Annotated in this window: 85 protein-coding genes, 13 pseudogenes and 4 riboswitches (1 of these 102 only partly in view); of the genes and pseudogenes, 32 read left to right on the forward strand and 66 right to left on the reverse strand. The window is 63.1% G+C overall.

Annotated features, from left to right (window positions below):
- The 7 genes from HYN69_RS19765 to HYN69_RS19795 form a co-directional block, all read right to left on the reverse strand.
- Positions 1–5, reverse strand: the beginning of a protein-coding gene (locus HYN69_RS19765) for a DUF6878 family protein (protein ID WP_108437619.1). 487 nt of this gene lie to the left of the window's left edge; only the first 5 of its 492 coding nucleotides appear in the window; its start codon is at positions 3–5; the stop codon falls past the left edge of the window.
- 100 nt (positions 6–105) lie between these two features.
- Positions 106–624 (reverse strand): DNA repair protein RadC, encoded by a 519-nt coding sequence (locus HYN69_RS19770; protein WP_108437620.1) that lies wholly within the window; start codon positions 622–624, stop codon positions 106–108.
- A 113-nt stretch (positions 625–737) separates the two neighbouring features.
- Entirely contained in the window at positions 738–1178 is a 441-nt protein-coding gene (locus HYN69_RS19775) for a JAB domain-containing protein (RefSeq protein ID WP_108437621.1), read from the reverse strand.
- Positions 1179–1300: 122 nt separating this feature from the next.
- Positions 1301–2500: a DUF932 domain-containing protein gene (locus HYN69_RS19780; RefSeq protein WP_108437622.1), complete on the reverse strand. Its 1200-nt coding sequence runs from the start codon at positions 2498–2500 to the stop codon at positions 1301–1303.
- 291 nt (positions 2501–2791) lie between these two features.
- Positions 2792–3313 carry a TetR/AcrR family transcriptional regulator gene (locus tag HYN69_RS19785; RefSeq protein ID WP_108437623.1) on the reverse strand — a complete coding sequence of 174 codons (522 nt, stop codon included), beginning with the start codon at positions 3311–3313 and terminating at the stop codon, positions 2792–2794.
- A 10-nt stretch (positions 3314–3323) separates the two neighbouring features.
- Positions 3324–4829, reverse strand: a complete 1506-nt coding sequence (locus HYN69_RS19790; RefSeq protein ID WP_108437624.1) for an MFS transporter — start codon at positions 4827–4829, stop codon at positions 3324–3326.
- 275 nt (positions 4830–5104) lie between these two features.
- Entirely contained in the window at positions 5105–5509 is a 405-nt protein-coding gene (locus HYN69_RS19795; protein ID WP_108437625.1) for a single-stranded DNA-binding protein, read from the reverse strand.
- A gap of 440 nt (positions 5510–5949) precedes the next feature.
- Here HYN69_RS19795 and HYN69_RS19800 point away from each other — a divergent pair, with 440 nt between their 5' ends.
- Together HYN69_RS19800 and HYN69_RS19805 are read left to right on the forward strand one after the other, a co-directional pair.
- Positions 5950–6270, forward strand: coding sequence for an H-NS histone family protein (locus tag HYN69_RS19800; RefSeq protein WP_108437626.1), 321 nt, complete (start codon positions 5950–5952; stop codon positions 6268–6270).
- Positions 6271–6495: 225 nt separating this feature from the next.
- Positions 6496–7851: an IS1380-like element IS1247 family transposase gene (locus HYN69_RS19805; RefSeq protein WP_078527637.1), complete on the forward strand. Its 1356-nt coding sequence runs from the start codon at positions 6496–6498 to the stop codon at positions 7849–7851.
- A 720-nt stretch (positions 7852–8571) separates the two neighbouring features.
- Here HYN69_RS19805 and HYN69_RS21610 read toward each other — a convergent pair.
- The 3 genes and pseudogenes from HYN69_RS21610 to tet(G) form a co-directional block, all read right to left on the reverse strand.
- Positions 8572–8757 (reverse strand): annotated as a pseudogene (locus HYN69_RS21610) (DUF3363 domain-containing protein); the annotation flags it as partial.
- Positions 8694–9617, reverse strand: coding sequence for a LysR family transcriptional regulator (locus HYN69_RS21615; RefSeq protein ID WP_028657710.1), 924 nt, complete (start codon positions 9615–9617; stop codon positions 8694–8696). The pseudogene HYN69_RS21610 and the gene HYN69_RS21615, both read right to left, overlap by 64 nt.
- 89 nt (positions 9618–9706) lie before the next feature.
- Complete coding sequence (gene tet(G) / locus HYN69_RS19820) at positions 9707–10882, reverse strand: tetracycline efflux MFS transporter Tet(G) (RefSeq protein ID WP_001257840.1); 1176 nt, start codon at positions 10880–10882, stop codon at positions 9707–9709.
- 103 nt (positions 10883–10985) lie between these two features.
- On the opposite strand from tet(G), the gene tetR(G) reads away from it, so the two are divergent.
- Positions 10986–11612: a tetracycline resistance transcriptional repressor TetR(G) gene (gene tetR(G), locus HYN69_RS19825; protein WP_000163574.1), complete on the forward strand. Its 627-nt coding sequence runs from the start codon at positions 10986–10988 to the stop codon at positions 11610–11612.
- On the opposite strand, the pseudogene HYN69_RS21055 reads toward tetR(G), so the two are convergent.
- The 8 genes and pseudogenes from HYN69_RS21055 to HYN69_RS19855 form a co-directional block, all read right to left on the reverse strand.
- Positions 11609–11725, reverse strand: a pseudogene (locus HYN69_RS21055) (DUF3363 domain-containing protein); the annotation flags it as partial. The gene tetR(G) and the pseudogene HYN69_RS21055 overlap by 4 nt on opposite strands.
- A gap of 93 nt (positions 11726–11818) precedes the next feature.
- Positions 11819–13033, reverse strand: a complete 1215-nt coding sequence (gene floR / locus HYN69_RS19835) for a chloramphenicol/florfenicol efflux MFS transporter FloR (RefSeq protein WP_093994463.1) — start codon at positions 13031–13033, stop codon at positions 11819–11821.
- Between the two features lie 216 nt (positions 13034–13249).
- A complete protein-coding gene (locus tag HYN69_RS21855; RefSeq protein WP_407925268.1) occupies positions 13250–14647 on the reverse strand; it encodes a DUF3363 domain-containing protein in 1398 nt (465 codons plus the stop codon).
- 9 nt (positions 14648–14656) lie between these two features.
- A pseudogene (locus tag HYN69_RS22010) lies at positions 14657–15157 on the reverse strand (relaxase/mobilization nuclease domain-containing protein); the annotation flags it as partial.
- 143 nt (positions 15158–15300) lie between these two features.
- Positions 15301–15621: a hypothetical protein gene (locus HYN69_RS20765; RefSeq protein ID WP_092842504.1), complete on the reverse strand. Its 321-nt coding sequence runs from the start codon at positions 15619–15621 to the stop codon at positions 15301–15303.
- Positions 15618–16505, reverse strand: a complete 888-nt coding sequence (locus HYN69_RS19845) for a lytic transglycosylase domain-containing protein (protein WP_102906886.1) — start codon at positions 16503–16505, stop codon at positions 15618–15620. The genes HYN69_RS20765 and HYN69_RS19845 overlap by 4 nt, the downstream gene beginning before the upstream one ends.
- Positions 16502–16837, reverse strand: coding sequence for a DUF736 domain-containing protein (locus HYN69_RS19850; protein WP_102906887.1), 336 nt, complete (start codon positions 16835–16837; stop codon positions 16502–16504). The genes HYN69_RS19845 and HYN69_RS19850 overlap by 4 nt, the downstream gene beginning before the upstream one ends.
- A gap of 33 nt (positions 16838–16870) precedes the next feature.
- On the reverse strand, positions 16871–17416 hold the full coding sequence (locus tag HYN69_RS19855) for a S26 family signal peptidase (RefSeq protein ID WP_108437627.1): 546 nt from the start codon (positions 17414–17416) through the stop codon (positions 16871–16873).
- Between the two features lie 217 nt (positions 17417–17633).
- Here HYN69_RS19855 and HYN69_RS19860 point away from each other — a divergent pair, with 217 nt between their 5' ends.
- The 3 genes and pseudogenes from HYN69_RS19860 to glmM all read left to right on the forward strand — a co-directional run.
- The gene (locus HYN69_RS19860) at positions 17634–18989 is read left to right on the forward strand and encodes an IS1380-like element IS1247 family transposase (protein WP_078527637.1); all 1356 of its coding nucleotides are present in this window, start codon (positions 17634–17636) and stop codon (positions 18987–18989) included.
- Between the two features lie 232 nt (positions 18990–19221).
- Positions 19222–20037, forward strand: a complete 816-nt coding sequence (sul2, locus tag HYN69_RS19865; RefSeq protein WP_001043260.1) for a sulfonamide-resistant dihydropteroate synthase Sul2 — start codon at positions 19222–19224, stop codon at positions 20035–20037.
- An 86-nt stretch (positions 20038–20123) separates the two neighbouring features.
- Positions 20124–20366 (forward strand): annotated as a pseudogene (glmM, locus tag HYN69_RS19870) (phosphoglucosamine mutase); the annotation flags it as partial.
- Between the two features lie 329 nt (positions 20367–20695).
- On the opposite strand, the gene HYN69_RS21060 reads toward glmM, so the two are convergent.
- The 9 genes from HYN69_RS21060 to HYN69_RS19915 all read right to left on the reverse strand — a co-directional run bounded on the left by HYN69_RS21060 (position 20696) and on the right by HYN69_RS19915 (position 29812).
- Complete coding sequence (locus HYN69_RS21060) at positions 20696–20860, reverse strand: hypothetical protein (RefSeq protein ID WP_174213678.1); 165 nt, start codon at positions 20858–20860, stop codon at positions 20696–20698.
- A gap of 450 nt (positions 20861–21310) precedes the next feature.
- Entirely contained in the window at positions 21311–21634 is a 324-nt protein-coding gene (locus HYN69_RS19880) for a type II toxin-antitoxin system RelE/ParE family toxin (protein WP_230426607.1), read from the reverse strand.
- 14 nt (positions 21635–21648) lie between these two features.
- Entirely contained in the window at positions 21649–21909 is a 261-nt protein-coding gene (locus HYN69_RS19885) for a type II toxin-antitoxin system ParD family antitoxin (RefSeq protein ID WP_108437630.1), read from the reverse strand.
- A 106-nt stretch (positions 21910–22015) separates the two neighbouring features.
- Positions 22016–22486, reverse strand: coding sequence for a hypothetical protein (locus HYN69_RS19890; RefSeq protein ID WP_108437631.1), 471 nt, complete (start codon positions 22484–22486; stop codon positions 22016–22018).
- Positions 22487–22585: 99 nt separating this feature from the next.
- Positions 22586–24778 carry a ParB/RepB/Spo0J family partition protein gene (locus tag HYN69_RS19895; RefSeq protein WP_108437632.1) on the reverse strand — a complete coding sequence of 731 codons (2193 nt, stop codon included), beginning with the start codon at positions 24776–24778 and terminating at the stop codon, positions 22586–22588.
- 142 nt (positions 24779–24920) lie between these two features.
- Positions 24921–26099: a helix-turn-helix domain-containing protein gene (locus tag HYN69_RS19900; protein WP_230426608.1), complete on the reverse strand. Its 1179-nt coding sequence runs from the start codon at positions 26097–26099 to the stop codon at positions 24921–24923.
- A 230-nt stretch (positions 26100–26329) separates the two neighbouring features.
- Positions 26330–27286, reverse strand: coding sequence for a plasmid partitioning protein RepB (gene repB / locus HYN69_RS19905; protein ID WP_108437633.1), 957 nt, complete (start codon positions 27284–27286; stop codon positions 26330–26332).
- On the reverse strand, positions 27276–28484 hold the full coding sequence (repA, locus tag HYN69_RS19910; protein ID WP_008030564.1) for a plasmid partitioning protein RepA: 1209 nt from the start codon (positions 28482–28484) through the stop codon (positions 27276–27278). Before repA ends, repB begins: the two co-directional genes overlap by 11 nt.
- A 440-nt stretch (positions 28485–28924) precedes the next feature.
- Positions 28925–29812, reverse strand: coding sequence for a recombinase family protein (locus HYN69_RS19915; protein WP_174213682.1), 888 nt, complete (start codon positions 29810–29812; stop codon positions 28925–28927).
- A gap of 230 nt (positions 29813–30042) precedes the next feature.
- Between HYN69_RS19915 and HYN69_RS19920 the strand changes: the two genes are divergently transcribed.
- On the forward strand, positions 30043–31110 hold the full coding sequence (locus HYN69_RS19920) for a hypothetical protein (RefSeq protein ID WP_108437635.1): 1068 nt from the start codon (positions 30043–30045) through the stop codon (positions 31108–31110).
- An 86-nt stretch (positions 31111–31196) separates the two neighbouring features.
- Here HYN69_RS19920 and HYN69_RS19925 read toward each other — a convergent pair whose 3' ends face one another.
- The 6 genes from HYN69_RS19925 to HYN69_RS19950 all read right to left on the reverse strand — a co-directional run bounded on the left by HYN69_RS19925 (position 31197) and on the right by HYN69_RS19950 (position 36618).
- Entirely contained in the window at positions 31197–31961 is a 765-nt protein-coding gene (locus tag HYN69_RS19925; protein ID WP_108437636.1) for a 3-oxoacyl-ACP reductase, read from the reverse strand.
- On the reverse strand, positions 31958–32764 hold the full coding sequence (gene thiD / locus HYN69_RS19930; protein WP_108437637.1) for a bifunctional hydroxymethylpyrimidine kinase/phosphomethylpyrimidine kinase: 807 nt from the start codon (positions 32762–32764) through the stop codon (positions 31958–31960). The genes HYN69_RS19925 and thiD overlap by 4 nt, the downstream gene beginning before the upstream one ends.
- Positions 32761–33369, reverse strand: coding sequence for a thiamine phosphate synthase (thiE, locus tag HYN69_RS19935; RefSeq protein ID WP_108437674.1), 609 nt, complete (start codon positions 33367–33369; stop codon positions 32761–32763). Before thiE ends, thiD begins: the two co-directional genes overlap by 4 nt.
- Positions 33369–34154 (reverse strand): hydroxyethylthiazole kinase, encoded by a 786-nt coding sequence (gene thiM / locus HYN69_RS19940; protein WP_108437638.1) that lies wholly within the window; start codon positions 34152–34154, stop codon positions 33369–33371. Before thiM ends, thiE begins: the two co-directional genes overlap by 1 nt.
- 67 nt (positions 34155–34221) lie before the next feature.
- A riboswitch (TPP riboswitch) is annotated at positions 34222–34316 on the reverse strand.
- Positions 34317–34342: 26 nt separating this feature from the next.
- Positions 34343–35248, reverse strand: a complete 906-nt coding sequence (locus tag HYN69_RS19945) for a DMT family transporter (RefSeq protein WP_108437675.1) — start codon at positions 35246–35248, stop codon at positions 34343–34345.
- Positions 35249–35496: 248 nt separating this feature from the next.
- Complete coding sequence (locus tag HYN69_RS19950; RefSeq protein WP_108437639.1) at positions 35497–36618, reverse strand: CobW family GTP-binding protein; 1122 nt, start codon at positions 36616–36618, stop codon at positions 35497–35499.
- A gap of 65 nt (positions 36619–36683) precedes the next feature.
- On the opposite strand from HYN69_RS19950, the gene hisI reads away from it, so the two are divergent.
- The 9 genes and pseudogenes from hisI (at position 36684) to HYN69_RS19995 (ending at position 42861) form a co-directional block, all read left to right on the forward strand.
- Positions 36684–37154 carry a phosphoribosyl-AMP cyclohydrolase gene (hisI, locus tag HYN69_RS19955; RefSeq protein ID WP_108437640.1) on the forward strand — a complete coding sequence of 157 codons (471 nt, stop codon included), beginning with the start codon at positions 36684–36686 and terminating at the stop codon, positions 37152–37154.
- A gap of 7 nt (positions 37155–37161) precedes the next feature.
- Positions 37162–37548: a Fur family transcriptional regulator gene (locus HYN69_RS19960; RefSeq protein WP_159082592.1), complete on the forward strand. Its 387-nt coding sequence runs from the start codon at positions 37162–37164 to the stop codon at positions 37546–37548.
- A gap of 96 nt (positions 37549–37644) precedes the next feature.
- Positions 37645–38386, forward strand: a pseudogene (aztA, locus tag HYN69_RS19965) (zinc ABC transporter ATP-binding protein AztA).
- Positions 38383–39246 carry a metal ABC transporter permease gene (locus HYN69_RS19970; RefSeq protein ID WP_108437642.1) on the forward strand — a complete coding sequence of 288 codons (864 nt, stop codon included), beginning with the start codon at positions 38383–38385 and terminating at the stop codon, positions 39244–39246. Before aztA ends, HYN69_RS19970 begins: the two are co-directional and overlap by 4 nt.
- A 12-nt stretch (positions 39247–39258) precedes the next feature.
- Positions 39259–40263 (forward strand): metal ABC transporter substrate-binding protein, encoded by a 1005-nt coding sequence (locus HYN69_RS19975; RefSeq protein ID WP_108437643.1) that lies wholly within the window; start codon positions 39259–39261, stop codon positions 40261–40263.
- 9 nt (positions 40264–40272) lie between these two features.
- The gene (locus HYN69_RS19980; RefSeq protein WP_108437644.1) at positions 40273–41235 is read left to right on the forward strand and encodes a CobW family GTP-binding protein; all 963 of its coding nucleotides are present in this window, start codon (positions 40273–40275) and stop codon (positions 41233–41235) included.
- Positions 41235–42263 (forward strand): WD40 repeat domain-containing protein, encoded by a 1029-nt coding sequence (locus HYN69_RS19985; RefSeq protein ID WP_108437645.1) that lies wholly within the window; start codon positions 41235–41237, stop codon positions 42261–42263. Before HYN69_RS19980 ends, HYN69_RS19985 begins: the two co-directional genes overlap by 1 nt.
- Positions 42263–42535 (forward strand): hypothetical protein, encoded by a 273-nt coding sequence (locus HYN69_RS19990; RefSeq protein WP_108437646.1) that lies wholly within the window; start codon positions 42263–42265, stop codon positions 42533–42535. The genes HYN69_RS19985 and HYN69_RS19990 overlap by 1 nt, the downstream gene beginning before the upstream one ends.
- Positions 42532–42861, forward strand: a complete 330-nt coding sequence (locus HYN69_RS19995) for a hypothetical protein (RefSeq protein ID WP_108437647.1) — start codon at positions 42532–42534, stop codon at positions 42859–42861. Before HYN69_RS19990 ends, HYN69_RS19995 begins: the two co-directional genes overlap by 4 nt.
- Here the strand turns inward: HYN69_RS19995 and HYN69_RS20000 are convergent, their stop codons facing one another.
- Both HYN69_RS20000 and HYN69_RS20005 read right to left on the reverse strand, forming a co-directional pair.
- Positions 42862–43518 carry a DUF1826 domain-containing protein gene (locus HYN69_RS20000; RefSeq protein WP_159082593.1) on the reverse strand — a complete coding sequence of 219 codons (657 nt, stop codon included), beginning with the start codon at positions 43516–43518 and terminating at the stop codon, positions 42862–42864. It abuts the gene before it with no gap.
- Positions 43515–44729, reverse strand: a complete 1215-nt coding sequence (locus tag HYN69_RS20005) for a GTP-binding protein (RefSeq protein ID WP_108437649.1) — start codon at positions 44727–44729, stop codon at positions 43515–43517. Before HYN69_RS20005 ends, HYN69_RS20000 begins: the two co-directional genes overlap by 4 nt.
- 118 nt (positions 44730–44847) lie before the next feature.
- Positions 44848–45061, forward strand: a riboswitch (cobalamin riboswitch).
- Between the two features lie 30 nt (positions 45062–45091).
- Here HYN69_RS20005 and HYN69_RS20010 point away from each other — a divergent pair.
- The 4 genes from HYN69_RS20010 to HYN69_RS20025 are packed head-to-tail and all read left to right on the forward strand — an operon-like array spanning position 45092 to position 48327.
- Positions 45092–45544 (forward strand): DUF1636 family protein, encoded by a 453-nt coding sequence (locus HYN69_RS20010; RefSeq protein ID WP_108437650.1) that lies wholly within the window; start codon positions 45092–45094, stop codon positions 45542–45544.
- Positions 45541–46326, forward strand: a complete 786-nt coding sequence (locus HYN69_RS20015; RefSeq protein ID WP_108437651.1) for an ABC transporter ATP-binding protein — start codon at positions 45541–45543, stop codon at positions 46324–46326. Before HYN69_RS20010 ends, HYN69_RS20015 begins: the two co-directional genes overlap by 4 nt.
- Before the next feature lie 15 nt (positions 46327–46341).
- Positions 46342–47265 carry an ABC transporter substrate-binding protein gene (locus HYN69_RS20020; RefSeq protein ID WP_108437652.1) on the forward strand — a complete coding sequence of 308 codons (924 nt, stop codon included), beginning with the start codon at positions 46342–46344 and terminating at the stop codon, positions 47263–47265.
- A 12-nt stretch (positions 47266–47277) separates the two neighbouring features.
- A complete protein-coding gene (locus HYN69_RS20025) occupies positions 47278–48327 on the forward strand; it encodes a FecCD family ABC transporter permease (protein ID WP_108437653.1) in 1050 nt (349 codons plus the stop codon).
- On the opposite strand, the gene cobF is transcribed toward HYN69_RS20025, so the two are convergent.
- From cobF to cbiE, 6 genes are read right to left on the reverse strand one after another with little or no spacing between them, the layout of a single operon-like run.
- Positions 48324–49082 (reverse strand): precorrin-6A synthase (deacetylating), encoded by a 759-nt coding sequence (gene cobF, locus HYN69_RS20030; protein ID WP_108437654.1) that lies wholly within the window; start codon positions 49080–49082, stop codon positions 48324–48326. The genes HYN69_RS20025 and cobF overlap by 4 nt on opposite strands.
- A gap of 24 nt (positions 49083–49106) precedes the next feature.
- Entirely contained in the window at positions 49107–49835 is a 729-nt protein-coding gene (cobA, locus tag HYN69_RS20035; protein WP_108437655.1) for a uroporphyrinogen-III C-methyltransferase, read from the reverse strand.
- Complete coding sequence (locus HYN69_RS20040) at positions 49832–51184, reverse strand: cobyrinate a,c-diamide synthase (protein ID WP_108437656.1); 1353 nt, start codon at positions 51182–51184, stop codon at positions 49832–49834. The genes cobA and HYN69_RS20040 overlap by 4 nt, the downstream gene beginning before the upstream one ends.
- Positions 51181–51954 carry a precorrin-4 C(11)-methyltransferase gene (gene cobM, locus HYN69_RS20045; RefSeq protein WP_108437657.1) on the reverse strand — a complete coding sequence of 258 codons (774 nt, stop codon included), beginning with the start codon at positions 51952–51954 and terminating at the stop codon, positions 51181–51183. Before cobM ends, HYN69_RS20040 begins: the two co-directional genes overlap by 4 nt.
- Positions 51951–52313 (reverse strand): cobalamin biosynthesis protein, encoded by a 363-nt coding sequence (locus HYN69_RS20050; RefSeq protein ID WP_108437658.1) that lies wholly within the window; start codon positions 52311–52313, stop codon positions 51951–51953. Before HYN69_RS20050 ends, cobM begins: the two co-directional genes overlap by 4 nt.
- Positions 52310–53488: a precorrin-6y C5,15-methyltransferase (decarboxylating) subunit CbiE gene (cbiE, locus tag HYN69_RS20055; protein ID WP_108437659.1), complete on the reverse strand. Its 1179-nt coding sequence runs from the start codon at positions 53486–53488 to the stop codon at positions 52310–52312. Before cbiE ends, HYN69_RS20050 begins: the two co-directional genes overlap by 4 nt.
- Between cbiE and HYN69_RS20060 the strand changes: the two genes are divergently transcribed.
- Positions 53487–54239 (forward strand): cobalt-precorrin-6A reductase, encoded by a 753-nt coding sequence (locus HYN69_RS20060; protein ID WP_108437533.1) that lies wholly within the window; start codon positions 53487–53489, stop codon positions 54237–54239. The genes cbiE and HYN69_RS20060 overlap by 2 nt on opposite strands.
- Here the strand turns inward: HYN69_RS20060 and cobJ are convergent.
- Genes cobJ through HYN69_RS20095 form a run of 7 tightly spaced genes read right to left on the reverse strand, consistent with a single transcriptional unit; the run spans position 54212 to position 62099 of the window.
- Positions 54212–54949, reverse strand: coding sequence for a precorrin-3B C(17)-methyltransferase (gene cobJ / locus HYN69_RS20065; RefSeq protein WP_108437662.1), 738 nt, complete (start codon positions 54947–54949; stop codon positions 54212–54214). The genes HYN69_RS20060 and cobJ overlap by 28 nt on opposite strands.
- Complete coding sequence (locus HYN69_RS20070) at positions 54949–55689, reverse strand: precorrin-2 C(20)-methyltransferase (protein ID WP_108437663.1); 741 nt, start codon at positions 55687–55689, stop codon at positions 54949–54951. The genes cobJ and HYN69_RS20070 overlap by 1 nt, the downstream gene beginning before the upstream one ends.
- Before the next feature lie 13 nt (positions 55690–55702).
- The gene (locus HYN69_RS20075; RefSeq protein ID WP_108437534.1) at positions 55703–56332 is read right to left on the reverse strand and encodes a precorrin-8X methylmutase; all 630 of its coding nucleotides are present in this window, start codon (positions 56330–56332) and stop codon (positions 55703–55705) included.
- The gene (cobG, locus tag HYN69_RS20080; RefSeq protein WP_108437535.1) at positions 56332–57462 is read right to left on the reverse strand and encodes a precorrin-3B synthase; all 1131 of its coding nucleotides are present in this window, start codon (positions 57460–57462) and stop codon (positions 56332–56334) included. The genes HYN69_RS20075 and cobG overlap by 1 nt, the downstream gene beginning before the upstream one ends.
- On the reverse strand, positions 57459–60695 hold the full coding sequence (gene cobN / locus HYN69_RS20085) for a cobaltochelatase subunit CobN (protein ID WP_108437536.1): 3237 nt from the start codon (positions 60693–60695) through the stop codon (positions 57459–57461). Before cobN ends, cobG begins: the two co-directional genes overlap by 4 nt.
- A 9-nt stretch (positions 60696–60704) precedes the next feature.
- Positions 60705–61739: a cobalamin biosynthesis protein CobW gene (gene cobW, locus HYN69_RS20090; protein WP_108437537.1), complete on the reverse strand. Its 1035-nt coding sequence runs from the start codon at positions 61737–61739 to the stop codon at positions 60705–60707.
- 3 nt (positions 61740–61742) lie between these two features.
- Positions 61743–62099 carry a DUF1636 family protein gene (locus HYN69_RS20095; protein WP_108437538.1) on the reverse strand — a complete coding sequence of 119 codons (357 nt, stop codon included), beginning with the start codon at positions 62097–62099 and terminating at the stop codon, positions 61743–61745.
- Positions 62100–62188: 89 nt separating this feature from the next.
- Positions 62189–62423, reverse strand: a riboswitch (cobalamin riboswitch).
- Positions 62424–62466: 43 nt separating this feature from the next.
- Between HYN69_RS20095 and cobO the strand changes: the two genes are divergently transcribed.
- The gene (gene cobO / locus HYN69_RS20100) at positions 62467–63120 is read left to right on the forward strand and encodes a cob(I)yrinic acid a,c-diamide adenosyltransferase (protein WP_108437539.1); all 654 of its coding nucleotides are present in this window, start codon (positions 62467–62469) and stop codon (positions 63118–63120) included.
- A 4-nt stretch (positions 63121–63124) separates the two neighbouring features.
- A pseudogene (locus HYN69_RS20105) lies at positions 63125–64581 on the forward strand (cobyric acid synthase).
- Here HYN69_RS20105 and HYN69_RS20110 read toward each other — a convergent pair.
- The 4 genes and pseudogenes from HYN69_RS20110 to HYN69_RS22015 form a co-directional block, all read right to left on the reverse strand.
- Positions 64578–65542 (reverse strand): annotated as a pseudogene (locus tag HYN69_RS20110) (threonine-phosphate decarboxylase). The pseudogenes HYN69_RS20105 and HYN69_RS20110 overlap by 4 nt on opposite strands.
- Positions 65543–65556: 14 nt before the next feature.
- Positions 65557–66363: a propanediol utilization protein gene (locus HYN69_RS20115; RefSeq protein WP_159082584.1), complete on the reverse strand. Its 807-nt coding sequence runs from the start codon at positions 66361–66363 to the stop codon at positions 65557–65559.
- On the reverse strand, positions 66356–67036 hold the full coding sequence (bluB, locus tag HYN69_RS20120) for a 5,6-dimethylbenzimidazole synthase (RefSeq protein WP_108437542.1): 681 nt from the start codon (positions 67034–67036) through the stop codon (positions 66356–66358). Before bluB ends, HYN69_RS20115 begins: the two co-directional genes overlap by 8 nt.
- Positions 67037–67078: 42 nt before the next feature.
- Positions 67079–67264: riboswitch (cobalamin riboswitch) on the reverse strand.
- Positions 67265–67526: 262 nt separating this feature from the next.
- Positions 67527–67721, reverse strand: a pseudogene (locus tag HYN69_RS22015) (hypothetical protein); the annotation flags it as partial.
- A 209-nt stretch (positions 67722–67930) separates the two neighbouring features.
- Here HYN69_RS22015 and HYN69_RS20130 point away from each other — a divergent pair.
- Positions 67931–69289, forward strand: coding sequence for an ISKra4 family transposase (locus HYN69_RS20130; RefSeq protein ID WP_108437546.1), 1359 nt, complete (start codon positions 67931–67933; stop codon positions 69287–69289).
- A 34-nt stretch (positions 69290–69323) separates the two neighbouring features.
- Positions 69324–69881: a hypothetical protein gene (locus HYN69_RS20135; RefSeq protein ID WP_108437547.1), complete on the forward strand. Its 558-nt coding sequence runs from the start codon at positions 69324–69326 to the stop codon at positions 69879–69881.
- A 73-nt stretch (positions 69882–69954) separates the two neighbouring features.
- Here HYN69_RS20135 and HYN69_RS20140 read toward each other — a convergent pair whose 3' ends face one another.
- Positions 69955–70470, reverse strand: coding sequence for a DUF411 domain-containing protein (locus HYN69_RS20140; RefSeq protein ID WP_230426603.1), 516 nt, complete (start codon positions 70468–70470; stop codon positions 69955–69957).
- Between the two features lie 50 nt (positions 70471–70520).
- Positions 70521–71132, reverse strand: a complete 612-nt coding sequence (locus HYN69_RS20145; protein WP_108437665.1) for a hypothetical protein — start codon at positions 71130–71132, stop codon at positions 70521–70523.
- A 151-nt stretch (positions 71133–71283) separates the two neighbouring features.
- Between HYN69_RS20145 and HYN69_RS20150 the strand changes: the two genes are divergently transcribed.
- The 3 genes from HYN69_RS20150 (at position 71284) to HYN69_RS20160 (ending at position 73797) form a co-directional block, all read left to right on the forward strand.
- Entirely contained in the window at positions 71284–71670 is a 387-nt protein-coding gene (locus HYN69_RS20150; protein ID WP_159082585.1) for a hypothetical protein, read from the forward strand.
- A gap of 71 nt (positions 71671–71741) precedes the next feature.
- Positions 71742–73217 carry a multicopper oxidase family protein gene (locus HYN69_RS20155; RefSeq protein ID WP_108437549.1) on the forward strand — a complete coding sequence of 492 codons (1476 nt, stop codon included), beginning with the start codon at positions 71742–71744 and terminating at the stop codon, positions 73215–73217.
- A 58-nt stretch (positions 73218–73275) separates the two neighbouring features.
- On the forward strand, positions 73276–73797 hold the full coding sequence (locus HYN69_RS20160) for a TlpA family protein disulfide reductase (protein ID WP_230426604.1): 522 nt from the start codon (positions 73276–73278) through the stop codon (positions 73795–73797).
- Between the two features lie 66 nt (positions 73798–73863).
- Here HYN69_RS20160 and HYN69_RS20165 read toward each other — a convergent pair.
- The 7 genes and pseudogenes from HYN69_RS20165 to lnt form a co-directional block, all read right to left on the reverse strand.
- Positions 73864–74339 (reverse strand): annotated as a pseudogene (locus HYN69_RS20165) (DUF411 domain-containing protein).
- A complete protein-coding gene (locus HYN69_RS20170; RefSeq protein ID WP_216824709.1) occupies positions 74336–75565 on the reverse strand; it encodes a M23 family metallopeptidase in 1230 nt (409 codons plus the stop codon). The pseudogene HYN69_RS20165 and the gene HYN69_RS20170 overlap by 4 nt, the downstream one beginning before the upstream one ends.
- Positions 75516–76118, reverse strand: a complete 603-nt coding sequence (locus HYN69_RS20175) for an SCO family protein (protein ID WP_108437552.1) — start codon at positions 76116–76118, stop codon at positions 75516–75518. The genes HYN69_RS20170 and HYN69_RS20175 overlap by 50 nt, the downstream gene beginning before the upstream one ends.
- A complete protein-coding gene (locus HYN69_RS20180; protein WP_230426605.1) occupies positions 76097–76519 on the reverse strand; it encodes a copper chaperone PCu(A)C in 423 nt (140 codons plus the stop codon). Before HYN69_RS20180 ends, HYN69_RS20175 begins: the two co-directional genes overlap by 22 nt.
- Before the next feature lie 54 nt (positions 76520–76573).
- Positions 76574–77284 carry an SCO family protein gene (locus HYN69_RS20185; protein ID WP_230426609.1) on the reverse strand — a complete coding sequence of 237 codons (711 nt, stop codon included), beginning with the start codon at positions 77282–77284 and terminating at the stop codon, positions 76574–76576.
- Complete coding sequence (locus HYN69_RS21065) at positions 77271–77444, reverse strand: hypothetical protein (RefSeq protein WP_174213677.1); 174 nt, start codon at positions 77442–77444, stop codon at positions 77271–77273. Before HYN69_RS21065 ends, HYN69_RS20185 begins: the two co-directional genes overlap by 14 nt.
- A complete protein-coding gene (gene lnt, locus HYN69_RS20190) occupies positions 77441–79003 on the reverse strand; it encodes an apolipoprotein N-acyltransferase (protein WP_108437661.1) in 1563 nt (520 codons plus the stop codon). Before lnt ends, HYN69_RS21065 begins: the two co-directional genes overlap by 4 nt.
- Before the next feature lie 266 nt (positions 79004–79269).
- On the opposite strand from lnt, the gene HYN69_RS20195 reads away from it, so the two are divergent.
- The 3 genes and pseudogenes from HYN69_RS20195 (at position 79270) to HYN69_RS21860 (ending at position 82067) form a co-directional block, all read left to right on the forward strand.
- Entirely contained in the window at positions 79270–79863 is a 594-nt protein-coding gene (locus HYN69_RS20195; protein ID WP_108437555.1) for a L,D-transpeptidase, read from the forward strand.
- Between the two features lie 347 nt (positions 79864–80210).
- Positions 80211–80846: pseudogene (locus HYN69_RS20200) on the forward strand (L,D-transpeptidase); the annotation flags it as partial.
- Between the two features lie 768 nt (positions 80847–81614).
- Positions 81615–82067: a cytochrome c biogenesis CcdA family protein gene (locus tag HYN69_RS21860; RefSeq protein WP_329608651.1), complete on the forward strand. Its 453-nt coding sequence runs from the start codon at positions 81615–81617 to the stop codon at positions 82065–82067.
- A 352-nt stretch (positions 82068–82419) separates the two neighbouring features.
- Here HYN69_RS21860 and HYN69_RS21775 read toward each other — a convergent pair.
- A pseudogene (locus HYN69_RS21775) lies at positions 82420–83102 on the reverse strand (divalent metal cation transporter).
- A 37-nt stretch (positions 83103–83139) separates the two neighbouring features.
- Positions 83140–83576, reverse strand: a pseudogene (locus HYN69_RS21780) (divalent metal cation transporter).
- Positions 83577–83822: 246 nt separating this feature from the next.
- On the opposite strand from HYN69_RS21780, the pseudogene mntR reads away from it, so the two are divergent.
- Positions 83823–84216, forward strand: a pseudogene (gene mntR, locus HYN69_RS20220) (manganese-binding transcriptional regulator MntR).
- 6 nt (positions 84217–84222) lie between these two features.
- Here the strand turns inward: mntR and HYN69_RS20225 are convergent.
- The 3 genes from HYN69_RS20225 to lspA all read right to left on the reverse strand — a co-directional run.
- Positions 84223–84882 (reverse strand): DsbA family protein, encoded by a 660-nt coding sequence (locus HYN69_RS20225; protein ID WP_108437560.1) that lies wholly within the window; start codon positions 84880–84882, stop codon positions 84223–84225.
- The gene (locus tag HYN69_RS20230) at positions 84879–85316 is read right to left on the reverse strand and encodes a disulfide bond formation protein B (RefSeq protein ID WP_108437561.1); all 438 of its coding nucleotides are present in this window, start codon (positions 85314–85316) and stop codon (positions 84879–84881) included. Before HYN69_RS20230 ends, HYN69_RS20225 begins: the two co-directional genes overlap by 4 nt.
- The coding region (gene lspA / locus HYN69_RS20235; protein ID WP_329608652.1) for a signal peptidase II at positions 85303–85796 on the reverse strand (494 nt) is incomplete at its 5' end. The genes HYN69_RS20230 and lspA, both read right to left, overlap by 14 nt.

Here is an 85796-nt window from a genome sequence, read left to right on the forward strand (position 1 = left end):
GTCATGGGGGTCTCCGAAGAAGGTGAAAGGGTCGGAGCCCACCGGGTACTCTCTTGCCCCGGCGAAGCTCACAAAAGCCCCCTGCCCTCCTCTGCCTCTCTGGGGTCATGCCGCGATCTGCAGGGCGCGCGTGGCAAAGGCGCGCCAGAGTGGATCCACGAGGCGAGCCTCCAAGAGATCGGCACGCTGCCGCAGGCGGGTTGCGAGATCGCTCTCCAGCCAGTCCGCCGCACGGCTTGCCTGCGCCCGAAGCTGGCTTGCTTCCATAACCACGACCCGGGCCTCAGTCGCGGTCATGACCGGAGCGCACCAAGCGACAGCGCCATTCGCTGCAGCACCGGCAAGGACAAGACGCTCATCGCGGTCAAGGATCGCCAGCATGCGCGGTGCAGCATCAGGCTCCATTTCGTCCGCCATTTTGATCGCGCCCCGCATGGCCTCGGCCAGCGTCGCGAAATGGCCGATGATCAGGGGATGGGCCTCTCCCGACATCGCAGCCGCAGGGTTGCGATCAGGCAGCGTCAGAGAAAAGGGCAGCGCGGGGTCAAAAGTGCTGTGCGCGACGACCGGCATGGCGTCAGCCGGAAACGGGGTCGATAGGGCCGGAAAGGAAAGGTCGAACATGGGAAATATCTCCGACGGTGCGGGAAGCCTCTCTCCCCGCCTCAAGCGTCAAAGACCAAACCGCCGCCCTCTTCCTCGAAGGGGCGACGGAAGGTGTTGATCCGAAGGACGGGTCACATCTTGCCCAAACCCCGAAGAGAGAGTTCCTGGCCCCCACCCACGATGATGTGGTCATGCAAAGTCAGGCCGAGATACTTGCAGCCCTTCTGGATTTCTTTCGTCATGGTGATATCCGCCTCGGAAGGCGTCGGATCACCGGAGGGGTGGTTGTGGACCACGATCAGGGCGCTTGCGTTCAACATCAGCGCCCGCTTGATGATCTCGCGGGGATAGACTGGGACATGGTCCACAGTTCCGACCGCAAGCTGCTCGTCCGAGATGACGCGATTGCGTCGGTCGAGGTAGAGTACGTGGAAGCGCTCCACCTCGCCGCGTACCGTCAGCGCACAATAGTCGCGAACAGCCTGCCAGCTGCCAAGGACCGGGTTCTGGTTCAGATAGCGCCCGAGGATTTCGCGGGCCTCGAGGATGACGGTTTCTTCTTGCGGGGTCACGGTGAGTCTCCGAAAAATGAAAACGCCGACGCCACTGCCCTGTCGAAGGGCGAGCCGTCGGCGCAATTATGAAAAGCTGACCGCCCAACGGGCTTGGGCGGTCAAGCGGATGACGCGCGGCCTCAGCCGACCCGGTCGAGAAGCTTCTTGGCGCGGCCCTCCATGTCGAGGCGGGCATCTTGCTGGGTCTTATCGCGCGCAAGCCGCGTGATGCCCTGCACGAAGTCGAAGATGCTTTCGGGCGGACGACCCTCTTCCATCAGCACCTTCTCAATGATCTTGCCAGACTCAGCCTTGGAGAAGCCGCGTTTGCGCAGAAAGTCATCCCGGTCCTCGTCCGTCCGTGCGACGATCTGCTGCCGCGCAGCCTTGATCCCGTTCACGAAGCCCTGCGGCGAGGAATTGGCGAAGCGCGTAAGCGCCGGAGCTGCCTCATGGGCGAAGCGCGAGGCGGCGTATTTCGAGTGGCGGATTGTGATCTCCTGGAAATCCTCGACACCCCAAAGGTTGCGGTTCTGGCACACCGCCCGCAGGTAGAAGCTCGCCATGCCGAGGGTTTTCGCCCCCACCTCGGAGTTCCAGCAATAAAAGCCCCGGAAATAGAGATCAGGGGAGCCGTCCGGCAGGCGGCCCGCCTCGATCGGGTTGTGATCATCCACCAGGAACAGAAAGACATCGCGGTCAGAGGCATAGAGCGTGGTCGTGTCGCGGCTGATCTCGACATCGGGGTTGTAGACCCCGGTCGACCAGTCCAGCACGCCTGGCACCTTCCAGCGCGTGTCGCCCGTGCCATTGCCCGCGATGCGCTGCACCGCCTCGACCAGCTCATGGTCATGGATGCGGCCATAATCCGGACCGGTGACCGCGCGCAGCTCCGTGCGGCCGTCCTCGGTCTCAAAAGTCTTCACCTGCTCGGCGCGGTGGTTGGTCAGACCGTATTGCAGGTTGATCCCCGCCAGCGGCGCGGGCAGCTGGCGCAAGTAAGACGCCGGGGCACCGACGATGCTGGCAAGCTGGCCAAAGGCCCAATGCGTGGGCGCCACCGGTTCATGCGCTTTCGGCAGAACGAGGTGCAGCCGGTCGTCGCTGTCGCGCGCCGCCTCGACGCGAATGTCCGCCGTCTGCACCACGCGGCTGCGGCTGCGCTCGGAGCGACCCTTCACATTGGCCCAAAGATCATCGAGGGAAAGATACCGCTCGTCATCGGGGCGGTTGAACCATTCGGACGACACCCGCCCGTTCCGCTCCCCCCGGCTCACATCCACTTTCCAGCCACCAGACCGTACCGGTGCGACCGGATCCAGAACTTCCACAACGCCCATCGGCTATCTCCTGCGACGGGCGCCAGGAGCCACTCTCCCAGCCCTCAACCCGTCAACGGGAAACCTGCACTCCTCTCACTCTACGAGTCGCGATGGGCGGAGAGCGGACGGTCGCTGCGCAAAGGATGGAGGTCAGCAATGCGGGACGGAGCGGACGGTCGCTCCTGCAGCGCAAGAGCTGCCTTCGGTGCATTGGGGCCGTGGCGCCTAGTGGCGAAGTGACTGTTGGTGGCGGAGCTTTCGCGGTTTCGACAAAACCGCGAAAGCGAGTGCTCGTGTTGGCGTCGACTACTATTCCATCATTTTCAGCAGCGAGCCGGTCACCATCGCCTTGACCTCTGGCGGCAGCGGTCGTCCGGCCATGGCCCGGTGCGCCCAAAGCCCGTCAGCCGCAATCCGCGCCAGGAAATGGGCGAGGCCGACGGGATCATCGGCTTGCGGGACCGGTGGTGCCCAATGGTCGATCACCTCGGACCAGACCTGAACCAACCGTTTGTCCCCCGCGCTTTCCAGCATCATCAGCAGTTCTGCCCGGGTGGCATCCCGACTGCAACTTTGGACATAGGCTGCATAACGGTCAGTCGGCAGGTCCGGGTCCGGGGCAAGGCTACGCAGTTGTTCCTCCCAGTGCCGGGCCAGATGCTGGTGGGTTGCCAGAAGCAGTTCATCGCGCGATGCGAAGTGATAGATGATGCCGCCCCGCGTGATGCCGGTTTCCGCCGCGACCGCGTCGAAGGTGACGGCGGTGACGCCGTCCCGCTCGATCAGCCGCACCACCCCATCAAGGATCTTGTCACGGTTGCTCTCTCTCATCGTGATAACCTCAATGCGGATAGTGCGAGGATTGCGAACCCGGCCCATAGGACCGCAGCAGCACCCCGGTGAACAGCGCGCCCAGTGCGATGACGCCCGCGAGGACATACATCACCATCAGGAACGCGCGGTCAAACGCAGTCGAAGCGGCACCGATCAGCGACGTTCCATCGGCGCCCATCTCCGCGGCAATTGAGAGGGCCTCGGGCAGGCTGTCGCGCGCCGCGCCGGGGACGCCCTCAGGCAAGATGACGCCAAGAGAATAAACCGCCGCCATCAGGCTGCCTAGAAGGGCAACGGCGATCAGGCTGCCGAACTCGAACGACACTTCCTCGACCGAGGCGGCCATCCCGGCATTCTGCACCGGCGCATTGCCGACGATGGCGGTAGAGGCCACCGACATGGCCGCACCGACCCCGGCACCGGCCAGCACCGATCCGGCAATCAGCCAACCGATGCCGTGGCTGATCCCCAGGGTTGCGATCAGGACACCGACCGTCGCTACCGCCAGCCCGCCCGCGATCAGGATGCGCAGCCCAATCCGGTGCAGGAAGGCACCACCAAGCATTGCGGTCGGCAGCGACCCGATGGCTGCCAACGACACAAGGATGCCCGCCTGCATGGGCGTGAAGCCCGCGACCAGCTGGAAGCGCTGCGTGGTTGCCAGTTGCAGCCCGGCGAAGGCGAACATGGCAAAGGCCGCAGCCAGGGTGCCCGCAAGGAAGGCGGGATTTCGGAACAGGGCGAAGTTCAAGAGAGGGTCCGCCAGCCGGGATTGCCGACGGGTGAACAGGACGGTTGCGATCAGGCCGATGGTTGCGGTGGCAGCGGGGACTGCCCAGGATTGCCCGGCATGGGCGGTTTCCTTGATGGCGATCACCAGCGCCGCCAGGGCCAACAGCGCCAGCACGGATGAGACGAAATCCCAGTGCCGCGACCTGTCGGGAGCAACCCTCGGAGCAACGATCAGCGTCGAGATGAACGCCAGGACAACTACCGGCACGTTCACCAGGAACACCGATCCCCACCAGAAGTGGGACAGCAGGAAGCCCGAGATGATCGGCCCGAGTGCGACGCCGATCACCGAGATCGAGCCCCAGATAGCGATGGCGAAATTGCGCTCTTTCTCATCGGTGAAGCTGACCCGCAGCAGGGCAAGTGTGGCGGGCATCATTGCGGCGGCACCGACCGCAAGGAAGGCCCGGGCCGCGATCAGGACATTGGCCGTTGGCGCGAAGGCCGCGACCAGCGAGGCGATGCCGAACAGGACCAGCCCGATCAGAAACATCAGCCGATGCCCGAGGCGATCACCGAGCGTGCCGGCCCCCAGCAGCAACCCCGCCATGACCAGCGGATAGGCGTTGATGATCCACAACCCTTGGGTCTGTGTCGCGCCCAGCTCACGTGTCAGAGTCGGCAGGGCGGTATAGAGGATGGAGTTGTCCAGCGTGATCAACAGCAGACCAGCCGCCACGGTCACCAGAACCGCCCAACGGTTGCGGGGGGATACAGTCATTTTCAATGCACCTTGCTTAGTATCGAACTATACTATCATGTTTGTATATTTTCGCAAGGGTGATATGGTTTCTGTCCACCAGCGGACTGCTGTGCAGCATGACAACGGTCAAGGCGTCTGCTTTCGGCTCCAAGTGGACCTTCGTTGCAATGAAGTCGAACGGCAGCTCTGGGCCGAAACTGTCGATCTTGTCCTTTGCCCCGGCAACCCGCGTACTAACGGGGCCTGAAACCCGGCGGGTTGCCCCGCCGGGCCTTAGGGAGACCCCGTTCTTTTCAGAACGGGATCTCGTCGTCGCGGTCGACCAGCTCGGGGTTTTCATTCTCGGTCGCTTTCGGGCGGCTGAGGAAGTCGACCTTCTCCGCGATGATCTCGCAGCCGTAGCGGTCAACGCCGGTTGCGTCGGTCCACTTTGTGTAGTGGATGCGGCCGTGGACCATGACCTTCATGCCCTTTTCGCAGTGCTCTGCGACAGTCTTGCCGAGACCGTTGAAGCAGGTGATGCGGTGCCATTCGGTGTCCATGACCCGGTAGCCGTTTTCGTCGCGGATCGCGCGACCTTCCGAAAGGCGGGGGCGCGAGGTGGCGAGGGTGAAGTTGGTGATCTTGGTGCCGCTCTGGGTGGCGCGGACTTCGGGCTTCTGACCGATGTTGCCGGCGAGGATGACGATGTTCTGCATGTTAAGCTCCTGTGTTTCCTGTCCCCGGGACCGTCCCTTCGACAAGACCCGAAAGAAGCCTGTCGGGTGAGGCGTGCACGGCTGGGCCAGCAGACCAGACGGAAACCCCCAAAGGTCCGGGGTGGAGCGGGCAGGTGCCGCGTTTCCAAAGAAACGCTAGCCAACACGGCCCAGACTGACGCGGGGTTGCGCGCATGAGGCCGAACAGGCTTAGGGGATTGTCAGTCGAAGGGATGGCACCGGGGACAGGAGTGATCGGAGGCACTTGCAGAACATGTCTTTCCTCGCCCTGATAAGACGGTAAGCCCGAAGTCCTTATCCCCATAGCGGCGGATCACCTCAGAGCCCCTTTCTTGCCATTCGCGCCTAAGCCCGATCGGAGTTGCGAGCCCGCGCCGTGACGGCTATCCCAAGGGCATCATTTTGGACACGAGGCACCCATGGCTGAATTCGACGTTGAGACACTGTCGCTCAAAGAGCTCAAGAGCCTGCAGAAGGATCTGGCCAAGGCCATTTCCACATTTGAGGACAGGCAGAAAAGCGATGCCCGCAGCAAGCTCGAGATCATTGCCAAAGAGATGGGCTATTCCCTGGCCGACCTGATTGGCACCGAGGTGAAACCCACCCGTGCGCCCGCCGCCGCGAAATACCGCCATCCAGAAAACGCGGCCCTCACCTGGTCAGGCCGGGGGCGCAAGCCGCTGTGGTTTGTCGCGGCCCTAGAAGCAGGCAAATCGCCCGAGGACATGGCAGTCAACTGACCGCCTATGCGTGACCCAGCAGTGGGGCGTTCGTGTTATAGAAATCCACATTTGTGAACATGTCGCCTCGGTCATGTTTACAGAGCGCAGTTCTCCCAACATGAGAAAGTCCCCTGCCCTATCTGCTTCAGCCCACATTTCCCAAGTAAGGCGCTGATTTCGCTGTCCTGACCATTATATTTCCTATATAAAACATGGTGTTGAAGGCTGCGAGGGGCGCGTTTCATGGATCACCCAGAGGGTGCGGGCTTGCAACGGGCAGATCGGGTGGATTTCGACCCTCGCGTGCGGCTGGAATTTCGCGGCACGCAGCTCAGTTCCGACGGCGGCCTTCTGGTGATGCGCGAGCTTGATGACGCGCTCGGGTTGTCCGATTTGGCGTCAGCGGCGCTGCGCGATACTCGCTCTGGCAAGAACACGGTCCATCGGCTCGACGGCCTGTTCCGGCAATCAGTCTTTGGGCGGCTGGCCGGATACGAGGATGTCAACGACGCCAACCGTCTCGCCTGCGATCCGGTCATGCGCCAAGTTGTCGGCGGCAGAGCGGTCGATGCACAAGCGGCCTCGGCATCGCAGATGGGACGGTTCGAGACCGAGACGCTGGCTCTGGCCGGGAACCGTGCCGCGCTGGCCGACCTGAACGGGCAATGGATCGACCGGTTCCATGACCGTAACGGGCTGAAGTACATCGTTCTGGACATGGACAGCTCGGTCAGCCCGACCCATGGCGACCAGGAAGGGTCCGCCTGGAATGGCCATTTCGACTGTAGCTGCTATCACCCCAACTTTCTGTTCAACCAGTTCGGGATGCTGGAACGCTGCGCCCTGCGCCATGGCAACGTCCACAGCGCCGATGGCTGGCGTGATGTTCTCGACCCCGTCATTGCGCGCTACGCGGAGCGCGACCTTGGTGGCAGGTTCTTCCGGGCCGATGCTGCCTACGCGATCCCGGCGATCTATGAGCGATTGGAAGAAGCGCGGTTCTTCTACGCCATCCGGCTGCCCGCAAACGCGGTCCTCAAGGACAAGATCGCGCATCGGCTAACGCGCCCTGTCGGGCGGCCGTCACTGACCAAGGTCAAGCGGTTCTTCGAGGAATTCGAGTATCAGGCGGCGTCCTGGGACAAGGAACGCCGGGTGATCGCCAAGATCGAATGGCATCCGGGCGAACTGTTCCCGCGTGTCGGCTTCATCGTCACCAACCTGCCGATGGAGCCGGACTGGGTGGTGCGGTTCTACAACCAGCGCGGCACCGCCGAGCAGCACATCAAAGAGGGCAAATACGCCTTTCGCTGGACGCGGCTGTCGTGCCGGAAGTTCCGCGACAATGAGGTGCGGCTGCAACTGCACGCCCTGGCGTACAACCTGGCCACCTTCTTGCACTGCATCGAGCTGCCCGAGGCCATGGCCGACTGGTCGTTGACCAGCCTGCAACTGAAGCTGATCAAGATCGGGGCACGTGTGGTCCGTCACGCCCGCACCATCACCTTCCAGCTGGCCGAGGTCGCTGTCACCGGCACGATGGTACGCGCCATCCTCGCCGCTATCCGCCGATTGCGAGCGCCACCGCTATGCGCATGATCGCGATCCACGCTCAAACTGAACGAAAGCGGCTGGACAGATCTGTCCGCTGCGCTGAAAAACGCCGCCCCTGGGCAAGGAAACAGCGGCTTCGCGGTCTGATCCGTCCAGATCCAGCAGTCTGCGCGACCGCAGGTGCCGCTTGCGGCAGAAAATCCTTGTCTAGCGCTCGGATACAGGCGATCTTCACCTCAAACGACACGCCACTTGGGGAATGCAGGAGTAATGTGGGTGTCGTGTTGTAGCTCGTCAAGAGGTAGATGTGAAATAAATATGGCACTGTGTCTATTTTGTAGGATACGTTCTATTTAAGCCCTCAGAGGCTAGGCGGTTTACGGGCATGTAAGTGTGACACCTTAGACTCGGAGTCGGGACTGTGAGGGGCCTTAGAGAGCTTCTAGATGCCATTTCAGGGGTCTCCTAGATCGACAACATGCTCTCCTCTCACTTTGTAGCTTCATAACTGTGGGTGTCAGTTAGCAACAGTGCTCGAGTCCAGGATTTGCGTTCATTCTGTGAAGGCCGGTTGATAGGCGTTCCAACGGATTCGGCTTTGGCGGTGTTAATGCAAGTGTCGCTTTCCGGCGATGGCAGTAACAGTCCCGGACTGTGCTTCCGCAAACACTTCGGTTCGCTACGCAACGATGGTCAGATAACGCTTTTGAGAGGAAGGTCGAATAGAGCATTGATCCTATAGCGCCGGTCCTATCTGCCCGCGCAGACCTCGCTGCTGAGCTGGCGGTTGATGACCGGCCGCCACGGGACAAGGGTGCATTTATGGCTCTTTTCAACCACAGCGAACTGGCTGCTGGATAATTGTACGGTGCCGGTGGACTTGTCGCTCACGCCTTCGCTATCCGTGGTAGTATCGAACGGTAGTCCGTGCAGACCTTCCGGCCCATGTCGTTGGCGAGGCTGAGCAGGTTGCGAAGCGCCGCGCTGCGATTGGACGGCGACCAGACAGCCGAGAAGGCGACCGGCTCCGGCTCGTCGGTGAAGGGCAAAAAGACAATGCCGTTTGTCGGCAACAGCGCCGTGGCCGCGCCGACGATGGTGATGCCAAAGCCCTGTCCGACCAAAGACAAAAGGGTGCCACGCCCCACGTCGAAGCGCAGGATCGACGGCGCAGGCCAGCGCTCGGCATGGCGTAGCACGATATGGCTATGAACCTGCGGTCCAGTGCCGCCATGCCGGACAAGGAACGTCTCGCCTGCCAAATCGGGCCATGTGACGGCTGACCGCTTGGCGAGCGGATGCCGTTCCGGTAGCACCGCCAAGAGCGGTTCGGTCCATGTGCGACGGGAATGGCAGTCGGGTGGTTGGGGCGTGCCCGCGACGAACGCCACGTCCAACCTACCGGCGCGAAGCTGCACCACCGCTTCACGGGCCGGGCCTTCGGCGATCTCGACTTCAACATCGGGGTAATCCTTGCGGTATTGGCCGATCAGCTTTGCGAGGAAGCTATGCGGAATCAGGGCATGGATACCGATACGAAGCCGGCCGCTTTCTCCGGCTGCCGCCATGCCGGCGGTTTTCACCGCATGGTCGAGTTGGTCAATACCTACGGCTATCCGCTCGACGAAATGGCGTCCGGCCTCGGTCAGCCGAACGCCGCGCGCATGACGCTCGAACAAGAGGATGCCGAGGTCTTCTTCCAGTGCCTTCACGCGGGCGCTGACGCTGGACTGTGCAACGCCGAGCGCGTTGGCGGCGTGACGGAAGTTGAGATATTCGGCGACAGCGAGAGTGTGAACTAAGGTCATCATTGGCACTCGCCCCGAAAGGAGATGATTGCTCAACAGATTTAATCCGTCATTTCTCCTAAGTCTACGCATGCCAAATCGCCATGACTAAATCACAATGAAGTTGCGAATGGTCTGCGTAGTATTGGCAGACATATTAAATAGAGGATCGCGCCGACAATCCAAACCCAACCGTTCCATGCCCCGGCGGTGGCAGAATAGAGTGCTGTGAAGCCAAGCGGTCCTGCGATAGAGCTTAGATTGGTGAGGCTCGTTAGCGTTCCTTGCAAAGCCCCTTGCTTGTTACTGCTGACATTGTTTGAGAGCATTGCCTGCAAGGCCGGCATGCCAACACCCCCGGCGGCAAGCAGCAACAGAATCGGGAACACCATCCATCCCTGCGTGGCAAAAGCCAGAAGAACGAAGCCAGTCGCATCCGCAGCCATGCCAAACAGCAGCGTGCGCCGCTCTCCAAGCCGGCTTGAAAGCGGGCCGGTAACAAACGCTTGGAAGATCGCATGTGTTGCCCCAAACGCCGCGAGCGACAAACCAACGGTCGCGGTGTTCCACTGAAAACGGTCCTCGCCATATATGACCCATAGGGCTGCAGGCACTTGGCCGATCAGTTGAATAATGAAGAAAACTGCGAAAAGCGCACCTAGCCCGCGCAATGCATCATCCAGCCGTAACAGAACGAATGGTTTGATGCGAACCGGCTTTCCGGTCCCGCCATGGCTGTGATGAGTCTCCTTGAGGAAAATGCAGGCAAGCAGGAACGCGAACCCGTTGAGAAGGGCGGCGGCGATAAACGGGGCATGAGCAGAGATACCACCGAGCATGCCACCAAGTGCTGGCCCGGCAATCATGCCCGCCCCATAACAGGCCCCCATGTAGCCGAACCAGCGTGCGCGAGAACCTTCCCCCGTCGAATCGGCAATGGTTGAGGCTGCTACAGCTCCGGTTGCGCCCGTGACGCCGGACACGAGTCGGCCGATATAGAGCACCCATAAGACCGGCGCTGATGCCATAATCGTGTAATCGACTGCGGCTCCTGCAAGAGAAGCCAGAAGTACCGGACGCCGACCGTAAGAATCCGAAAGCTGTCCAAGCATGGGCGCGAAGACGACCTGCATCAATGCATAGAGCGACAGCAAGGCACCATAGTGTCCAGCGACCTGCTCTGCTGGCACAAGCTCACGCAGAAGCGTCGGAAGGACGGGCATGATGAGGCCGAGACCCATGGCGTCAAGACCCACGATCAGCAGGGCAATGATGGCAGAGCTGCGCACCTGAAACTCCAGCGCCGCTCAATGGAGCGACTTTATCAACGATAAGGAGATGGACATAGAACTTATCGGTGATAAATTGTCAAGCACTGGCGAAGGAACGTGAATGACCAAACTGGACAAGGGCACCGTGATCGCGGCGGCGCTAGAGCTGTTGAACGAGGTTGGCATGGACAGCCTGACGACGCGGAAGCTCGCTGAACGCCTCAAGGTTCAGCAGCCTGCGCTTTACTGGCATTTCCAGAACAAGCGAGCGCTGCTTGATGCGCTCGCCGAGGCGATGCTGGCGGAACGCCATACCCGCTCGCTACCCGAAGAGAATGAGGACTGGCGGGTGTTCCTGAAAGAGAATGCCCTGAGCTTCAGAACGGCGTTGCTCTCTTATCGCGACGGCGCGCGTATCCATGCCGGCACTCGACCGACAGAACCGAATTTTGGCACCGCCGAGACGCAAATACGCTTTCTCTGCGCGGAGGGCTTTTGTCCGAAGCGCGCCGTTTGGGCGCTCCGGGCGGTCAGTCACTATGTGGTCGGTTCCGTTCTCGAGCAGCAGGCATCTGATGCCGATGAGAGAGTTCCGGACAGGCCAGATGTGTCCGAGCAAGCACCGTCGTCCTTCCTGCACGATCTGTTTCACGAGTTGGAAACAGACGGCATGGATGCTGCGTTCAACTTCGGACTCGACAGCCTCATCGCTGGTTTCGAGCGGCTGCGTTCATCTACAACAGATTAGAGGCTTATGCCCCTTTGCCGCCCCAACTGCCACGACACCGATCCGCTTTGCACGATGCCCATGACCTCACGGCCGAGCTGGCGGTCGATGACCGGCCGCCACGGGACAAGGGAAATGAGCGGTATCTTGCCAGACAGGATACCGCCATTCACGAGGTTTCGAAGATTATTGCGCCGCATCGGAGCGGGCTTGCTTCCAGTCGTCGGCTAGACGACTGGCGACTTCTCGGTGGCAGCATCACGGGATCGAAGGAGCGCCAGCCCCAACGACACCAGCACTGCCATTGCCGTGGCGTAACAAATCACGGGCCACGCTGTATCGCCGTTTACCAGCGTCACCGCCAATGTCCCGACGATACTGACTATCAGGCTTTGGATGCAGAAGTAGAACGCAACCGCTGATCCAGCGATGTCGTCGAACTGCGCAAGTGCGCCGTTGGCGGTAACGGACACCGTGAAGACAATGCCGACCGCGACAACCCACATCGGCAGGATGAAGCTGAAAAATGACGGCGATCCGAAAAGTTGGCCGATCCCCAACAGGATCGCGCCGGAAACGAGCAACGCCATCCCGCGCGCTACGCATCCCGCGATACCCCATTTGGCAACGAAGGACTTTGCGAAGCGGGTTGTCGTGACCATGACCAGCGCGACAGTCGCGAAGGCCAAGCTAAATCCGATCTCGGAATAGCCGGCTTGGCCTATGAGAACACGGGGGGCTGTCGAGAAGAAAACGAAGAATGTGCCCATGCCGGCACTAAATCCGACCGTGTAAACCCAAAAGGCCGGACTCGCGAAGATCGGCAAAACAGATCGTTGCGTTCTGGCCTGATCCAACGGTCGGGTTTCATGCCACCTGAAACTGGCGTTTAAGAGTGCGAGCGAAGCCAGTGCAGCCAGTGTGATGAAGATCGCCTGCCATCCCCAAAACTCGCCGATCAGCGCACCGGCTATAGGGCCGAGCGCAGGCACGAACGCCAGCATCGAACTGAAAAGGCCGTAGATGACGGCACCTTCGGGACGATTGGCATATACGTCGCGCACGGTCGCGAAGGTGGCCACCAGCATGGCCGATGCTCCAACAGCCTGAACCAGACGAAACGCAACAAAGGCTAATGCAGTTGAAGAACAAGCCGCTCCCAGAGACGCAGCAACGAAAGCCGTTGCGCCTACAAGCAGGATCGGCCGTCGCCCGACGCGATCGGAGAGTGGCCCAAAGATCACTTGGCCCACACCGAGCATCACCATGTAGAGGCTCAACGTGAGTTGGATTATGGATGGAGTCGTGTTCAGGACGCCCGGCATCGCCGGAACGACTGGAAGATAAATATCCATCGCCAGCGAGGCGAGGATGTCGAAGGGAGCCATAAGCAGCAAGGCTGCCGGCAGCGTATAGGCCCACGCGGGGCGTGTGGTGGTCATGACGAATCAACCGCTCGATTAAGGATACCGGGCAGCGTCTGCTCGTCAGCAATCAGATGGGATTGGTCTTACAGAGCGCCGCAACAACAATTCTGATGTTGCGGCTTACTTGTCTGCTGACTTGGAATTTCCCATGCTGATGGCTCCACGATTACGAAATTGAATAGCAGCTCTTATCGAATTAGTTGTTGCGTTGCAATGCGGTATCGTTGGCTCCTATAGCCCCAACCCCCGCTGCCGCCCTAACTGCCACGACACCGAACCGCCCTGCATGATACCCGCGACCTCGCGGCCGAGCTGGCGGTCGATGATCGGCCGCCACGGGACAAGGGTGAACTCGTGGCTCTTTTCCACGATGGCGAACTTGCCGCTCGTTAGCTGGACAGTCCCGGTGAACTTGCCGCTGACACTCTCACCATCCTTGGCGGCGCGGAACGGCAGCGCCTTGCCCTCGGCCATCTCCGCACCGGCGCGCGCAACTTCCCGCTCGCGCAGGGTGGCGAGAAGATTGCGCCGGTAGAAGATTCGGCCGTCCCGGCTGCGCGTGGCGTCACGCTGCTCGATATGATGCTCGCGGCGCTGGTCCATAGCCTCGCGCACCTGCTGGCCGAAGCCGGTCGGGGCAAGGTCGGCCGTCTCGCCATGGATCAGCCTCCGGTCCAGCCAGGTCGCGCCGTCCGATCCGATCTGCCTGTCCAGATTGACGGGAGAAAGGACGCGAACACTGGCCTGCCGGTCGCGGCCGGCGTCATGGGCAGCGGCACGGCTAGCCAGATCGTCAGGGATACGCCATTGATCCGCATCGATCCGCTCGACGATCCCGGCGCGACGCAATGCCTCCAGCCGGCGCACATGGGCATCGACATAGCCCTCGTAGTCACCGCCGGGAACGCGGCCCTCGAACTTCGCCTGCTCCAGATGGCGGCTCGGCCGATAGATGCCGTCCTCGGCGATGGCGGTGATGGTGCGGTCGGACGGCCGGGCCGTCACCTCGGCCGGGCCGATCTGGACGACGCTGCCGATGCGGGCGTCCTCCAGCCGCTCGGGCGCGAGGCCGGCGATGTGGTGCGTCCTGCCGTCGATCCCGTCCACCATGACTGTTAGGTTCTCCCCCAACTCGTCGGACAGGTGCTTGTCAACGACGCGACCGACGATGGGCGTCTCGGGCGCTCCGTCATGGATTTGAAAACTCATGGGATCGCGCTCGCCACCTTCCGCACCGAGCGCCTTCTGCATGGTGCGGATAATGTCGCCACGCTCGCCTAGCTCGCGCAGGGCTGGCTCCATGTTCTTGCTCAATTCCCAAACGGCGGGCGCGTGCTCGGTCGCCAGCCCCATCTTCTCCAGCTTGGCGAGCCTGCGCAGGCGTAACGTCCGCTCGAACTGGCGGCGTGGTGCAGCCGGCTCATGGCGCAGGTCGAGGAAGCGGGCATCGGCTTCTTCGGCCATGGCGCGGTCGATCCGGGTCAAGCGGTCTTGGTCGATTTCGGCGGACCGCTTGCGGGTCTGCTCGATCTCGGTAACGGGGCCGAGTTCAAGACTGGCAAGCTCGCTGGCCCGTTCGCGCAGGCCGGCGGAAAGATAGTCGCCGTTGATGACTAGATCCCCGCCCATATCGTCGCGCCCATTGACGATGATATGCACATGGGGATGGCCGGTGTTGTAGTGATTGACGGCGACCCAATCGAGTTTCGTGCCGAGGTCGGCTTCCACCTGCTTCATGAAATCGCGGGTGTAAGCCGTGAGGTCCGACAGCTCTGCGCTGTCCTCGGGCGAGACGATGAATCTGAACTGGTGGCGGTCGTCCTTGCCGCGATCAAGGAAGGCGTCGCCATCGGCGCGGTGCTCGGTCGCCGAATAGAGCCGGCCCCGCTCGCCGTCGCGTGAGGTTCCGTCACGCTGGACATAGCGCAGATGTGCACGGGCACGGCCGCCCTTCAATGCGGCCCTGACGCTGCGCTGCTTGACGATGACGCGGCGGCTGCCCGGCTGGCGATGATGCCAGTTGCCCGAGATATTGCGGGCACGCACGAAGCTCGCGCCCCGGCCGCGCTTCACGCCCTTGCCGCTGGCGACCACGGCACGGGACCGGCCCGACGATGACGGGCGGGCGGATGACGGCATGGAAGGGTCGCGGGAGGCTGCCGCCTGATGCTGCCGGGTGATCTTCTTGACCTGCGTGAAAAAGCTCTTGGTCTTGCCGGCCTTCGGCGTGTCGGATCGGATGCGGCCGGGCTTCGGTCGGAAGCGGTTTTCGTCGTCGGCGCTCAAGGGCGCGACTCCAGCCCAAACCGCCGGAAAACCGCCGATCTGCGCCTATGGTGCCGCTTGAAACCCTGCAAAGCCAAGGCTTTGCGCAAAATCGCGGCACGCGGCCCCTCAAAACCATGGTGCCGGAACCGGCCACCTAACCAGTGTGCAGACAACAACAATTTCCAGAAGCGGCCCGACATGGTGCCGTCTTCTTTAATCTTGCCCTCCGCCCTTTCTTCCTTCTCTGCCTTTCCTGCCGGGAATCCAGTCGGGCGCAAACCCGCCTGACTGGACACCGGAATGAGCACCGCCGAGCGCGGAAACACCGCCCTCATGGCGTTCCTCCGTCGCTTGCGCGGACCACGAAAATGCTGCCGTCCTGCTGCTCTGCATCGACAGAATCGCGCATCGAAACGGTCGTGCGGGCGTCGCCGGAGCGCATGACGAACAACGCTGCCTCGCGCCAATCGGGCGGTGGTGGCGGTGCCGATGACGGCGGTTGGGTCGCAGCTGCGCCGCCGAGAACGGGCACCAGCGCGGCGACATAGGCCCGCGTCTCGGCCGGCAGAGTGCGGCCGGTCGCAAGGTAGTGGTCATAGCGGCCGGGACCGGCATTGTAGGCCGCCAGCATCGCCGCGACATTGCCGTAGCGGTCGAACATTTCGCGCAGGTAGGCCGTGCCTGCGAGGATGTTGTCGCGCGGGTCATAGGGATCACGGCCGAGGCCATGGCGGACGCGCAGGCCCGCCCATGTGTCGGGCATCACCTGCATCAATCCCATCGCCCCGGCCGACGAAATCGCGCGCACATCGCCCGCGCTCTCGGCGTGCAGCACGGCGCGAATCCAGTGCTCTGGGATGCCGAAACGCTGCGACGCCTCGGCGATGTGCGCCGCATAGGGCTGGGCGGCAGCCGGGCGCTCAACCGACGCGGATTGCGCGACAGCGACGCCCGATCCCGCGCAGGCGAAAAGCGCGCCGGCCAGTATCAGGACGGCATAATGCCATGCAGTCCTGTCTCCGCTTCGACACCAGCCTGCCAGCGTGCTCGCTGCGGTCAAGGGCAAGGCGCAAGCGCCGGCCGATGGCCGCCCCTGACCTTCGCTGTGCGCGCCGGCCGTCCGGTGGCCGAGCGGAACGAAGGGATGAGACGGCTTTTCCGCGAACAAAGGGATGACGATCTTGGACCGGATGGCGGGCCGGACGCGCGCGGCCGTCATTCGTCATCCTCGATCTTCCGGGCGTGCTTCCAACGCAGGGTCCAGACCGAAGGATCGTCGTTGGACTGGAACAGTTTGGCGCGGATCGGGAACGGGAAGATTGGTCCCTCCAATCGCATCGAAACGAACTCGCCAGCGTTCTCGCTGGAGTCTTTCCATGCGGGTCCGGCGTCCGGGCCGTCCCCGCTATCGAGGCGCACGCGATAGTCGGGGGCGTTTTTCACGTCGCTCGGTTTGGCCGGGACGATGAACAGCTTTTCGTGGAGGCCGAACGAATGAAGCACTCCCGCATAGCCGGTTTCGGTGCGGGTGAAGGTGCCTATTTCTGCCATGGAAATCTCCTGCGGTTGGTTCTCGGGGGAATTTCAGTGCGTCGGCGCGCGCCACTCGTAGCGGCCGACGCCTTCCTCATCGGTCCAGAGCGGGACCGCTCGGCCGATGACGGAAACTGCGGGGATGGGTCCGAAATACCGGCCGTCGAGGCTGTCGCGGACTTCCCAATTCATGAGGAAAAGCTGGTCGTCGCCGATGACGCGGCAGCCCTGCCAGACGGGCAGATCGCGGCCGAGGCTGTCACGCTCCAGCGCCTCGCCCATGTCGATCCCGTTCACCGTGATCGTGCGGCCGGTGCGGCAAACCCGCTGTCCAGGCAGGCCCAAGACGCGCTTCAACAGCGGGACGCCGCGCGCGATATAGCCGCGCTCGACCATGAAGGCGGCCAGCGGTTCGGGCGGCATGATGGCGACCAGCTCGGGCACGTCGAGCGCGTCGGCCGGCTCTACCGTGTAGAAGCCGACCGGCGCGCTTGCCGTGGCGTTCCAGATGAGTTTTGCGGGCCAATGGGAGGCGCTGGTGGCGGCGATGCCGATGACGGCGAGCGCCGTCACCGCGAGGGTGCGGCGGCGCGTCATGGGTCGATCCTTCGGCGATGAAGCCAAGGTCTAGCGCTCGGATACAGGCGATCTTCACCTCAAACGACACGCCACTTGGGGAATGCAGGATGAGACTCATGCTCGATTATTATTATTATAGAACCCACATTTCCCAAGTAAGGCGCTGATTTCGCTGTCCTGACCATTATATTTCCTATATAAAACATGGTGTTGAAGGCTGCGAGGGGCGCGTTTCATGGATCACCCAGAGGGTGCGGGCTTGCAACGGGCAGATCGGGTGGATTTCGACCCTCGCGTGCGGCTGGAATTTCGCGGCACGCAGCTCAGTTCCGACGGCGGCCTTCTGGTGATGCGCGAGCTTGATGACGCGCTCGGGTTGTCCGATTTGGCGTCAGCGGCGCTGCGCGATACTCGCTCTGGCAAGAACACGGTCCATCGGCTCGACGGCCTGTTCCGGCAATCAGTCTTTGGGCGGCTGGCCGGATACGAGGATGTCAACGACGCCAACCGTCTCGCCTGCGATCCGGTCATGCGCCAAGTTGTCGGCGGCAGAGCGGTCGATGCACAAGCGGCCTCGGCATCGCAGATGGGACGGTTCGAGACCGAGACGCTGGCTCTGGCCGGGAACCGTGCCGCGCTGGCCGACCTGAACGGGCAATGGATCGACCGGTTCCATGACCGTAACGGGCTGAAGTACATCGTTCTGGACATGGACAGCTCGGTCAGCCCGACCCATGGCGACCAGGAAGGGTCCGCCTGGAATGGCCATTTCGACTGTAGCTGCTATCACCCCAACTTTCTGTTCAACCAGTTCGGGATGCTGGAACGCTGCGCCCTGCGCCATGGCAACGTCCACAGCGCCGATGGCTGGCGTGATGTTCTCGACCCCGTCATTGCGCGCTACGCGGAGCGCGACCTTGGTGGCAGGTTCTTCCGGGCCGATGCTGCCTACGCGATCCCGGCGATCTATGAGCGATTGGAAGAAGCGCGGTTCTTCTACGCCATCCGGCTGCCCGCAAACGCGGTCCTCAAGGACAAGATCGCGCATCGGCTAACGCGCCCTGTCGGGCGGCCGTCACTGACCAAGGTCAAGCGGTTCTTCGAGGAATTCGAGTATCAGGCGGCGTCCTGGGACAAGGAACGCCGGGTGATCGCCAAGATCGAATGGCATCCGGGCGAACTGTTCCCGCGTGTCGGCTTCATCGTCACCAACCTGCCGATGGAGCCGGACTGGGTGGTGCGGTTCTACAACCAGCGCGGCACCGCCGAGCAGCACATCAAAGAGGGCAAATACGCCTTTCGCTGGACGCGGCTGTCGTGCCGGAAGTTCCGCGACAATGAGGTGCGGCTGCAACTGCACGCCCTGGCGTACAACCTGGCCACCTTCTTGCACTGCATCGAGCTGCCCGAGGCCATGGCCGACTGGTCGTTGACCAGCCTGCAACTGAAGCTGATCAAGATCGGGGCACGTGTGGTCCGTCACGCCCGCACCATCACCTTCCAGCTGGCCGAGGTCGCTGTCACCGGCACGATGGTACGCGCCATCCTCGCCGCTATCCGCCGATTGCGAGCGCCACCGCTATGCGCATGATCGCGATCCACGCTCAAACTGAACGAAAGCGGCTGGACAGATCTGTCCGCTGCGCTGAAAAACGCCGCCCCTGGGCAAGGAAACAGCGGCTTCGCGGTCTGATCCGTCCAGATCCAGCAGTCTGCGCGACCGCAGGTGCCGCTTGCGGCAGAAAATCCTTGTCTAGCGCTCGGATACAGGCGATCTTCACCTCAAACGACACGCCACTTGGGGAATGCAGGTAGAAGCCCCCATGAATAAATCGCTCATCATTTTCGGCATCGTCAACATAACCTCGGACAGTTTCTCCGATGGAGGCCGGTATCTGGCGCCAGACGCAGCCATTGCGCAGGCGCGTAAGCTGATGGCCGAGGGGGCAGATGTGATCGACCTCGGTCCGGCATCCAGCAATCCCGACGCCGCGCCTGTTTCGTCCGACACAGAAATCGCGCGTATCGCGCCGGTGCTGGACGCGCTCAAGGCAGATGGCATTCCCGTCTCGCTCGACAGTTATCAACCCGCGACGCAAGCCTATGCCTTGTCGCGTGGTGTGGCCTATCTCAATGATATTCGCGGTTTTCCAGACGCTGCGTTCTATCCGCAATTGGCGAAATCATCTGCCAAACTCGTCGTTATGCATTCGGTGCAAGACGGGCAGGCAGATCGGCGCGAGGCACCCGCTGGCGACATCATGGATCACATTGCGGCGTTCTTTGACGCGCGCATCGCGGCGCTGACGGGTGCCGGTATCAAACGCAACCGCCTTGTCCTTGATCCCGGCATGGGGTTTTTTCTGGGGGCTGCTCCCGAAACCTCGCTCTCGGTGCTGGCGCGGTTCGATGAATTGCGGCTGCGCTTCGATTTGCCGGTGCTTCTGTCTGTTTCGCGCAAATCCTTTCTGCGCGCGCTCACAGGCCGTGGTCCGGGGGATGTCGGGGCCGCGACACTCGCTGCAGAGCTTGCCGCCGCCGCAGGTGGAGCTGACTTCATCCGCACACACGAGCCGCGCCCCTTGCGCGACGGGCTGGCGGTATTGGCGGCGCTGAAAGAAACCGCAAGAATTCGTTAACTGCACATTCGGGATATTTCTCTATATTCGCGGTTCAGCAGGCATGTCCCCTTTGAGGGCGACCCGACGACAGGATAATCGACCTTATGGTGCGCAAATATTTCGGCACAGACGGTATTCGTGGCAAAGCCAACGAAGGCGCGATGACGGCGGAAACCGCCTTGCGCGTCGGCATGGCGGCTGGCCGTGTCTTTCGTCGCGGTGACCACCGCCATCGTGTCGTGATCGGCAAGGATACGCGCCTGTCGGGCTATATGCTTGAACCCGCGCTCACAGCCGGTTTCACCTCGATGGGCATGGACGTATTCCTTTTTGGCCCGCTGCCGACAACGTATAGGAAGAATAAACGCCCTTTTCACCCAAGTCCAACAGCTTTGGACCGCAGTTGACTCTTTCGACACCCCTGCGATGCAACCCAATCCGGCTGACGGGGAGCCAGCAACGCTGAAAATTTACCCTCCTCTTTCCCACTAGCGGCTCCTTTTCCGACAACCAGCACGGCGGATCCCTGTTCAGTTTCTTGCCACCGCCTTCCTTGGATTTCGGAATGCCGACAAGACGTCGGCGCAGTGGGCCTGTCAGGCTCTTGAGGGCAGACAGGCGAAAGGCCCGGAGGCGCGATAGCGCCGAGCCCGGGCCTTCTTAACGAGCGTGGGCATTACGCCCACGGGTCGATCTCAGCCAGCACCTGAACCTCATCGCCGTCGATTTCATCGGCGGGGACGGCACCAAAGGTTCCATCCCCTGCCTGAAAGACCACGATCGAAACCATGAGCGTGGCGGCGAGAGAGGCGGCGAAGGCGTGTGCATCTTTGCGGGACATCTGTTTTGGCTCCTGCTGGGAGGCGAGGGACCATCCCCCGCGCTGACAGGAACCCGCAGGCCCAAGGACGGTCTGACATCACCGGGTGCGTTCGGGCTTGCCCCGAATCCGGCCGGCGGCACGGGCTCGCCCCGTAGTCCGAGCCCTTGTGGCTTGATCTCGAAGACGGGCTTTGGGCCAAGGAAGGGACTGGCAAGCGGGGGATGGTACTTTGACACAAGGAGCCGAATTGTCCCGCTGATGCTCACCCCGCCAGCCTTGCAGACATGCTCTTAGTTAACCGAGGCCTTACTGGGGATGGAGCCTTTGGTGCCCCGCGCAGATGCACGGGAAAGGTTGGTGCTGGATGAGAGGCCCGCGTGCGGCGGGCCCCCTTGGTCTCTGAGAAGGCTCGGGCGGCGATGTCCGCCTTCTGTGCCCTCTACCGTGCGTTTTGAAATTGAGAGTTGGCTATTCGCCGCTGTCGCCTTCGCCCAGGGCGGCAAGCCGAGCAGGCAGGTCCATCCTGACATGCAGGAAGTCGACAACGATCATCCGGTCTGGCGCTGCGATAAAGACCACATAGTGCTGCCCGGACCGGGCATAGCGCAGGTTTTCGGGCAGCGACGGGTCAACCAGTCGACGGCAGTCTTTGGAAGGTGCGGCACCGTCTGCCAGTGCCTGGCACTTGTCGATGAGGTCTTCAGCATAAGCGTCCGCCTGCCGCTTGCCAAAAGTCTCGACTGTCCAGACCGCAATATCTTTCAGTGCGGCTTCTGCCTGCCGCGTCAACACCCATGGTTTTGGCATCAGGATGCGGACTTTTGCGCCGTTGCAAAGACCCGCCGGATTGCTTCTTCACCGGGTCCGCGCGCGAAAGCGCCTTCTCGGGCCTCTAGCACGCCACGTGTTAGCCGTGAGCGCAGGTCACGGAACTCGGCCTCTTCGCGCTCCAGCAAGCGCAAACCGGCCCGCAACGCCTCGGAGGCGTTCTGGTAGCGGCCCGAGGCAACCAAATCATCGATCAGCTTTGATTGGGGTTCGGTCAGCACAACGTTGCGGGTGGCCATGCAGTGATCTCCGTTTGATTGGCAATATATGCCAATGGCGCCTGTCTGTCGAGAGAGGCTCGGCCAAACCGCAAGACGGCAGTGGCCGAGCCAGAAATTAATCCCCTCAGGCGGCGATACCCGCCTCCCCTGCCCTATCGCGCTCATTGCCGACGATCTGCAGCCTCGCATTGCGATAGCCCTCCCTCGCGATCCAGAGCTCGGCCGCGGTAATGGATTCCGCCAGATGCAGCAGCTCGGTGTTGCCACCAAAGTCCAGAAGAACACGCACTTGTCCAGCTTTGGGTTCCTCAGCCACCTCGAAGACCAGCCGACTGTCAGCCGAATGGCTGCGCATGATGGTGACAAGGATGACCCCCTCTGAGGAGAAGTTGCCCTCATGCAGCGTGAAGGACGCCGGAGCCGTCCAGGTTGGATAAGGCCGCGGCGGTTCTTTCTTCACCAGGCGGCCAACACCGTTGGACCTTTCCCATGCCGCCAGCTTCTTGGTGAAGCGTGCGGGCGGTTTGGGACTGCCGTCGGTGTAACGAATAAGCGCGCCCAAGGGCGCTGTGTCGATTATTGTGGTTGCAGACATGATTCCTCATCCTGAATGCGAGCTTTCGCACTCATCATATTGATATTGTTGTATTTCGTAGTTATTGAGGGCGAGTTTCCCCGCCCTCGGGGGCTCAGATCACTCCGCAGCCATCATCGCGGTGCTTTCCACAGGCAGATCGGCCATCAGGAAGGCGGGCAAGTCGATCTCAGCGTCAATTTCAGCAGCGCCCAAGGGTTCTTCGTTCAAAGCCCCCTGCCCTTCTGCTGCGTCATCCCCGTCCAGAGCGGCAAGATCACTACGCCGCAGAACCTCCGGCAACCAGCCGCTGCCCTTGAGCAAGCGCTCGGCTTCCGTCGCCATCTCGCCCTTCTTCAGATGGTCGAGCAGCTGTGCGGTGCCCTCCCCCTTCGCCTCACGCACAGCTTCAAGGATACGCGCCTTGGGAACACGGTTCAGGTAATTGTCCGGTGTCGGCTCCCAGCCTGCCGCTACCATATCAAGATCGACAGCTTCAGCCACGATCTCAGACTGCGCCATGCGGCGGACCAACCCACTGGCCGAGATGCCCGCCCCATAGGGGTTCACCTTCTCATGCAGAGCATTAATCCCGAAGCTCAGGCAATGCGCCAGCAGAGACAGACGGCTGGCCTGATCGAGGGCCGAGAGATAGTCCCAAAGCACGGCATCGTCGCCAAGCGGCAGATCGGCCTCCCAGGCAGCATGACGATCGTCCACCGCCTTGGCCACCGGACTATCCTTCAGATCGGGGGCCTGTGCTGACATGTAGACGGGGCGCACAGATGCCTCCAAGCAACTGCCCGAAGCCCCGGAACTGCGGAAGGTGTCATTGACCAGCTTCATCAGCAGAAGGGTCAGGGCAACGTCAGGCGAACGCCCAATCGCCTCCCGCAAGGCGAGGGTGCGATGTGCGGTCAGCTCCATCACCAGGCGCTCCGGCAAAGGCTTCAACGCGCCATCGTCCTCATCGTCTGGCAGACCGGCACTGATCGGCTGGCCCCCGGAAGTGATGATGGTGGTCGCAGACGAACCAGAGGGAAGCTGATAAGCCGAGACACCATCATCGGCCCCCTGCCCTTCCGCACCCAGTTCATCGCCAAAGTTGGCCACGGTCTCTTCGCGAGGCTCATCCTCCGGCCGGACATAGCCGCGATGGGCAGCCAGGTTGCCATCCCGATCCAGCGTTACGAATACGCCGGCACGACCAACCTCGGCCGCATCAAAATTCAGCGGGCGCCGCTCGAAGGCTTCCATGGCAGCTTCCAGCTCGCCGAGCCGGGCGTCGATCTCTTCGGGGTATTCGTCCTGACCAGAGTATTCCTCTTCCAGTGCGCGATACTCGGCGAGCAGCTTGGCGTGCTCTGCAGCTTCATCAGCGCTCAGCGGTGAAGGATCGCCAACAAGACGCCGCAGACCGTGACTGTAGCCGTAAGGCAGATCGGTTGACACCTCGATCCACTTCCAACCCTCAGCGGCGATTGCCTGGGCCTCGGCTTGCAGCTTGTCCGCGACCAAACGGTCGAGCAGGGCAGGGTCCTCCAACCAGCCGCCATCATCGCCTTGGAAGAGATCACGCAAGACAACGCCACCCGCAGCATCATAGACATCAACACCGACAAACACTGCGCGCCGATCGGAGGCCCGCACAGAGGTCTCAGTCAACATGCGCCGGATGGAATAGGGCTCCTTGTTCCAGGAGTTCTTCACCGCATCCCAGACCTGCACCTGACGCGCGTGATCGGGGTTCACCGTGAAGGCAATCAGCTGTTCCAGCGTCATGCCATCCTCGGCGTAGACCTCGAGCAGGGCAGGGGCCACGGACGCGAGTTTCAACCGCTGTTTCACGATCTGCGGCGTCACAAAGAAGGCCGCCGCGATCGCCTCCTCACCCTGACCCTTATCGCGCAAAGCAACAAAGGCGCGGAACTGATCGAGCGGGTGCAACGCAACGCGCTGCATGTTTTCAGCCAGGGAATCGTCCTCGGCCAGAATATCTGATGTCACATCACGCAACACACAAGGCACAGGCGCCGTCTTTGCCAAACGCTTCTGCTTTACCAGCAGCGACAGCGCCTGAAAGCGTCGACCGCCAGCCGGGATCTCGAACTTGCCGGTCTCGACGCCATCGGCATCTAATACAGGCCGCACGCTGAGGCCTTGCAACAACCCACGGCGAGCGATGTCCTCGGCCAACTCTTCTACCGACACACCGGCCTTGATGCGCCGGACGTTGGACTGGCTCAGCACCAGCTTATCAAAGGGGATGTCCCGTGAGGACGACAGGGTGATCTTCTGGGCAGCTTGGGCCATCAGGTTTTCTCCACGACGGGCGCCGGGAGCCACTCTCCCGATCTCACTTCCCGCCACCCTCAAACCAACCATTCTCACACTTTCGTACTGGATATAGGTGCTAACGACAGACCGGCAGGGCGGCGCGTTTCAGTTGGATGATTTATGTACCAACGCAAAGTTGGCCATGGCCAACTCTTGTCTTGGCGCAACCGGCTAGGATTCTCGATAGGTAGTTGTCTGGGCTTTTGACCTGGTCGATCTTGCAGGCCATTTGATCTGCCACCTGAATCGCTTTTTCTATGCCAAGCACAGACACCGCCCTACCCAACAGAGCGCTGTCTATTCTCAGCATCTTACCAAACTCAAATAGCAGCTGTAGGAGGCCGTGTTCTGTGGTGGGGTAGTCTGGATAAAAGGCCGGGATTTCGGTCAAGCAAGCCCATAGCTCTGTCATCGTGCGCGGGAAGGTTTTTTTTGTATATGATTTTTGAGTCTCTTTGTGCCGGACATTTTGCCCGTCTGAGGCGGTCGGTTTGTTCGAGTTAGAAGGCGGGGCTTGTTCTTGGCGTTGTTCGTGTTGCAGATCGTTGGCCGTGGCCAACTCTTCCAAATGCGGTACGCTTGGAGTGACTACCTTACTTTGCAGGATGCATTTGAGTCTGCTGATGACGCTGCTTGCCTGAAGTACAGTGACTCCGGTTCGACGCATAAAGTTGCGGGCGGCTTCGACGAACTCTAGGGTCTCGCCGTGCAGGCATAGGGAGAGGCATTCACCGCGCAGTTTTTGGATGTAGGCTTTCATGCCTCGAAGTTCGTCGGCTTCCTGACGATGTTTCTGAGACAGTGCAAGGATTTCGCCAGACCGTGCGAGCAGGGGCGACAGGTCGATGCCGAACGCGCCGATGACTTTACCGTTGCGCATAATTGGGAATCGTTTGCCGTTGGCGCTGTCTCGCCGTTGGATTAGGTTCGCAGCTTCAAGTTTCTCAAGGTGTCGCCGAAGTTGCCTGTCCGTTATGCCTTTCGCGCGGAAACATAAAGTGTCGTTGCAAGCGAACACGGTCAGCAGGGTGAGTGGCGTGATTGGGCTGTCATTCCCTGTTTTCGGATCGTTGCAGGGAAGGCAGCTCAAGAGTGCGTCAAGCACAACGACTGAAGGCGGCCGCAGGCCCAGTGCGCGACCTGTGGTGTTGACCGCCGCCATAAGCGCGCGCCGCGTTACAGGTACGAAGTGTGGCTGGTGTTCGATCGTGCCAATACCGGCGAAAGAATCGAAGATTGAAGGCGCACAACTCAGGTGTGCCTCGACCTCGATGGTCGTGACTGCTTCTTGTTCCATCTGTTTTCAGACAGCAAAAGGATACCGGTCACCGAAATCGGTGTTGCAGTGATTCGATTTTTTGGGTACCAATAGATTGCGAGTAAATCGGGACCCTCTGGAGTGCTTCACCGCCTTCGGGGGGTTTCTTTTTGCGCTACGTCTGCCTCCTTTTTGATTGTTTCTTGCCTGTTTGACTAGGGTTGACCATGGCCAACCCTATAAAGATCAATCACTTAACCGTTTCGGCGTCATGATTTTTCTTTCCACTCCTTGTAGAGGCGCTCAAGCTGCGTCTCCACGAAGTTGATGAACCCGCGCTCCTTTTTGTCGGAAACCTCGATCAAAAGACGTTGGCCTTTGGACCTGAAAGCCACCGAAGTTGCGTGCATCTTGTTGAGCGGGGCAGGGGAGGGGCCCTTGGCGGCAGACTCCGCTGCGTTCTGCTGTGCATCCGCAACCTTCTGCAGCGCATCGATGACAGCGCTGAGCTTCTCTGCCGCAGTGCCTTCTTCAGGAACAAGCAAGAGGACAGAACTGTCTGAAGGGGCGTTTTCGGTTTTGACCAGACGACGCAGTTCCAGCCATGGGCGACGGCCTGCTTCATGCGCGGCGCCAATTTTGTAGATCACTGCGTCGGGCACGTCTCGGGCAACGCCAATCAGTTTGCTTAGCGTTCCCTTGTCGACAGCTAGCACATCGCCGATCTCGGCCCGGGTGAAGCCCTGGTCCTCTAGCTTGGTGGCGAAAATGGCTTGTTCGATGAAGCTGCGTTCTAGGCGCGCAGAGTTTTCCAGGGCCTGTGAGACAAGCGCCTCACGGTGGTCCATTTCCTTGACATAAGCCTTGACCTTGATCCCAAGCACGCGGCACGCGGCAATTCTGCGGCGTCCGTAAACCACCTCATAGCGAGGGCCAGGGCCACGGCGATAGCGGAGCAGTGCAGGGAGCTGTTGTCCTGATGTCCTGATAGACTCGATCAGATCATCAAGCCCTTCGGATACGTCAAAACGATCCGCGATTTCAGAATCGCCGATCTCATTGACATCTACGTCCTGGGCGGCTTGTGCCGAGACCTGAGAAAGGACGTCTGACATGCTCCTCAGGGAACGAGGCGAGCTTTCGTCCACCTTCGACCCGGCCTCGGCAGCAACCAAAGGCTTTGAGCCCATTTGTGCTAGGCTCTTGGCAAGAAGATCACGCTTCATTTGTGCCCCCTCGACCCCATGCTGACTGGATCATCTTTTCAATGTCATTTGAAAAGCTCATCACCGACTCTAGGGCTCGCTCATAAGTCTTTCGGTTCTTGGTCGTAGCGAGGTCCACTTCGAAGATTGTCTTCTGCGAAAGGCCGGCCTCGCTAACCGCCGAAGACTTCACGAAGGGCGTCTTGATCACACTGTCGCCTAGCAATTGCCTGAGCCATTCAGACAAGTCCTGCTGCGTGCTGATAGCGGTGTCGAAGCGCGTCAGGAGGTAGGCGAAATTGTCATACGCGCCGATGCCACCGTTCGAGTACAGGACTTCCAACACGCCCGACGCCATCGTCAGGAACTGGCTGGCCGAGGCCAGGTCGACACGCTCAGGGATGATGGTCATGAGAAGCGACGTCGATGCACAGACCGCCGCCATCGTCAGATAGCCAAGCTGAGGCGGGCAGTCGATTAAAACGATGTCATAATCGTCTTCAACCTGTCGTAGCGAGTCGCGGATCCGATTGAAGAAGACGGGTTGTTCGCCACGGCTCAGCGCGGTTGGAGTTTCGGTTTCGAATTCCGAGAGCATGATCCCGCCGGGCACTAGATCGAGGTTCGGGAAGTAGGTCTTGCGCAAAACGTCCACGATAGGCACCCGGGACGTTTCGCCATCGTTGTAGCGAATTGCATCATACAGCGTGCCGCCGTGACGGAAGTCGATCTCTGGCTGGTATCCAAAGAAGGTCGTCAGTGAGGCCTGAGGATCTGCATCGACCAAACACACACGGTATCCACGCAGGGCGAGCCTCATCCCGAGAGTCACGGTGGTCGTAGTTTTGCTGGATCCGCCCTTGAAGTTGACGGTTGACCAGATCTGAAGCTTGTCACCTTGTCGCCGACCGGGAAGGAACTGAAACGGATCCTTTGCATTCTGAGCCAGAATGTTGCGGATCTGGAGAATGTTCTCGGCGGAATAAAGGCGCTTGTTACCCGGTCCCTGTTCGACTTCTGGAATTCTGCCGTCGAAATGCGCCTTGCGCAGATAGCCGTCGCTCACCCGCAACAACTCTCCGACCTCTGCGCTTGTGAAGGCGCGGAGTGTCTTTTCTTCCTTTGGTGCCAGAAAAAGCTTCGACATATGTTCAAGGGCTTCAGAAAGCCGCTCTGCGTCTGCCTTGAGCTTGTCATGCAACACTTGGTGCATCATCATTCGCCTGTCTCGAGACATCTCTTAAGCGTTACCCGTGATCTGCAGTCGATCGGTGCCAGCAGGAACGCAGTGGACGTCGTTTTCTTAGTTTTCGCGTTACAGATATGACGCCCGTCGGGAAGAAACTCAAGGCAAATCTTGTGCAGCTATCTTGTGCTTTCTGCGGACCATGGCACCATATGATGCGAAAAGGCTAACGTGACCTGTTAAAGATTGGGTGTAGGACATTGTAAAGATTACAGAAAATGTCGCGAGACTTATCCACAGGACCCGACGCCCTTGAACCTACGCGTGATGCTTGGAAAATCTCTGACCAGGCTCAGTAACGCTGTAGCAGACCTGACCACGGCAATCGTGTTCGCGTGAGCATCGCAAGCGATTCTTCGTCTGAGCCCGTCGGTAGAATGCCTTTTGGCCTATTGGGCACCGAAAAGCGTTACCTAATACAACAGTCTCAACTTCTTCGCCCGCTCCAAGATCATCTTGACCGATGACGGCTCCCACTTGCTGCGGCCCCTAGGTGTCCGTTCGCGCATGGTCTCTAGCCGGTCGCAGATGGCTTGAAGAGTCATCTTGGGATCTGCGCCTTTGATGCCCGCGACGATGGCGGGCAGGCGATCATCCTTGTCGGATGCGGTCGCACGGGAAAGGACAGTGTCTGGCAGCAGGCCTTCGCGGACGAAGGTTTTGGCAGCACGGATCAGGCGGGGCAGGGACCAAGGCTGCGCCTCGCTCGGCAGACCTGAATTGACGATGCGCAGCACGTCTTCCCAAGGCAGGCCCGGTCTCAGACGGCGCACTTCCGGCACCCACTGTTCAGCACTGGCATTCAGTTTCTGGAAATGGCTTTCCACTCGCGCGGCTCTTGCCTTGCGGATTGCCACGGGGTCGCCCGCCTTTAGGCCTGGGTTGCCGCCAACCCGCCCTTCTGCCTTCGCAGATCGCAACCCGGCCTTGGTGCGCTCGCGTATCAAGGTCCGTTCAAACTCGGCGGCCGCACCCAGAACCTGCAAGGTGAACTTGCCCTGAGGCGACGCCGTGTCGATTGGATCCTGCAAGGACCGGAAATGTGCGCCTTTCGCCTCCAACCGCTCAATGATCTCCAAGAGGTGAGAGAGTGAACGGGCCAGGCGGTCGATCCGAACCACGACAAGTGTATCGCCAACGCGCAGTTGATCCAGCACACGCGCCAGAACAGGCCGGGTGCGACTGCCGCCCGAGGCTTGCTCTTCGGCAATTTCCACGCAGCCTGCGGAGCGCAACTCCAGAACTTGGGGCAGGGCGGTTTGATCTTCGGTGGAAATACGCGCGTATCCGATGAGTGGCACGGGGCAGGGGGCCTCTTTTGCAATTGCGGATGTCATGAGTAAACGACCGTTTGAAAACGAATGCAAGGGTGCGTTCTGTGGTGTTGATCGCCAGAAAGCCCTTGGTTTCCATAGACTGACCACGACCAGATATCTCTCCACGGACACCTCGCGCGCGTGCTCCGTGAAGCGTATCTGTAGCCTTACTAAAAACTCTTTGGTAATCTGCAAAATACGACTATTTTGCACATATGAAGTTATATAACCCTGTTAATACTGATAATCCTGAAGAAACCATCGTCGATTCCGAGAGGGTTGGACAGGCGTCCGAAGACGACCTGTGGTTCCTGCCAGGTCCGATGGAAGAGGAACCGGATTATCTGCCTCCAGGCCCAATGACTGAGCCTAGTGAAACCTCAGTACTTGCGGCTTGGGCTCGGGCCGAAGCGGGTTGTGCGGCCCGCCTCGCACAGGTGGCCGGAAGACTGGGCGCGCTTGACGACCGTCTGCGACGCGGCCCATTGGGTTGGCGGCACAGATTGGCTCTGATCGAGGCTGCAGAGCTGAGCTGGTTCGTTGGCGATCGAGTCAGCCCTGAACGCCTTGCACTCTGGATCGCGCTTCGGCTGTCTGGCGCGCAGGAAGACTCAGGGGCGCTGTCTCGTGTTGGATGGGCCGTTCGGCGTCTGACTGGAGGGCCTGGCCCCGAAGCTGGGCTTGCCGATTTTCTCGACCGCCGGGACCCTGAGAATATAGCTGATGACGCCGATCGTTTCGCTGAACGTGCTGATGGCTGGCTCGCCTTGATGGAAGCCAGCCGACATTTTCACCCTATCACTCGGGCTTGTCTGGGCTTCAACCTTTGGAGCCTGGCAGGTCTCGGTCAGAATGGCGACCGGATGGAAGCTGCGGTCACGGCAGGACGTGTTGCTGCAGCCGAAGGGAAGGGTGCAATTTTCGCACCGCTGGCACTGGGTGGGGCAGGGGGGCTTCGTGCCGGCGGACCTCCGGCAGAGCGGTTGACCCGATGGCTGGACGGGATGAACAACGCATGCCTCGCAGCGATGCGGCACCTCGACGAACTCGAATTATGGTCCACCCAAGCGGAAACTGTCATGTCAGTGTTGTCTGGCCGTACTCCTCCGGCTTTGCGCGCTGTATTGACCGAATGGCCCTTGGTCTCTGCACCGATGGTCGAGACTGTGATCGGCGCCAGCCGCGCGGCTGTCCAGCGAAACCTGGCTTGGATGGAGGCGCGTGGGCTAATCTGCGAAATGACCGGGCAGGGGCGTTATCGGATGTGGCGCGCGGCGATCTGAAAGCTTTGGATCACGATTTTCGCCACTTTGCATTTGGAATTGACCCGGCCGACACATCCAAGGCTGCCCGGCGACGGAAGTATGCATCATCCGAACACTAACCCGCCATCGACGATCAGGTTCTGCCCCGTGACTGCGCGCGCCCAGGGCGAGGCGAAGAACAGCACGGCGTCGGCCAGATCCTCGGGCGTCGTCACCCGGCCCAGAGGGGTCTGGGCGGCGATGATGTCGAACACCGCTTCGGGCGTGGCGGCGCTGGCGTCGGTGGTGCGCAACAGGCCTCCCGACACCATGTTCACCGTGATGCCCAGCGGCCCCAGTTCCTTGGCCGCCGTGCGGGTCAGCGCCAGAAGCGCACCCTTGGCGGCGGTGTAGTCGTGATAGGGCACGACCGGGTTCTGCATCAGGTTGGTGCCGATGGTGATGATCCGGCCAAAGCCTTGCGCTGCACAATGCGCCCGCATCGCGGCCAGACAGTTCAGCGCGCCACCCACCGCCGTTTCGGCCTGCCGCGCGATATCGGCCCATTGCAGCCTGTCAAGATGCGCCCGCGCATCGCCGTTGAAGGCGAAATCAGCCAGCGCATTGTGGACCAGCACATCCGGGGCCCCCAGACGCTCAGTGATCTGATCCACCATCGCCGCAACCTGCGCGGGGTCTGTCACATCGGCGCGAAACGCGGCGGCGCGCGGGCCAAGCTCGGCGGCCAAGGTCTCGGCTGCGGTCTGGCTGTTGCGATAGTTGATGGCCACCCTTGCGCCTTCGCGGTGAAAGGCGCGGGCGATGGCGGCACCAAGGCCACGGCCACCGCCGGTGACAAGGACGGTCAGGTCAGACAGGGGACGGGTCATGCGTTGGTTCCTTTGAATTGGGCGAAGAAGTGATGGGTCGGGCCGTGGCCACTGCCCACCGTCAGCGCATTGGCGTTGGCGATGGCGGCGGCGACGTAGGCCTTTGTGCGTACGGCGGCGTCGGGCAGGGGCAGGCCAAGCCCCAGAAACGTAGCCAGCGCAGACGACAGCGTGCAGCCTGTGCCATGGGTCTTGCGCGTGGCGTGGCGGGAACCTGTAAGCCAGGTGAGGACATCGGTACTTACCAGGAGATCGGGGCAATCACCGCCCGGCAGATGCCCACCTTTCAGCAGCACCGCCCGCGCCCCAAGCGCCAGCAGCGCCTGCGCCTGTTCCTGCATCTGGTTGCGGGTTGCGGCCTCGGGCACGCCCAGCAGATCGGCCGCTTCGGGCAGGTTGGGTGTGATGACCGATGCCAGCGGCAGCATCGCGCGCAGGGCGGCAACCGCATCGGCCTGCAACAGCCGGTCGCCGCTTTTGGCCACCATCACCGGATCCAGCACGATTGGCGCCTCTAGGCCCGCCAGCGCATCGGCAACCGCGCCGATGATGGGGGCGGTGCCCAGCATCCCGATCTTGACCGCGTCCACCCGGATATCGGCGCGGATCGCCGCGACCTGAGCCGTCACGAAATCCGGCGCGATCATCTGCACGGCAGTCACGCCTTGGGTGTTCTGCGCGGTCAGCGCGGTGAGGGCGGCCATGGCATAGCCGCCATTGGCCGAGATCGCCTTGATATCGGCCTGAATCCCGGCCCCGCCCGACGGGTCAGAGCCTGCAATCGACAGGATGTTGGGGATCATGCCACGCTCCATTCTGACAACAAGGCACGCGTGGTGGCCTGCGCATCCGGCGCGCGGGTCACAGCCGTGACCACGGCCATGCCGCAGGCACCGGCGGCGCGCACCGCCGCCGCATCGCCCGGCTTCAACCCGCCGATGGCATAGGTCGGCAATCCCGCCTCTGCCACGATCTGCGCCAAGCCGTCAAAGCCGATGGGCGTGGCGTGGTCGTGCTTGGTTTGCGTGGCGCGCACCGGCCCGGCCCCGATGTAATCCACGCCGGGCGGGATCACGCGCGCCTGCGCCACCGTCTCGATGGACAGGCCAAGCATCATCCCCGCAGGCATCCGCTGGCGGATAAGGGCTACATCGCCGTCGCCTTGCCCGATGTGCAAGCCGTGCGCGCCGGTGGCCAGTGCCACCTCGACCCGGTCATTGACGATCAGCCTCGCCCCAAGCGCCGTCAGTTCCGGCATCAGCAGCCGCACCAGCGCCGCCAGATCATCGTCCAGCGCCGTCTTGTCGCGCAATTGCACCCATGCCGCCCCGCCGCGTGCTGCCGCGCGCGCCTGTTCGGCCACGGCCAGGGCGGCACCCGGATCGGTGATCACATAAATCGGGCCCATCATGCGCGGCTGACCTTGGCGCCTGCGGTCACCTCCTGCGGCGTCAGGCTGTAAAGCGCGTCCAGAAACGCCACCTGAAAACTGCCGGGGCCAGCGGCACCTGCCGCCCGTTCCCCGGCCAGCCCGTAATAGGCCAGCGCCGCCACGGTGGCAGGCAGGGCGGGCTGGCCCACAGCAAAAGCCGCGATCGCCCCGTTCAGCGAACATCCCAAAGCAGTCACGCGCGGCATCAGCGCGTCACCATTGGCCACGCGGAACGCCTGCACGCCGTCGGTGACGTAATCGACCGGCCCCGATACAGCGACCACAGCCCCCGTGCGCAAGGCTAGGTCTTGCGCGCTGGCCTCGGCCGCTGTCACCGGATCGGCGCTGTCGGCCCCGCGCCCCGCGCCACCCATCCCGGCCAGCGCCAGAATCTCGGAGGCATTGCCGCGAATGACCGTTGGCCGCAGCGCCATCAGCCGAGCGCAAACATCCCGGCGAAACTGCGTCGCGCCCACGCCCACCGGGTCCAGCACCCAAGGACGGCCCGAAGCGATCATCACCTGTACGGCCATCTCCATCGCCTCGGCCCATGCCGGGTCCAGCGTGCCGATGTTGACGCACAGCGCCTGCGCAAGGCCTGCAAACTCTGCCACCTCCTCGCGCGCATGGACCATCGCGGGCGACGCCCCCACGGCCAGCAGCACATTGGCTGACACGTTCATTGCGACGAAATTGGTGATGCACTGCACCAGCGGCGCGGTGCTGCGCAGGGTGGCAAGGGTGGTGCCGAGGTTGTCCATTCTATTCTCCGGCCGCGCGCAACGGGGCCAGAGGTGGCGTCGGGGATGGCCAAAATACGGCCAAAGGGGACACCCACCGCAGACTCCCTACGCCAGCATTATCTGGTTCAGGTTCAAAGGGTGCTTCTCAGCCCGGTTGCCCGGACGCCCCTGTCGCGCTGCTTAGACACAAATATTTGCAGACAAAGTCAAGTCTGTGGCCTGTCTGGCAGAGCATGCCCTGTGTCTGATTTCGTCGGCCAGACCTCAAGGATGCCACACATGATGACCAATGCACCGCCGGCTATCTCGGTGGGCGACAGAATCTCGCCTGCAAAAACTGCAGCGGTTACTGCACCGAAAACCACTTCGGTCATTAAAAGGATGCCGACGCGTGCGGGGTCAAGTCTCACCGCCGCCCACATCAGCCCTGCAATCGAGATTACCCACCACAGCGCCGCCGTCACCAGAACCGCCCCAGCAACGACCGCCAGATCCGGCGCGGCAATCGCAGGAAACGGCTCCAGCACGGGCGCGGCAACAAGCGAGGTCAGGGCGGCGCCTATGGCGAACAGGAACGCCGACGGCAGCGGCCTGACGTCGGATTTGTTCCGCATCCCCGCCGTGGCAAAGGCCCAGACAAGGCCCCCGACAAAGGCCATCCATTCGCCCAGATCGCCGGGCAGCGGGATATCACCATCGCCTCCCAGCATGATGAACAGGCCTACAAGACCGGTGGCAATGGCAACCAGCCGGAGGCGCGGCACCTGCTGGCGCAGTAGGTACTTCGCGATCAGCACGCTCCAGACCGGGCTGAAGAACCACAGCAGCACAACAAGTGCCACCTTGCCGTACAGAAAGCCGATCGAATACAGTGCAAAGGCCGCCCCGCCCAACATGACCGAAACGATGCCAATGCGGTTTCTACCCCAAAGCGCTCGTTTGTCGGCAAGGACGAAGGGCAGCAGGAACATGGATGCGACCAGCGTGATCGCTCCCGTTCCCCATGCCCCGTCCAGCCCCCGTTCGGCCACGGCCCGGACGGGCACCCAATAAACGCCCCAGATGACGCCCGTTACAAGAACGACGGCCGAGGCCAGAAGGCTTGTGCTCATTTGTTTTCCTGTTCCGGACCGGTCGCAGATTTTCAAGACCATGTGTTTCCCACTACATATCGTTCAAGTGGATCACAGGCCGCCGCGTGCCGACAGTGCTTGACTCACTTGCGACAAGGGTGAGGCCATCAGCATAGACAGACACAAACTGGGTTTGAGCCCGGAAGGACGTGCCGCAGACCGGACACAAGCCTTCTTCTGGTAGGCCCGCAAAAAATTGGCGCTAACGAGAAGGTGCAGTCAGCCTTCTAACGGGCATTCACCATCGGCCGTGTCTTCAGCACTTCCAGGCTGTCCAGCAAAGCCTCGCGCGGCAGATCGCGGCCGATGATGACGACGCGGCTCTTACGATCCTCGCCCGACCAGCGGGCAAGGCGGATGGGTGGGTCGATGATGTGCTGGACGCCGTGGATGACAAACGGCGTGTCGAAGCCGTCGGCCCAGATCACCGCCTTCAGGCGCAAGATGTCGGGGCCGCGGGCGGCGATCAAGGTTTCCATCCAGATGTCCAGCATGATCGGATGGATCGGGTCATCAAAGACCATCGACACCGAAGAGATGCGGTCGTCATGGCGGGCCGCCGGGGCAATGGCGGCCAACAGGCTTGACCCCGGGGCCGGGGCCAACCCGAATAGGCCATGGGTTGGGCCGGTTGCAAAGGGGGCCAGCGATTTTGCCAATGGCGGAAGCGGCAAGGATGAAAGCGCATAGGCCGGGGCGTTCACCCAGGCTTCGGCTTCCGGCAACGCACCGTTCATGTCGGGGGCCCCATGGCCGAAAAGCTCGGTCAAAGGAACCGCGCCGCGCGTAGCGGTCACGATGCGCGCCCCGGGGGCAAGGGCCGCAAGCCGGGCGCGGAACCGCTCGGCCTGCGATGGTGTCACGAGGTCGGTCTTGGACAGAACCAGCACATCGGCCATGGCGACCTGCTGAACACTTTCGAACCCGGCATCCAGCGTGGCAGGGCCATGCGCGGCATCGCAGACTGTGACCACCCCATCCATCCGCAGCGTCGCCCCCAGACCGGGCGTCACGATCAGCGTGTGCAGGATCGGCGCGGGATCGGCGAGGCCAGTGGTCTCGATCACGATCCGGTCGAACGCCAGTTTCCCGGCGCTGCGCTTTTCGAACAGGCTTTCCAGCGCCTGCACCAGATCGCCGCGCACCGTGCAGCACATACAGCCGGAGGAGAGAAGCACCGTTTCTTCGGTCGTCTCGACGATCAGGTCATGGTCAAGACCCACATCGCCGAACTCGTTGACGACAACGGCGATGCGGCCTGCCGAGGCATCGCGCAGGAGCGCATTGAGAAGCGTGGTCTTTCCGGCGCCAAGATAGCCGGTGATCAGGGTCAGGGGAATTCGGGACATCTTCGACTTGTGCTATGTTATACTATAACGTATATCTGCCATCGATCCCCTGAAAGCAAGCCAGAATGACCGTTACTTTCGCCCCCCGCCCGTCTGTCCTCGATGTCGAAGAAGGCCTGGCCCTCGCCCCGCGCTTTCCGGCGGATGGCCTCATGCCCTGCGTGACGACCGATGCCGCGGACGGCACCGTGCTGATGCTGGGCTGGATGAACGAACAGGCGTTGCGGCTGACCATCGAGACGTGCGAGGCGCATTACTTCAGCCGCACAAGGCAAGCGGTCTGGCACAAGGGCGCGACCTCGGGCCTGACTCAGACTGTGGTCAGGATGCGGATCGACGACGATCAGGATGCAATGTGGCTGGAGGTTACCGTCGCAGGCTCTGGCGCGTCGTGCCATGTCGGCTATCGGTCCTGCTTCTACCGTGAGGTGCCTATCGGCCCCGCTGCCGGTGGTCCGCTGCGGTTCACCGAGACCGAGCGCCGGTTTGACCCCGTCGCGGTCTATGGCGATGCGCCGAACCCGACGATCCTGTGAGGCCGGCATGGGCGCGGCTTTAACCCCGAATGAGATCGAAGTGCTGGCCCTCTTGCGCGGGGCGAATGGCCCGATGACGGCCTATCAACTTCTTGGCCGGATGCAGCGCAAAGGTGGTGCAGTGGCCCCTCCCACAGTCTATCGCGCCCTGAAAGGGCTGGAAGAGGCCGGTGTCGTGCAACGGATCGAAACGCTGCGCGCTTGGGCCGTGGTCACCTCGCCCGTGCCGGGGGTGGTGGCGATCTGCGACGATTGCGGGTCCGTGCGCAGCGTCGAGGCGCCAAGCCTGTTTGAAAGCCTCCATCAGCGCCTCGCCGCTGAGGGTTTTGCCGAGGCGCGCCAGACCATCGAGGTGCATGGCCGTTGCGGCGATTGCACCGGGGGCCAGGCATGAAGGACCTCCTCCTCTCCGGCGTGGTCCTGCGGCTGACGCTGGCCCTTGGTCTATCCGCCACCCTGTGGGTCGGGCTCTGGCTGGTGGTGGGCTGACATGGCATTGCGCATCCGTGATCTGACACTGGGCTATGACCGGCATCCTGCGGTGCATCACCTTGACCTTGACCTGGCCCCGGGCAGCCTGACTGCCGTGGTTGGACCGAATGGCGCGGGGAAATCCACGCTGCTGAAGGGCCTAACCGGCGAGCTTGTTCCCCTGGAAGGCCGGATCGACCGGGGGGTGGCGCGGCTGGCCTACCCTGCCGCAACTCTCCGAGGTGGACCGCAGCTTTCCCATCGCGGTCGGGGCCTTTGTTGCCATGGGGCTGTGGCATCGGGTCGGGGCCTTTGGTCGGGTCGGGGCCAAGGACGCCGCGCGGGTGGCCGAGGCGCTGGCGGCCGTGGGCCTGACTGGCTTTGACCAACGCCCGATCTCGGCCTTGTCGGGCGGTCAGGTGCAGCGGGTGATGTTCGCGCGGCTGCTGTTACAGGATGCCGACCTGATCCTTCTCGACGAACCCTTCACCGCGCTCGACACCAAGACCGCCGCTGACCTTCTGGCAGTCGTGCAGCGCTGGCATGGCGAAGGGCGCACCGTGCTTGCCGTTCTGCATGACATCGAAGCGGTGCGCAGGCATTTCCCCGAAACCCTGCTGCTGGCGCGCGAAAAGGTCGCGCATGGGGCGACGGATAAGGTCCTGACTGCCGAGAACCTGTTCCGCGCTCGCCAGATGTCTGAGGCTTTCGACGACAGTGCCAATGTCTGCGTCCGCCCTGCCACACGGGGTGCCGCATGAGCTGGCTGGTCGATCCCTTCGCCGACTTCGCTTTCATGCAGAGGGCGCTCTTGGGCTGCCTTGCGATCTCGCTGGGGGCTACGCCGGTCGGCGTGTTCCTGCTTTTGCGCCGGATGAGCCTGACGGGCGATGCCATGGCCCATGCGATCCTGCCCGGGGCGGCGGTGGGCTATCTGGTGGCCGGGCTGAACCTGGGCGCGATGACCATCGGCGGGGTGGCGGCGGGGCTGATTGTGGCCGTCCTGACCGGGGCCGTCGCCCGCTTTACCGCCCTGCGCGAGGATGCCTCGCTTGCCGCCTTTTACTTGATCTCGCTGGCCTTGGGCGTGCTTCTCGTCTCGCTGAAGGGGTCGAACGTCGACCTGATGCATGTGCTGTTCGGTACGGTCCTGGCGCTGGACGACGCGGCGCTGATGCTGCTGTGTGCGATCACCACCTTCACACTGGTCGCGCTGGCGCTGGTCTTTCGCCCTCTGGTGCTGGAATGCGCCGATCCGCGGTTCCTCGCCTCGGTCAGCCGGTGGAGCGGGCCGGTGCATTTCCTGTTCCTTGGCCTTGTCGTCCTGAACCTTGTTGCCGGGTTTCAGGCGCTTGGCACGCTGATGGCCGTGGGGATCATGATCCTGCCCGCCGCTGCCGCCCGGTTCTGGGCCAGTTCCATCGGCGGGATGCTGGCGGTCGCCGCCACGGTCGCGGCCGTCTCCTCCGTCGCCGGACTGTTGGCCTCTTACCACGCAGGGCTCCCGTCCGGCCCTGCGATCATCCTCGCCGCCGGAACCCTTTACCTCCTGTCGCTCGCGTTCGGTCCCTCGGGCAGCCTTGCCGCCCGCTATTGGCCACGCGCCCATCTTGAAGCCTGAAAGGATACTCCCATGATTACTCGCCGTCTCCTGCTCGCCTCCGCCGCCGCATTGGCCTTTGCCGCACCGGCATGGGCCGAAGACAAGCTGCGCGTCATCGCTACCTTTTCGATCCTCGGCGACATCGTTGCGAATGTCGGCGGTGACCGGGTCGAGGTGACCACGCTGGTCGGCCCGGACGGGGACGCGCATGTGTTCCAACCTGCGCCCGCCGATGCGCAGGCGGTGGCAGGCGCGCAGGTGATCGTCGCCAACGGGCTTGGGTTTGAAGGTTGGATGGACCGGCTGATCGAAGCCTCGGGCACAACGGCCGTCCTGATCAATGTGTCCGAAGGGGTAAGCCCGATCGCCTTTGGCGAAGAAGAGCACGCGGAAGAAGGTGGGCATGAAGGCCATGATCACGGTGACCACGCGGAAGGGGCTGGCCACGATGGGCACGATCACGCTGACCATGGCGATGAGGCCGGTCATGAGGGGCATGACCATGGTGCCTTTGACCCCCACGCCTGGCAAAGCCCGGTCAATGTGGCGCTGTATGTCGGCAACATTGCCCAAGGCCTTACATCGGTCGACCCGGAGGGTGCAGCCGTCTATCAGGCCAACGCCGCCTCCTACATCGCGGAGCTTGATGCGCTTGATGCCGAAATCCGCACGGCCGTTGCGGCCCTGCCCGAGGATCGCCGCACGGTGGTCACGTCACACGACGCGTTCGGCTATCTTGCCGCCGGCTACGGCCTGACCTTCGTCGCGCCACAGGGGGTTTCCACAGAAGCGGAAGCATCCGCGCAAGATGTGGCGGCCCTGATTACCCAAATCCGTGAGCAGAGCATCGCTGCCGTCTTTGTCGAGAACATCGCCGACCGCCGCCTGCTCGAGCAGATCGCCACCGAGACCGGCGCGGCCATCGGCGGCACGCTCTATTCCGACGCGCTGTCCGGTCCTGAAGGCCCCGCCGCCACCTACCTTGCCATGATGCGCCACAACCTGTCGCAGCTGACCGCTGCGCTGACCAACTGAGGTAACCCCATGAACGCCCAAACCCCCGTGACCGTGCTGACCGGCTTTCTTGGCGCCGGGAAGACCACGCTTCTGAACCGCATCCTGACCGAGCCGCATGGCAAGAAATACGCCGTCATCATCAACGAATTCGGCGAAACCGGGATCGACAACGAACTGGTGATCGACGCCGACGAAGAGATCTTCGAGATGAACAACGGCTGCATCTGCTGCACCGTCAGGGGCGATCTGATCCGCATTCTGGCCGGGCTGATGAAGCGCAAGGATTTCGATGGCATCCTGATCGAGACGACCGGCATGGCCGACCCCGCCCCGGTGGCGCAGACCTTCTATGTCGATCAGGACGTGGCTGAGAAGACGCGGCTGGATGCCATCGTCACGGTGGTCGATGCGGTGAACCTGTCCACCCATCTGGACGAGGCACATGAAGCCGCTGAGCAGATCGCCTTTGCCGATATCATCCTCCTGAACAAGGTCGATTTGGTGGACGCTGCAGCGCTGGCCACCGCCGAGGCGCGGATCAAGGCGATCAATCCCTACGCCAAGATCGTGAAGACCGAGAAATGTGGCGTCGCGCTGGATCAGGTGCTGGGGCTTGATGCCTTCAGCCTGGAACGCGTGCTGGAGATTGAGCCGGATTTCCTCGACGAAGACCACACGCATGAGCATGAGGAGGATATCACCTCGGTCTCCCTCTCCTCCGACACGCCGCTGGACGAGAAGAAGTTTCAGTCTTGGTTCGGCAAGCTTCTGCGCGAACGCGGGCAGGATATCCTGCGGTCGAAGGGCATTCTCGACTTTGCAGGGCAGGAGGAGCGGTTCGTCGTCCACGCCGTCCATATGCTGACCGATGGCTCACCGCTCGGGCCCTGGCCCGCGGGCAAGGCCCGATCCTCGAAACTGGTCTTCATCGGCCGCGATCTGGACAAGATGGGGCTGGCCGAGGGCTTTGCCGCCTGCAAGGCCGCCTGATGCCGGTCTTGGAGCGGCACGATCCCCTGGCGCCCACCCGCATCGAAATGGGGGGGCGCAAGTATGATTTCGACGCGGTGCCCGTGGCCGTGGCGACGGTAGGTGATACCGCCTTCACCGCTTGGGGCGACGGGCATGTGCGCGTCTTCCGCCCCGGCGCGGAGCACGAGGCCTTGCCGGTCCACAAGGGCGCGATCCTGTCGATGGTGGCGGAATCGTCGGGGACGTTCCTGACCGGCGGCGACGATGGCCGCTTCTGCCGCGTCGGTCCTGAGGGCGTGACCGAGATTGCCAGCCACCCCCGCAAATGGGTGGACCATGTCGCGGCGGGCGCGGGCGGGGTCTTTGCCTGCTCGGTCGGGCGCGAGGTGTTTCTCTGGGACGGTTCCCGGCAGGAACGGCTTGCAGCTCCCTCAACCGTCGGCGGCCTCGCGTTTGACCGCAAAAGCGGGCGGTTGGCGGTCGCGCATTATGGTGGGGTCACAATCTGGGCGCGCGACAAACGTGGCTGGAAGCCCACCGCCCTGAAATGGGCGGGCAGCCACACCGCTGTCAGCTTCAGCCCCGATGACCGCTTCGTCATGACCCGAATGCAGGAAAACGCCCTGCACGGCTGGCGCTTGCGCGACAAGTCCGACCTGCGGATGTCGGGCTATCCGCAGAAGGTGAAGGGCTGGGCCTGGGCTGGTAAACTACCCTGGCTTGCGACCACCGGCGCGGATGAGGCGATCCTGTGGCCCTTTGACGGGGCGCAAGGCCCGATGGGTCGCGGCCCGATGCAACTGGCCTGGGGCGGGCGCGGCTATGTGACCGCGATCTGTGCCTTGCCGGGGCATGAGGCGGTGCTGGCGGGCTATTCCTCGGGCGCGGTGATCTTTTCCGAAATCGACCAGATCGCCGAGCCTCGCGCGGTCAAACGCCCGACCGGCGCGCCGGTAACCCTGCTGGCCGTTACGCCGCTGACGGGCTGGCTGCTGGCGGCAGATGAACAGGGCGGCGTCCTCTGGGCACCTTTGGGGGCGGGCTGATGCTGGGTCTCTTCAACCGTCGCCCCCGCCCGAACGCCGAAGCCGTTGCCCGACTGAAGGAGTGGATCGCAAGCCTCATGTCTCTGGGCGACAAGGATCACATTGCCATTGCCGAGCTTGCCTGCCATGAACCCGGCTGTCCTGATCTGGAAACTGTGGTGACCGTCACCCTTGCCGACCGCCGCCGGTTTGTGCTGCGCTTTCCGTCTTCGGTCGCCGAAGTCACTGAAGCGCAAGTGCAATCGCTGAAATCGAGTGTCCCGGCCCCTTGACCAGCTTTGTCCACCTGATCGAGGGCGACAGCGCCGAGGCCCGTCGAGCGCGCATTGCGGACCTTGCCCGCTCTTCGCGCAATCCTCCCCTCATCCTGACTGAAACGGGCGATGTCCCCTGCACCCCGCTTGACTGGCTGATGGGCCCCGGCTGCACCTGCTGCTTGCCTGATAGCCATCCGCGCCAGCGCCTGTTGCGTGCGGCCTCGCAACCGCTGGCAATGCGCATCCTCATAGACGCAGGCCCGCCCGCCGTGGCCGACCGGATCATCGCCATCCTGCGGGCGATGCCGGTGCGGTTGCACATCAGCATTCTGGGTACGTAGTCAGGAAAGCAGATGCGGCAAACCACAGTCGCAATCTTCTTCGTCTTCGGGCAGATCAACCACCAGCAACAGCCGCGTCTCGCCCGTGCCTGCGATGGGGGGTGAGCGGTGGAGGAGCCCGCAATCCTCGCCCGGCCAAAGGGTGCCGCGAAAGATGGCTGCGTCAAAGGGGGCAAGGGCGTTGTGTCTTGGGACAATTCCGTCAGCTGCGGCGGGCCCGTATTCGGTGCCGTGTCCGCGATAGGCGCACAAGAGGCGCGCCGTGATCCGGTCACAGTGGAACTTGTGGCAGGCGTTGGTCTGGATGACATCAAGACGAACCTGCACCCGCGTCGTCGCCATGACCGCGCCGAAAACCCTGGCCAGCGCGGCAGCATCTGACGCGAGCGTCTGCCGCTCTTGCGACAGAACCAGACCGGTGACGTCGCAGGCGGCATGGACTGCCGCCTCAACCTCGGTCACAGCCATTTGCGCTCGAAGACGCGGCAGCTTGTCGGGGGACACCCCCTCGATCCAGGCGGCAAAGCCCGGATCGCGCTGCCTGCGCCATAGCGCTGCGGCGACACCCGGTTCGTGGATGCGCCCAAGGCCCTCCGAGTGGTCAGAGGCGGCCACCCAGACAGCGCGCGGGCGGGGTTTGCGAAGCGCGCCCGTCATGCCGCCTTCGCATTCCACTGCGGGAAAGGATCGGTAAGCTTGCTCCACGCTTGCGGGGTAAAATCACAGGTGGTGACAAGGGCTGCGTTCAGCGCGGCACAAATCGCCTCTCGGTCAAGGTCCGCGCCGATAAAGACGATCTCTTGCCGCCGGTCGCCCCAGGGTTCGGCCCATTTCGAAGCAATTTCGGCCTGCGCCTCGGGGTGCTTGGGCAGCCGTTCCGCGGGGACGCTTGCCCACCAGCGCCCCAAGGGCGTGACTGATGACATGGCCCCGGCCAGGCTGAACTCGGCCACCCAATCGGGCCGCGTGGCGATCCAGAAATGCCCTTTGGCGCGGATCACGCCCGGCAGGGGACCGTTCAGCACGGCATGGATTTTGGCCGGATCAAAGGGTTCGCGAGCGTGGTAGACGAAAGAGGAGATCCCGTATTCCTCGGTTTCCGGCGTGTGGTTGGCGAAGCCATAAAGCTCCTTGGCCCACATCGGATGTTCGTGCGCGGTGTCGAAATCAAAGAGCCCTGTGTCGAAGATCTGATTCGGGTCCACGCGCGAATGGCTGGTTTCGATCACCTTTGCATCAGGGTTCAGCGCCCGGATGATCTTGCGGGCGGCATCGACCTGGGCGGGCGTGGCGTCGCCCACTTTGTTCAGCACGACGACGTCGGCGAATTCCATTTGCTCGGTCAGCAGGTTCACCAGGCTGCGCGTATCCTGATCACCAAGGCTCTCGCCCCGGTCGGCCAGAAAGTCATGGCTGGAGAAATCGCGGAGCAGGTTCACGGCATCTACGACCGTGACCATGGTATCCAGCCGCGCCACATCTGACAGGCTAATGTCATTCTTATCGCGAAAATCAAAGGTCGCGGCGACGGGAAGCGGCTCGGCAATGCCTGTGCTTTCGATCAGCAGATAGTCGAACCGCCCCTCGGACGCCAGCCGCCGCACCTCAGTCAACAGGTCGTCGCGCAGAGTGCAGCAAATGCAACCATTGGTCATCTCGACCAATTTTTCCTCTGACCGGCTCAATTCTGCCCCTTCGCGGATGAGGTCGGCGTCGATGTTCACCTCGGACATGTCGTTGACGATCACCGCCACGCGGCGGCCGTCGCGGTTGTTCAGGACGTGGTTCAGAAGCGTGGTCTTCCCGGCCCCCAGAAAGCCGGACAGGACGGTGACGGGAAGTCGGGGGTCGGTTTGGCTAAGGTGCATGGCTCACTCTGTTATGTTATACTATAACAAATCTACTTAGAGCGAATCAGAAGGAACTGCAATGTCGTTTGGCGGGTGTGCCCGGTCGGAATGCGGATTGACCACGCCCACAGGAGGCGGCATCTTCGGGCACGATGGTTCCCGGCCAAACCACGCGCGGCCGGGTGAAAAGGGAATACGGTGTGGTGTAGGCATTAGCCGCCAATTCCGTGACTGCCCCCGCAACTGTAAGCGGCGAGCGACCCCCGATGCCACTGGCCTTTTACAGGCTGGGAAGGCGGGGAAAGCCCAGACCCGCGAGTCAGGAGACCTGCCATCGAAGTCAGCAACCACCGGGCGGGGTGCCCCGGAAGGAGTCTTCGATGGACGATAGACCGCGGCGGCCTGCGGGTACGCCTGCCTATTCCGTGGTGCAATCCGCGCCGCATCAGATTTTGGTCTGCAAGGCCTGCAAGCACAGGGGCAGCAGTTGCGCGCCGGGCTTTGCCCTGCTGAAAAGGCTGCGCGCGGCCATTGCGGCGGCAGGTCTTGGCGATGAATTCGAAGTGTCCGGGACCGCCTGCCTTGCAGGCTGCGTGCCGGACCATGGCGGGGCTTGTGTGGTCGGCTGGCGGGCCAATGCCAAGGCGACCTGGCTGTTTGGCGACATTGATCCGGCCCAGCCGATTGATGATCTTGTGGAATTCTCGCGACTCTATGCGGCTGTCGATGACGGCTGGATGAGCGGTCGCGATTGCCCCCCGCGCCTTTGTGACAACACGCTGGCGAGAATACCGGCGGCCCTGATTGTCACCCGCGAAGGGGCGATCCAGTGACGGCCCAAAAGCCCGCCGTGGAATTGACAGGTGTCTCATGGGGGCCCAAGGGGCGGCCTGACATCCTGTCCGACATCAGCTTTGCCGTGCCGCACGGGCAGATCATGGCGATCTGCGGGGCCAATGGTGCGGGCAAGTCTTCGCTGCTCCGCCTCATTTACCGCCATCAGTCCCCGCGGAAAGGCACCGTGCGTTTGATCGGCCGCGATATCTGGGCGATGGGCGCCCCCGAGGCCGCGCGCAACCTTGCCGCCGTGCTGCAGGAACAGCCCACGGATTTCGCCCTGACCGCCCGGCAGATCGTGGCACTGGGTCGTTTGCCGCATCGCAGGGGGTGGGGCGCGGCCCTTTCCACCGCCGGGTTCGAAGATGCCGCGATCATCGAGGGCGCCATTCTGCGGATGGACCTGTACGGTATGGCCGACCGCGCCTTTGGCACCCTGTCGGGGGGCGAGCGTCAGCGGGTGATGGTGGCACGTGCGCTGGCGCAGCAACCGCGCGTGATTGTGCTGGATGAACCGACCAACCATTTGGACATCCGCCATCAGTTGGAACTTCTGGCCCTGCTCAAGGGGCTGGGACTGACCGTTATCGCTACGCTGCATGACCTGACCCTTGCAGCCGAATTCTCTGAACGCGTGCTGATCCTGCGCGATGGCCGCGTCCTCGCCGACGGACCGCCCGATCAAGCGCTGTCGGAAGCCACCCTTGCCGATGCGTTCCACGTCAAGGCGCGCATTGACCGAACCGGGCCAAGCCCGCGTTTCTCGTTCCAACTCTGACCCAAAGGACCCAACATGATTCGTCTCTCGCTTCTTGCACTCCTGCTATCCGCAACGACTGCCTATGCTTATCCCGTCACCGTGAAAAGCTGCGACCGCGAGGTAACGTTCGACGCCGCCCCGACCCGCGCCATCTCGAACGATGTGAACCTGACCGAAATGATGCTGGTACTGGGGCTGCGCGACACGATGATTGGCTATACTGGCATCTCCGGCTGGAAGACGCTGGACGAAGACATGCGCGCAGGGGTTGCCGAACTGCCGGAACTGTCGGCCAAATACCCAACCAAGGAAGTGCTGGCGGGGGCCGAGCCTGACTTCTTCTTCGCGGGTTGGAACTATGGCATGAAGGTCGGCGGCGAGGTCACGCCCGAGACGCTGGAACCCTTGGGCATCCAGACCTACGAGCTGACCGAAAGCTGCATCCATATCGGCCCCAAGGCCAAGTCCAGCATGGATGACATGTATGCCGACATCCTGAACCTTGGCCGCATCTTCGGGGTCGAAGAGCGCGCGCAGGCGCTGGTCGCAGGTTGGCAGGCCCGTCTGGCCAAAGTGACGGCGGGTGTGGAGCGTAGCGCGCCCTTGCGCGTGTTCGTCTATGACAGCGGCGAAGAAGCGCCCTTTACCGCCGGCGCCTATGCCATGCCGACCGCGCTGATCGAGGCCGCGGGTGGCATCAACATCATGAATGATCTGGAAAAAAGCTGGGCCGAGATCGCTTGGGAGCCCGTGGTGGAACGCAACCCCGAGGTGATCGTGATCGTCAACTACGGTGATGTGACGGCCGAACAGAAGATCGCCTTCATGAAGGAGAACCCAGCCTTCGCCAATATCGACGCGGTCAAGAACGACCGTTTCGTCGTGCTGGAATATGTTGAGGCGACCCCCGGCCCCCGCAACATCAAGGCGGTGGAAAAGCTGGTCGCTGGCTTCTGAGGGCAATAGACCATGGCTGACGCCACTGCCCTTCCGTCCCTGGCCCGCAAGATCGGGACCTGCACCGGCATCGCCCTTGCGGCGGCGGCGGTGCTGCTGGTTTCCGTCATGGTGGCGGTGTCGGTGGGGGCGGTGGCAATTCCATTGGCTACGGTCTGGGGCGTTGCGCTTGACCGCATTTTGCCGGGCATCGTGACCCCGGGCTGGAGCGCGGGCCGTGCCAACATCGTCTGGGAAATCCGATTTCCCCGCGTGGTGCTGGCTGGGCTCGTCGGGGCGGGGCTTGGGCTGGTGGGGGCGGCGTTGCAATCGGTCACGCGCAATCCGCTGGCCGACCCGCATCTGCTGGGTATCTCGTCGGGCGGAGCCTTTGGCGCGATTGCGGCGCTGTTGCACACCGGGCTGTTCCTTGGGCTGCTGACCGTGCCGCTGATGGCCTTTGGCGGTGCGCTGGTGGCGACTGTTCTGGTGCTTGGGGTTGCGCAATTGGCCGGGGCCAGCAGTGCCGACCGGCTGGTGCTGGCCGGGGTAGCCGTCAGCTTTGTCATCATGGCGGGGGCCAATATCCTGATCTTTCTGGGCGATCCGCGGGCGACCCATACGGTTGTGTTCTGGATGCTGGGCGGGCTCGGGCTGGCGCAATGGTCCCATCTGATCTGGCCGATGGCCGTGCTGCTGCCCTGTGGCTTTTGGCTTTGGGCACAAGCCGGGCGGCTGAATGCCATGAGCCTTGGCGACGAGACAGCAGCAAGCCTTGGCATCGAGGTTGGCCGCTTTCGCCTTGCCGTCTTTGTCGCCGCCGCCCTGATCACCGGCGTCATGGTGGCGTTTTCCGGGTTGATCGGATTTGTTGGCCTGATGATGCCGCATCTGGTGCGGCTGGTGGTGGGCGGTGACAACGCGCGAGTGCTGCCGGCCTCGGCGCTGGCGGGGGCGGTGTTCCTGATCTGGGCCGACGCGTTGGCCCGGGTGGCTGTCGCCCCCGAAGACATGCCGATCGGCGTGGTCACCGGCCTTGTGGGCGGGGTGTTCTTCATCTGGATGATGGCGCGCAGGCCTTAGGTCTTGCGGATCAGGTAGATGTCCATGATCCAGCCATGCGCGGCGCGGGCTGTCGCGCGGGTGGCCAGAATGTCGTCTTGCACCTGCGCCAGCGGTCCTGCCCGCAGAATCTGCTCGGCCATGCCGACATAGGCCCCCCACCAGATGGTCAGCTCGGCCGGATCCAGCACCCGGAACGCGCCGCCCGCATCCAGCATGACGACGATGGTGGTTGCCCCGTCGGGCCAGCCGTCCATCCGCAGCGCCCGGCCCGTGGTGATGGTGACGGGTGCGGCCAGATCGTTCAGCGGGATGGCATGGGCCGCGCACAACATCTGGATCGCGGTGATGCCGGGGATCACCTCCAGCGTCAGCGGCAGCCGCAGGCCGACCCGCCCGGCGATGCGCAGCGTGCTGTCATACAGCGACGGATCGCCCCAGACCAGCAGTGCCACGCGCGGCCCGCCGCCCAATTCCAGATGCGCGCGGATCGCTGCCTCCCAACGGGCGGCGATGGCATCGTGCCAGTCATTGACGCGTGTGACATAGTCAGGCGTTGCCGGATCACGCACCGGCAGGTCAAAGGTCTCGATCCGGGTGGCGGGGTTGGTCACGCAGGCGCGGCAGATCTGCAGGCGCAGACCAGCCAGATCGGCCTTGTCCTCGCCCTTGAGCGGCACAAGGATCAGGTCGGCGGCATTCATCGCAGCCATCCCTTGCCGGGTGACGTGATCGGGGTTGCCAGTGCCGATCCCGATCAGCGACAGATGGATCATGGCCGAAGCCGGAATGCGCTGCACTCAGCCCTCCGCCGGGTCGGCCAGGGGGCCGTAGAGGATCAGCGCAGGCTTGTCGCTGCGACCGCCCGCCAGGCTGGTGGCAAGGGCGGCAATCGTGCTACGGTGCAGGCTCTGGTCGGGATGACCCACCGCCTCGGCCAGCAAGGCAGGGGTGTCGGGCGGCAGGCCATGGGCAACAAGCGCCTCGGCCAGCCGGGGAAAGGTGCGCTTGCCCATGAAGACGACCGTGGTGGCCAGGGGGTCGGCAAGGGCGGCCCAGTTCAGATCGTCGGGCAGGTTGCCGGTGGTATCGGCCCCGGTGATGAACTGCACCCGCCGCGCAGTCAGGCGCCGCGTCAGGGGGATCCCCGCCGCCGCCGCCGCCGCACAGGCTGTGGTGACGCCGGGGATGATCTCATAGCAGATGCCCGCCTCTTGCAGCGCGAGGATTTCTTCCTCCAGCCGTCCGAAAATGCCGCCATCCCCTGATTTCAGCCGCACCACGCGCGCGCCGGTTTGCGCATGATCGACCAGCAGGCGGCTGACGTGGTCTTGCTTGGGTGATGGCCGGCCCGCCCGCTTGCCCACCGCCACCAGATCGGCCCCCGGCCGGCACAGGGCCAAGATCGGCCCCGACGAAAGATCGTCAAACAGCACCACATCCGCCTCGGCGAGGCAGCGCGCGGCCCGGATCGTCAGCAGATCCGGATCGCCCGGCCCCGAAGATACGAAATACACATGGCCGGTCATGCTGCGGTCTCCGGGCTGGCGGGGGCGATAAGGTGAAAGAAGGTGCCGCTGACAGTGGCGCCCTCGGTGGCCCGAAACGACCCGGTTTCGGCAACCGCTGCCCCCGTTGCATCAACCACATCGGCCAAGGCGGCGTCGGGCTGCGACAGGATCGTGGCATAGTGGAACTCGTGCCCGCGCAGGGCCATACCGACGGCAAAGCCCGGCAAGGCCAGCCTCGGCCTGGCCAGGCGATAGCCCAGATGCATCCGCCGCTTGGCAAAGCTGGTCTCCAGCCCCAATAGGCCCGCCATCTGGTGCCGCGTGCCATCAGCGGCCACCAGCCCTGCCCCCAGCGCCATATAGCCGCCACACTCGCCATGCACCGGGCGGGTGCGGGCAAACTCTGTCAGGCCCGCGCGGAACCCAGCCGCCGCCGCCAGCCGGCCCGCGTGCAATTCCGGATACCCCCCCGGCAGCCAGCAGACCGTTGCGGTCGGGTCGGGGCCTTCGTCTTGCAAAGGCGAAAACGGCAGGATCGTCGCCCCACCCGCCCGCCAATCGGCCAGAAGATGCGGATAGACAAAGGAAAACGCCGCATCCCGCGCAAGGGCGACCCGGTCTCCGGGCGGGGGCACGCAGGGGGCCGACGCCGCGCGCAACTGCCCCCCGGCCTGCGCGCGAATGGCACTTAGGTCGCAATGCGCCGCGACAAAGGCCCCCATCTCGGCCAGGATCCCGGTCAGGCGCGGCAATTCCTCGGCCTGCACCAGACCCAGATGCCGCTCGGGCAGCGCCACACCGGCCTTGCGCGGCAGCGCGCCCAGCACCGGGATACCCGCGCTGGCAAAGCCTGCCCGCACCAGCGCCTCATGCCGGGGCGAGGCGATCCGGTTCAGGATCACCCCCGCAACCGGCACATCAGCGCGATACCGCGCCAGACCCAGCGCCACCGCTGCCGCCGTCTGCGCCTGACCCGAGCAGTCGATCACCGCGATCACCGGCCAGCCCAGCACGGCGGCAATGTCGGCGCTGGCCCCGGTGCCGGTCTCTCCGGGCCGGGCCACGCCGTCAAACAGTCCCATCGCCCCTTCGGCAATCACCAGATCGGCACCCATGGCTACCTGCGCCAGCGCCCCGATCCGGTCGGGCGTCATCGCCCAGCTGTCAAGGTTGACCGACGCCCGCCCCGCCGCCGCGCTGTGAAACGCGGGGTCGATGTAATCCGGCCCGCATTTGAACGGCTGCACCGCCACCCCTTGGGCGCGCAAGGCCGCGATCAGCCCCAGCGTCACGGTTGTCTTGCCGCTGCCCGACGCGGCGGCCGAAATCAGAAGACCCGCCGGGCGCTGAACACGGGGCGGTGTCATTCGGGAAACCTCGGGTCGGTGCCTACGGGGCGATAGCGGCGGTCGTAGTCGCCTGCGTATAGCCGGCTTTCGTCAAACCCCTCCGCCCCAAGGGCGCGCCCGACCACGATCAACGCGGTCCGCTCTCCGACCCCTATCATGGGATCAAGGCTGGCAAGCGTCGCCCGCACCACCTGCTGATCCGGCCAGGACGCACGAAACACCACCGCAACCGGGCAATCCGCGCCATAGAACGGCAGCAGCCGCGCCACGACTTCGGCCAGCATATGCACCGACAGGTGGATGGCCAGCGTCGCCCCGGTGCGGGCGAAATTCTCAAGGCTTTCGGCCTCGGGCATTGCCGAGGCGCGGCCTGCCGTGCGCGTCAGCACCACCGATTGCGCCAATCCGGGCAGGGTCAGCTCGGCCTGCAACACCGCGGCGGCCGCGGCAAAGGACGGCACGCCCGGCGTCACGTCAAACGGGATGCCAAGGGCGCGCAGGCGGCGCAATTGCTCGCCCATCGCCGACCAGATCGACAGATCGCCGGAATGCAGCCGCGCCACATCCAGACCCGCGGCATGGGCTGCGCTTATCTCGGCCATGATGTCGTCCAGCGACAGCGGCGCGGTGTTCACGATCCGCGCACCGGGCGGGCAATGCGACATCAACGCCTCGGGCACCAGCGATCCAGCGTAGAGGCACACTGGGCTGCCAGCGATCAGGTCGCGACCGCGCAGGGTGATCAGGTCAGCCGCACCGGGCCCTGCCCCGATAAAATGGACGGTCATGTGATGTGTCCTCTGGTTTCGGCGATGGCGCAGGTCGCCATGCCGCCGCGCGCCGTGATCCGCGCCACGCTCAGCCGCGCGTTCGGCCCTGCCGCCACAAGGGCGGCGGCTTCGGCCACCGACCCGGTGCCGTGCATCGCAAGGATGCGCGGCGATTGCGTAGGGGTTTGCACGCCTGCCACCGCCACGGCCAGTAGCGGCAGGCCGCGCGCATCGGCCAGGGCCTGCACGCCCGCGACCTTTTCTGCCAGCGTAGCCAGTGCATCGACGCGGCCCCCGGCAGCCTCGGCCAGCGCCAGCACCTCGTGCAGCGCCTCGGGTGGCGCGCCGTCGCGGTATCCGATTCCGGCCACCCTCATCTGATCCCCCGCCATTGCACCACGGGCCGCGCGGCCTGCCAGTCGCGGAACCGGCCAAGCGTGCCCGCCTCGGCCAGATCGATCCGCAACAGGGTGCCGCCATGGCGGGCGTGCAGATCGGCCAGCCGGGCTTCGGCCTCGAGTGTCACGCCATTGGCCACGATCCGGGTGCCCGGCGGCAGCACCGCCCATAGCGCGTCGTATAGCGCCGCATCGCCGCCGCCGCCGACAAAGACCGCATCGGGCGGCGGCAAGCCCCCCAGCATCGGCAGCGCCGCGCCGTGCCGCAAATCCATCCGATGCGCCACGCCAAAGCGGTCGGCGTTGGCGGTGATGGTGGCGGCGCGGTCCGCCCGCGCCTCAAGGCAGACCGCCCGCCCGCCCGCAAGGCACCATTCCACCGACACAGACCCCGACCCGGCCCCGATATCCCACAACAGCTCGGCCGGGCGGGGGCCAAGCGCCGACAGCGTGATTGCCCGCACCGGGGCCTTGGTGATCTGGCCGTCATGCTGGAACAGATCGTCAGGAAGGCCGCTTGCACGCGGCAGGCCCGCGCCGGGCGGCAGATCGGCGCCGTCGATCGCCACCGCCACGGGGGCCGCGATGTCTGGCCAGCCGCAGCCGCTGCGGAGGCGCTCAACCGGCCCACCCAGCGCCTCGGCCACCGTGACCCGCGCCGCGCCAAAGCCATGGGCGGTCAGCCAGCCCGACAGCTCGGCCACCGCCGCCCCGTCGCGCAGGGTGCAGATCACCCGCACGCCCCGGGCCAGCACTGGCCACAAACGGGCATACGGGGCGGCATGCAGACCCAGACAGATCACGTCCTCCAGCCGCCAGCCCAGCCGCGCTGCCAGCAGCGAAAACGTGCCCGCCACCGGATGCGCCACCCATTCGCCGGGCGAAAGATGCGCCACGACCGACCCGCCTGCTCCGAACCAGAACGGATCGCCCGACACCAGCATCGCCACCCTTTGCCCGCGGCGAGCCAAGAGCGGGTCAAGGTCGAACGGCACCGGCCACGCTTGCCCCCGCGCCCCCACACCCGCCAGCGCCAGATGCCTGGGCGCGCCGAACACCACCGCTGCCTGCGCCAGCGCGGCACGGCTTGCCTCGGACAGGCCCGCCGGTCCATCCTCGCCCAGACCGATGATCGCAAGCCAAGGTTCAAACATGACGCGCATCCTGCTGCTGGGCGGCACGACCGAAGCCAGCCTGATGGCGCAGGCGCTGGCGCGGGCCGGGCTGGACGCGGTGTTTTCCTATGCCGGGCGCACGGACAGCCCCGCGCCGCAGCCCTTGGCCACACGCGTCGGCGGGTTTGGCGGGGTGCCGGGGCTGGTGGCCTGGCTGCGCGACCACCGCATCAGCCATGTGATCGACGCCACCCACCCCTTTGCGGCGCAGATGAGCCGGAATGCGATCACGGCCTGCGCACAGACGGGCATCGCCCTTGTGGGGCTGGAGCGTGCCGCCTGGCAGCCCGGGCCGGGCGATGACTGGCGCACCGTGCTTGATGTGGATGCAGCCGTGACCACCCTGCCCGACGCGCCCGCCCGGGTGTTTCTGGCCATCGGCAAGCAGACCCTTGCCCCCTTTGCCGCCAAACCGCAGCACCATTACCTGCTGCGGCTGGTCGATCCGCCGACCGGGCCCCTGCCCTTGCCACGGGCCAGCGTGGTGATCGCGCGCGGCCCGTTCGACATGGCCAGCGATGCCGCCCTGCTGCGCGATCACGCCATCACCCATATCGTGGCAAAGAACGCCGGTGGCACGGGGGCCGAGGCAAAGCTGACGGCCGCGCGGGCGCGTGGCCTGCCGGTCATCCTGATCGACCGGCCCGTCTTGCCGGCGCGCAAGGTGGTGGCCACGGTCAGCGATGTGATGGCCTGGCTGGGTCATGCAGACACCGAGCGGGGTGTATAGACCCAGCGCCCGACGCGACGGGTCGCCTGATTGCCGACGATCACCACCGTGCGCATATCGGCCATCTCGGCCTCGGCTTCGGCGAGCGTGACACAGGTCAGTGTTTCGTCCGGCGTGCTGACCGCACGGGCAAACAGGACGAGCCGACCGGGTTCGCATTCCTCGCGCAGGATGCGCAAGACTTCAACGAACTGGTGCGGGCGCGAGGCGGATCGTGGGTTGTAAAAGGCCATCGCAAAGCCGCCTTGTGCTGCGTGGCGCAGGCGGCGTTCCACCTCGGCAAAGGGTTTGAGATTGTCGCTCAGGTTGATGGCGCAAAAATCATGCCCGAGGGGCGCGCCCGCCCGCGCCGCCGCCGCGAGCATCGCCGTGATGCCGGGCAGGATGCGGATGTCGGTATCCTGCCTGTCGCGACGCACCTCCAGCGCCTCGAACAGGGCCGAGGCCATCGCGAACACCCCCGGATCGCCCGATGACACGATCACCACACGCGCGCCCGCCGCCGCCAGATCCAGCGCGTGCTGGGCGCGGTCAAGCTCTACCCGGTTGTCAGAGGCATGCAGCGTCAGCCCCGCACGCGGCGCGATGCGCGCAACATAAGGAATATAGCCCACCACATCGGTTGCCTGATCCAGCGCCGCTGTCACCTCGGGCGTGACGAGGCCCTCGGCACCCGGGCCAAGGCCGGCAACGGCGACCCAGCCGCCAATCATTCATCACCCCCTGCGACCGGGCGGCGGCCGTGGCCATGCACCAGCACGATCGCGAAATACGGGCAATCGGCGGCATCCACATCGGCCAGCCGTGCCATCCGCTGGCCCGGCATCGTGCCGCGTTCGATCAGCCAGGCGTCCTGCAACCGGCCCGCCGCCTGAAGGGCGCGCCGCACCCGGGGAAGGTTGCGCCCGGTCTTCATAATCGCCAGCGCATCAGACGTCTGCATGTAACGCAGAAGATCTTCTTCGGGCAGCGTGCCCATGAGCACTGTCAGGACATCGTCGCCCCAAGTAATAGGCACGCCCGTCGCGTTCCAACAACCCACCATGCCGGGAATGCCGGGGATCACCTCGACTGGCACAACATCGCGCAGGCGGATATAAAGATGCATGAAGGACCCGTAAAAGAACGGATCGCCTTCGCACAGGACCACCACCTCGTGGCCGGCCATGGCCAAACCGCGGAGCCGGTCGGCCCAATCGTCATAGAAGGCCGACAGCAGGCGGTTGTAGTCGGGGCTGTCAAACGGGATTTCGGTAGTGACCGGGTATTCCATCGGATATTCGCTGGCACCCTGCGCCAGCATGCCGTCCACGATCCGCCGCGCCTGACCCTGTCGCCCGGCCTTGCGGAAATAGGCCACGTGCTGCGCGGACCGGATCACCCGGTCAGAGCGGACCGAGATGAGGTCCGGGTCGCCGGGGCCAAGCCCGGCACAGATGATGCGGCCCATGGTCATTTCCCGGTCATTCCTTGCGACTTGCCAAGGCATTGACAGCGGCAACCGTAATCGCCGATCCGCCCAGTCGCCCATCCACGACCACTGCAGGTACCGGAGCGGCATCCATAAGGGCGGCCTTGGATTCCGCGGCACCAATAAAGCCCACCGGGCACCCGATGATCGCTGTCGGCCTTGGGCAATCGGGGTCTTCCAGCATGTTCAGCAGGTGAAACAACGCGGTCGGCGCGTTGCCGATGGCAACCAAGGCGCCCCCGAGGTGCGGCCGCCACAACTCGACCGCCGCCGCCGAGCGGGTGTTGCCCATGCGGGCGGCAAGCGCGGGCACCGCTGGGTCTTGCAGCGTGCAGATCACCGCATTGCCTGCAGGCAGGCGGGCGCGGGTGATTCCCTCGCTGACCATACGGACATCGCACAGGATCGGTGCGCCCGCTTCAAGTGCGGTGCGGGCAGCGATCGCCATGCCGGGCGAGAATCGCACATGCCGCTCCAGCCCGACCATGCCCGCCGCATGGATCATGCGGACCACGACCACCTCCTCCTCGGGAGTGAAGGCGGCAAGATCGGCCTCGGCCCGGATGGTGGCAAAGGATTGCACATAGATTTTCGCGCCGTCCTTTTCATAGACATGCGGCATCAGAACAGTCCCCCCAGGTCAATGGCATCCGCATCAAGGCCCCGTTTCATGGCGCGGTCGGTCGGGCTGCCGTTCAGGATCAGATCAAACCCCACGGCGGTCGCAACCAGGGTAACATCCGCGCGGCCAGGATGGGCGCACCCTTTGCCACAGCCCGACACATGCAGCAGGCGGCCAGTTGGCACCTGAGGGGCCAGGCGCCGCGCCAGATCACGCACCGCAGCCCGCCCTTGCAGGCAGGCGGGGGCGCCAGAGCAGGCCTCGACCCGCCGGATCGGATCGTCGGGGTCGGTGATCAGACCGGGCAGCGCCGGCATGACAGACACCCCCTCGATCAGCAGCATCCGCCAGGGCGTCATCCGCAGAGGGCCAAGATCGGCCAGTCCCGCAAGGGCTTCGGCCTGCATCTGGCCAAAGGCCACACCCACCAGCGCACCCTGCGCCACCAACCCCGGCTGCGGCAGTACAGCCTTTGGGGCGGGGGCAACCGTGCCGGTCAGCGCGTCCGTGGGCCGCACGCCGCGCCCGATCAGATCCGCCATCCGGCCCCGGCCATCGCTGACCCCGCCTGCCGCCACGAACCATCGCGCCAAATCGACAGCGGCCGCCGCACCGTCGTCCACCGGCGCCCCCAGCGCAGCACCGTCGCAGCGAATAAGCAATCGCCCATCCGCCGCACGTTCCAGCCGGATGTCGCCCGAGATGTCGCCCATCATCGGCACCGGGCCGCTATCGACGACAAAACCGAACTTTCCCGGCAAGGGGGGCATCTGACCCAAAGCTCCGGCCAAGGCGGACGCCAACCGCAGGGTTTCCACATCGGCAAAGGGCGTGACCAGAATGTTGCGCCGCTGTTCGGCCTCGGGCGAGGCGTCGATCAGGTCCATCCCACGCAAGCCGACGATCAATGCGGAATGCGACGCCGCAGTCACGCCGCGCACCTGCACATTGCCGCGCGCCGACAGGTCGATCAGCCCATTGCCATACGCGCGCGCCGCAGCCGCCAGCCCGCGTGCCTGATCCTGGGACAGCCGGCCCAAGGGAGGGCGCACCCGCACCACCAGCCCGTCGCCGGACTCCATGGGGCGCAACGCACCCGGGCACCAGCCCTGGACCTGAAACTCGTTCATGCCTGCACCTGAAGCATGGCCGCGATGGAATTGCGCCGCGTCACCCAGAGCCCGGCTTCGGCCAGGCGGCGAAACAGATCGCGCAGGGCTTCAAGGGCTTGCGGATTGTGCTGCGCCATAAAGGCCACCAGATCGTTGCGGCCCAGCGTCGCCTCGTGATACAGGTCGAACAGATGCGGCGGCACCACGCCCGCCAGATGGGCAAAGGCCGCCAAGTGATCGGCGGTCGCGGCAATCTCGGCGGCACCGCGATAGCCGTGGCGCATCATCCCGTGGGCCCAAGCCGGATCCGCCGCGCGGGCGCGCACCACGCGAGCGATTTCTTCGGACAAGCTGCGGGCACGGGGGCGGTCGGGTTGCGTGGCATCAAGATGATAAAGGGCGGGTTGCGCCGCCCCCAGTCGGGCAAGCGCGGCAGCAAACCCCGCCTCATGCGCCGCGTAATCGGCCGCCAGCAACAGATCGCTTTCGGGCAGATCCTGAGCATGCACAAAGCTGTCTGCGCTGCGCAAGCGGGCCTCCAGCCCGGCACGGTCACTGTGCGATTGCCCGTCCGCGCCGATCGCCCAACTGGAGGCCGCGATCCACGCCTCGCCCGCTGCGGCACGCGCTTCGTCGGTGAATGCGTCCATGGCAGTGCCCATGCCCAGCCCATACATGCCCGGTTTTGGGCCATAGACCCGTGCGGCGGCATCGCGGTAGGGGTTGTCCTCGGGGGCCTCGTCGCGGTCGGCCAGCATTTTGGCCCCGGTTTCAAACAGCGTCGCCAGCCCGGGAAACACATCCCGGAACAGGCCCGACACCCGCAGCGTCACATCTATGCGCGGGCGGCGCAGCAAGGCCAGCGGCACGACCTCGACACCCGACACACGCGCCGACCCTGCGTCCCAGACCGGGGCCAGCCCGGCCAGATGCAGCGCCATGGCGAATTCCTCGCCGGCGGTGCGCATGGTGGCGCTGCCCCACAGATCGACCACCAGCCCGCGCGGCCAGTCGCCGTGATCCTGCAAATGCCGGCGCAACAGTTCCTCGGCCAGCTTGACGCCCTGCGTTTGCGCGGCCCGACTGGGCACGGCGCGCGGATCGACCGCGAACAGGTTGCGCCCGGTTGGCAACACATCAGACCGCCCCCGCGCGGGCGACCCTGATGGGCCCGGCGCGACCCGAAGCCCCGCCAGAGCCCGCATCAGCCCGTCGCGTTCTGCCGCACCGCAAGCGCCGCGCCCCAGCACGTGCAACCCGTCGCCATATTGGCTTTCCTTGATGTCGCAGACAAAGCGGTCGATGCGGGTGATCGCCTCGGCAGGGCTGGCGCCCTCTGGAATGCCCAGATCGGTCTCGACGCCAGATGCCTGCGCTTCGCTGCGGATCTCGGAGATCAGCCGGTTGCGGCGACCAGGGTCCAACCCGTCGGCGGTGGAATATTCGTCCAATAGCCGTTCCAGACGGTGCATCCCTTCGGGCACCACGGCGGCGCGCAAGGGCGGCGGCATGTGGCCAAGGGTCAGCGCGCCGATGCGCCGCTTGGCCTGTGCGGCCTCGCCCGGATCGTTAACGATAAACGGATAGATCACCGGCAGATCGCCCACCAGCGCCTCGGGCCAGCAGGCGGCGGAAAGCGCCACCGATTTGCCCGGCAGCCATTCCAGCGTGCCATGCGCACCCATGTGCAGGATAGCGTGCAACCCCTGCGCGCGCAGCCACAGATAGAACGCCACATAGCCATGCCGGGGCACGCGCGACAGATCATGGTATTCGCCGTCGCGCAGGGCGACCTCGCCGCGTTCGGGTTGCAGCGCCACCAGTACGTCCCCAGCCCTCGTCGCGGCAAAATGGAACGCGCCATCGCGGCAGGCAGGGTCATCCTCGGGCGCGCTCCACGCGCCGTACAGCGCGTCGCGCAAAGGATCAGGCAGACTGGTCAGCGCGGCCAGATAGTCCTTCAGCGGCCATGCCAGCGTGTCGTTTTGCAAGGCTGGGGCCAGCGCGCATGGCCGCGCGCCATAGCCCGCCGCGCCCAGATCGGCCAGCAGGCCTTCGGTCGAGGCCAGCGCATCCAACCCCACCGCATGCGCCATCTGATGCGGGCGACCGGGATAGGTGGACAGGATCACTGCCAGACGGCGCTGGTCAACCGGCGTTTGCGCCAGCCGCAGCCAGCCCATGACCCGCGCCACCACGGCAGCCACCCGGTCCCGGTCCGCCCGATGGGCAAAGCGCGAAAATTGCAGGTCGGGATCGCGTTTGGCCGCAGTCTTGAAGGACACAAGGCCCGCGAACAGCCGCCCGTCCACCTCGGGCAGCACGACATGCATCGCAAGGTCTGCCGGTGACAGGCCACGATCCGACCCGGCCCAGTCGCGGCGGCGCGCGGTGGACAGCGCTACCTGAAACACCGGGCACCCCGCCACGTCAAACGGTGTGGACCCATCATCGCCGCGCGCCGAAAAGGCGGTTGCGTTGATGATCGCAGGCGGACATGCCTGCGCCAGCACGGGGCGCAGCCAATCGGCAAAACCCGGCGCCTTGAGCGACGGCGCAAAGACGCCCACCGCAGACACGCCCTGCGCACGCAGGCCAAGGATCAGCGCGTCGATGGGGCCGGTATCGGCCGCCGTAAGATAACTGCGATAGAAACTCACCAGCACGACCCGCCCCGGCGGCAGGTCCGCGATCACGCCCTGATCGGGGTCATAGATCCCCATGTCGGGCATCCGTTTATCGCCCGGCACCGGCCCGGCATACAGCCCCGCTGCCAGCGCCAGTTGCGCCAGCGCCGCCTGCGCTGCCACCGCGCCGCCCGCGTCACACAAATCCTGCAACCGCCGCAAGGTGGAGACCGGCAGGGTCGAGGCTGTATCCAGCGCCGGGTCCACCCGCCCGTCCGCAGGCAGCACCGCCAGCGCGATCCCCCGCCTGCGTGCCATGTCCTGCACCGACGCAATGCCGTAAGGCCAATAGGCTTCGCCGCCGATCAGGCGGATCAAGATTGCCTTTGCCCTCGACAGCGTCCGCTCGACATAGGTATCGACCGAGACGGGATGTTTCAGCGCAACAATATTTTGAAGCCGCAGGGACGGAAGACCGCCGCCAGCCCGCTGCCAGCCGGCCGCAAACGCGCCAAGGTCGCTGTCGGAAAACGACAGGACCACCAGATCGGCAGGGTCCTGCCCCGGATCAAACGGCGCCTCGGCCGTGTCCAACCCCCGACTGTCGCGAAAGACGACGTGCATCGCGGGTCCTTATGCCTCCAGCGCGGCGCGGATCGCGGCAGGGTCGATGTGGTGATGTTCCGCGATCACCACCAGCCGCGACTGGCGCGGCCCATCACCCCACGGTCGGTCATATTGGTGGCGCACCCGCTCTCCGACCGCCTGGACCAGCAGACGCATCGGCTTGCCCGTCACAGCGACATGGCCCTTGACGCGCAGGATGTGCTGATTGCGCGCCAGACGCTGGATGCGCAGGGCCAAATCGTCGGGGTCGGTGATTTCGGGCAGATCGATCACCACGCTGTCGAAATCCTCGTGCTCGTGGTCATCCTCGCCGTCGTGATGGCTGGGGCGCGCGGCGATGTCATCCTCGGCAGCGGCGTTAAGGCCCAGGATGAGGCGCGGGTCGATCCGGCCATCCGTCACAGGCAGGATCGCCACCTTGCGCGACATCTCGGCCTCGATCACGCCGCGGGCGGCGGTCAGCCCCACCTCGCCTGCCAGATCGGCCTTGGTCAGCAGGATCAAGTCGGCGCACAGGATCTGATCCTCGAACACCTCGGACAGGGGGGTTTCGTGGTCGATGCTGTCATCCGCAGCACGTTGCGCATCCACCGCCGCCACATCGGGGGCGAAGCGCCCGGCTGCCACCGCCTCGGCATCGGCCAGGCCAATCACGCCGTCAACGGTGATCCTTGACCGGATCGCGGGCCAGTCGAACGCCTTGAGAAGCGGTTTCGGCAGTGCAAGGCCCGAGGTTTCGATGAGGATGTGATCAGGGCGCACCGGCATTGCCATCAGCGCCTCGATCGTGGGGATGAAATCATCGGCCACGGTGCAGCAGATACAGCCATTGGCCAGCTCGACGATGTTTTCCACCGGGCAGTTTTCATCGGCGCAGGATTTCAGGATGTCGCCATCCACCCCCACCGTGCCGAACTCGTTGACCAGGATCGCCAGACGCTTGCCTTGCGGGTTTTGCATCAGGTGGCGGATCAGCGTGGTCTTGCCTGCCCCCAGAAAGCCGGTGATGACGGTGACGGGGATTTTGGTCAGGTCGGTCATGGATCAGGTCTCCAGCGGGGGAATGCGGGCAAGCGTTTGCTTGCGAAAGATGGTGGGGCGGTCGCGCCAGGGCACGATACCATCGGCAGAGCCGGCAAACAGCCCGGCCCCGCGCAGGATTTCGGGCACGTCATCGGTGGTCATCCGGCCATAGACATAAGACCAGCCGCCTGCTTTGCTGAGCGCGATCGCACAACCATGATCGCAGGCCGACAGACATTCCACCGCGCGCAGGGTCACGCCGTCGGGCAGGCCCGACTGCGCGACCGTGTCAAACAGGGTTTGACCGGGGGCGGTTTGCCCGTCGGGCAGCGGCTGACCAGCGCGGCAGGTGGTGCAGACATGCAAGACAGTCGTCATGGCCTCTCCCGTAAGTGTCGCACGGGGCAGCCTGCGGCATGGGCGTGATGCGCCCAAACTCCGAAGGTCGCGGAACACCCCGTCCGCGCGTTTCAGTTCTGGAGCTGGCAGGTCTCCCGGCTTGCGGATCTCAAGGCGGGCGCAAGGCCTGCCCCGGCGGGCTGCCCGTCTTCCCGAACCTTGCGGCCAGTGACGTGGGGCAGACCTTTCCGGTCACGGTCGCGGGGGCGGCTGCGCTTGGGGTTGCGGCAAGGCGTGCCGCAAATCCTGTCGCATTCCCTTTTCACCTGTCCTAAGACAGGCACCAACTCCTTCATGCCGTAGTCTGCCACAAGGATTGCGCTGTCAAGAACAAGGAAACGTCTCGATGTCCGCCACAAACGACACCTCCACCGAAGGCCCGGGGCCCGGTCAGGCCGACGATCTGGCCCGCCACGCAAGCAAGATGGCCAAGAAAAAGGCCGCCCGCGACAAGATCATGGCTGGAAAAGCAGGCGAACGCGGGCTTTTGATCGTGCATACCGGGGCGGGCAAGGGCAAATCCTCGTCCGGGTTCGGCATGGTCTTGCGCTGCATCGCACATGGGATGCCCTGCGCCGTGGTGCAGTTCATCAAGGGCGCCTGGGACACCGGCGAGCGGCGCCTGATCGAGGGTCATTTCAGCGCCCTGTGCCAGTTTCACGCGATGGGCGAAGGCTTTACCTGGGAAACCCAGGACAAGGCCCGCGACATCGCCGCCGCCCGCGCCGGTTGGGAAAAGGCCAAGGAGCTGATCCGCAACCCCGATATCCGCTTTGTGCTGCTGGACGAGATCAACATCGCCCTGCGCTATGATTACCTTGATCTTGACGAGGTGCTGGCCTTCTTGCGCGCGGAAAAGCCGCCGCTGACCCATGTCTGCCTGACCGGGCGAAACGCCAAGGACGCATTGATCGAGGCCGCCGATCTGGTAACCGAGATGACGCTGATCAAGCATCCGTTCCGGTCGGGCATAAAAGCCCAGCCGGGGGTGGAGTTCTGACGCGATGCCCGCGCTGATGATCCAGGGCTGCGGGTCGAACGTCGGCAAGTCGATGCTGGTGGCAGGACTGTGTCGCGCGGCGGTGCGGCGCGGGCTGTCGGTCGCGCCGTTCAAGCCGCAGAACATGTCGAACAATGCCGCCGTCACCGCCGATGGCGGCGAGATCGGCCGCGCGCAGGCATTGCAGGCGATAGCCTGCGGGCTGGAGCCGGTGACCGACATGAACCCGGTGCTTCTCAAGCCCGAGTCCGAGGTGGGCGCGCAGGTGATCGTGCAGGGCAAGCGGCTGACGACCGCGCGGGCGCGCGATTATGCGGCGCTGAAACCGCAGTTGATGGGGGCGGTGCTGGACAGCTTCCATCGCTTGCGCGGGGCGCATGATCTGATGATCGTCGAAGGCGCGGGCAGCCCGGCAGAGGTGAACCTGCGCGCGGGCGACATTGCCAACATGGGCTTTGCCCGCGCCGCCGATGTGCCGGTGGTTCTGGTCGGCGACATTGACCGAGGCGGGGTGATCGCGCAGATCGTGGGCACGCAGGCGGTGATCGACGCGGGCGATGCGGGAATGGTTGCGGGGTTTGTCATCAACAAGTTTCGCGGTGATCCGCGATTGTTCGACGACGGCTATGCCTTCATTCAGGCGCGCACCGGCTGGCGCGGCTTTGGCGTGGTGCCGTGGTTTTCCAAGGCCCATCTCCTGCCCGCCGAAGATGCACAGGACATCGGGTCAAGCCCGCGCGGTCTTGGCGGCAATGACGCCGTGACCATCGCCGCGCTCTGCTTTTCCCGTATCGCCAATTTCGACGACCTTGATCCGCTCAAGGCAGAACCGGGGGTCAATCTGGTGATGGTGCAACCCGGGCAGGCCATTCCCGGAGACGCACGGCTCGTGATCCTGCCCGGGTCGAAATCGACGCGCGGTGATCTGGCGTTTCTGCGGGCGCAGGGCTGGGATGTGGATGTGGCCGCCCATATCCGGCGCGGCGGGCATGTGCTGGGCATCTGCGGCGGCTATCAGATGCTTGGCCAGTCAATTGCCGACCCCGACGGCATCGAGGGCCCTGCCGGAGAAACGCCCGGCCTTGGCCTGCTTGACGTGCATACCCTGATGACCCCCGACAAGCGTTTGTCGCGGGTGCGCGGCTGCCATTTGGCCAGCGGCCAGCCCATAGAGGGGTATGAGATCCATATCGGGCGCACCAGCGGCCCTGATCGCGCCCGCCCTTTGCCCGGATCGACGGCCGCCCCGAGGGCGCGATCCATGTCCAAGGGCGCATCAGTGGCACCTATCTGCACGGCATGTTCCAGTCGGATGGCTTTCGCGCGGCGTTTCTTGCGGGTCTGGGGATCGACGCCGCCGGTCGCAGCCACAGCGCCGAGGTCGAGGCGACGCTTGACCTGCTAGCCGACCATCTGGAAACCCATTTGGACGTGCCGGGCCTGCTGGCGTTGGCACGTTAGGGCCGCAGGTCCTGCGAAAGGCGGTCCCACTCCGGCTCAGGTCCCGGCAGGCCCAGCCGAAGCAGGCAGCCCGACCAGGGGAAGATCCGGCTCCAGATCCTGTGGCGCGCCAGCCGGTGCTGCGCGGCTTCTGCGTCGGGCGTCTCATAAAGACGGAACAGCGTTGTGCCCCCGCTATCTTCCAACCCGCCACCCGGGCCAGATCATCGGCGCGGCCAGCGTCTAGTGCCAACTGCGCGCGCATTGCATCCGCCCAGCCCGTATCGGAGATCGCCTGCCGTCCGATCTCGATTGCCGGGCCAGAGACGGCCCAAGGCCCAGCCATCCGCGCCAGCGCCGCAATGTCGCTATCGGCCCCAAAGGCGAAGCCAAGCCGCAAGCCTGCCAGCCCGTAAAACTTACCAAAAGACCTCAGGATTAGCAGGTTATCCTGCCCTGCCCGCGGCAAAAGCGAAAGCCCGGGGGAGATGTCACCAAAGCTTTCGTCCACCACCAGAAACCCAACCTTTCGGGACAGGGTAAGCAAATCGTGCGGGGTATGGCGGCGCCCGTCGGGTTTATTGGGGTTCACCACCACGGCAAGGCTGGCACTGTGCAGGGCTTCTGGCGTGCTGACATTGGCAACATCCCAGCCTGCCTGTGACAGACACGCCGCGTGTTCGTTATAGGTCGGCCCCAGCACTGCCGCACGCCCGGCGGGCCGCAACAAGGGCATTAGTTGAATAGCCGCCTGCGCGCCCGCAAGCGCTATTCCGGCCGCTTGATCTGATGCTCCCCATGCGCGCGCCGCCTGCGCCACCAAACCCGCCTGACTTGCCCGAGTCGGCAGGCTGCGCCAACAGTCCGGGTCAAGCAGGGGCAATGGCCAAGGGCGGCGGTTGATACCCGTGCACAGGTCAATCCAGTCGCCCGTGCCGAAAACGGCCATCGCCTGATCCAGATTTCCGCCGTGATCGCGCATAGATGTGCTCCTTGTCATTCGCCCAAGGTGGCCAGATGATGAACACCTCGCAACCCAGCCTCACGCAATGCCGCCATACCATGGCGCGGCAGAGCGCCCGGGGCAAAGATCAGCGCCCGCGCCGCACCCGAATGCGACATCATCCACCCAAGCGCCCCCAGATCGTGTGCAAGCCGTTCGGTCGGGTCCTCCGACGGGCCGCGAAGGGCAACGCAGCGCGCCGCACTCTCGCTGGCAAGAGCGGCACGGGTGGCCAGCGGGGCCTCGGCCTGCCAACGCTCCAGAAGGTCCGATACGTCGGCATATGCCAGATCGCCCGCTTGCGTCGGCCGTGCTGGACCCCAAAACCCGGCCAGCAGGTGCGCGCGCGGCTGCGGCGACAATCGCGCCAGAACCCGCCCCTGACGCGAGGCCCACAAGAGCCGCGAAGGTTGGGCGAACATCAGCGGATCGCTGGCTCCTTCGGCGGCCACACAAGCCCGCGCCAGAGACAGCGGCGCAAGCGCCCGCCCAGCAAAGGCCGCGACCCCCAGCAGACCAGCGGTGGACATGCCAGTGCCCAGGCCAGGCGGATAAGGCACCCGCAGTAGGGTCCGCCCCGGTGGCAATCCACCAAGCGCCCGCGCAAACCGCGCCAGCAACGCCGGATCCATTGGGCCATGCGTCACCGACTGACACGCCAGCCCGACACCCGCACGCCAGCGCGCAATCACCCGCGGACCGGCAGGCGTCAGCGTGATCAGCGCCACTGGGCCAGCTGGCCCCAGCCGCCCCTGCATCCATTCGCCGAAATGGCAGGGCACCGAAATCGGTCTAGGCACGCCGCCCCCAGCGTTCGGCAAAAACAAGATCGGCCAGTGGAACCCGCTGGGCCCAGCCTTTCGCTTGCAACTCGGGCTCGGAATAAAGCGCATCGACATGGCCAAGGCACAGCCACGCCACCGCGCTGACATGATTGGGCAGATCCAACAGTTGCTGCATGTCGGCGGGGTCAAAGATGCTGACCCAACCGACGCCAATCCCTTCGGCCCTTGCCGCCAGCATCAGGTTCTGCACAGCGCATACAGTGGAATAGACATCCATCTGCGGTTGATGCGTGCGCCCCAACACCACTGGGCCACCCCGGCTGTGATCGCATGTGACACACAGGCTTATGGGTGCGGTCAGTATGCCCTCCAGTTTGAGCGACGAATAAAGCGCACGGCGGTCTTCGGGAAACATCGCCTGTGCCTCGGCATTGGCCTTGGCAAATGCCGTCTGCGCCCGAAGCTTTACTGCCTCTGACCGGATCACGATGAAATTCCAAGGCTGCGACAGCCCGACGGAGGGCGCATGATGCGCTGCTGTCAGCAGGCGCAACAGTGTGGCGTCGTTAATTGGGCGGTCGGTAAACTGACTGCGTACGTCGCGGCGGGTGTGAATCGCGCGATATACGGCAGCGCGCTCGGCCTCGGCAAACGGCCCGGCATCAGTCAAGAACGGTTCGGCGGTCATAGTCTTCCCCTGCACAGAAACGGGACCTGCGCCGGCCATCGCCCGCCCCGGTTTCGTCTGGCCGGTCTTCTGACTTGGCTTCATCCGGAACCACGCCTTCCCGAACCTTTCGGCCAGTGGCATTTGTGGTCCCGTCCACTTTACAGCGTTGGGCACGTCGCGGAGTTGCACCGCGTTCCCGATTATCCCCTCGCCAAGACGAAGGGCACCAGACAACAACTGGCTTAATCCCACTGAAACGCGCGCGCAACTGCACATCGGAGGGACGCCATCTCCAAGAACGCCATAGCTTGTGTGGCGGTAACTGACAAATCGGACTTGGGCGTTTCTCATGATTTTGTTGCGGTCCAAATGCTGCAACTTCGCCTTTTGGGTAGCTTGCCGTTAGCAAACAAGAAAGAACGCGTTTCAGAGGATCGAAATTTGTTTGCTCTGCAAAAACAAAAAGCCGTACTGCGACTTCGGTTCGCGGTTTCAATTGGGAGAGGTATCACCTCCGAATTTCTCCGGCCAAAACAGCACGGCCATGAACTGCAAGCGTCGCCGTGAACCTCGGACAACCCAACTGCCGGATGACGTCTACGATGCGTGCGTCGTAAGCAGCCTGCCCGATGAGGCGACAAAGGTCAGAGGCATGAAATTCCCGGTTGGAACTCGGCGCGGCGCGGATCTGGTCATGAAATTCCTGCATCTTGGGATCTTCTTTGGCCAACGGTTCTGGCTCAGATGAAGCTTTTGGAGCCGTGCTTGACGAACCGGTCCGCCAACGGCGCATGAACCCGAGTGTCGCGTAGCCCTTAAATGCGGTATGCGAAAGTCAACAAAATCAAAGGGGAGTGGGCAAAACTTGGGGGTGTCTGTGTATGTTGGTGGTTCATTGAGAAGGGAACTGCCATGGAAGTGCGGATTATTGTCGAGACGACCTTTGAGAACGGAACCACAAAGAGGCATCGTCTCGGCCGTTTGTCCCGCCCGTTTCGACGCACGCAGCCTGAGGGGTTCGGGTTGTTGCTCGAAGATGCGAAGACGATCCTGGGGCAATTGCAAAGTGCGATCCTGCACGACCAGATCGAGGAAATTTCCGAAGCCAGCCGGATCTGCCCGGACTGCGACGGGGTCCGGGCTATACATGATTATCGGTCGCGGGTGCTCGACACACTCTTCGGCAGGTTCGAGGTCAAAGCGCCGCGCATTCGGCGTTGCGCCTGCAATGCAAAATCCGATGTTGTCTTGGGCGGACCGCTTTCGCCTCTCGCTCACTTTTTCCCGGATCGATCGACCCCGGAACTGCGACGCCTTCAAGCCGAACTTGGAGCGCGTCATTCCTTTCGGGAAGCGGTGCGTATTCTGGAAACCTTTCTGCCTTGCGCGAAGCAGGTGAACACATCGGTGCGCAATCGACTGGGCAAAGTTGCCCGGGAAATCTGCGACAGCGAGCAGAATGAGCCGCTGGTTCCTTCAGCCGCCGAAGAGGCGCCTGCGCTGACGGTTTTCCTGGACGGTGCGCATATCCGATGCAGGCCGGAATATCAGAAGCGACACCTCGATGTTGTGGTCGGTAAAATTGAAGGCCACGATAGGTGCCGTCGCTTCGGCTTGGTGCAACAGGCGGTCCTGTCACCTGCCAGTCAGCTTCGCCAGCACTTGAGGGCTCTCGGTTGGGATCACGAACAAACCGTCACGGTAATTTCGGACGGGGAACCAGCCCTGCCAAACCTCGTCCGCAATGCCGTCGATGGAAAGGTCCGCCACATCCTCGACTGGTGGCATATCTCGATGCGTATTCAGCACGTCGAGAACGCCGTAAAAGGCCTGCTGCAGAGCAGGGGTTTCTCCGGCATTCCAGTGTTGTTCAAACGTCCGGCCGAAACACTGCGATGGTACCTTTGGCATGGGAAAGTTCTAACGGCCACGACCAGTCTGCAATGGTTGATCGTCGATTGCACGCGGCTGAATACAGATGATCGCATGGCGGCTGAAGCAGCCCGACGCGTGCAAGCCCGGTGCCGGGACCTCTATTCCTACCTTGCGAACAACATGGACAGCCTGACCGACTATGGTCGGCGGTACCGCACGGGTTTTCCGATTTCTTCATCCCGGGCAGAGGGCTGCGTGGACGACATCGGGAACACCCGCATGGGCAAGCGCCGCCGCATGAGATGGTCGCCCAATGGAGCCCACCGCGTGGCTGTTGTCCGCGCCGCCGTTCTCGACGGTCGGCTAACCGGAGCCTACCAAAGAGCAGCCGCATGACCCCCAAGTTTTGCCCACTCCCAGTCCCGTCCTGGTGGCCGCACTGTGGATGGGGATGTCAGGGATTGCATCGGCGCATTCGTTCACGGCCGCACTTCTGGTCGTCGGCGAAGACCTTGAAGTAGGCCTCGCCGAAGCCGTCCGCGGTTTCCTGCTGGCGGCGGACGAGCGGGATGGGCACGCGAATGAGACGTCTGACGGGCATTTGGGCGGGGTTGATGTGCATGTTCTGCCGCTTCCGCGCGAAGCAGCAGGGTTGGTCGAGGACCTGTTAGGAACACCTAGCGAGCCCCCCGATGTGGTGGTGGTCCTTGGCCCCGAGCCAGCAGCCAGCGCAACCGCGCGCGCGTATCAATCGGAAGGCATCGTCTTGGTGCAGGATGTCCTTCCAGCGGGATGGGAAGGCGAGAGTCAGATGGACAGTTTCGCGGCGCGTTACCGGCTCGTCCATGGCACGGCGCCCAGTGCAATGGCGGCCACGGCCTATCACGCCGCGCGATGTCTTGATGCCGCGATCAGACCATTGGACGGCGTCAACCTGCAGGCCGCGCTGGAAGAAGTATGGCGGTCAACCGAGTTGGGTTTGCCTTGATACTGCTGTGGCACCTGGAGACAAGCGCTTCGTGCCACTGCTTCTTGTGACGCCCTTTCATCCTGAAGCGAAGTCAGGCGCTCGGATAGCTGGTGAAGACCTGGCTGCTGCCATCGAGTCCGACGAGAAGAACCTCGTATGCCTCGCGCTCCGTCTCCGGTCCCATTCCGGGTGAACCGAACGGCATACCCGGAACGGTAAGTCCGACCACTTCTGGACGTTCGTCCAGAAGGCGGCGGATGTCTGCGGCGGGGACGTGCCCGTCGATGGTATAGTCATCGATCGTCGCCGTGTGGCAGGAGGACAGTTCTTCCGGAATGCCGCGCTCGCGCTTATACGCCGCGAGTTCTTCGATGCTGCGCTCCTCAAAGCTTACATTGAAACCATTCTCGCGAAGGTGTCCGATCCAGGCATTGCAGCATGGACAGCCGGGGTCCTTGACCACATGGATGCGCGCATCCGTTTCCGCCAGCATCGGTGTGGCGGCGATGGCCAGGAAAACTGGACCTGCAGTCAGAATGGTGCGACGCGTCATGTTCATCAAATGTACCTCATGTCGAAAGTTGTCGCCGACGATACCGCCGAACAATTGCTGTGGCGAGTGAAGTCGTGGTTTCTGCCGGAGCAATCACCAAAAAACTACTCCAGCTGCGCATCGCTGGCCTGGACCAGCAGAACCCCATGATTTTGATCGGCATCGTCATCTGTGATTTTTCGGGTCGTCACGCCTGGAAGCTCAGCAAAGCCCTCCATCATCCGTTTCGGGAACCAGGTCATAGGGAGGCTCTCGAAGCCTGGAACGCCTTCCAGCACGCGCGACAAGGCAATGGTGCAGTTGGCCTTTGGTACGGCACCGTAAGCCATGGCCCGCTGCATGATCATCGCGGCTATTTCAGGGGAAACCTCGACTGTCTGTTCCACGACGTCGAAGGTCTCACGGGCGTGGTAGTCGATGTAGAAATCCACCATCTTCGGGGTGATCCCGAAATGGACATCATTGCGTTCGGGAAGTCTGGGATGCCGCCAGGATCCAGCCGGATCGAACAGAACACGCTCTGATCCGTTAATCAGGAGTCCCGCATGCGCACCCGCACCGCTTCGGGTCGAGAGTACCGTGTAGAGAGTAACCGAGGTCGGCCCGGGATGCGCATAGCGCGCGGTCGCGACGACATCATCCGGCGCCCAGATAGGTTCGGCCCCGCAGGCGGCCAGACTAATCAATGCTGTGAGGGCGAGGAGGAGCTTTTTCATCAAATCATTGTCCCGCATTTTCCTGAATGGTCCTGCTCGCCGGACGCGGTTTCCAGTAAACTTTGCGATAGCGTTTCAAGAAATCAGAAAACTCGGCATTGTTACCGCACGCGAGACAGCCCGATGTCGGGCAGGGACACCAAACTGTCAGGTGACGGCAACGGCCCATCCTGATAGTATTCCAACCATGACATTTACGACCTTTGGCATGCGTGTCCTGATCTTTGCCGCCTACCTTTTGGCGGCGATCTTGCCCGTGATGGCTTTGGGCGAAGGGCGCGGGCAATCTCAGGTCGACCATGCACAGATAATGGCGATGGCTGGCCATTTGATGCCCATGCAGACGACTGACGGTCCTGACAGCGACGCGCAACAGGTTCTTTGCCAGCAGCATTGCCTTTTCGCCACTGCGGCCTTGCCCGCACCGAACGGTGGTACCGAAGTGGTGGCGCGTGCCGCCGATGTCGAGCTCCATTTCGGCTTGCTGTTTGCTTCGCTGGCCATTCCGCCTCTGGGGCACCCTCCCAAAATGCAGTGATTTGACCCCGCGGTTCCGGCCTGAGCCGGAAACCGCTCGTCCCAATCATCTAGCGATTCAGGAGAACTCGCATGCTATCTCTTTCTCGTCGCGGCTTTTTGGCCGCTTCTGCGGCCACGGCCGCATCTTTGGTCCTGCCCGCTCGGGTGCGGGCCCAATCCGCCCGGATGTCTTTGACGGCCACAACCCGGACGCTTGACATCAAAGGCCGGGCCGCAACCGTCTGGGGGCTCATGGATGGCAATGGCCGCTCGGGGCTTGTACTCGATCCTGGACAGGCCTTTGCGGTTGACCTCAAGAACTCGCTCGCAGAGCCTACCATCATTCACTGGCACGGACAGATCCCCGACAACGCACAGGACGGTGTCCCCGACCTGCCGATGCCAATGCTGCAGCCCGGTGACATCCGCGCCTACGACTTCGCGGCAAGGCCGGGCACCCACTGGATGCACGCCCACGTCCCGGCGCATGAAATGCTACTTCTAGCAGCGCCACTGATCGTGCGGCGGCCCGAGGATGTTGCGGCAGATCGTCAGGAGGTGACGCTGTTCCTGCACGACTTTGCGTTCAAGTCGCCCGCCGAGGTGCTGACCGAAATCACCGGCGGCGCATCGATGGCCGGCATGGATCATGGCCAGTCGGGGCAAGGTGCCATGGACCATTCCGGGATGGACATGGGCGCCATGGAGCAGGGCGGCATGATGGCGATGCCGGGCATGGACGGCATGGCAATGGACCTCAACGACTACAACTTCGATGCCTATCTCGCCAACGACCGGACGCTTGACGACCCGGAAGTCGTACAGGTGGACAAAGGCGGGCAAGTGCTGGTCCGCGTGATCAATGCCGCCGCTGCGACTGTCTTCTGGATCGATACGGGCGCGCTTCCCGGACGGCTGGTTGCGGTGGACGGCGAGCCGGTGCAACCGCTGCCTGGCAGTCGCTTTGGTGTCGCGATGGGCCAGCGTCTCGACATCGAGCTGGAAGTACCGAGGGAGGGCGGGGCGTATCCGGTTCTCGCCTTGCGCGAGGGCGCCAAGGAAAGGACGGGTGTCATCCTGGCCACGCCGGGGGCCGCTGTGGCGAAGATCGCTGACTTGTCGGAGCGAGACCATCCCGCCTTCAGCGGCGATCTCGCACAGGAAAGCTTGCTTCGCGCGGTCACTCCGTTGCCCGAACGTGCGCCCGCATCGCAGCCGATGCTCATGCTGGGTGGCTCGATGATGCCCTATGTCTGGACGATCAACGGACAGACCTGGGGCACCCATGTGCCGGTAACGGCGAAGTCCGGCGATCGGGTCGAGATGATGTTTCACAACATGTCCATGATGGCACATCCGATGCACCTTCACGGTCACGCGTTTCAGGTGGTCGGCACTGGTGGCGCGCGTTTTGCAGGTGCGGTACGCGACACCGTGCATGTGCCGCCGATGGGCATGGTGACGGTTGCGTTGGACGCAGGTGAAGCCGCGCGCTGGATGCTGCATTGCCACCATATGCCCCACCTCTCGACCGGCATGATGACCGAGTTCGCGGTTTTAGCCTGAAGCGCGCCCGGACCTGCAGCCAGTCTGCGGGTCCGGGCCTTTTTACGGGGAACACGCCATGCTCACCCATATCTGCCGCCGGTCGGTACTCGTCGGCCTCGCCATGCCCTATCTCGCAACTCCGGCTGAGGCTCGGCCTCCATTCCGACTTCGGAGCGACCCTCAGCAACTGCTTTCACCCCCGATCCTGGATGAGAAAGGAACCACCCGGTATCTCGACGACTTCGCCGGACGGGTGATCCTTTTGAACATTTGGGCGACGTGGTGCCCGCCCTGTCGGGAAGAGATGCCGATGCTTGAGCGACTTGAAAAACGGCTCGGCGGCGCGGATTTCGCGGTCCTGCCTCTTTGCATTGATGACGCTGGGATTGGCCGGGGCCGACAGTTCTATGACGAGATCGGTCTGGACGCTCTGCCGCTCTATTGGGCTGAGCCATTAAGGGTTCAGCTTGCCCTGGCCTTTATCGGGCTGCCGACAACGCTTCTGATTGACCGTCAAAGCCGCGAGATCGGACGGCTACAAGGTCCGTTCGCTTGGGACAGCGACGACGCCGTCGAACAGATCGTCGGTGCCTTTTGACTGGTCTGTTGTGTCGGCCGAAGAGCGCGAAGGCAATGATCGGAATCCGCAAGCAATGATGTGATATCAGGCGGCCGGATAGCTGGTGTAAACCTCTAGGCCGCCATCGCGCCGGATCAGTACTACATCGTAGGCATCGCGGCTGTCTTCAGACCCCATGCCGGGCGAGCCGTAAGGCATGTCGGGCACGGCAAGTCCGACAGCGTCGGGACGCTCAGCCAGCAACCGCCGGATGTCTGCGGCGGGAACATGGCCTCAAGCGCATAGCCTTCGACCGTTCCCGTGTGGCAGGAAAACGCCTTGACCGGAACTCCCTGATCCATCTTGAAGCGGATCAACAGCGTGCCCATCGAAACTTCATCGGTCACGGTGAAGCCTTGCTCCCGCAGATAGTCGACCCATGCTTCACAGCACTCGCAGCCACGCCCCTTGACGACATGGATTGGCGGTTCTTCCTCTGCCTTAGCTTTGGCGGCAGGGGTTACGGCAAATGCTGTTGCTGCAAGGATGACCTCGCGGCGTCCGATCAAATATCTGTTCATCCGCGTTCTCCGTCAGTTCCTGAAATGAAGCCAGTTTCGCTGCGCCAGGTGGCGAGCGCATTGAGATCATCTGCCGAAGCAATCTCCTGTTCCGGCAAGGCGTCCTGGTCTTTAGGATCGACCGGTCTGCCGTCGACACGAACTTCGTAGTGAAGGTTGGGGCCGCTCACGAGCCCTGTCGCGCCGACCGCGCCAATCTCGTCTCCCGCCTTGACCCGTGACCCCACGCGAACGTCTTCGGCGATCTCTGAAAGATGCGCATATCGCGTCACGACCCCACCGCCGTGATCAATGTCGATCGTGGTGCCATAGCCGCGGATCGAGCCCGCAAAGATCACCCGACCGGCGCCGGTCGCCGAGACTTCGGTGCCCACGGGTGCCGCGTAATCGATCCCGGTATGCATGCGAACCCCACCCAACACGGGATGGTTCCGGCGCCCAAAGACGGACGACAGTCGTGCACCAAGGATGGGTGCCGCTGAACGCTGCACGGCTTCGCCATCTTCAAAGACGATGACCGGGCCGGCGGCTTCGGTCGCAACGAGTTCGAGGACGCGGTCGCGAAGCTCCAACCGCGCGTAACTCAGGCGCGGCTCGCCCGCGATGCTGCCATCGGGAAGTTGGTCTTCCTGCCAGACCAGCGCGAAGGTCTCTCCGCCCTTCAGGTCGCGCCTGAAATCGACCTGGCCCGCAAGAACTGCGGTTAGGTCAACCGCAAAGCGTTCTGGTGCATTTCGGGCCGTCAAGGCGTCGTAAAGGGTTCCGTCGAGGGTCAAGGTCTCCCGCCGGTCCGTCTCACGAACCGGTGGGTCGATGCGCTGTGCGGCTAATGGCCCATCGAAGCGAAGAGCAATCTCCACACCATCTTCCACGAAGAGTGACAGGCGTGTCAGCGATGCTGAATCCCCGGACGCTGCCGCCCATTCGATCCGGTGACCGGGTCGCAGATCGGTCAAGTCGTAAACACCTGACAGCGCGAGGGCAGCTTCTGCCCGGATCGTCGCGGGGATTCCTGCGTGACCAAGGACGCTGTCCAATGTGTCACCGGGTTCGATTGTGGCTTCGAATGCCATCGGCAAATGCGCCGTCGGAGGATCTGCCACTGCCTGGAGCGGGGCGAGAGATGCGACAGCAAGGATCAGAAACGCGGAGCGGATCATCTGGCAGAATGACCTTTCAACTGAGGGTTCGGCGGATTTTGGGAACGGCGAAGCGCCGGTCTTCATGGAAGTCGATGATGCTGGCAAAGCGCCCATCGGGGTGGAACAGGAGCACACCGGCGGTGTGGTCCATCGTATAGTCGCCGCCATCCTTGTCGACGCGGCGATAGGTTACCCGGAAATCTGCGGCGGCCTGCGCGACCTTGTCGGCGGGACCCGTCAACCCGATGATACGCGGGTCGAAATTGCTGACGTAATCCGCAAGGACGTCGGGCGTGTCTCGTTCCGGATCGACCGAAATCAGCGCCACGATCAAGCGGTCCGCGTCGGCTCCCAGTTCTTCGAGCCAGAGCGATATGTCGCTTAGTGTGGTCGGGCAGACGTCCGGGCACCAGGTGAAGCCGAAGAACACCATGACCGGGCGACGGGCCCAGTCTGTGGGTCGGACGGACTGACCCCGGTGGTCGGTCAATGCCCAGGACATCTCGCCGATTGGCAAGGGCAGGACCTCGCTGAGAGCTGGCCTGTTGCGCGTGCGATAGGCTCCGACGCCCAGCATGAAGGCGACGGCTCCGATGGCACCTCCAGCGCCGAGGATTATTGCCCTGCGTCGGCGCAATCCGGACCCTCCGCGCGCAACGAAAGGACATCGACATTCATCGTGACCTCTCCGGCCTTTTCAAAGATGAGGGTGACCGGAAAGCTGTCCCCTTCCTTCAGGGCTGTCGTCAGCCCCATCAGCATGCCGTGGTATCCGCCAGGCGAAAGCTGCACGCTCTGGCCGGCCGGCACAGGGATGGACATCGCATGCGGCATTGATGCGATGCCGTCCTGAACGACAGTCTCGTGCAGCATCGGCATACCGGCTGCAGGCGTTGCAATGCCGATCAGCGCATCGTCCGCAGATCCAGCGTTGGTGATCCCCACATAGAAAACGCCGGGTCGCCCCGCGCCAATCGTCGCCTTGGACCAGGCGTGCTCAACGGTCAGATCACCGATGGTCACGGTCTCGCAGGCCATGGCGGCAGGCGCGGACACGATCAGAGATGCGGCAAGGAGGAAGTGTTTCATGGGTCAAAGTCTCGATTGAAGGTCGGAGAGGATTTCGGCCGCCGGAGTGCCGTAGGTGAATTGACGCAGCCACGCGCCATCTGGGCCGATCAGATAGAGGCCAGGGCTGTGCGCCATCGTGTAGCCGTCCGGCGAAGTGGTGTCGGCCTCCCGCTCGTAGAAGATCTTGAAGCTTGCGGCCGCAACTTGTGTTTCGGCCTCGCTGCCGGCCAGACCGAGGATCGCTGGGTGGAACGCCTTGGTGTAGTCAGTCAGTCCAAGCCGTCTGTCCCGTTCGGGATCGATCGAGATGAAGATCGGCTGCACCGATCCTGCCTCGGATCCAAGGTCATCCATGACCTGTGCAACTTCGGAGAGTGTCGTGGGGCAGACATCCGGGCAGCTTGTGAAGCCGAAGAACACCAACAGGAACTTTCCGCGGAATTCGTCCGTCGTACGGATACGACCTTCGCTGTCTGCAAGTGCGAAGGTGGGCGTGAAAGCAGATGCTGCAGCTGCGCTGTCCTCCGTTGCAGGCCACCACCGCGCCGCCGCAAAAGCGACGACCGCCGCAGTCGCGGCGACCCAAAGGATGATCTGAAGAGACGAAGACGCATGAACAGTCCAGGCGATGAGAACAGCGTGCGGTCTAGAACCTCGAGCAACTAGAGGTTCAACCGACAAAAAGGTGAGGAGTGCAGCACCGGCGAGGTTTCGCCGATCAGGCCGCCCCAAGAAACCGGGCAAGGGCAACGCCAAGGAGGGTGCCAAACAGCCCGAAAGCGATGGCGAAGCCTGCGCCATATTGCAGGCGGTCCAGCGTCTTGCCGCCGCGCTGTCGGGCGAGATAGTAGCCCCACAGGAATCCGACGATCCCGAAAACTGGTCCGATCATTTCTGGCTTCCTTTCAAGACCGTTTTTTTCCGCCAGACCCAGAAGGCGAAAACTCCCCAAGAGCCAAGGATAAGGAGAAGTGCGGACCAGTCGCCAAGACGGGCGTAGAGGGTCGGTGGCAGGGATCTCGGTAAGCGCATGTCGATTACGCCAGAAGTCTCAATGTCCAGCATCGCCAGTGTCTCGCCGTAGGCATCGACCACCGCCGAGATTCCCGTATTTGCGGCCCGCACGAGTGGAAGCCCCTCTTCGATGGCTCGCATCCGGGCTGAAGCCAGATGTTGCTTTGGACCAATCGAGCTGCCGAACCAGGCGTCGTTGGTTGCATTGAATATCCAGTCCGGTCGGATGGCATCATCGACCACATGCCCGGGAAAGATGATCTCGTAGCAGATAGCGATGCCCGCATAGGGATGTGGGCCGAATGCAAGGGTGCGGGGACCCGGACCGGGGAGGAAATCACCTAAAGATTCGACCAATCGCTGGAACGGCAGGACTCTCCGCCACGGCACGTATTCACCAAAGGGCACAAGGTGATGCTTGGCGTAGCGCGTCAGGACGGAGCCATCCGGCGCGATGGCGAGCACAGAGTTTCGGTACACTGTTTCGTTAGAGGTAACCTCCCGCTCAGGACTGCCCGCCAACAATACGGCGGTCTTCGGCAAGAGCCACCCAAGCATGATACGGGCCCCAGTGTCTTCGGCGAGAAACCCCGGCCATGCGGTTTCGGGCCAAAGCAGGATATCGTAGTCGCCCGGGCGCGCAGAAAGAGCCAGAAGCCGAAGGATGTTGGCTTTCCGGGATCCTTCATCCCACTTGGCGCTTTGCGCGATGTTCGGTTGCACGACGCGGATTTGAGTGCCGCGCTCCGACGGGGGATCGGACAAGGTCAGGCGCGCAAAACCGAAACCAGCGACGGTGACCGCAATTGCGGTGGCGCTGGCGAAACGGATGACTTGCAACCTGCGAGCGGGCGCGCGGAAAGCCAGCCCGACCAGTGCTGAACAAAGCACCAAGAGGAACCCCAGCCCATAGCTGCCGACCAGGGAGGCCATCTGCGCGAGAGGCAACCAATCGGCCAGCGTGTAGGCAGCAAGGTTCCAAGGAAACCCCGTCAGAACATGCCCCCGCAGCCATTCAAGGCCGGTCCAGCCTGTCGCAAGCGAAAGCGAGAGCGGCAATCCGGCGCGCGCCATGCGGGCGGCAAGGGCACAGGCAAAAGCCGGAAACACTGCCAGCAGAGCTGCAAGGCCGAACACGGCTGGCAAAGCCAACCATCCGAACCGATCTGCCTCGACCTGAAAACTTTCGGTGATCCAGAAAAGCCCGGGCACGAACTGGCCTAAGCCAAACAGATATCCGATTCGAAACGCGACAGGCCACGGCGTGCCATGCAACATAATTGCCAGCACAGCGAAGGCGATCAGCGCAAAGGGCAGGATCGAATATGGCGGCAAGGCGAGGACAAGTGCGGCACCAGCGGCCAGGGCCACGCCCAAACCGGGCAGACCTTGAAGCAGCTTTCCGCCGGAAAAGGGATGAGCGTCTGAAGTGATCATCCTGCGAAAGCCCCCGTCTTGAGTGGCGAGGGCTAATTGCTCTAGCTACTTGAGATGCAAGGCATGCGTTGCCGGATCACGGCAATGTCAGAGTGTCGAGACCTGTTGGTCGACTTCCATGGGCCCATCAGAAACCTCGCAAGAAGAACGGCGCAGTGATTGTAGCGCTTTCGGCCCAAACCGTGCTCTGTTGACGGCTCTTTGATTTGTCCCGGAGGCAAGAGGACGATACTGCCCATTCCGAAACGTAGGTGAAGGAGTGATCCATGGCCGAGGAACGGATCGGGCGACGGGCTTTGATGGGCGGAGCAGTCGGGATGGCGGGTCTTGCGGCCCTACCAGCCTTGGCGCAGGACGGCACGACCGAGTTTCAGGCTCCTGTATCCGGCAGCGTACGGAACAACGTGTCCAGCTTCCGGATGCCTCAGTGGCGGGACTATTTTGAGAATACTAAGGGTGGTGCAATTCTGGCGGACACAAAATCACGCGCACTGCATTACTGGTCAGAGGATCAGTCGATCTACCGGCTCTATCCCTCGTCCGTCCCCCTGTCCGAGGAACTGACGCGGCTCGGGCGGACCGAGATTGTCCGCAAGGCTGTGAACCCGCCGTGGCGTCCGACGGCATCCATGCTCGAGCGCAACCCGGACTGGCCGAAGATGGTCGAAGGCGGATCCAAGGACAACCCGCTTGGTGTCCGCGGATTGTATCTGTCCTGGCCTGCCTATTTGATCCACGGCACCCATGATACCCGGAAGATCGGTCGCAGATCATCGAACGGGTGCATCGGCCTCTACAACGAGCATGTCATTGAACTTTACGAGCTTGCACAAGTCGGCACTCAGGTGCTGCTGATCTGACGATCAAGGGGCAAGCTGTCGGACCGCTTGGCAAAAGACCTTTTGCATCCGGCTCAGAGCTTACCGCCTTAGCCCACCGTTCTGCGTGAGAAAGTGAGAGCGTTTCGGCCGCATGAGATGCAAATGTATCGAGAAAAGCACAGGGCGGTGTTACATCGAAAGGCGCATTAGAGCTGGTGGTCTGTTCTGGGAAAAATTTGTGTCCGGCAGTAAGCGCGACAGTCTTCGTCTTGCTGTATTGCGGAGGTAACAGTGACTTGACTGGACTTGAGACCAGAAAGCGGTGCCGTTAACGACTAACCCTTCTGGTGTATTCGGGAGGCACTCATATTGTGAAAGCGAAGCGGATGGTCGATCGACGCGGATTTTTGGTAGGCGCCGCCGCGCTAGTTTCCTCTCCAGTGGTGGCGGGCTCGCATCTTCAAGACCAGTGGGACGCGTGGGACGCAGAGGTGACACCACTTGGCTATGAACCTACCACAACGAACCCTTGGGGACTTCATCCGCGCCTGTTGCCGACGCGCGTCCAAGCGCGCACTGGTCTGGTTCCCGGTGACATCCATGTTGATGCGATCGCCCGGTACTTATACCATATTCAACCAGATGGATCAGCTATGCGCTACGGTGTCGCCATCGGCCGCGACGGACTTTACGAACCTGGAACCTACACGATCAGGCGCAAGGCGAAGTGGCCCAACTGGACACCAACCGCGTCGATGATTGCGCGGGAACCAGAGATCTACGCCAAGTTCGCTGACGGGATGGCACCGGGTCCAGGCAATGCCTTGGGATCACGCGCACTTTATCTCTACCTGGGCGAAAGGGATACGTATTTGCGCATTCATGGAACCCCACTCCCGCGGTCTATCGGCAGCCGGGCAAGCTCAGGTTGCGTCCGCATGGTAATGCCACACATCAATGATCTTTACGATCAGGTCCAAACTGGTGTGACAGCCCACTTTATCCAGCTGAAGAAGGCGATAGGGTCACCACCGCATGACCCTTCCGCTTGGCCGCGCGTTCCATGGTCAACACTACAACATGGACACGCTCGACCGAAAGTGGACGTTTGTTCGTATCGCGACTATTGGCTCAGCCCGTTACTTCGGATTGAACAGCAGCCTGTGTGCAGATTGGGCGCCCCGCGACGGTTCGCAGTGGCAGCATTGTCGTCTCGACCGGCCCGACGTAGCGGTACCAGTAGCAACCGTCCTCTGGCCTCAAAAGCACTTCCTGAAGATTCTGGTAAGGTGCGGCAATCGCCCCAACCCCTTCCGGCATTCTTTGAGAAACCCTGTTTCCTTGTCGATTGACTGACTGGCCGGAACTGAGCAGGCACCCACAATTAAGCAGCACCCAAGTCGCACAAGAATTAGCGTCGATCTGCCTAACATAAAAATTCCCCTTGCTCGGGCTGAACGCCACCTCAGACCGTGCGGAAGTAAACAAGCCAGCGATGGAGCGCTAAAGTCGTCCCATGCTTGCCCCAGAGAGCAGTTCGGACGACAATCTCTGACGGCACGGATACACCCACTTATGGATCGAGGTTCAAGTCTTGTCGGCGAACTGCGCGCGCGGTTCACTCAAATGTGTACCATGATCGTCTTGATTCCTGCCCTGCATGGAAGCGGGAGGCAAGAACCTGCTTGCTGCTCAGGTTGCTTGAGGTGTTAGCGAACTCTCAGGCTTATCGCGTCGAATGTCGGGCGATGGTGTCAATTCATTTGTCGAAAAGAGAGCAGGACCCGTGTTTGAAATTTCTGGCGTTGGAGTCCTCGCGGCCTTTTTGGGAGGGCTCTGTCTTCCTGTCCCCGTGCGTGCTGCCGCTGGCGCCCGGTTATGTGTCCTACATAGCAGGGCAACCGGGCCAGAGTGCGCACGGTGTCGTGCAGATGAAAACTCGCCTGAATCGCCTGCTCTTGAGCCTTTATTTCGTTATGGGTTTCTCGACAGTATTTATTTCCTTGGGCGCTGGTGCCAGCCTTCTCGGTGGCTTGCTTTTGCAATGGAAATACGAGCTCGGCATTGTCGGCGGTGCGCTTATCATCGTGTTTGGATTGGTCATGACCGGGCTTATACGGCCGGGCATCCTGCTCCGTGACACGCGATTCACATTTGATGCAAAAGGCGGAAACCCTCTTGGCGCCTATTTGCTTGGGCTCGCGTTTGCTTTTGGCTGGACGCCTTGCATTGGGCAGTTTTAGGGTCGATCTTGACGGTGAGTGCGGCTTCGGGGGCAGATGGCGTGGCCCTTTTGACAGTGTACTCGGTCGGCCTTGGTGTTCCGTTCCTGTTGCTCGCCGCATTTACGAATGAACTGGCCGCACGCATCAGGCGACTTGGTCGTGCAAGCCTCTGGCTTCATCGGGTAGCGGGCGTTGTCATGATCGCTATGGTATCGCTGTAATGACCGGGCAGATCACGGATATTGCTTTCTGGTTGCTAGAGACATTCCTGTTTGGGAACGATCGGCTGAGGGTCAGCCCAAAAGCACGGTCGACAGCAGGTTCACGTTCAGCACGATAATCACGGCCGCAATCAACCAACAGAGGCCGGTCAGCCAGCGGGGTGCGACCAGTTCGCCATCTTGGCGCGGCTGGCTGTGAACATCACCAAGGGCACTATGGCGAAGGGAAGCTGGAATGACAGCACCACCTGACTCAGGATCAAAAGCTCACCCACACCACCGCTGCCGTAGAGCAGGATCACGAAGATCGCTGGGATGATGGCAAGGCCCCGGGTAATCAGCCGCCGCGCCCAAGGGGCGATGCGCAGGTTGATGAACCTTCCATCACGATCTGTCCGGCCATGGTGGCGGTGACAGTAGAGTTCAGCCCCGCGCAGAGGAGTGCCACACCGAACAGGACCGGCGCGAGCGACGAGCCGAGCAAGGGCTCCAGCAACAGATGCGCCTTGTCAATTTCGGCTACGTCGTTTTGCCCCACGGTGTAGAAGCAGCAGCGGCCAGGATCAGGATCGATGCATTGATCGTCAGGCGAACATCAGTGCGATGGTGCTGTCCCAAGTCGCCAACCTCAGCGCCTCGCGCTTCGAGGGCAGATCAAGCCCGAAGGCGCGAGTCTGCACGATCCCCGAATGCAGGTATAGTTATGCGGCATTACCGTCGCCCCGATAATGCCAAGAGCGAGGTAGAGCATCGTCGGTTGTTGAAATTCGCGGCTTGGGGCAAAGCCTGCGATGACCTCGCCCCAGACTGGGTCGGCCTGAGCAATCAACACGACAAACAGGCCGCGATCAGCGCCATCAGCGAGATGATCAGCGCCTCGATCCAGCGGAACCCCTTGTTCTGCAGCCAAGGATCAGGAACACGTCGGCGGCTGTGATGAAGATGCCGATCTCGAGCGGGATGCCGAAGAGCAGGTTGAGGCCGATGGCCGTGCCGATCACCTCGGCAGGTCTGTGGCGATGATGGCCAGTTCGGCAAAGATCCAGAGCGGGACGGACATCCATTTCGGGAAAGCATCGCGGCAGGCCTGCGCCAGATCGCGGCCCGAGGCGACAGCCAGCCGCGCGCAGAGAGACTGCAGAGGATCGCCATGATGTTCGACAGAAGCGCGACGAACAAGAGCGTGTAACCGAACGCCGCGCCACCGGCGAGCGAGGTCGCCCAGTTGCCGGGGTCCATATAGCCCACTGCCACCAGATAACCGGGACGATGAAGGCGAGGAACCGGCGGAACCGGCTGGTGCCACCGTTCCCGACGCGATGGTGCGGAAGACTTCGGAAAGGGAGGGAGTCTCGCTTTCCTGCCGCAGGCATTGGTCGTCATGGCTCTTGGCACTCCTGGCTGATCGCGCCCGACAAGACGCGGCGCATAAAGTTAGACAATGCTAACATTCTGCCCCGCGCTTTACTTGTCAATCCATCCCGTGCGAGACTATTCACATGACAGAGTTCGATCCTGCACCCCAACCCACAACGGATGACCGGCCCGCGGACTGCGCGCCGGGGCGTTTCAGGGTGTTCGCGAAGCCCGGCGCAATGAACTAGCCGAGGACTATGTCGAACTGATCGCCGAACTGATCCACCACACGGCGAAGCGCGCCCGTAGACATCGCCGCCCGGCTTGGTGTGAAGGTGCCGACAGTGAGCAAGACGCTCGACCGTCTGGCGGGAGGGACTGATCACCCGCGCGAAGTATCGCTCGGTGTTTTTGACGGACACAGGCCGTGCGCTCGCGAAGGAATGTCGGCGGCGGCACGAGATCGTGCTACGCTTCTCATCAGTCTGGGCCTTGATCCCGAGACAGCGGAACGCGATGCCGAAGGCATCGAGCACCATGTCAGCGAGCGAACGCTGGCCCTGTTTTCAGCCTTCGCCAACCGGTCCTGAAGGCCTTCAGCTATTCTCGACCGCAAACCGCACATCGGCGATGAGGCTGTCGGCGCTGAAATTCTCCAGCCGTTTGCCATTAAGGAAGAAGGTTGGCGTTTGGCGGATAGCCAAGGCTTCCACGTCGGCCGCATCCTGATTCAGGATACCAGTGATGCCCGGGAAGAACTGGTCCGTCTCGGCCTTTTCAAGATCGAGGCCTGCAGCCCCGGCAATCTCCCAGGCGACATCCATCTCGGGCGAGCCATGGACAGCCCAGCCTGGTTGCTGTTCCAGCAGCGCATCCAGCACCGGCTCGAACTTGTCTTGCATCCGCGCAGCCTCGAGGATGCGCACTGCCTCGTCCGAGCCTTCATGGAAAACGGTGTAGCGCAGCACCACCCGGACCTGCGTCGGGAACTGCCGCCGGATTTCCTGCACCACGGGGTGGTATGCACGGCAGGCCTCGCAGGAGGGATCGAAGAATTCAACCAGTGTGACGGCGGCATCGGCGGGGCCGAAGCTAGGGGAGTAGTCACGGACCAAGAGGGCCTGATCCTCGGTTGGCGTGGCGGCGGCCGCCGCTTCTGCCTCGGCGTCGCGGCGCTGTTTCAGCACGAAGGCGCCACCCGCGAAGGCAGCAACACCAAGTGCGGAGGCTCCAAGGATAAGGGTGCGGCGGTTCATGTGCGGTGTCCTTTCGGCAGGATGAGACAGGCAAGGATCGCCGCAAAGGCGACCGCTGAGAGATAGGGGATCGGCAGGCCAAGGATCATCTGCGCCTCACCGGTGCAGGAGGGGCCATTTTCAGTGCATGGCACGATCGGTGCGGGCAGGATCCCTGCGTACAGGCCCGAATGCCATGCCGCAAGTGCGAGCCCGGCGAAAGCCAACGGCAAGCCATAGGTGCGCGCCATCCCGTCTCCCCGCCAGAGCGACAGGCCAAGGATCGGCACCAAGGGGAACATGGCGATACGCTGATACCAGCAGAGCGTGCAGGGCATCTGACCAAGCACCTCTCCGATGAAGAGCGCACCAAGCGTGGCCGCCAGTGCGATCAGGAAAGCGACGGTCAAGGAAAGGTCGTCACGCGACAGGCTCTGCGGGTCAGCTTTGGTCAAGAACCGGCTCCTTGCGGCGACGAAGGGGAAGCGAGGCGGCAAGGATCAGGACCGTGCCGAGAGTGATCGCAATATCGGCGACGTTGAACGTGGGCCAGTGCCAGTCACGCCAATAGAAATCAAGGAAATCAGTCACGGCACCCTGCCGAAGCCGGTCGATGATGTTGCCAAGCGCCCCGCCCACGACCAGTGCAAAGCCTGCCCTTTCCAAAGCAGGTTGCGCCCGGAATGCCATGACGGCGAAGGCGATGGTCAGTGCGCCCGTCAGCGCAGCCATCAGAAGGGGCTTACCCGCCATGAACCCGCCCATCATGCCAAAGCTCGCGCCGGTATTGAACCCGAGGGAAAGGTTGAGGCCCGGCAGGACCGGGACCGCAGTCCCCTGCGACAGCAGCGACAGCGCTGCGGTCTTGGTCAACTGGTCTGCCACCACTGCGGCAGCAATCAGCGAAGTCAGCATCACCCTGGTCATTCTACGGC

It is taken from the genome of Gemmobacter aquarius, from assembly GCF_003060865.1.
Lineage (GTDB): Bacteria > Pseudomonadota > Alphaproteobacteria > Rhodobacterales > Rhodobacteraceae > Paragemmobacter > Paragemmobacter aquarius.

Excerpts from the sequence above, each read along its gene's own strand:
- HYN69_RS19770 (WP_108437620.1), bottom strand. The coding sequence starts at position 624 with ATGTTCGACCTTTCCTTTCCGGCCCTATCGACCCCGTTTCCGGCTGAC.
- HYN69_RS19780 (WP_108437622.1), bottom strand. The coding sequence starts at position 2,500 with ATGGGCGTTGTGGAAGTTCTGGATCCGGTCGCACCGGTACGGTCTGGT.
- HYN69_RS19785 (WP_108437623.1), bottom strand. The coding sequence starts at position 3,313 with ATGAGAGAGAGCAACCGTGACAAGATCCTTGATGGGGTGGTGCGGCTG.
- HYN69_RS19790 (WP_108437624.1), bottom strand. The coding sequence starts at position 4,829 with ATGACTGTATCCCCCCGCAACCGTTGGGCGGTTCTGGTGACCGTGGCG.
- HYN69_RS19795 (WP_108437625.1), bottom strand. The coding sequence starts at position 5,509 with ATGCAGAACATCGTCATCCTCGCCGGCAACATCGGTCAGAAGCCCGAA.
- HYN69_RS19800 (WP_108437626.1), top strand. The coding sequence starts at position 5,950 with ATGGCTGAATTCGACGTTGAGACACTGTCGCTCAAAGAGCTCAAGAGC.
- HYN69_RS19805 (WP_078527637.1), top strand. The coding sequence starts at position 6,496 with ATGGATCACCCAGAGGGTGCGGGCTTGCAACGGGCAGATCGGGTGGAT.
- HYN69_RS21615 (WP_028657710.1), bottom strand. The coding sequence starts at position 9,617 with ATGATGACCTTAGTTCACACTCTCGCTGTCGCCGAATATCTCAACTTC.
- floR (WP_093994463.1), bottom strand. The coding sequence starts at position 13,033 with ATGACCACCACACGCCCCGCGTGGGCCTATACGCTGCCGGCAGCCTTG.
- HYN69_RS21855 (WP_407925268.1), bottom strand. The coding sequence starts at position 14,647 with ATGGGCGGGGATCTAGTCATCAACGGCGACTATCTTTCCGCCGGCCTG.
- HYN69_RS20765 (WP_092842504.1), bottom strand. The coding sequence starts at position 15,621 with ATGAGGGCGGTGTTTCCGCGCTCGGCGGTGCTCATTCCGGTGTCCAGT.
- HYN69_RS19845 (WP_102906886.1), bottom strand. The coding sequence starts at position 16,505 with ATGACGGCCGCGCGCGTCCGGCCCGCCATCCGGTCCAAGATCGTCATC.
- HYN69_RS19850 (WP_102906887.1), bottom strand. The coding sequence starts at position 16,837 with ATGGCAGAAATAGGCACCTTCACCCGCACCGAAACCGGCTATGCGGGA.
- HYN69_RS19855 (WP_108437627.1), bottom strand. The coding sequence starts at position 17,416 with ATGACGCGCCGCCGCACCCTCGCGGTGACGGCGCTCGCCGTCATCGGC.
- HYN69_RS19860 (WP_078527637.1), top strand. The coding sequence starts at position 17,634 with ATGGATCACCCAGAGGGTGCGGGCTTGCAACGGGCAGATCGGGTGGAT.
- sul2 (WP_001043260.1), top strand. The coding sequence starts at position 19,222 with ATGAATAAATCGCTCATCATTTTCGGCATCGTCAACATAACCTCGGAC.
- HYN69_RS21060 (WP_174213678.1), bottom strand. The coding sequence starts at position 20,860 with ATGTCCCGCAAAGATGCACACGCCTTCGCCGCCTCTCTCGCCGCCACG.
- HYN69_RS19885 (WP_108437630.1), bottom strand. The coding sequence starts at position 21,909 with ATGGCCACCCGCAACGTTGTGCTGACCGAACCCCAATCAAAGCTGATC.
- HYN69_RS19890 (WP_108437631.1), bottom strand. The coding sequence starts at position 22,486 with ATGTCTGCAACCACAATAATCGACACAGCGCCCTTGGGCGCGCTTATT.
- HYN69_RS19895 (WP_108437632.1), bottom strand. The coding sequence starts at position 24,778 with ATGGCCCAAGCTGCCCAGAAGATCACCCTGTCGTCCTCACGGGACATC.
- HYN69_RS19900 (WP_230426608.1), bottom strand. The coding sequence starts at position 26,099 with ATGGAACAAGAAGCAGTCACGACCATCGAGGTCGAGGCACACCTGAGT.
- repB (WP_108437633.1), bottom strand. The coding sequence starts at position 27,286 with ATGAAGCGTGATCTTCTTGCCAAGAGCCTAGCACAAATGGGCTCAAAG.
- repA (WP_008030564.1), bottom strand. The coding sequence starts at position 28,484 with ATGATGATGCACCAAGTGTTGCATGACAAGCTCAAGGCAGACGCAGAG.
- HYN69_RS19920 (WP_108437635.1), top strand. The coding sequence starts at position 30,043 with ATGAAGTTATATAACCCTGTTAATACTGATAATCCTGAAGAAACCATC.
- HYN69_RS19925 (WP_108437636.1), bottom strand. The coding sequence starts at position 31,961 with ATGACCCGTCCCCTGTCTGACCTGACCGTCCTTGTCACCGGCGGTGGC.
- thiD (WP_108437637.1), bottom strand. The coding sequence starts at position 32,764 with ATGATCCCCAACATCCTGTCGATTGCAGGCTCTGACCCGTCGGGCGGG.
- thiE (WP_108437674.1), bottom strand. The coding sequence starts at position 33,369 with ATGGGCCCGATTTATGTGATCACCGATCCGGGTGCCGCCCTGGCCGTG.
- thiM (WP_108437638.1), bottom strand. The coding sequence starts at position 34,154 with ATGGACAACCTCGGCACCACCCTTGCCACCCTGCGCAGCACCGCGCCG.
- HYN69_RS19945 (WP_108437675.1), bottom strand. The coding sequence starts at position 35,248 with ATGAGCACAAGCCTTCTGGCCTCGGCCGTCGTTCTTGTAACGGGCGTC.
- HYN69_RS19950 (WP_108437639.1), bottom strand. The coding sequence starts at position 36,618 with ATGTCCCGAATTCCCCTGACCCTGATCACCGGCTATCTTGGCGCCGGA.
- hisI (WP_108437640.1), top strand. The coding sequence starts at position 36,684 with ATGACCGTTACTTTCGCCCCCCGCCCGTCTGTCCTCGATGTCGAAGAA.
- HYN69_RS19960 (WP_159082592.1), top strand. The coding sequence starts at position 37,162 with ATGGGCGCGGCTTTAACCCCGAATGAGATCGAAGTGCTGGCCCTCTTG.
- HYN69_RS19970 (WP_108437642.1), top strand. The coding sequence starts at position 38,383 with ATGAGCTGGCTGGTCGATCCCTTCGCCGACTTCGCTTTCATGCAGAGG.
- HYN69_RS19975 (WP_108437643.1), top strand. The coding sequence starts at position 39,259 with ATGATTACTCGCCGTCTCCTGCTCGCCTCCGCCGCCGCATTGGCCTTT.
- HYN69_RS19980 (WP_108437644.1), top strand. The coding sequence starts at position 40,273 with ATGAACGCCCAAACCCCCGTGACCGTGCTGACCGGCTTTCTTGGCGCC.
- HYN69_RS19985 (WP_108437645.1), top strand. The coding sequence starts at position 41,235 with ATGCCGGTCTTGGAGCGGCACGATCCCCTGGCGCCCACCCGCATCGAA.
- HYN69_RS19990 (WP_108437646.1), top strand. The coding sequence starts at position 42,263 with ATGCTGGGTCTCTTCAACCGTCGCCCCCGCCCGAACGCCGAAGCCGTT.
- HYN69_RS20000 (WP_159082593.1), bottom strand. The coding sequence starts at position 43,518 with ATGACGGGCGCGCTTCGCAAACCCCGCCCGCGCGCTGTCTGGGTGGCC.
- HYN69_RS20005 (WP_108437649.1), bottom strand. The coding sequence starts at position 44,729 with ATGCACCTTAGCCAAACCGACCCCCGACTTCCCGTCACCGTCCTGTCC.
- HYN69_RS20010 (WP_108437650.1), top strand. The coding sequence starts at position 45,092 with ATGGACGATAGACCGCGGCGGCCTGCGGGTACGCCTGCCTATTCCGTG.
- HYN69_RS20020 (WP_108437652.1), top strand. The coding sequence starts at position 46,342 with ATGATTCGTCTCTCGCTTCTTGCACTCCTGCTATCCGCAACGACTGCC.
- HYN69_RS20025 (WP_108437653.1), top strand. The coding sequence starts at position 47,278 with ATGGCTGACGCCACTGCCCTTCCGTCCCTGGCCCGCAAGATCGGGACC.
- cobF (WP_108437654.1), bottom strand. The coding sequence starts at position 49,082 with ATGATCCATCTGTCGCTGATCGGGATCGGCACTGGCAACCCCGATCAC.
- cobA (WP_108437655.1), bottom strand. The coding sequence starts at position 49,835 with ATGACCGGCCATGTGTATTTCGTATCTTCGGGGCCGGGCGATCCGGAT.
- HYN69_RS20040 (WP_108437656.1), bottom strand. The coding sequence starts at position 51,184 with ATGACACCGCCCCGTGTTCAGCGCCCGGCGGGTCTTCTGATTTCGGCC.
- cobM (WP_108437657.1), bottom strand. The coding sequence starts at position 51,954 with ATGACCGTCCATTTTATCGGGGCAGGGCCCGGTGCGGCTGACCTGATC.
- HYN69_RS20050 (WP_108437658.1), bottom strand. The coding sequence starts at position 52,313 with ATGAGGGTGGCCGGAATCGGATACCGCGACGGCGCGCCACCCGAGGCG.
- HYN69_RS20060 (WP_108437533.1), top strand. The coding sequence starts at position 53,487 with ATGACGCGCATCCTGCTGCTGGGCGGCACGACCGAAGCCAGCCTGATG.
- cbiE (WP_108437659.1), bottom strand. The coding sequence starts at position 53,488 with ATGTTTGAACCTTGGCTTGCGATCATCGGTCTGGGCGAGGATGGACCG.
- HYN69_RS20070 (WP_108437663.1), bottom strand. The coding sequence starts at position 55,689 with ATGGGCCGCATCATCTGTGCCGGGCTTGGCCCCGGCGACCCGGACCTC.
- HYN69_RS20075 (WP_108437534.1), bottom strand. The coding sequence starts at position 56,332 with ATGCCGCATGTCTATGAAAAGGACGGCGCGAAAATCTATGTGCAATCC.
- cobG (WP_108437535.1), bottom strand. The coding sequence starts at position 57,462 with ATGAACGAGTTTCAGGTCCAGGGCTGGTGCCCGGGTGCGTTGCGCCCC.
- cobN (WP_108437536.1), bottom strand. The coding sequence starts at position 60,695 with ATGCACGTCGTCTTTCGCGACAGTCGGGGGTTGGACACGGCCGAGGCG.
- cobW (WP_108437537.1), bottom strand. The coding sequence starts at position 61,739 with ATGACCGACCTGACCAAAATCCCCGTCACCGTCATCACCGGCTTTCTG.
- HYN69_RS20095 (WP_108437538.1), bottom strand. The coding sequence starts at position 62,099 with ATGACGACTGTCTTGCATGTCTGCACCACCTGCCGCGCTGGTCAGCCG.
- cobO (WP_108437539.1), top strand. The coding sequence starts at position 62,467 with ATGTCCGCCACAAACGACACCTCCACCGAAGGCCCGGGGCCCGGTCAG.
- bluB (WP_108437542.1), bottom strand. The coding sequence starts at position 67,036 with ATGACCGCCGAACCGTTCTTGACTGATGCCGGGCCGTTTGCCGAGGCC.
- HYN69_RS20130 (WP_108437546.1), top strand. The coding sequence starts at position 67,931 with ATGGAAGTGCGGATTATTGTCGAGACGACCTTTGAGAACGGAACCACA.
- HYN69_RS20145 (WP_108437665.1), bottom strand. The coding sequence starts at position 71,132 with ATGAAAAAGCTCCTCCTCGCCCTCACAGCATTGATTAGTCTGGCCGCC.
- HYN69_RS20155 (WP_108437549.1), top strand. The coding sequence starts at position 71,742 with ATGCTATCTCTTTCTCGTCGCGGCTTTTTGGCCGCTTCTGCGGCCACG.
- HYN69_RS20160 (WP_230426604.1), top strand. The coding sequence starts at position 73,276 with ATGCTCACCCATATCTGCCGCCGGTCGGTACTCGTCGGCCTCGCCATG.
- HYN69_RS20170 (WP_216824709.1), bottom strand. The coding sequence starts at position 75,565 with ATGAAGACCGGCGCTTCGCCGTTCCCAAAATCCGCCGAACCCTCAGTT.
- HYN69_RS20180 (WP_230426605.1), bottom strand. The coding sequence starts at position 76,519 with ATGGCCTGCGAGACCGTGACCATCGGTGATCTGACCGTTGAGCACGCC.
- HYN69_RS21065 (WP_174213677.1), bottom strand. The coding sequence starts at position 77,444 with ATGATCGGACCAGTTTTCGGGATCGTCGGATTCCTGTGGGGCTACTAT.
- lnt (WP_108437661.1), bottom strand. The coding sequence starts at position 79,003 with ATGATCACTTCAGACGCTCATCCCTTTTCCGGCGGAAAGCTGCTTCAA.
- HYN69_RS20195 (WP_108437555.1), top strand. The coding sequence starts at position 79,270 with ATGGCCGAGGAACGGATCGGGCGACGGGCTTTGATGGGCGGAGCAGTC.
- HYN69_RS20225 (WP_108437560.1), bottom strand. The coding sequence starts at position 84,882 with ATGAACCGCCGCACCCTTATCCTTGGAGCCTCCGCACTTGGTGTTGCT.